This is a genomic window from Microcoleus sp. D2_18a_D3 (genome assembly GCF_036702455.1).
GTDB lineage: Bacteria > Cyanobacteriota > Cyanobacteriia > Cyanobacteriales > Microcoleaceae > Microcoleus.
Map to the genome: position 1 here is coordinate 57,672 of NZ_JAUBTK010000009.1, position 83,405 is coordinate 141,076.

Sequence of the window (83,405 nt, forward strand, 5' to 3'; positions counted from 1 at the left end):
TGTCAAGCCTAATTGAGATGCTCTTACCCTGGGGTATTAAAGCCTGTATTCATTTTTAAGACTTACAGGCTTTTTGAGTATATCTGCACGGGATAATTTCAGTTTAAAAGTATGAGGTAATTACAAATTAGGAATTATATTAGCTCTCTACTTTGCGGTAGCAATCCCTAACTTAGCTCCCTTAATTCGGCGTAATCGATCCATAACTTCCACCACATTTCCGTGATTGACGCTTTTATCCGCATTCAGCACAATTAATGAGCTCGGATTTGACCCCATTACCTGTCGCACTGTACTCTCAATCTGCTCTAAGTTGACTAACTTTTTATCAACCATTAATTTTCCCTGAGCATCAATGGTGACGGTAATTTTAGCAGGCGAGTCCTGAACTTGAGAAGTTGCTGCTTTCGGTAAATTTACGGGCAGACCTTCGGATTTGGATAAAGACAAAGAGGAAACAATGAAAAACGTCAATATGGCGAAGGTTACATCAATCAGTGGCACGATGTTGATCTGGGCAATACTCTCAGGTTCATCGGGTAGGCGCATAATTAGATTCTCTTGGTAGTTGTTCGTAGTGGTGACGGTACAATAGCTCTAGCTGGCCTCCGGCTTCCTGCATAAAAGCAATCTGCTGTAAGTAAAACCCGCGAAACATATTGGCAAATAAGAGTGTAAAGATTGCCACCACTAACCCCATTGCCGTAGAAACGAGGGCTTCGCTAATCCCCCCGGTAACGCCCGCGGCATTGGTGCCTGCAGCATCTCCCAGTTTGAGGGAGTCAAAGGTGGTAATTAAGCCCAAAACTGTTCCGAGCAACCCAAATAGCGGGGAGAGGGTGATAATGGTGTCAAATATTGTATTGAATCGCTTCAAAACGGGGATTTCTGCCTGAGCTGCACTCTCTAACACCAAACAAAATTCTTCGATGTTGGGCGAGTCTAATTCTAATGCTTCCAAAAAAATTCGGGCTAAGGGCAAATCCGCGTTTACTTGTAACTTTTTGATGGCGGAATCCGGGTTTTGACTGTAAAGTTTTAGCACTTCCCGGACGACCCGCCGCTGTCGCCGATTCACTTTAAACCAAAAGACAAGACGCTCTAAAATCAGTGCGACTGCTGCGATTGACGAGGCAAGCAGCGGCCAAGAAACAATGCCCCCAGCGCGAAAAATGTAAATGAAATTATCCATTAGTTTGTATTCTCGTTAGCTGTGTTGAGTGATCGCAAGCTGCCTAATGGTGCAATTAGCCCGATCGAAAGCTGGTAGAATTTCTGCGTCAAGTCGGCACAAGTGATTCAGGCTGCAAATTTTTTCACTCAAGCGCGATCGCAAGCGCGATCGCGATCGCACAAACGCATTACCTGTATGTGACTATCTTCGTCTTTACCCAAAATGCTTCTACTGTGATCTCGACCGATTTTTCTCCCAGTGCCTGCTTGCTAAAGATTTGCGTTAGGACTTGACAATAATCTTCAATAATTTAAAAGATTCTCAACTAGGTTTCCACAAATATCAGTGTTTGTCAAGCCATCATCCACACTTTTACATAATATTTAACTATTTAAGATAAGCAAAATAATCATCCTGACTTATGTAAAATGTTCTCTGAAAAGCTTGAGAATGTTGAAATTTGTTGGTAGATTACGGGGTAGAGTATTGCAGTTAAGGCATTTTGGAACCTTGCCCTGCCAGAATCAGAAGATTGACAGCGCCCATAAGAGCAAGGTAGGCGCACCCAAAGGAAATGCTGATTGGTAGCGTCTACTCGCTACATCAAAATAAAATAATGAAAATTAATTGCAAGAGTCTTGAACAGGGTGACAGTCTTCTTATAGGATGGGTAGGTTCATCATTGATAGCAAGCTCAACCGACACTTGGTAGCTTGTTTCGGGTTATGTGGGGGAGCCAGCGAGGACGTTGCCAACCCATCCATCAAGGAGATTGATAAGGCATGAGTTTTTCAAATATTTCGGCGACGCAAAGAGAACAACAAGAAGAAGCTCTCAAAAAAGTTCTGGCGCTCAGTCTGTTAGGCTCAGCCTTCCTGCACGGTGTCGCGCTGCCGTTGAGCCTCAACTTGGTCAAACCTGCTGAATTTGCAGAGGAGCCCATTGAAGTTGTTATGCTTGAGGAGCCTAAAGTAGAGGAAACCGAGCCAGAGCCGACTATTCCAGAAAAGGTATCTCCCCCGCCTGACACTTTCAAACCAGAACCGCCACCAGAGCCAGCTCCCCCAGAGGAGTCACCGGTAGCTGCAACGCCCCCGCCGATTCCAGAGGAGCCACCCGTAGCTGCAACGCCCCCGCCGATTCCAGAGGAGCCACCCGTAGCGGTAACGCCACCGCCGATTCCAGAGGAGCCACCCGTAGCGGCAACGCCACCGCCGATGCCAGAGGAGCCACCGGTAGCGGCAACGCCGCCGCCAGAGATTAAGAAAGAGCCGCCCTTAGCGGAAACTCCGCCACCAACTCCTCTGGAGCCTTCCCCCCCACCTCAACAGGATTTTAATTCCCCAGAAACTCCTAAAACCCCGATCGCCAAGGAACCCGAAACCCCTTCGCCCGATCCTCCAAAAAGCGAACCACCCGTTACCGCCTCCCGCCCCAATGGTGCTGGGAGTGACCGAGATATTACAAAAGATGCTGGAAATCCCAACTCCTCAGACAGCCCTGAAAACCAGCCGCCTGCTTCGGCGGGTAGCGGGGAACCTTCCTCAGAGCCATTAAATCCTTCTTCCGGGCCCATACAGCGATCGCCCGCGGCTGGCTCACCAGTCACAGCTACTAGGCCAGGAGGCGGTAGTAACTCTGGAAATGCGATCGGGGATCTCACAAACCCTTCCTCCTCTGGTAGCCCCGGAGGAAGTGCGCCGAACTCACCATCCGGTGCCAGCAAAAATGGCGACATACCTTCTGATGAGCCATTTGCGGCTGGTTCGGGGCGATCGCCCCGAAGGCCTGCGGCTGGCTCGCCAGTCACGGCCACCAGGCCAGGAGGTGGCGGCAATTCTGGAAATGGGATCGGAGATGTAGGAAACCTCCCCTCCTCTGGTAGCCCTGGAGGAAGTGCGTCGAACTCATCACCCGGTGGAGGTGGAAATGCTGGCGGAGGTTCGTCAGGGCCATTTGGCAGCGGTTCCGGGCCAGTGCCAAAACCGACAAATCCGGGAAGAGGGGGGAGTCCTTCGGGCTCTTCCGGCCGGCTTCCCGACACTTGCATTAGCTGCGGTAGACCTGAATATCCGAGCGCAGCCAGAGAAGAAGGGCGGCAAGGCGAAGTGGAAGTCGTGTTTGACATTGACCCCAACGGTAAGCCATTCAACATCAAGATTTCGACTCCTAGCAAATACAACGACTTGAATCGCGCAGTGATTAAAGCAGTAGAAAAATGGAAACTTGCCTCATCAGAGAGTGGCATTAAAGGAGAAAGAGCATCCATTACCTTCCAGCTCGATAAGTAGGGATTTTTTTGAAACTCTAGCAATTTGGCTGGGAATTCTATAGAACCGTCCAAGGAATAGCAAAGTTAAAAGTTGAATTTTTTGTGAATTATGAATGTGGGAATGTCGTCAGCAATATTAAGTAAACTTCAGCGAGTTGGACTCGCTCTATTACTGGGTTCCAACTTGGGAATGGCTTTGTTGTTTGCCAACCCTCACAGCGCAATGGCAGGAGTAATTACTTTACCCGATGGCGGACGTTGCGAGGGAGAATTGAGTGAGGGAAAACTTAGCGGCCCCGGCACCTGTCAATATGCCAACGGCGATCGCTACGAAGGCCAATTTCTCAACGGCAAACCTCACGGTCAAGGCATCTATACCTTTAAAGAAGAAGGTCGATACCAAGGAGAATTTGCCGATGGTGAATTCAACGGTCAAGGTGTCCGCGAATTTGCTAACGGCAACCGCTACGAAGGCACTTTTAAAAACGGTGAGTTCGACGGTACAGGAACTTTTACCTCAACTAACGGCATTCGTTACGAAGGCTCTTTTACCAATGGTTCTCCCAGCGGTCGCGGGGCTTTTACGTTCAGTAATGGCACTCGTTGCGAAGGAGATATTAAAGAAGGAAAAGTTAACGGCAAAGGTGTGTGTCAATATGCTAATAAGAACCGCTACGAAGGAGAGTTGCTGAATAATCTACCTCACGGGGCGGGAATTTATACCTTTGCTGAAGGAGGTCGTTATGAGGGGCAATTTAGTGAAGGGCAGTTTCACGGTAAAGGGGTTCGCGAATATCCGAACGGCAACCGCTATGAAGGAGAGTTTGTGAAGGGCAACATTCAAGGTCAGGGGTTGTTTACTTTTAAAGAAGGGGGACGTTATCAAGGGCCGTTTGACAATGGAGAATTTAGTGGTGAAGGTGTCCGTGAGTTCGCCAATGGAGATAGCTATAAAGGCACTTTTGTCAAGGGTAAGATGAGCGGGAAAGGAGTTTACGTTTTTAAGAATGGCGATCGCTGCGAAGGCGAATTTACCGATGGTCAGTTTAACGGCAAAGGTACTTGCATTTACGCCAATGGCGATCGCTATCAAGGTGAATTCCTCAACGGCCAGAAACACGGGCAAGGTTCCTACATTTATGCAGATGGAACGAAAGTAGAAGGAAATTGGCAACAAGGTCAAATTAAAAAATAACCTTATAACCTATCTCGCCCTTCTTGTTTACCCCCTCCTCACCAATGACATTAATTAATGCGCTTTAGGGCCGACACACCGGCGTTTTATAGCGCTTTTCAATTTGGTGAGGTTAGGGGAGGGCTTTTAATTTCACATCCGATTTATACAGGGTGTTTTTTCGGATTTTCTGGAGTTCTCGAAGAGGTGGTATTTTTTTAACCGCAGATGGACGCAGATGGACGCAGATAGGTTAGCTTTTTGGGCATCTAATTAGGTATAATTTTCTCCCTTGTTCTCCATAAAAAGGATTTAAATCCTCGGCGTTGTGTTCGTGCAGTTTGTTGAAAAGGCTGCAATGTCTCAGTTTAACCCTAGCGAATTAATTTTCAGTGTTTCTACAACTAAAAAAACAAGGCCGGCGGATTGTCTCGTTATTAATGAGTTTTATTTTAGTTTTGCTCCTGAATAATGGGACTCAAGCCACGCCTGAAATCGGCAATCAAATTCTTTGGGATACCTATGGAATTCCACATATTTATGGAGAGAATAGTAAAAGCCTTTTCTACGCTTTTGGGTGGGCGCAGATGCAAAGTCATGGTAATCTGATTTTGCGTCTTTACGGGCAAGCTCGCGGGCAAGCTGCCGAGTTTTGGGGCGAAGATTATCTGGAATCCGATCGCTGGGTGCAAACTATGGGAATTCCTAATCGCGCTAATGCGTGGTATGAATCACAAAATCCCATTTTTCGCAACTATCTCGATGCTTTTGTTGGCGGAATGAATGCCTATGCCAAAGAACACCCAGAGGCGCTCACCGAAGAATTAAAGGTAGCATTGCCTCTAAAATCGGTAGATGTATTGGCACACGCGCAACGTGTCATCAATTTTACTTTTATAGTCGAGCCAGAGCGCGTTGAAGATATCGCTGAAAATGATACCCCCAAAGGCTCTAATGGTTGGGCGATCGCTCCTTCGCGTTCTGAAAGCGGCAATGCCATGCTATTGGCAAATCCTCACCTTCCTTGGTCGGATTTATATTTATGGTACGAAGCGCAACTGGTGGGCCCAGAAATTAACGCTTATGGAGCGACTCTCGTCGGATTTCCTGTATTAACGATCGCCTTTAATGACAACTTGGGATGGACTCATACTGTCAACACTCACGATGGCTGGGATGCTTATGAATTGCCCCTCGCTAACGATGGCTATCGCTTTGATGGCGAAGTCCGAAAATTTGACAGAGAAGAGAAGGTTTTAAAAGTCAAAGAAAAGAATGGAAATTTGCGATCGGAATCTCTAGTAGTGCGGCGTTCTGTTCACGGGCCGATTGTCACAGAAAAACAGGGCAAAGCGATCGCCCTGCGCGTTGTCGGGCTCGATAAACCAGCAGCCCTTCAGCAATGGTGGGATATGGCACGATCCAAGAATTTTTCTGAATTTGAAGCCGCTTTAAAGCGCTTGGAAATTCCCATGTTTACCGTTATGTATGCCGATCGTGAGGGGCATATCATGCACTTGTTTAACGGTCAAGTCCCTATCCGCAAAAAAGGAGATTTTAAATACTGGTCAGGCACGATCGCAGGCAATACGTCAGAGACTTTGTGGAGCAAAAATCATCCCTATGCGGATTTGCCGCGCGTTGTCGCTCCGCCCAGCGGTTGGTTGCAAAATACTAACGATCCGCCTTGGACAACGACGTTTCCCAGCGCGATCGCACCCGATAATTATCCCGCCTACATGGCACCGCGCGGCCCGATGGACTTGCGATCGCAGCGATCGGCAAAAATGCTCTTAGAAGATGAAAAAATCTCTTTCGATGAATTGATGCAATACAAACATTCTACTCAGGTAGAACTCGCCGATCGCCTCCTCGATGATTTAATTCCCGCCGCACGCCAAGGCAGTGAAAAAGCGCGCCGCGCTGCGGAAGTTCTCGCCACTTGGGATCGGAAAGTCGATGCTGACAGTCGCGGTGCGGTGCTGTTTGCCTTTTGGAAACAAGCGATGGATGCCGATAAGTTATTCGCTAAACCTTGGAGCGAAGATGCGCCGCTAACGACGCCAGACGGTTTGGCAAATCCTGCGGAGGCGGTGCGGGTGCTGGAAGCGACAGCAACCAAAGTTGAGGTAACTTATGGGGCGTTAGATGTCGCATGGGGGGAAGTCTTCCGATTGCCTGGGGAGGCGAATCTGCCTGCAAATGGAGCCGACGGTGCTTTGGGTGTATTTCGCTCAGTATGGTTCGCTCCTGGGAAAGACGATCGCTTTCAAGCGGTGGCGGGCGATTCTTTTGTCGCTGCGATTGAGTTCTCGAATCCGGTCAAAGCGATGGCGCTAAACAGTTACGGCAACGCCACTCAACCTGGTTCGCCCCACGCCGGCGATCAGTTGCAGCTATTTGCTCGCAAGGAATTGCGCCCTGTATGGCGATCGCGATCGGAAATTGAAGCTCACCTGAGTTCGCGCCAGAAACTATAGCAGAAGGAAGTTCGGCAACGGATTCTGTAACGGATGTAACGGATGTAACGGATGTAATATCAATTCCGGTTGCACCGTCCGTGATTGTTGACTGTTGACTGTTGACTGTTGACTGTTGACGGGCGGGTCGAAAAACTGAATGGTTGAGTGTTAACGGTTGACTCGATTTTATGATTTCGATGCAACCGGAAACAATATAACGGATGTCAGGAAGAAGTTAAAAGACCTCTCTCCGTGTCCCCTTTACGCATCGCGTAGCTGTCGGCAAGCATACCCACCGACTGCAACGAGGAATAAGCCCAGTGCGGAGATAGCGTATAACAAAGCCATGCCAGCACCGGCACCTGTCCCGATAATTGGGCCAAAAATAGCTGCTAAAAAACCTCCCGGTTGCATGGCGGGTTCAAAGACGCGATCGGCAAGTGGGCCTGCGATCAATAAACCGATCGCTGACGCCAATTGCACGATCACTGCTCTGGTAGCAAAAACGCGGCCCTGTACCTCTGGTGCGACTTTCGCCAGCCAGATTGCCTCGTTGGAACTGCCGAGGATGGGGAAATTGAAAGACGAACAAAATTGAGCGGGAATCCAGATGGAAAGGGCCTGACCGAAAGCAAAGACTATTTTACTCAAGCCCGCGCCTGCCATGCCGAGCAGAAAGCCCCGGATTCGGCGTTTGGGACCGCCCCAAATACTGACGATCGATGCTCCTAGAACGCCGCCGGCGCCGGCGGCGGAAAGGATAGTACCTAGGATTCTGGCATTGTTGCCAGTGCGTGCCAGTATCATCGGTGAGTAGAGGGCTGCGCCGATGTCGTGAGCGAACCAGAATAGAGAAACCGATACCAGCAAGGCAAGCAGGCTGGGACGCTGGACGATGTAGCGGAATCCGAAGCTGAGTTCTTGCAATAGGTGGGGGCGAGTCGGCTGCGGATTGGGGACGATCGCGGGCTGGGGTATTTTGACACATACTAGGGTGCCGATCGCGATTGTAAATGTTGCCAGGTCGATCGTAAAAATTCCGCCGGGCCCGATCGCAGAATAGAGAATTCCCGCCAGCGTCGGAGCAATAATACTCGCGCCATAATTTGCCAAAAAACTTAAACTGCTAGCGCGGCTGTAATGCTTTTCTGGCATCATTGTGGCGATCGCTGCTGAGTAAGCTAACTGCTGAATTTGGTCAAAAATTCCGTTAACCGCAGCCGCTACATATATATGCCATATTTGCAGGTTTTGGCTGATATAAAGTAATAGGATAGCGAGCGTTAACAAAGCTGAAACCGCATCGCCGATCGCCATTAAAAATTTTCGATTCCAGCGATCGACGAGAATGCCAGCAACCGGAGCAAGCAAGATGCGCGGCAATTGAGTAAAAAACATCAACAAAGCCAAAGCCGTCGCTTGACTGGTGGACTCCCAAATCCAAATAGTCAGCGCAAACCCAGACATAGCGCTGCCAATCATCGAAGCAGTTTGTCCGAGCCAGAGTTGAATAAATTTTTGCATTAAAGAAGCGATTGATAGGATTTAAAATTCAGAGGATCTGGTTTTTTAGGCAGGATAATCATATCAATTCCGGTTGCCTCGAAATAGTCAAATCCAGTCAACAGTAAACAATTTCCGAGGGATGGTGCAACCGGACTCGATTGGATTCATCTGCGTTAATCTGTGTTAATCTGCCATCATCTGCGGTAAAAAAAAAGATAATTTATTAACCGCAGATGACAAGGGATTGACGCAGATTCACGCAGATTAAGAGAGGAGAGATAGGAATAATTCCGATGCTAACAGATTTGATATCACACCCGCATCAAACCGCAGGCCGCTCTCATTAAAACCAAGGCCATTGCTGGCTAAGTGGCGATAATTTTTCATATTGCTGTCTCGCCTCCTTTCTGTAAAATTTCGCCAAATGCCGCTGCCGCCACATCAGTACGCCCGTCATAAACAGTACGATCGCTGCTAATCCTGCGATCGCGTGTACAAGTCGCAAGTAAATTCCGCCATAGCTGCCAATATGTAGCGGATAAAGCGAGTTGAGAATTCGATTTGCTACAGAAGCTGAATTTACACTGTCAGCCTGTAATATTTTGCCACTATATTGGTCGAGATAAATGGTGCTAATCCCGTTTGGGTGCGGATCATTGGGAAATTTTTTCCGTACTTTAAAAGTTGCTTCAGGCTTCAAAGGCAGAGAAATAAAAGTGGTTTTAGCTTCCGGCCAAACGGTATTAACTTGGTGTAAGATTTCGTCAAGGTTTTGCATCGAACTGCTAGAGTGGGGATGAGAAGTCAATGCTGGCTGTGGCTTTTCATTGGTTAGCCAATACAGAGTCGATTCAACCGGGGCGTAAAAAATTATCGCTGTCCCTGTAGCAGAGATGAGTATGAGAAAAGCAACCGATACAATGCCCGAAACGTTATGTAAATCAAATACAGTCCGCTGCCAGTGAGCTTTCCAATTAATAGAAAATCCGCGAGCCAAATTGCGCCAACCCGTCCACAATACCAAGCCACTAAAAGTTAGTCCTAGCATTACTAGACCGCAAATACCGACCACAAGATGACCGAATTCTCCTCCCGCTAATTCCGCGTGTAACGTAAAAATAAAACCTGTAAAAGTTTCTTTCCAAAGGCGTCCACCCGTAATTTTTCCACTGTAAGGATTGACATAAACGCTAACTATTTCCTCACTCTTTGACAGCATTGAAACTTGGCAAATATCCTTCGCCGATCGGGGCAGCAAGATACTAAGAGCTTGATTTTTGGGATAAGCTTTTTCGACAATTTGCAGGACATTTTCCAGCGGTATCCGTTCGGCTTGAGGAATTACTTGCAGGAGTTGGGGATTGAAGAACCGCTCGATTTCGGGACTGAAAACCAGCAAGCTGCCCGTTAAAGCAATTACTGCTAGAAATATTCCTACCACCAACCCCAAATACAAGTGCAGTTTGAATGCGAGTTTGCGGAACTTCATCTCGAAATTTTTCTCAAAGCCGTTAACTGTTCTCATTAAGGTAAAACCGATAATCCGACAGGGAATGAATTCCCTGTCTCAAAGCTAAATTCCTCGCTATGAGGACTGAGAAAAACACTTCTCAACTCATTAGTCCTATGCAATAGGACTTTAGCTATTAGACAGGGGTTGAAACCCCTGGCGGACTAGCCGGTGGGCGCGAGGACTAGCAGACTAACAGCTTAAATTGACACCAATGGGTTCTTGGAGTGTCCCTACGGGGATATTGAATCTACCTCATAAACCTGCAATCTGCTGTAATTACCAGTTAAGGCGGTAATTAACACTGAGAGTCAAACCTCTCCCTGCATAATTAGAGCTGTCCAATCCAAATCCAGCGGAGTATTGGGAGATCACGGGAAAATATTGATTATTCAATAAATTCTCGACTTTGACTTGTAGCAGCCCCGATCCAATTTTAACCGCGCTGACGTAATCCAGTGTGAGATAGCTGCTAATCGGGCCGCCATCCGAGCCGTCTTTGAAGGCTTGATCGCGATTTCCAGAATATAATAACTGTAACCGATTGTTCCATCCCGGCAAAGTTTCGTTTTGAACATAAGCTGTTAGCTTGAGCGGTGGAATTCGGCTGCTATCGAGGGCGATGTAACGGTTTTCCTCCTCATATTTGCCTTGAATATAAGTAGCAGTCCCGCCGATCGACCAGGTTCGTCCAGGTTGCCAATCCACAGTTCCTTCTAAGCCGTAAATGCGTTCTGGGGCGCGCTGTAGTTCCAGGCGGCCTGTGTTGCCAACTGGTTCAAAACGGACTCCTAGATCCGAGGTATTGTAAAAAGCGGCAAGCGACATTTGCACGGATTGCCACCCTCCTCGAATGCCAATTTCGTAGCTGTTGACTTTTTGCGGTTGAGTTACTTCTAACGAAGATTCAATTCCGACAAAATCCTCGGGGGGTTGGCGGAGGATGCGGCCGAAATCTGGAACTGAGAAACCTTGAGAAAAGTTGCCAAATATGTTGAAGGTGTCATTAATTTTATAGACAGCCCCTGTATTAAATAGGGTGGCGTTAAATTTGCGATCGCCTCCTTCGATCTGGCGCTCATTAAAAGTCGTATAATCATTGACGTTTAACCCGAGGCGTTCGTGACGTATCCCACCACTTAAAATGACGATATCGTCAATATTCCATTCCATTTGACCGAAAAAGCCAAGGCTGTTGAAAGTGTAAGGAGGGACGAAAGGACGCTCGGAGATTTTCCGGTAAACCCGGCGGCCACTTGCGTCAAATCTCTCCGGGTCGTACAGGTCGAAACGCTGTCTGCTATCTTCAGTAATATAGTCAGAACCCCAAGTTAATCGAAGATTTTCGGCACGGGATAAAGGAGTGGTGATCGCCAGTCTACCTCCTATCTGTTCGTTCTCGGCTCGCGAACGAGTAACACCGACAAACGGCCCAAAGAACTCGGACGTGCGGTAATCTAAAGGAACACCTACATTGGAATTCGTTCGATAGTAGATTTGACTTTGAAGGCTGCTGCCAAAAAGGTTTTGGTTGGTGTAACTTAGGTTGAGCTGTGTACTTTTATTTCCCGGTGTTTCCCCGTCAATATCCAAATCTCCGGTTCGGATGGCGCGGGCTTTTTGCCGTCCTTCCTGGTCGTCAACACTAGAGTCTGAAATTACATTGGGATCTTGGGTTTCGCGATAGTGATTGACCGTTAGTTGCAGCCGCTGGTTGGTGTCCAAATCTACCCCGACTTTGCCCATCACGTTGAAGAGCGTGCTGCTATCTCCGCCGATTTCAAACAAGGGAATGCGATCGCCTTTGGCATCGTAAAAAGCTCCACTTCTAGAGAGCGAGACAGTGCCGGTCATATCGAAATTGCCACTTCGGCCAGAAATCGTCTGCTGAGCGTTAAAGCCTAAAGCATCTCTTGTGTTTGTTAAAGGGCTACTGACGCCCACTTCAGTAACAGCAGTTAGCCTTTCCTCAGTTGGGCGACGAGTAATAATATTAATCACGCCACCTGTAGCCTGAGCGCCGTAGATTGCGGTAGACCCCCGCACTACTTCAACACGCTCGATCGCGCTGGGATCGATGTTTCTGAATTCTCTGCCAAAAGATTGAAGATTGGTCGTTTGTGGCACGCCGTCAATCAGAACGGAAACGTCGCGACCCCGCAAAGTTTGTCCATAAGTGGTAGTAGTTTGAGTCGGGGGCGCGAAACCGGGAACCTGATTTGCCAGAGCTTCCCCGACATTTCTCGATGGCCCTGTGTCCCGCTGAATTTCTTCTGAGTCTACCACCGTTATAGAGCGTGGCACGTTCGTCACTCTTTGTGAGGTTCGTGTTGCAGTGACGACGATTTCAATCGGGGATCTCCCCACCTGTGGCGTGCCAGGTGGCTGCGCTGTCGGCGGTAAGGGTTCTCCGGGCGTCCCAGGTGGCTGCGCTGTAGGCGGTAAGGGTTCTCCGGGCGTCCCTGGCGGCTGCGCTGTCGGCGGTAAGGGTTCTCCGGGCGTTCCTGGCGGCTGCGCTGTAGGTGGTAAGGGTGCTCCGGGCGTCCCTGGCGGCTGCGCTGTCGGTGGCAAAGGTTCTGCGGGTATCTCTACCTGCTGCCCTGTCGATGGCAAGGGTGCTGCGGGTGTCCCCGGCCGCTGTGTTGTAGGAGCCGGTGCAGGCGGGCGAGCCGTCATCTCCGAGGTGGGTTTTAAGCTGAGAATCAGACCCGCAGCGTTAGGAATCACCCGTGCCACTGGTTGACCCCTCTCGCCAATGACTCTGATTCGGATGCTGTTGTTATCTAAAGGAGTAACGGTGACAGAAGCAATTCCGGCAGCCGGTTTGTCTTGACGAAACTCATTTCCCCCCGGTAGTCGCAGTTGAGCGGTGATGGCATCAATTTGTAAAGTTTCGCCAAAGGTGGTGGTGAAGACTTGCAGGGGTCTTCCATCTTCAGTGTCTAGGATGATTTCAATGCCTTCTGAGGTGGGGTTGAGGCGAACTGCCGTCACTTGCGCGATGTTGGAAGCGCACGCCGACTGAGCGACTACCGCCGACACGACTCCTGCCAGCCCAAGGCTACTTAATAATTTCTGCGATCTGTTCATTACTCTTAAATCAACAATTAATGGAACTTCGGATATGTGGTTTGCGTTGCTTGCACAACATGATTTGTGGCAGCGTTGCTGCTCTTCTCTGGCTCCTGAAACTGACCTGCGGAAGATCCGGCCCAGTTGTCGGGCGCAGTTCGATCCGATTCTCCCGTCGCTAGTGGCATTTGTCTGGGAATACAGCAGGCGCGTGAGGGCGAACTCCTCAGTCCGGTGGCGCTCTGGACGATCGCCCACGGTTGGCACCTTCCTCGGTTAAAGGAAGTAGTCGCTCGACGCTTAATGAGAAAGTGCCTTAATTAGATAACAGAGCACTTGCATCTGTCAAGAGTTAACTAATGAAAACTTGTTGCATTTTAATATAGGGGGTGTGACCCCTCGGTCTGCTTGTACACCACTTGCCTATTATGGTTTATTGTGAGGGCTAGACAAACGATCGCCTAAAATGCTATGGCAAAAGTTAGAAAAGATTGTCATATAGGCAATGATAGGAGTCAATAAATTATCTCAACTACTCTTGACAATAAATATCATCTAGCCTACTATGCTTAAAGTCGATAGCCGTAAAGCCCCTGAAGCTGATATCGAAGCTGGCGCGGACTGAAATCGCCCCGGAGCCATTGCCGAACAGCGCGATCGACAACAAAACGTGAAAACAAGCGCTAATACCCGGATTGAAGACTCAAACACGCTGATGGGAGACTCGTAACGCCCGAAAACTGTCCACAGAACGTCTATGTGGAAAGAATTTGGCGGAACTGGTTGGCGTACTGCAAACAAGATTTATAGGTAAAAAGAATCGATGAGTGACGCAAACATTAAGGGAAACCAACTCACCGAAAGTTGTACCAATTTAGTAGAACTTCTAAAAAACAGAGCATTACACCAACCAGAGCAGAAATATACATTTCTGTTAGACGGAAAAACTGAAACCGCGAGTTTGACTTATCGAGAGTTAGATGCGATCGCCCGATCGCACGCCGCGCGACTTCAAACATTGGGAGTCACTGGCGAACGAGCCTTACTGCTTTTCCCACCCGGATTGGACTATCTCGCCGCCTTTTTTGGATGCTTGTACGCCAAAGTTATCGCAGTTCCCCTCTATCCGCCGAAGCTGAAACGGAATTTAGCGAAAATTAGTGCGATCGCCAAAGACGCAGGAGCAACAGTTGCGATCGCTCCCGCGCGACACCTGGAAAATTTAGAGCAGCTATGCGAGCAAGCGCCGGAACTCAAACGGCTGCACTGGCTGACAGCAGAGGCGCTTGCCGATGACGGCGAAAAGTGGCAGCAGCCACCCATCCATCCCGACTCCGTGGCTTACCTGCAGTACACTTCCGGCTCAACCTCCACCCCCAAAGGCGTAATGGTGAGCCACGCCAACGTTTTGTACAACATCGAATACATTCACCGAGGCTTTGAGCACGATTCCGAAAGCGTTGCGGTAACGTGGCTTCCCCCCTTTCACGACATGGGGTTAATTGACGGATTGCTCAAACCTTTGTATCTGGGAATTCCCTCTTACTCCATGCCGCCAGCGGCGTTTATTCAGAACCCGATGTGCTGGTTGGAAGCGATTTCGCGCTACAAAGCTACCCACAGCGGCGGGCCAAATTTTGCTTACGACTTGTGCGCCAGCAAAAGCAGCAAAATCTTGGGCGATGGCCAAAAAATGCTCGACTTGAGTAGTTGGCGCGTGGCCTATAACGGCGCAGAACCCATCCACAAAGAAACCCTAGAGAGATTTACCCAAGCTTTTGAACCCTGCGGTTTTCACGCGGATGCCTTTTGTCCTGCTTACGGAATGGCAGAAACTACGCTAAAAATTGCCACGGTTCGCAGCGGGGAAACACCGACTTTCTTACCTGTTGACGCTGGGGCGCTGGAAAATAATCACATTGTAGAAGTTGGCGAAGGCGAGGGGGACGCGAGAACTTTAGTCGGCTGCGGTTTCCCTGAATTTGGCACTAAAGTTGCGATCGTCAATCCCGAATCTCTGACGCAATGCCAGCCGCAGGAAGTCGGAGAAATTTGGGTAGCTGGCGAAACAGTTGCGCGAGGCTATTGGAATCGCCCAGAAGAGACAGAAAAAACCTTTCAAGCATATCTTTCAGATACCAGCGAAGGGCCATTTTTACGAACAGGAGATTTAGGCTTTTTACGAGACGGAGAACTGTTTATTACAGGGCGACTCAAAGATTTGATTATCATCCGAGGTCGCAATCTTTACCCCCAAGATATAGAAAGAACAGTAGAACGCAGCCATCCCAGTTTGCGCCAGGGGGCGATCGCGGCATTCTCGGTGGAAGTCGCAGGCGAAGAACAGCTCGTTATCGTGCCAGAATTACAATCTCGCAAAGCGCCGGATAATGCCGAGGAAATTATCAGCGCCATCCGCTCCAGCATTGCTCAAGAATATGAAGTGCAAGTTTATGGAGTAGTGCTGATTAAGCCCGGAAGCATTCCGAAAACCACTAGCGGTAAAATTCAACGTCGCGCCGCCTATGCTGACTTTATAGCTGACAATTTGGAAGTTGTCGCCAGTAGCGTTTTAGAGTTAGCTGATTCGGTGGAAATCGACAATCAACTCACGCGAGAAATTCTGCTGACAGCAGAGTTAGAAGAACGGCAGCCGCTGCTTGAGGCTTACCTTTGGCAGCAGGTAAACCGCCGGGGAATGAATTCCCCGGCTAATAGCCAAAGTCGGCTAAAGCCGACTGAAGAGGAATCTTCAATCCACTTCAGTGGCAGCGGGAAAACACAAGATATTATCGATCGACCTCTCAGTAGCTTTGGACTAGATTCTTTAAGAATTTTTGAGTTAAAAAATCAGATAGAGAGCGACTTGGGCGTTACTGTATCGGTTGCCGATTTGTTTGAGGATCGGAGCATTGCTCAACTGGCAGTGCAAATTTTAGAGCAACTGACAGGAAATACCAAAGCAGTAGTCATTGGGCCAGTTTCTCGCTCACAGCATCTTCCCCTGTCTTTTGCCCAAGAGCGCTTGTGGTTCTTCGACCAATTGGAACCCGGAAACCCCTTCTATAACCTCTGCGGTGCGGTTCGGATTACAGGACAACTCAATGCAGAAGCACTCAGACAAAGTATTGAGAAAATTATCGATCGGCACGAGATTTTAAGAACTGCGTTTGCGGGTGCTGAGAAAGAACAGATACAAGTTATTTTTGAGGCGAAAAGTTTCCCATTACCGCTGATTGATTTGAGCGATCGCTCCCCGGAGGAACGCGAGAAAGCAGCGCAAAAACTGTCTGCTGAAGCAGCAAAATTGCCCTTTGATTTAACTCAACCACATCTGCTCCGTGCCCAACTCCTGCGCCTATCGCAAACAGAACATACTCTGCTTTTATCCGCCCACCATATCATTTTTGATGGCTGGTCATTGGGCATATTTTTACGAGAACTAGCTGCATTTTATGAAGGATTGTCTAATAAAAATTTAGCTTCACTTCCACCGCTGCCAATTCAGTATGCAGACTTTGCAACTTGTCAGCGCCAACAAATGCAGGGAGAAATATTAGAAACTCAACTTACTTACTGGAAGCAGCAGTTAAGTGGCAGCGCAGCGGTTCTAAATTTACCAACAGACTTTTCTCGTCCCGCCGTTCAAAGTTACAAGGGAGGTAGGCAATTATTTGAATTGCCAGAGCACTTAACCGAGGCAATCAGGCAATTGAGTCGCCGCGAAAAAACTACTTTCTTTATGACATTGCTGGCAGCATTCAAAACACTGCTTTACCGCTACACGGGGCAAGAAGATATCCTCGTCGGTTCACCAATTGCCAGCCGCAACAGCAGCGAAACCGAATCATTAATTGGATTTTTTGTCAATACTTTAGTCCTGCGAACTGACTTAAATGGAAATCCAACTTTTCGAGAGTTGCTGAATCGAGTGCGAGAGGTTGCATTAGGTGCTTACGCGCATCAAGATGTACCGTTTGAGAAGTTGGTAGAAGAATTGCAGCCGAATCGAGATTTAAGTCACTCGCCGTTATTTCAGGTGATGTTTGCCTTTCAAAATGCCTCTGAATTCGCCTTAGAATTGCCGGATTTAAGCTTGAACTGCCAACAGATTCACAGCGGCACAGCAAATTTCGATTTAACCCTGGAATTAGAAGCAACAGCAACAGCTATTAGAGGCTGGTTTGAGTACAGCCTAGACTTATTTGAAGCGGCTACGATCGCGCGAATGGCGAGGCACTTTCAGAACTTATTAGAAGGCATCGTTGCGAATCCCTCCGCGCGTCTATCAGATTTACCGCTGCTTGCAGAAACAGAACGCCAACAACTTCTATTTGAGTGGAATAATACTGGGGTAAATTACTCCCAAAATGAGTGCGTTCACCGTTTGTTTGAAGCGCAGGCTGCGAAAACGCCTGATGCGGTTGCGGTGCGATTTGAATGCCAAAGTTTGACCTACCAAGAATTAAATAATCGCGGGAATCAACTTGCCCATTACTTGCACTCCTTCGGCGTAAAACCCGATGCGATAGTCGGCGTTTATATGGAGCGATCGCTCGATGCGATCGTCGGAATTTTAGGCGTATTAAAAGCAGGCGGCGCTTATTTGCCCCTCGATCCGAACTATGCCAAAGAACGTCTTAATTTCATGTTAGAAGACGCTGGAGTTCGCGTATTGTTAACGCAAGCAAAATTAGCCGCCGACTTGCTAGTCCCCAATATTTCCGCGATTTGCTTGGATGCAGAATGGGAGATAATTTATCAACAAAATCAGTCAAATCCTGATAGCGCCGTTTCGCCAGAAAACCTCGCTTATATCATCTATACATCGGGGTCTACCGGCCAGCCAAAAGGAGTGATGGTGCAGCATCAATCTTTGGCAAATTATACACAGGCTGCAAGTGTAGAATATGGCATCGAACCAGGCGATCGCATTCTCCAATTTGCTTCCCTCAGCTTCGACGCCAGCGCCGAAGAAATCTATCCCTGTTTAACGCGAGGTGCCACTTTGGTACTGCGCGGAAATTCCATGTTAGACAGCATTTCTTCCTTCCTGCAAAAATGCCGGGAATGGCAAATCACCGTATTGGATTTGCCGACAGCTTACTGGCGCGAATTAACAGCCAGACTCAGCGCCGAAAAATCCGAATTTCCCCCGTCAGTGCGCTTGACAATTATTGGCGGAGAAACCGCACTTTCAGCATCCCTGAATCAGTGGCAAAAATGCGTATCAGAAAAAGTCCGGCTAGTCAATACTTACGGCCCCACAGAAACAACCATTGTCGCCACGTGGTGCGACACTCTCCCCTCTTCCTCCTCCTCTTCTCTCCCCTCTGCGCCCTCTGCGCCCTCTGCGGTTAAAAACTCCCCAAAATCGCTACCAATTGGACGCCCAATTCCAAATGCCCGCACCTATGTACTCGATGCTAATTTGCAACCCGTTCCCATCGGAATTCCCGGCGAACTATATATCGGAGGTGCGGGGGTTGCGAGAGGATATATCAACCGTTCGGATCTGAATCGAGAAAAATTTATTCCCGATATTTTTAGCAGCAAACAAGGCGATCGCCTTTACAAAACAGGCGATTTAGTCCGGTATCTTCCCGACGGCAACTTAGAATTTCTCGATCGCACAGATCGCCAAGTGAAAATTCGCGGTTTCCGCATTGAGTTAGGAGAAATTGAATCCGCACTCAGCCAACATCCAGACGTGCAAGAAGCAGTCATTCTCGCGCGTGAGGAAGATTCAGGCGAAAAGCGCTTAATTGCTTACCTCGTTTTAAATTCAGCAGTTGCGGGCGGGCACGGGGGCACCGCCCCTACGCACTCGGCATTGATTAAAAATCTGCGTTCTTTCCTCCGGGAACAACTGCCCGATTATATGGTGCCTGCCAGTTTCATGTTTTTAGAAGCGATGCCATTAACGCCAAACGGCAAGGTAGATTTTAAGGCACTTCCCGCACCGGAAACCAACAAGTCAGACGCCGATTTTATTGCTCCTGAAACTTTAGAAGAACAAGTATTAGCGGAGATTTGGGCGGAGGTTCTGGGTTTAAAACAGGTGGGAATCAATGACAATTTCTTCGAGTTGGGAGGTCACTCTTTGCTGGCAACTCAACTGATTGCCAAGGTGCGCGATCGCTTTCAAGTCGAGCTATCATTGCGCTGCTTGTTTCAATCCCCTACTGTCGCCAGTCTGGCAGTTGCGATCGCACAAGCTAAGAGCCAGCAGTCGCCCGAACCCCTGATTTCACTGCCCGCGATCGCCCCCGATCCTCAAAATCGCTACCAACCATTTCCGCTCAATGAAATGCAGCAGGCGTACTGGATCGGGAGAAATAGCTTTTTTGAAATGGGCAATGTTGCCATTCACGGCTATGTAGAAATTGAGAGCGACGAGTTAGATTTAGAGCGGTTTAGCCTCGCGTGGCAGCGAGTTGTAGAGCGTCACGATATGCTGCGGGCGATCGTACTGCCGAACGGACAGCAGCAAATTCTGGAAAACGTACCCGCTTATAAAATTGAGGTTTTGGATTTGCGATCGCTCGGTTCAGAGGTTGCGGGTGAAAAACTCGAAGCAATTCGCGATCGCCTTTCTCACCAAGTGCTGCCGCTAGATCGCTGGCCGCTGTTCGAGATTTGCGCTTCGCAAATAAGCGATCGCCGCATCCGGCTCCACATCAGCATTGACGCCTTGTGCATAGACGGCTGGAGTTTTCAAATTTTGTTTGGCGATTTGGTGCAGTTTTACCGCAATCCCAATAGTGCGATCGCGCCCTTGCAACTGTCTTTCCGCGATTGCGTATTAGCTGCGATCGCCTTAGAAAACTCCCCATTTTACCAGCAATCCTTAGATTACTGGCGCAATCGCCTCAAAACCCTGCCACCAGCGCCGGAATTGCCCCTAGCCAAACAGCCGAATTCCTTAACGCAGCCGCGATTTAAACGCTGGAGCGATCGCCTAGACTTGCCAACCTGGCAGCGCCTCAAAACGCGCACAGCTCGCGCCAGCCTCACTCCTACGGGTTTATTGCTCGCCGCCTATGCCGAAGTTCTTTCCCTGTGGAGCAAAACGCCTCGGTTTACCCTCAACGTGCCTCGCTTTAATCGCCTTCCCCTCCATCCTCAAGTTGAGGAAATTATCGGAGAATTTGCCTCATTTACTCTGCTAGAAATAGACAATTCAAAGCCAGAAAGTTTTGAAGTACGAGCCAAGCGACTGCAAGAACAACTTTGGCAAGATTTAGAGCACCAGTACGTCAGCGGCGTGCGCGTTTTGCGAGAACTCGCTCAAGCGCAAGGTACAACCGCTGCGCTGATGCCAGTTGTGTTTACGATCGATCCGCAAAACGCGCCAGGGGAAGATACTTCTATCTTTTCTCTCATTCAAGAATTGGGAGAACTGGTTCATATTATCGGTCAAACGCCGCAAGTTTGGATCGACGCGCAATTTACCGAAACTGCAGACGGGCTTTCTTTTAGCTGGGATGCGGTGGAAGAACTCTTCCCGCCAGGGATGATTGGCGATATGTTTGAGGCCTACTGTCGCCTGTTGCAACGCCTCGCCAATGAAGAGGAAACTTGGCAGAAAAGGGTGCAGTTTCAGCAAGCCCTTACTAACAGCATTGAGGCACCCATTCCCGATGTATTGCTGCACGAATTGTTTGCTGAGAAAGCCGCGTCGCGATCGCACGAACCCGCCATCATTACGCGCGATCGCACCCTCACCTACGAGGAACTCTATCTGCGATCGAATCAAGTCGCTCACCGATTGCGGAAGCTGGGAGCTCGCCCTAACCAGTTGGTTGCCGTCGTCATGGAAAAAGGATGGGAGCAAATCGTCGCTGTGCTGGGCATTCTCGCATCCGGGGCAGCTTATTTGCCCGTAGATGCGGCCCTACCAAAAGAGCGGCTGCGGTATTTGCTGGAAAATGGCGAAGTTGAGATTGTTTTGACGCATTCTCAATTAAATCAGCGCTTGGAATGGCCGGAAAATGTGCGGCGAATTTGTCTCGATACCGACGAATTGGCTGCCGAAAGCAGCGAAGCTTTGGAGTCGGTGCAGGAACCGGAAGATTTAGCTTATGTGATTTATACTTCCGGCTCAACTGGCTTGCCGAAAGGCGTGGCGATCGCGCACCGCGGTGCAGTCAATGCGATCGCTCAGACCAACCAAGTGTTTAATGTGGCCGAGTGCGATCGCGCGATCGCAGTCACCGCACTGCACCACGATATGTCGGTTTACGATATCTTCGGCATCCTAGCGGCCGGGGGCGCGATCGTCATTCCCGATGCCGCACAACGGCTAGACCCCGCTCACTGGGCGCAATTGATGGTAAAAGAGCGCGTCACCATTTGGAACTCGGTTCCGCCGATGATGGAAATGCTGCTCGATTACGCTGCCGGACGTTCTGAGGTGTTGCCAGAGTGCTTGCGCTGGGCGTTTCTCGGCGGAGATTGGATACCGATAACGCTCCCCCAGAGGTTAAGGGCGATCGTCAAAGAATGTCGCGTTGTCAGCGTTGGCGGGCCAACCGAAACCACTCTCTGGAACATCTGGTATCCGGTAGAAACTGTTGATTCTTCTTGGAAAAGCATTCCCTACGGATCGCCGATCGCGAACACCCGCTACTACATTTTGAATGAAAGGCTCGAAGACTGCCCCGTCTGGGTGCCAGGGGAAATGTGCTGCGCGGGGGTTGGACTGACAAAAGGATACTGGCGGAATGAAGAAAAAACTCGCGCCAGCTTCCTCACTCACCCCGTCACGGGCGATCGCCTCTACCGAACGGGAGATTTAGGGCGCTTCCTCCCTGACGGCAATATCGAATTTTTAGGGCGAGAAGATTTCCGCCTTAAAATTCGAGGATTCCGCATCGAAGCAGGAGAAATTGAAGCTGCTTTGAACGAGCACCCAGCAGTCAAAGCATCAATTGTCACCGCATTCGGAGAAAATCACAGTCAAAAACGCTTAGTAGCATATATAGTTCCACAACAAAATGCTGCCCCTGCGGTTGAAGAATTGCGCCAATTTTTGAGTGAAAAGCTGCCGGATTATATGGTGCCTTCTGCATTTATAATTCTGGACGCGCTGCCGCTTTCGGCGAACGGCAAAGTTAACCGCAAGGCTCTACCCAAACCGGATGCCGCAATTCCAGAAACAAAGATTTTTGTCGCACCGCGCACTCCTATTGAGGCAATGTTAGCGAGAATTTGTTGTGTGGTTCTCGGCATTGAAGAGTTAAGCATTACCGATAACTTTTTTGAACTAGGAGGAAATTCGCTGCTGGCAATTCAATTAGCTGCAAAGGTACGAGAAGATTGTCAGCTAGAATTGCCTTTGTGCGATATTTTTGCAGGGCGATCGCTAGCCGTACTTGCAGAAAAGATTGCTGAAGCAAAAAGTAAAAACGCGACAGTTGAAGAACCCGCGATCGCGCCTGTTTCGCGATCGGCGTACCGCATGAAATTGTCCTCTTTGCGCTAAGCACAAATCAGTTATGAGTCATGGGATTGCAGCCCATAACTCATAACCAATCCCCAAATATCGGCGGCAATCCCAATTACCAATTACCAGTTACTAATCCAATGACGGTGCATTTTTCCGAAAAACCTCCAACAGATACTCGCGACTTGGCGAATGCTTCCGAAGAAGAAGTATTTGCATTTCCCACCTCTTTTGCCCAGCAAAGACTGTGGTTTATCGATCAATTGGAACCGGGAAACCCTTTTTACAACCTTCCGGCGGCTGTGTTACTAAAAGGCAGGCTAAATGTAGTAGTGCTAGAACGAAGTTTCAAGGAAATTGTGCGCCGTCACGAAGCTTTGCGGACGACATTTGCCACTGTAGACGGTCAACCCGTGCAGGTAGTTCGTCAACAATTTAATTTCGGGCTGCAAGTTTTAGACTTGCAAAAATTGTCGGAAAGTGAGCGAGAAGAAAAAGTAAAACAACTGGCTGCAGCAGAAGCTAATAAACCTTTTGATTTAACCAAAGGGCCGCTGTTGCGAGCTAGTTTGCTACAGTTAGATGCTGAGGAATATGTCTTGCTGTTGACGCTGCATCACATTATTTTTGATGGCTGGTCAATCGGAGTCTTTCTGCAAGAACTAGCAGCACTTTACGAAGCGTTTTCGATTGGCAAACCATCCCCACTTCCCGAACTTTCCATACAGTACGCCGATTTTGCTATTTGGCAGCGGGAATGGCTTGCGGGCGATTCCCTGCGGGATAGCTTCGCTTCACGCTTGCAAACTCAACTTAACTACTGGAAAAAGCAGCTTAGTGGCGCTCCCCCCTTGCTGGAATTGCCAGCCGATCGCCCCCGTCCCCCGGTGCAAACCTATCGGGGCGGGAAAGAATCATTTCTCATCCCGAAAACGCTAAGGTCAGCCCTCAAAAAGCTCAGCCGCCAGGAAAATGTCACCCTGTTTATGATGCTGCTAGCAGCCTTTAAAACGTTGCTCTATCGCTATACAGGACAGGCAGATATCCCCGTTGGCTCTCCCATCGCCAACCGCAACCGAGCGGAAATTCAAGGGCTAATCGGGTTTTTTGTCAATACTTTGGTATTGCGAACTGATTTGTCAGGCGCTCCCACTTTTCGGGAGTTGCTCGATCGCATTCGGGAGGTGAGTTTAGAAGCTTACGCTCACCAGGATTTGCCGTTTGAGAAACTGGTTGAAGAGTTGCAACCCGATAGAAATTTGAGCTACAATCCACTGTTCCAAGTTGCTTTTGTTTTGCAAACTCCACCTGTTGCTGCGGAATCAATAGCCGGACTCAATCTCACTCTTTTAGATGTTGAGAATCAGACAGCAAAAGTTGACTTAACGCTGTATTTAGAAGAAAAGCAGGAAGAAATTAGCGGTCAGCTTGAATACAGTACGGATTTATTTGATGCGGTCACTATTAGGCGGATGGCGGGGCATTTTCTCGCGTTGCTGGAGGGCATAGCTGCCAACCCAGATCGGCGGATTGAAGAACTACCGTTGCTGGGGGAAAAAGAGCGGCATCAGTTATTAGTAGAGTGGAATGACACCCGCGCCGATTATTCGAGCGATCGCTGCATTCATCAATTATTTGAAGCGCAGGTGGAGCGAATTCCCGATGCGATTGCAGTCGTATTTGAAGACCAAAAACTCACCTACCGCGAGCTGAATGAACGAGCGAATCAACTCGCGCATTACCTGCAAAAACTCGGCGTCAAGCCCGAAGTATTGGTGGGAATTTGTGTTGAGCGATCGCTCGATACAATTATCGGCATTCTCGGTATTCTCAAAGCTGGGGGCGCTTATGTTCCGCTCGATCCAGCCAACCCGCGCGATCGCCTTGCTTTTATACTCGAAGACGCGCAGGTAAATGTGCTGCTGACTGAGGAAAAGTTGTTGCAAACCCTTCCCAAATGCAGCGCCAAAATCGTTTGCCTCGATGGGGATAAAAGTGCTTTCTCCCAAAACAGCAAAGAAAATCCCGCCAGCGGCACCACTGCCGAAAATCTCGCCTATATCATCTACACTTCTGGCTCCACTGGCATCCCCAAAGGCGTTTTAGTTCCTCACTCAAACGTCGTCCGCCTGTTTGCTGCTACCCAGTCGCGGTACAACTTCAACGAGCAAGATGTGTGGACGCTGTTTCACTCTTATGCCTTTGACTTCTCAGTCTGGGAAATTTGGGGCGCTTTACTCTACGGCGGGCGACTCGCGATCGTACCTTATTCAGTCAGCCGATCGCCCCAAGATTTTTACAGCTTGCTATGCAAAGAACGAGTCACAGTTCTCAACCAAACTCCTTCGGCATTTTACCAGTTGATAAAGACAGAAGAATTTGCCGGAATTGACGAAGATTTAAGCCTGCGCTTAGTAATTTTTGGCGGGGAAGCTTTAGACTTGCAAAGCTTAAAACCTTGGTTCGATCGGCACGGCGATCGGCACCCCCAACTGGTCAATATGTATGGCATTACAGAAACAACTGTCCACGTCACCTATCGGCCGCTGACTGCCGCTGATTTAAGTAAAAATGCCAGCCTTATTGGCCGTCCAATTCCTGACTTGCAAGTTTACCTGCTCGATCGCAACTCCCAACCCGTTCCGATCGGCATCCCTGGGGAAATTTACGTTGGTGGTGCTGGCGTCGCGCGGGGCTATCTCAATCAGCCAGAATTAACGGCCGATCGGTTTATTCCAAACCCCTTTAATGACAGTTTGAAAGCGCGGTTGTACAAATCGGGAGACTTAGCTCGCTATCTGCCAAACGGCGATATTGAATACTTGGGACGAATTGACCACCAAGTAAAAGTGCGCGGTTTCCGCATCGAATTAGGAGAAATTGAAGCAGCGCTAGGACAGCATCCAGATGTCGCCCAGGCTGTGGTTGTAGTGCGAGAAGATGTACCGGGCGATAAGCGCTTGGTAGCTTATATCATTGCTAACTCAGCAGCACAAAATAAGCATTCAATACTGATTCACGAACTGCGCTGCTTTCTGAAAGAAAAATTGCCGGAATACATGGTGCCTGCTGTGTTCGTGATGCTGGAATCGCTGCCTCTAACTCCCAACGGCAAAGTCGATCGCAAGGCACTACCTGCACCGGATCGCGATCGCCCAGAACTCGAAGAGGCATTCGCCGCGCCAAGCACGGCTATTGAGAAAATCCTGGCAGAAATTTGGGCGCAAGTATTGGGGTTAGAACAAGTGGGAATAGACGACAATTTCTTTGAATTGGGCGGCGATTCTATCCTCAGCATTCAAGTAATTTCTCAAGCCAATCGAGCCGGGTTGCGACTTACACCAAAACAACTGTTTCAGCACCAAACTATTGCACAGTTAGCCACCGTCGCCGATACAACTGGGATTCAACAATCGGAACAGGGATTAATCACTGGCGAAGTTCCTCTGACACCGATTCAGCACTGGTTTTTCGAGCAAAATCTCTCCGATCCGCACCACTGGAATCAGGCGGTGCTTTTAGAGTTGCAGCAACCTCTCGAACCTGCATTAATTGAGGCAGTTTTGCAAGAATTGCTGAAGCACCACGACGCGCTGCGCCTGCGTTTTGCGCGAGGAGAATCTGGCTGGCTGCAGGAGCTCGCCAATCCCGACGAGGTTGCTCCGTTTACCTGCATTGATTTGTCGTCGCTACCTCCAAAGGAACGAGAAGCCGCTTTCCAAACCGCCGCCACTCAGTTGCAAGTTAGTTTGAATTTGTCAGAGGGGCCATTACTTCGCGCTGCCCTATTTGACTGGGGCAAACATCAGCCAAATCGCTTGTTATTGGTTATTCATCACTTAGCGGTTGATGGGGTTTCGTGGCGAATTTTAATTGAGGATTTCCAGACAGCTTATGGGCAGATTAGCCGCGGCGAAACAGTCGCGCTGCCGCCCAAAACAGCCTCATTTAAGCAGTGGGCAGAACGTTTGCAGGAGTGGGCGCGATCGCCCGAATTGCAAGCAGAGTTCGATTACTGGTTCGCCCTTTCTCACCAACCAACTTCTCGCTTGCCCATAGATTTTCCCACAGCAGCCAATTTAGTTGCATCTGAAAAGACGGTATCCGTTGCTTTGAGTGTTGAAGAAACAAAACTGCTCCTGCAAGAAGTACCTGCCGCTTACCGCACTCAAATTAATGATGTATTGCTAACTGCTTTAGCTCAAGCATTTGAACGCTGGACAGGCAATAACTCTCTTTTACTTGACTTAGAAGGTCACGGGCGCGAAGATATATTTGATGGAGTAGATTTGTCGCGCACAATCGGCTGGTTTACAGCAATTTTCCCCGTCCTGTTAAATTCAGAAAAACATTCCGATCTAGGGGATGCCATCAAATCAGTGAAAGAGCAGTTACGCGCAGTGCCAAATCGCGGTATTGGCTGCGGTGTCCAACGATATTTAAACCCAGAAAGTGCTAAAAATTTGCACAAATTGCCGCACGCTGAGGTAAGCTTTAACTATCTCGGACAGTTTGACCAAGTGCTGCCGAAATCTTCTTTGTTGATGCTGTCCTCCGAGCCTAGTGGCCCCATTCGCAGCCCGCGCGGAAATAGGCGTTACCTGCTGGAAATTAACGGATTTATTACCAGCAACAAGCTGCAATTAGATTGGACGTACAGCGAAAACATTCACCGACGAGAAAGCATTGAAAATTTAGCAACGGGCTTTATAGAATCGCTGCGATCGCTAATTCAATACTGTCAGTCCCCCGACGCCGGCGGCTCCACTCCTTCTGACTTTGCCGAGTTTAAGTGGAGCCAGTGGAGCCAGGACGATTTAGACAACATTACCGCAATTTTGGCAGAGCTTTAATATGACCAAAGGCAATATCGAAGATTTTTATCCCCTCTCCCCAGCGCAGCAGGGCATTCTCTTTCATTCGCTTTACCAGCCAGAATCGGGCGTATATTTCGGGCAACTGCTGTGCCTATTGCGCGGCGAGCTCAATGTTTCTGCGTTTAGAAATAGTTGGCAAAAAGTTGTAGACCGGCATCCCATATTGCGGACTTGTTTCGTGTGGGAAAAATTGAAAGAACCCGTGCAAGCGGTGCGTAAACAGGCTGCATTATCTTGGCAGCAGATGGACTGGCGATCGCTCTCCACTCCTGCACAAGCACAGCAGCTAGAAACGTTCCTAAAAGCCGATCGCGAGCAAGGCTTTGACTTGACATCAGCTCCCTTAATTCGCATTGCACTGGCGCAGTTAGAAGCAGATACTTTTCAGTTTATTTTGAGCCACCACCACTTAGTTTTAGATGGGTGGTCGCTGGCGATCGTTCTTGAGGAAGTTTTTGCATTTTATCAAGCCTTCTCCCAGGGCGATGAATTGCACCTCAAACGCCCTCGCCCTTATCGGGATTACATCGCGTGGCTGCACCAGCAAGATTTATCTGCGGCTGAGTCATTTTGGCGGCAAACTCTCAAAGGTTTTGCAGCTCCAACTGCGATCGCCCGCGGCAATATTGTCGCGGGAAACCGTTTAGAAAATAGTGGCGAACAGCAGGTGATATTTTCTGCAACAGCCACCGCCGCACTGCAATCCTTAGCGCGGCAGCATCAGCTAACATTAAATACCCTCGTACAGGCAGCTTGGGCGCTACTTTTGAGCCGATACAGCGGCGAGGAAGATGTGGTTTTTGGTACGGTAGTCTCCGGGCGACCGCCAGAGTTAATGGGTGCTGAATCGGTAGTGGGGCTGTTCGTAAATCCTCTGCCAGTGCGGGTAAAATTTGACCCACAGGATTCTATTTTATCCTGCTTGAAAGAACTCCAAGCGCAACAATTTGAGGCGCGACAGTATGAGTACAGCCCCCTCGTTGAGGTGCAGGGCTGGAGTGAAGTTCCTCGGAGTTTACCTCTATTTGAGAGTTTAGTCGTTTTTGAAAATTATCCTTCGGATGCTTCTTTGCAGGAGAAGATTCAAAACTTAAAAGTAGAGAATATCCGCTCCTTGGAAACAACGAATTATCCTCTAACGGTGATGGCGATGCCCGGTGCGGAATTGACGCTGAAAATTATTTTCGATCGTAACTGCTTTGAGGACAGTGCGATCGCGCGGATGCTCGGACACCTGCAAACTTTACTCGAGGGAATGACTGCCAATCCTGAGCGGAAACTGTCAGAATTGCCCCTATTGAGCGCCGCCGAACGCCAGCAATTACTTGTCCAGTGGAACGACACCCAAGCGGATTACCCCAAAAATTCCTCAATTCACGAATTATTTGCAGCGCAAACAGAGCGAACCCCAGATGCAGTGGCTGCAATTTGCGAAAATGAACAATTGACTTACCGCGAATTGAATGCCAAAGCCAACCAAATCGCGCATTACCTGCAATTTATCGGTGTAAAACCCGAAGTTTTGGTGGGAATTTGCTTAGAGCGATCGCTGGAAATGCTAGTGGCCATTTTGGGCATTTTAAAAGTCGGTGCCGCTTACGTTCCTATCGATCCTGCTTATCCCCAAGATCGCCGATTTTTCATGCTGGCAGACGCAAAAGTTCCGGTGCTTTTGACTCAAAAAAACCTCCTAGAAACCCTCCCCGAACACAGCGCTAAAGTCGTCTGTATCGACGCCGAATGGCAGGAAATTTCCCGCCAGAGCGATCGCAACCCCGCTGTTAAAGTAGAAGCCGATAACCTCGCTTACGTCCTCTACACTTCCGGCTCCACAGGCACTCCCAAAGGCGTACTCGGCACCCACCGAGGCACAGTGAATCGCTGTTTTTGGAACCCCTACCCTTTTATCGAATCAGATATTTGCTGTCAAAAAACGTCCTTAAATTTTGTCGATTCGGTTTGGGAAATCTTTGCTCCTTTGCTGCATGGGTTGCCCACTGTGATAATTCCCGATCGAGCCGTCAAAGATATTAACCAATTCCTTCAAACCTTATCAAAGCAAAATGTAACGCGACTGGTGCTGGTTCCTTCTTTGTTGCGCGCTCTCTTAGATTCATTCCCTGATTTAGACAGGCGTTTGCCTCAATTAAAATATTGGATTTGCAGCGGAGAAACTCTGCCGGTGGAACTTTGCCAGCAATTTCGAGAGCAGATGCCCCAGCGGGTATTAATCAATCTTTATGGCTCTTCTGAAGTAGCTGCGGACGTGACGTGGTACGATGCAACTCACTGTGTCGAGAAAGTTCCAATCGGTCGCCCGATCGCCAACACGCAAATTTATCTGCTCGATCGCAATTTGCAACCCGTTCCCATAGGAATTCCCGGCGAGATTTACGTCGGCGGCGATGGATTGGCACAGGGCTACTTAAACCGCCCCGACTTAACCTCGGAGAAATTCATTCCTAACCCGTTTGGACAAGAAAAATTAGATTTTCTGGGTAATTCTCATCAAAAAGTTTTGTTCAAAACAGGCGATATCGGTTGTTACCTGCCAGATGGTAATATAGAATTTCTGGGCCGTGGCGATTGCCAAGTAAAAATTCGCGGTTTCCGCATCGAACTCGGAGAAATAGAGGCAGCACTTTCTCAACATTCTTCTGTTTCCACCGCTGCTGTTTTGCTTCAGGAAAATACACCAGGCAGTCAACGCCTAGTCGCTTACCTAGTTCCTAACTCTGGGTTCAGAAATCCGCACCCAGAACTTATTTCCGAATTGCGTTCATTCTTGAAGCACAAACTGCCCGATTACATGGTGCCTTCAGCTTTTGTGCTATTAGATGCGCTGCCATTAACGCCCAACGGAAAAATTGACCGCCTCGCCTTATCTCAAAGGTGCGATTACGTTTCTGATGAAACAGCCTTCACTGAGCCACAAACGCCTACAGAGGAGAAACTTGCTGAGATTTGGACGGCTCTTTTAGGGGTAGAAAAAGTAGGAACTAACCAAAACTTTTTTGACCTCGGCGGTCACTCTCTGATGGCAACACAGTTAATATCGCGAGTGCGATCGTGCTTTGGGATAGAGTTAGCGCTGTGCGATTTTTTTGCCGCTCCCACCATTGAGAATTTAGCTGAACTAATCGAGGAAGAAATTCTGGAAAACGCCGATTCTAACCAGATAGATAAATTGCTCGATCTCTTAGAAAATAGTGAGGTAGAGTCAGCACAAACTGTGATGCTGACTGAGTAAAGTTCTGGTTTGTAAAAAAGCACAAAAAGCCCTTTTCTCCTTAATGCCTCGGTGGGGATAGGAGATAATAAAAGCCCATTTAACAGGATTGATGCGGGATGAATAAACTAACAGTAAAAGCCAAAGATTCTCAAGAGGTAATGCAGTCATTAAAAGCTTCTGTTACCCCACTTGAAGAAAAGTTAATGGAGCTATTCAGTGCTTCAGAAAAGTCGTTTTTGGCAGAAGAAGCAATGGAGGAGCGAATTTCTGCCCTAGTTCAAGACTTTTTGTACGCAAAAACCGCTAGTACAGATATTGACTTAGAGTTAATTATTCAGCAGTTTAGGGAAAACAAAATTCCCACCCTTCCTACAGATGTTGGCAATTATATCGATGATTTGGCCCAAACCCTCGTTGCCCATTCCATTCACACATCTTCCCCCCGATATATCGGTCACATGACGAGCGCACTTCCCTATTTTGTGCGCCCGATCGCGAAGCTGTTAACCGCGATGAATCAAAATTTAGTCAAGATGGAAACTGCCAAAGTTTTAAGCCCCTGCGAGCGCCAGACTTTGGCAATGATGCACCGATTAATTTACGATTTTTCTGAGGATTTTTATAACCAGCACATTCAAAAAAGTGACAGCACGCTCGGTATCATGACAACGGGTGGCACCCTAGCTAATATCACAGCCCTGTGGTGCGCTCGCAACGCTTCTTTAGGGCCAAAAAATAACTTTAGTGGCATTGAAAAAGAAGGCTTGTACGCAGCTTTAGAGTTTTACGGCTACAAGGGAATGGTGATCATCGGCTCCAATTTGATGCACTATTCTTTTGAAAAGGCTGCCGGTTTATTAGGCATTGGCGATCGCAATCTCCTAAAAATTCCCACCGATTCCAATCACCGCATGGATTTGGCAGCGCTGCGCCAAACTGTGGCCGAATGTCGCGATCGCAATCTGCACATTCTGGCAATTATCGGTATTGGAGGCAGCACCGATTCGGGAAGTATCGATCCGCTTCCAGAAATAGCGGCGATCGCGCAAGAAGCAAACGCTCACTTTCACGTCGATGCCGCTTGGGGCGGACCCGTGCTTTTTTCCGAACGTCACCGGCACAAATTCGCAGGCATTGAACTAGCAGATTCCGTCACCATAGATGGACACAAACAAATGTATTTGCCAATGGGAATCGGTCTGGTTTTATTCCGCAATCCCCAAACCGCCAAAGTTATTGAAAAACACGCGCCCTACACGGTGCGAAAAGACTCCATCGATCTAGGCAAGCGCTCTCTCGAAGGCTCTCGACCCGGTGCGAGTTTGTACTTGCAAGCCGCGTTGAATATCATCGGCCATCAAGGCTATGAGTTTTTGATAGATGGAGGCATCGATAAAACGCAGCACTTGGCAAATTTAATTCGGGAAAATCCAGCCTTTGAATTGCTGCTAGAACCAGAAATTAATATTCTTTTATACCGCTACATTCCAGAAACATTCAGGGAAAAAGCAGCCAAAAAACAACTAGCCGAAGCAGACAGCCACTTCATCAATCAATTTAACGAGCGCCTTCAGGAGGCCCAGCGGCGAGCCGGTCACACCTTCGTATCGCGAACAACCCTGCAAAACACCTGTTATGGCAAAACCATTCCCATTGTTGCTTTTCGAGTCGTCCTTGCCAACCCCCTCACCACTGAAGCAGATATCAACGTTGTTTTAAACGACCAGCTAAAAATAGCAGCAAAGCTTTCCTTAACTATCACAAACAGCGACCACTGCCAGGAGTTCATTCAGTTGACAGTTGACAGTTGACAGTTGACAGTTGATAGCGACCTCTACCTGGAAGGAAGAGGATTGGAGTAATGAATAGTCTTCTTTTAATTTCTCCCGCTTATGGGTTCCGGCTTTAAACCAATTCTTTCTGGTGAATTATGATGTCTACTAATCGTTCAGAACGACTGAAAAACCTCTCGCCCCAGAAGCGAGCGCTCCTCCTCAAAGCATTGGGCAAAGAGGCAGTACAGGCTGAGCAATCTAACCGCATTCCCAGGCGCTCGCAGCAAAATTCTGCTCCCCTTTCTTTTGCCCAGCAACGGCTGTGGTTTATCGATCGATTGTCTCCCGAAAACCCTGCTTACAACCTTCCTGCTGCTGTGCGTTTGCAAGGACAATTGAATTTGTCAGCACTGCAACAAACACTCAATGAAATTGTCAGGCGTCACGAAGTTTTACGGACTGCTTTTGCAGAAGTGGACGGGGAGCCGGTTCAACTGATTTCTCCTTCCTTGGATTTCGCTTTGTCGGTGGTAAACTTGCAAGATTTACCCGAAACAGAGCAGCAAGCTGAAATTGAGCAGCGTACTCTTGAAGAAGCCCAACGCCCTTTTGACTTAACGCGATCGCCCTTAATGCGCGGCACTCTCCTGCAACTTAGTCCAGCAGAATATGTGTTGCTGCTGACGATACACCACATTATTTCTGATGGTTGGTCTATGGGAGTATTGGTGCGAGAAGTAGCCGCACTTTATGAAGCTTTTTCCGCTGACAAACCCTCTGGGCTGCCTGAACTTTCCGTACAGTATGCCGACTTCGCCAGTTGGCAGCAGCAGCATTTCCAGGGAGAGAAATTAGAAAAACAACTGGCTTATTGGAAACAGCAATTAGGAAACGGTTTAGCTGTACTGTCAACAGATAAGCAGCGCTCTTCCGTGCAAACTTTCCGAGGGTCGCAGCAATCTTTTGTGATTTCTGCTTCTTTAACTGAAAGGCTGAAAACACTCGCCCAGCAACAAGATGTCACCCTATTCATGACGTTGTTGGCAGCATTTCAATCCTTGCTATCCTGCCAAATAAAGCAAGACAACCTCGCTATTGGCTCTCCAATTGCCAATCGCAACCGCATTGAATTAGAGGAACTGATTGGATTTTTTGTCAATACTTTAGTGCTGCGAATTGACACCGCAGGTAATCCAACTTTCCGCGAACTACTCGGTCGAACACGCGAGGTAGCTTTAGGAGCTTACGCTCACCCCGGTGTCCCTTTTGAAAAGCTCGTAGAGGAATTGCAGCCGGAGCGAAATCTCAGCTATAACCCGCTGTTTCAAGTGTGGTTTGTACTCCAGAATGCGCCCATGCCACCCCTGGAGTTAGCTGGTTTGACATTGAGCATTTTGGAATTCGATGTCGGTATGTCGAGACACGACATAAGCCTCACTCTCTGGGAGGTTTCAGAAGGAATTCAAGGCTTATTTGACTACAAAACAGACTTATTTGAGGCTGCGACTATTGCCCGAATCGTGAGAGGTTTCCAAATCCTCCTCAACCAGGTAGTCATCCAGCCAGATATCAGGATCGACGACTTGGCAGAAATTCTTGCTGAAGCAGAAAGGCAGCACCAAATCGAGCAGCAAAAACAAATTCATCTTTCGGGAATTCAAAAATTAAAAATGGCTAAACGCAAAGTTATGAAAAGTTGAAAATGATGGCTCAATCTCTCAGGTTTTTTCGGGAAAAAGGGATAGAATCCTCACAAAAGCAAAAACTATGACAAATACAGAAACAAAGAATCTCAATTCCCAAAAGTTAGGATCAGTTAGGCGCAAAGCCGTCATCCTCTCCTCAGAGGAATTAGTCAAAACCGCCTACCTCCAGCCGGAAAACCTTCTACCTCTAGTTGTTCAGCCAACAGTAGAAAGATTAAATCTCGCAGGTTGGGCACAGAACAATTGCTCATCAATTGAAACGCAGTTATTGAAGCACGGAGGAATACTTTTTCGAGGCTTTGAAGTCGGCGGGGTGAATGGTTTCGAGCAGTTTATTCAAACTCTTGCTGGCGACTTGTTGGAATATTCTTTTCGCTCAACTCCGCGCAGTCAGGTGAGCGGAAATATCTACACTTCCACCGAGTATCCTGCCGAGCAATTCATCCCACTCCACAATGAAATGGCTTATTCTCGCAATTGGCCGTTGAAAATCGCTTTTTTCTGCGTCAAGAAAGCCGAACAGGGAGGAGAAACCCCGATTGCTAACAGCCGCAAAGTGTTTGAAAGCCTGGATTCAAAGATGAGAGAAAAGTTTGCCCAAAAACAGGTTATGTATGTGCGAAATTACGGCGGTGGCGTAGATTTGCCCTGGCAAAATGTCTTCAATACTGATAGCAAACTTGAGGTAGAAGAGTATTGCAAAAAAGCGGGAATTGAGTTAGAATGGAAAAGTGGCGATCGCCTGAGAACTCGGCAAATATGTCAAGCCGTCGCCCAGCACCCAAAAACGCAGGAAATGGTGTGGTTTAATCAAGCTCACCTCTTCCACATTTCCAATCTCGAACCCGTCGTTCGCAAAGAGCTTTTAACTTCTTTTAAGCAGGAAGATTTACCCCGCAATGCTTATTACGGCGAGGGCTCGCCCATTGAAGATTTTATATTAGAGGAAATTCGTCGCTGCTACCAGCAAGAAACGATTGTTTTCCCTTGGGAAGAAGGAGATGTCTTGCTGTTAGATAATATGCTAGCCGCGCACGGACGCACGCCATTTTCGGGTTCGCGTCAGGTTGTTGTCGGTATGGCAGAAGCGTTTAGCTGTCAAGATATTTAGGCTTATTAAAGGAACTTGAGAAATGCAAAACGAAACAATCGAAGGGTTTAGACTTTCTCCACAACAACGAGACCTGTGGAGGTTACAGCAAAATAATCCTAAACAGATCTATCGCGTTCGAGGTGCAATTTTAATTTCAGGAAACCTTAATAAAAAGATTCTGAAAAAGGCGCTGCAAAATGTCGTAAACCGGCACGAAATCCTGCGGACTAGCTTTCACTGCTTGTCTGGGATGACACTACCCCTGCAAGCGATCGCCAGCACTGGTGAAGTTCCTATCTCGGAACACAATCTCAGCGGTTTGTCTCCCGAAGAACAAGAATCTAAAATTGAAGCGCTTTTTCAGCAACTAAGTCTGCTTGCTTTTGATTTTGAGCGCGCCTCACTTTGGCACATCTCTTTAGCCACTCTGGCGCAAAACAAGCACCTATTGCTAGCGAACTTCTCTGCCTTAATTGCAGATAGTGCCACCCTGAAAAATTTCACCCGCGAACTCAGTCTTTCCTACTCAGCCTGCGCGTGCAGGGAAGAGTTCTCTGATGAGTCAATGCAATATGCCGATATTGCTGAGTGGCAAAATGAGTTACTCGAATCAGAAGAAACGGCAATCGGCCAAGAATACTGGCGAAAGCTGAACATTGAATCTTGGGATTTATTAACGCTTCCTTGGGAAAAGAAGAATGGAGAAGCGGAATTTCAGCCACAAGTAGAAAGGGTCGAAATCCAGGGTGATTTGTTAAACAGCCTGGAAGCGATCGCCCTAAAGCACAAAAGCGATATTTCTGCCTTCCTGCTGACTTGCTGGCAAATTCTCATTTGGCGGCTTACCAGAGAGCAAAACCCGATAATCGGCGTAGCGATTGACGGCAGAAAATATGAAGAATTAGAAAACTCTCTGGGGCTGCTGTGCAAATACTTACCCCTACGATGCCCAGTGCAAGACGAGTTAAATTTCTCACAAGCGAGGCAGCAAGTTGAGCTTAATCTCAACGAGATGTACAACTGGCAAGAATATTTTAGCTGGGAAGAAATCTTAGAAAACGAAAAAAGCAGCAGCTTTTGGCCCGTCTGCTTTGACTTCCAAGCAGAGCATAAGGACTATGGTAATTCAGGCGTTTCATTTTCCCTTGTTCGGCAAGATGCCTGTCTAGAACCATTCAAACTCAAGCTCTCCTGCCTCCGCCTGTGCAATTCCATAAGCGCTGAATTTCACTATGATTCCGCTTTATTTGCTGCGGCAGATATAAAGCGTTTGTCAGAACACTTTCAGGCGCTTTTAGAAAGCACAGTCAAAAATCCAGAAGTCGCTATCAGTCAGCTAGACATACTGAGCGATCGCGATCGGCTGCAACTTCTCATTGACTTTAACCAAACTCAAAAAGATTATCCGAAAAATAAATGCGTTCATCAGCTTTTTGAAGAACAAGCAGAACGCAACCCAGACAACATTGCCGTCGTCTTTGAAGACCAAAAAATCACCTACCGAGAACTCAACGATCGCGCCAATCAACTCGCCCATCACCTGCAAAACTTGGGAGTTGAACCAGAGGTCGTTGTTGGCATTTGCCTCGATCGCTCCTTAGAAACAATCGTAGGAATGCTGGGCGTACTCAAAGCCGGTGGTGCCTATTTACCGATCGATCCAACGACCCCAATAGAGCGTAAAGCGCTAATGCTAGAAGACGCTCAGGTGAAGGTTTTGCTCCTACAACAGCGGCTCATCGAAAGCTTGCCGAAAACTCAGGCAAATATTGTTTGCATCGATACAGACATTCCCACTACTTCTGCCTCTTACACCGATCGCGCCTCTTCAGACAATTTAGCTTACGTCATCTATACTTCCGGTTCCACTGGCATTCCCAAAGGAGTAGCGATCGAACACCGGCAACTGCTCAATTACCTGCACAGCATTCAAGAAAAATTAAACCTACCAGCCACCAGTTTTGCTACCGTTTCCACCTTCGCCGCCGACTTAGGAAACACAGTGATTTTCCCCGCCCTTTGTTTCGGCGGTTGCCTGCATATTATCTCCCAAGAACGCGCCACCGATCCAGAGGCACTGGGTGAATATTTCGACCGCAATCCCATCGACTGCCTCAAAATAGTTCCCTCTCACCTAGCCGCCCTTTTAAATTCCTCTCAACCAAAGTCAATTTTGCCTGGTAAACGGCTTATTTTAGGAGGTGAATCTGCCAATTGGAGCTTAATTAAAACACTTCGCAATCTTGCTCCCAGTTGCTCAGTATTCAATCACTACGGGCCAACAGAAACAACTGTAGGTGTCCTGACTTATCAAGTAGAATTTGATAAAATTGGGTGCGATTTTGACACAGTTCCACTCGGTCTTCCGATTGCCAACACTCAGATTTATATCTTGGATTCTTACTTGCAGCCGGTGCCGATAGGCGTAGCTGGTGAACTGTACATCGGCGGTGATAATTTGGCACGCGGATATCTTAACCGCCCTGAATTAACCGCAGAAAAATTTATTCCCAATCCCTTTGATACGCAAGCAAAGACGCGACTGTACAAAACAGGCGACTTGGCTCGCTATTTGCCAGACGGAAACATCGAATTTATCGGGCGAATTGACGGCCAAGTAAAAATTCGCGGTTTCCGCATTGAATTGGGAGAAATTGAGGCGGTGCTGGGGCAACATCCAGATATCGCGCAGGCTGTAGTTGTGGCGCGGGAAGACGAGATGGCACAAAAGCGCCTCGTGGCTTATTTGATTTCCGAGCAGAAACAAGCACCTACCCACAAGGAAATTCGCAATTTTTTAACGTCAAAATTGCCGGAGTACATGGTGCCTTCTGCTTTTGTGATACTCAAAAGTTTTCCTTTAACTTCTAACGGAAAAGTAGACCGACGAGCGCTGCCCGCACCTGACGAAATGCGACCGGAGTTGACAGGAAACTTTGTCGCGCCTCGCACAAATATCGAGGAAGTTTTAGCGGCTATCTGGGCTGAAGTTCTCAAACTTGAAAAAGTCGGCATTTACGACAACTTTTTTGAATTAGGAGGGCATTCCCTATTAGCAACTCAAGTAATTTCCAGAGTGCGCCAAGCATTTCAGGTGGAGTTGCCTTTGCACCGTTTATTTGAGTCGGCCACAGTCGCCGATTTTGCTGTAGCGATCGCGCAAAAGCAAGTCGAACAAACAGACAATGAAATGCTAGCGAGAATGTTAGCAGACCTCGATCAACTGTCAGAAGCACAAATTCAGGAAATTCTCGCCCAGCAAGGAGTCAGCAAATGAGTGATTTAATCGAACGCATCGCGGCTCTTTCTCCTGAAAAGCGCGAGTTGCTGTTGCAGCGACTAAACCAGAAAAAAGAAAGCGTTTCGCTAGAAAAAATTCTGCCTCAAAGTCGAGAGTCTAACACTTTTCCTCTGTCATTTGCTCAACAGCGGTTGTGGTTTTTTGAGCAACTAACTCCAGGCAACTTTACCTATCACATCCTCGCCGGCGTGGGTTTGACGGGAACACTCGACGCGAGAGCCCTCGATCGCAGTCTCAACGAACTTGTCAAGCGTCATGAAGTTTTACGAACGGCTTTTAAGACAATAAACGGGCAACCCGTTCAGGCGATCGCTTCCAATCTGGAATTGAAAATTTTAGAAATAGATTTGCGATCGCTTCCTGAAACTGAACGATCTCGCGAAGTAGAACGGTTAATCGCCGCAGAAGCAAAGCTTGCTTTCGATTTGTCACAAGCACCCTTATTGCGTGCCAAATTGCTGCACTTGAGCGATTCAAACTGGGTGCTGCTATTGAGTACGCACCACATCATTTCCGATGCCTGGTCAATGGGAATATTCATCCAGGAACTCGCCACGTTTTATCAAGCCTTTTCCACTAGCCAACCCTCTCCCCTTCCCGAACTGTCAGTACAGTACGCAGACTTTGCAAGTTGGCAGCGCCAGTGGTTGCAGGGAGAAGTTTTAGAGACGCAGCTTGCTTACTGGAAAAAACAGCTTGGAGGCAATCTCCCCGTACTAAATTTGCCAACCGATCGCCCCCGCTCGGCAGTACAAACCTTCCGAGGTGCGGTGCATAAATTCACCATTCCCAAGGCAATCGCAGAGGAAATCGCCCAATTAAGCCAGCGGGAAAAAGCTACTTTATTTATGACCCTGCTGGCAGCGTTTAAAACGTTGCTCTATCGCTACACCGGGCAAGAAGATATTTTAGTCGGCTCCCCCATTGCTAACCGCAACCGACGCGAAATCGAGGAAGTAATTGGCTTATTTGCTAACACCTTAGTTTTCCGCACCAATCTGTCGAGCAACCCGACTTTTAAAGAGTTACTGGCTCGCGTGCGAGAAGTAGCTCTCGGCGCGTATAACCACCAGGATTTGCCCTTCGAGAAACTGGTAGAAATCATACACCACGAACGAGATTTAAGTCATAATCCGCTATTTCAGGTATTGTTTTCTCTGCGAAATGTTCGGACGCCGCAGATAAAATTGCCAGGAGTGACGTTGAGCAGTTTGGAAATAGAACGGAAAACGGCGAGATTTGATTTAGCGCTTGACCTGGAGGAAGGATTAGAGGGTATTAATGCAACGCTTGAGTATAGCGAAGATTTGTTTGACGCTAGCACTGCACGGCGGATAGCCGGACATTTTCTAACCTTACTAGAAAGTATAGCTGCTAATCCCGAACAGCGCATTTCAACTTTGCCAATGTTGACGAAACCTGAACAGCAGCAACTGCTGTTTGAGTGGAACAATACTCAATCGGAAATTCCGAAAAATCAGTGCGTACACGAATTATTTGAAGCGCAGGCAGAGCGGACGCCGGATGCGATCGCTGTCGTCTTTAAAAATGAATATCTGACTTACCTGGAACTGAACAAAAAAGCAAATAACCTCGCAAGTTACTTGCAAAAAATCGGTGTCAACCGAGAAGTTTTGGTGGGGATTTATGTCGAGCGTTCCCTAGAAATGATGGTAGGGCTTCTCGGCATTCTCAAAGCCGGTGGCGCTTATGTTCCCCTCGATCCAGCGTATCCACCAGAGCGCCTGGGATTCATGCTGGAAGACGCTAAAATTTCTGTGTTACTCACTCAGAAAAAGCTATTAGAAACCCTGCCAAAAAATAGCGCCTCCCTCGTGTTTCTGGATGCAGATTGGGAAGGCATATCGAGCTGCGACGAGCCAGTCGTGGGTTTACAAAATTCCTCCAATTTAGCCTATGTCATCTATACTTCCGGCTCAACAGGTAAACCCAAAGGAGTGCAAATTTCCCACGCCTCTGCCGTTAACTTCTTAAGTTCTATGCGCCAACAACTTGCGATCGCAGACCGAGATGTTTGGCTAGCAGTAACATCCTTATCTTTTGACATTGCAGCGCTGGAACTGTTCCTGCCTATTACAACAGGTTCTCGCGTTGTTGTAGCCAGCCGAGAAGTGGCATCTAACGGCGAAAAGCTTTTAGAAACATTAACAAATTCTGGCGCGACAGTCATGCAAGCTACTCCAGCCAGTTGGAAAATGCTTTTAGCAGCAGGATGGCAGGGAAACAATCAATTAAAAATACTGTGCGGGGGAGAAGCTTTACCGCGACAACTAGCAAATCAGTTGCTTTTGCGCGGCGCTGCTGTGTGGAATTTATACGGCCCTACAGAAACCACTATCTGGTCTACTCTCTATCAGGTTGATGGCAAAGATGAATCAGTTTCCATCGGTCGCCCGATTGCTAACACTCAAATTTTCATATTAGACCGCTATTTAATGCCGGTTCCCGTTGGCGTATTTGGCGAACTGCACATCGGCGGTGCCGGCTTATCTAGAGGCTACCTAAACCGACCGGAACTGACAGCAGAGAAGTTTATTCCTAACCCCTTTGCAGAGGACGGAATTCATGCTTCATTCATCCTTCATCCTTCATCGTTGATTCTTTCAGAACGCCTCTATAAAACCGGGGACTTGGCTCGCTATCTCCCAGATGGAAACATTGAATTTATGGGGCGCAGCGACCACCAGGTGAAAGTTCGCGGATTTCGCATCGAATTAGGCGAAATTGAAGCGGTACTCAGCCAATACCCAGCCGTGCGAGAAGCGATCGCACTGGTTCGAGAGGACAATCCGGGCGACCAGCGTTTAGTAGCTTATATCGTTGCTAACTCAGAACTCAAAACTCAAGACTCAGAACTTATTAATGATTTGCGCTGTTACCTGAAACAAAAACTGCCGCAGTACATGATGCCGTCAGCGTTTGTGCTGCTGGAAGCAATGCCTTTAACGCCTAACGGAAAGATCGATCGGCGATCGCTACCTGCACCTAACAAAAACACAGCGGAATTCGAGAGCAATTTTGCCGAGCCTCGAACTCCCGACGAGCAATTAATAGCAGAAATTTGGGCCGAAGTTCTCGGTTTAGAGCGAGTGGGACTTCACGATAACTTCTTTGAATTGGGAGGTCATTCATTGCTGGCTACTCAGGCGATTTCTCGCCTGCGAGAAGCTTTTCAAATTGAAGTACCCTTGCGCTCTCTTTTTGAATCGCCTACCGTCGCAACTGTCACCGAAAGCCTCTTGCAATATCGCGCCGAGCAAAAACGGAAAGCACCCCCCATCAAGCGGGTGTCAAGGCAGGGAGAATTGCCCCTTTCTTTTGCACAACAACGACTGTGGTTTCTCGACCAATTGCAGCCGGGAAATCCTGCCTATAATATCCCAGCAGCCGTGCGCTTGAAGGGGGCGCTCAATGTAGCGGTTCTAGAGCAAACTTTTCAGGAGATTATCAAGCGACACGAAGCATTGCGGACAACTTTTAAGTCGGTGGAAGGACGACCCGCTCAGGTTATTATTTCATCTTTTAATTTCACATTGCCGATCGTAAACTTAAGAGAGTTATCGCAAGCTGAACGAGAAGCCGAGGCAATGCGACTCGCCGCTGAAGAAGCGCGACAGCCTTTTGACCTAACAAAATGGCCGTTACTGCGCGTCACATTGTTACATCTTGACGAGACAGAATACCTGCTGTTACTGACAGTACACCACATCGTAGCTGATGGCTGGTCGATGGGGGTACTCGTGCGGGAAGTGGCGGCGCTTTATGAAGCTTTCGGCAGTGGCAAACCTTCTCCCCTACCCGAACTTTCTGTACAGTACGCAGACTATGCTGTTTGGCAAACAAATTGGCTGCAAGGCGAAGTTCTCGAAGCAAAACTTGCTGACTGGAAGCAGCAGTTGGGTCAAATTTTGCCCCCGCTGCAATTGCCAGCAAAACAACCGCGTTCTGCTGTTTCTAGCAATGAAGCTGAGATTCAAGAATTCCAGCTTTCAGGGCAAGTTTCAGAAGCGCTAAAAGCACTCAGTCGGCAACAAAATGTCACCTTATTTATGACCTTGTTGGCAGCACTTCAAACGCTGCTTTATCGCTACACAAATCAAGAAGATATTGTAGTCGGTACTGACCTGGCAAACCGCACACAAGTTGAGACAGAAGCTTTAATTGGTTTCTTTGTTAATATCCTCGTGTTGCGAACCGATATGCGCGGCAATCCTACATTTCGCCAACTGCTCGATCGCGTGCGCGAGGTGACATTAAAAGCTTACACTCACCAAGATTTGCCCTTCGACAAACTGGTAGAAGAACTGCGTCCCGATCGCACCCTGAGTCAGACACCGCTCTTTCAAGTTTTATTCGTCATGCAAAATGCGCCCATGCCGACTTTAGAAATGGCGGGTTTAACTTTAATCCCGGTTGCAAGTGATAGCGGTACGGCTAAATTTGATTTGGCGCTATTTGTGTCAGAAACAGAGACAGGAATTGTCGGCAGTTGGAAGTATAATTCCGACCTATTTGACAGGGAGACGATCGCTCAGATGTCAAATCGCTTTGAAACCCTCCTCGGCAGCATTGTGGCGCAGCCTGACAGTCGTTTGAACACTTTAGAAATTCTCACAGAAGCCCAGAAGCAGAAACAAGCCATGCAAGAATTAAAGCGTGAAAAAAGCAATTTTAGTAAGTTCAAAAGCGTCAAGCCGAAGCCAGTGGCATTGCCGCAAGGCGAATTGATAAAAACCGAGTGCCTGCACCCCGACGAACTCTTTCCTTTAGTCGCAAAACCCGCAGTAGCCGATGTCGATCTCGCAGACTGGGCGAAAAATAACCGCGAATTTATAGAGGCAAAATTGCTACAGCATGGAGGGATTCTTTTTCGAGGGTTCATCGGCCCTGTGGTTGCCGCATTCGAGCAGTTTGCACTCTCAATTTGTTCGGAATTATTTGGGGAGTACGGGGATTTGCCACGCGAAGGAGTTAGCGGAAAAGTTTACGGTTCAACTCCTTACCCAGCAGATAAAGCTATCTTATTTCACAGCGAGAGTTCGCACCTGCACCGCTGGCCGATGAAAATCTGGTTTTTCTGCGTTCAGCCAGCGCAACAAGGCGGAGAAACGCCGATTGTTGACTGCCGTAAAATTTACCAGTTGCTAGACCCGAAACTCAGAGAAAAATTTGCCCAAAAGCAAATTATGTACGTTCGTAACTACACAGACGGACTGGATGTAAGCTGGAAAGATTTTTTCAAAACAGAAGACAAATCCGTGGTTGAGGAATACTGTCGGCAAGCTGGGATGGAATTTGAGTGGAAAGCAGGAAATAATTTGAGAACCCGCAAAATTCGCCCCGCAATTGCCCAGCACCCAAAAACAGGAGAGATGGTATTTTTTAACCAACTTCCCTTGCACCACATTTCCTGCTTAGATGCGGCAACCCGCGCTTCCTTGCTCTCTGTTTTTGGAGAAGAGAACCTCCCCCGCAATGTCTATTACGGTGACGGCACTCCTATTGAAGACTCGGTAATGGAAGAAATTCAGGCTGTGTACAGGCAAGCTGCTGTTAGTTTTCCCTGGCAAGCAGGAGACATATTAATGCTCGATAATATGCTGGCCGCTCACAGTCGCAATCCATTTATCGGAGCGAGAAAAATTGTTGTAGCGATGGGCGAAATGATTCCTGAATCAAGAATTTAATTCCCTCTCATCTCTTCCAGGCAAAGGTAACGAGAATAAAGTAGTGCTTTGATAAAGAGGAACAATGCAGACAATTAATGGATTTCGGATTTCACCCCAGCAGAAATATCTGTGGCTGTTGCAGCAAGACAGCCCTGCATATCGCGTTCAGTCTGCTATTTTGATCGAGGGAATTCTTCAAACCGAACGCCTAAAGCAAGCTTTAGAAAAAGTTAGCGATCGCCACGAAATTATCCGCACAAGCTTTCAGCGAAAGGCAGGGCTAAAAATTCCTATACAAGTTATCTCCGAACATAGCTCCGTTTCGTGGAAGTGGGTTAACTTAAGTGAAGTAAATCCCCAGGAGCAAGAAGCAAAACTCGAAGATATTTTTCAGCAAGAAAAGAGCGCTTTATTCAACTTCGATCGCAATCCTCTTTGGCACTTGTCTTTAATTACACTTTCCTCGGAAAGGCATATTTTACTGGTTAGTTTGCCCGCGCTGTGCGCCGATAGTCGCACACTAAAAAATCTGGTTCAAGAAATCAGCCAGTGCTATGCCGCCTGCCTTCACGGCGAAGAAATTACCGATGAAGTTGTGCAATACATTCAATTTTCAGAATGGCAAAATGAATTGCTCGAAGATGAGGAAGCGGCGGAGGGCAAAGAATACTGGACTGGGCATAATTTTTCAGCGCTAGCGAGTTTAAGGTTGCCGTTAGAAAATAGATTAATTAACGTGCCAGCTAAATTTACTCCCCAAGCTTTGGAGGTCAAATTAGAGTTAGCTTTGCTGGCAAAAGTGGAAGCGCTCGCCCGCCAGTACAACACCTCACTTTCTACATTCTTGCTCGCTTGCTGGAAAATTTTGCTCTGGCGGCTGATTGGCCAATCAGAGCTCGCTGTTGGCGTGGCATTCGACGGTCGAAAATACGAAGAACTAGAGCCAGCGCTTGGGCTGTTTGCCAAATTTTTACCGCTGTCGAGCCAACTAACAGAAAACTTTTCCTTCGCGGAAACCTTGCAGCAAATTCAGCAGGAAGAACGCGAAGCATACAAGTATCAAGAATATTTCTCCCACGAATATCTAGGGAACTCTTCTGGCTTTCCATTTGGTTTCGAGTTTGAGGAACAGCTCGAAAAGCATTCGGCTAGTGGCGTATTTTTTTCGATTTACAAGCAGTATGCGTGCTGCGATCGCTTCAAAGTTAAACTCTCTTGCCACCGCCAAAAAGACTCGCTCGCCGCTGAGTTTCACTACGATCCTATCTTCCTGGCAGACAACAGTATCCGGTGCTTGGCAGAGCAATTTTACGCCTTGGTGCAAAGTGCAGCCAGCAACCCACAAACCGCAATCGGCAAGCTCGAAATGCTGAGCGATCGCGCCCGAAATCAATTATTAGTAGAATTCAACAGCACAAAAGCAGATTACCAGCTCGATAAGTGCGTGCACCAGCTATTTGAAGAACAAGCAGAGCGATCGCCCAACCGTATAGCTGCTGTTTGTGAAAATCAGCAAATTACCTACAGCGAACTCAACGCCCGCGCTAACAAAATCGCCCATTACTTGCAGCAATTAGGTATAAAACCCGAGGTGATTGTCGGCATTTGCGTCGATCGCTCTTTAGAGGCGATCGCTGGAATTCTAGGCATCCTCAAAGCAGGTGGCGCGTACCTACCGCTCGACCCAGCCATGCCCAAAGAGCGCCTAGCATTGATGTTGCAAAATGCTCAGACTCCAGTGCTGTTAACGCAACAGCATCTCATCAAAAATATGCCGGAAACTCAGGCACAGATCGTCTGCTTAGATACAGACATTCCCTCTTTTTCTCCTACTACTTTCGTCTCTGCTTCTGTTGAAAATTTAGCTTACATTATCTATACCTCCGGTTCCACCGGCACCCCCAAAGGAGTCGCCATTGAACACCGGCAACTGCTCAATTACCTGCACGGAATTCAGGAAAAATTAAACCTGCCATCAGGTGCAAATTATGCCACCGTTTCTACCTTCGCCGCCGACTTGGGAAACACCGTTATTTTTCCGGCTTTGTGTTCGGGTGGATGCCTGCACATCATCTCTCAAGAACGCGCAACAGATCCTCAAGCAATGGCGGCTTATTTTCAGCAACATTCTATCGATTGTCTTAAAATTGTTCCCTCTCACTTACAAGCTTTGTTGAGCGCTTCTAACGCCTCGCAAATCTTACCGAAAAAGCGATTAATTCTCGGCGGTGAGCCTTTGATGTGGAATTTAATTGAAATAATTCAGAAATACAATCCAGACTGCTCGATATTCAACCATTACGGGCCCACAGAAACAACTGTAGGCGTGCTGACTTATCAGGTACGAATGAAGGGCGATCGCATTTCCCAGACAGTTCCTTTAGGTCGTCCGCTACCCAACACGCAGATTTATTTGCTCGATTCGCACTTGCAGCCAGTTCCTGTAGGGGTAGCCGGTGAATTATATATTGCTGGTGCGGGGTTGGCTCGCGGCTATCTAAACCAACCAGAACTCACCGCAGAAAAATTCATTTGCAATTCATTGACTCAGGAACCGGAAACTCGACTTTACAAAACTGGCGACTTAGCTCGCTATTTGCCAGACGGAAATATAGAATTTATCGGTCGCGCCGATCGCCAAGTAAAGCTGCGAGGTTTCCGCATTGAATTAGGGGAAATTGAGGCGGGCCTGTCTCATCATCCCTCTGTACGCGAGGCAGCCGTTTTACTTCAGGAAAATGAACCGGGGAATCAGCGTTTAGTCGCCTATATTGTTTCTCACTCAAAACTCAGCGTTCAGGACTCACAACTGATTGAAAGCCTGCGTTCATTCCTCAAAGAAAAGCTGCCAGAATACATGATACCTTCTGCTTTTGTGGTTCTGAAAGCGCTGCCACTGACTCCCAATGGCAAAATAGACCGTCAAGCGCTTCCTGCACCGTCCGTAGCAGCCAATTTTACAGATACGTTTGTAGGCCCTCGCACTCCCGGTGAGGAGATTCTTGCCGGAATTTGGAGCCAGCTTCTCAACCTTAAAAAGGTAGGAATTTACGACAATTTCTTTGAGTTGGGGGGACACTCATTACTGATTACTCAGTTGTTAGCCAAAGTGCGAGAATGTTTTCAGGTGGAATTGCCTTTGCGCGTTTTGTTTGAAGCTCCAACTGTAGCTGGTTTAGCTGAAAAAATTGAAATGCAGCAAGGGGGCAACACAGCGGGCGATCGCACTGCAAGTTTCGATATTAACGCTGAAGTTGTTTTAGATCCGGCAATTCGCCCTGCAACTCCATTGAGCGAGCCAAAAACTGAACCAGCTTGCATACTCTTAACAGGGGCGACGGGCTTTTTGGGAGCCTTTTTACTCCGCGATCTCTTGCAACAAACTCAAGCAGAAATTTATTGCCTAGTCCGTTCGGCCGATTCAGAATCAGCCAAAAAGCGGATTCAAAGCAGCCTCGAATCCTATTTAATTTGGGATGAAAGCAGCAGCGATCGCATTATCCCAATTGCTGGAGATTTGTCTCAACCACTTTTGGGGCTTTCCGAGGAGCAGTTCCGAGTTTTAGCCAGTAAAATAGATGTCATTTACCACAATGGCGCGTTTGTCAAGTTTACTTATCCCTACTCTGTTCTCAAACCCGCTAACGTTTTGGGGACGCAGGAAGTTCTGAGATTGGCGAGTCAAAGTAAGCTAAAACCAGTCCATTTAATTTCTACGATTTCCGTTTTCTCGGCAATGGGAGAATCTGGGATTAAGGTAGTGCGAGAGGAGGATGAGCTCACTCCGGGAGAGGGTCTAAAAGGTGCTTACACTCAGACTAAGTGGGTGGCAGAAAAGTTAGTAGAGGTCGCGCGCGATCGGGGAATTCCTGTTAGCATTTACAGGCCCGGTCGCATTTCTGGGGACAGCAAAACAGGGGCTTGCAATCCCAGTGACTTACTGTACAGGTTAATGGCTGGTTGCGTGCAACTTGGATGTGCGCCCGATGACGATAAGCTGATGAACGTAGCGCCTGTTGACTATGTGAGCCGAGCGATCGTTCATCTTTCGAGGCAAAAAGAATTGCTCGGAAAGACTTTTCATTTAGTCAACCCTCAGTCCTTTCAAATGAGTGAATTGCTTGGCTGGATTTGCTCAATGGGTTATCCTATCAAACGAGTTTCGTCTGAGGCTTGGCAAGCAGAAATAATCAATCGCGCTGGATATTCTCCAGAAAATGCGTTGTATCCGCTTGTCGGTCTTTTCTCCGAAAAAGTTTCTGAAGCGGAAATGCCACAATCAGGAACGCTACATTTCGATTGCCAAAATACGCTAGATGGACTTGCTACCACTGACATCACCTGTCCGCAAGCGGATGCGAATTTGTTTCGCACTTACTTTTCCTATCTCGCGGATTGTGGCTTTATAGGTAGCCGCAATTAAAACCTGTAAGGGCGCAAAGCATTGCGCCCCTATTTAGCTCAATCTCTGGAGAATTCAAACAAAATGAACGAACAATTGCAGCAAAGACACATGAAAGCGCTCATAGATCGCTACACCGATCGCACCAAGACCTCTAAGAATTTCGCGCAAAAATACCGTCCGGTTCTCGCGGACAATCGGGCTTCTGATGGATTTCGCTTTCCCGTCAAGGAGATGTTTTATCCCATTGTCGCCGATCGCTCGCTTGGCTCTAAAATGTGGGATGTTGATGGCAACGAATACATCGATATCACAATGGGATTTGGCATCAATCTTTTTGGTCATAATCCGCCCTTTATTAAAGAAGCCGTATTAGAGCAACTCGATCGTGGTGTGCAAATTGGCGCACAAGCAGACCTTGCCGGAGAAGTTGCGGAATTAATCTGCGAACTAACGGGAATGGATCGCGTCGCTTTTTCTAATACCGGCACTGAAGCAGTGATGGCAGCTCTACGATTAGCTAGAGCGGCAACTAAACGCAATAAAATTGCTTTGTTTTCTGGTTCTTATCACGGTCATTTTGACGGAACTCTGGCAGTTGTAAAAAAGATAGATGGCGATTTACGCACCATTCCAAAAGCGCCAGGAATTCCCCCTAATTTTATTGAAGATGTTTTAGTTTTGGATTACGGAAGCCCTGATGCCCTGGAAATTATCAAAGCTCATCAGCACGAATTAGCGGCGGTTCTCGTCGAGCCGGTGCAAAGCCGCCGTCTCGATTTGCAACCCAAAGAATTTCTCCAGCAACTCAGGCAATTAACAAAAGAATCAGAAATTGCGCTGATTTTTGATGAAATGGTTACTGGTTTCCGAATTCATCAAGGCGGGGCGCAGGCGTGGTTTGGCATTGAGGCAGATATTGCAACTTACGGTAAAATTGTCGGGGGCGGTATGCCCATTGGAGTTATCGCTGGAAAAGCTGCTTATATGGATAAAATTGACGGCGGTTTGTGGAACTACGGTGATGATTCCTATCCCCAGGTAAAAACAACTATTTTTGCCGGCACTTTTTGCAAGCACCCACTTGCTCTGGCCGCTGCGCGTTCCGTGCTGCGCTATCTTAAAAGTCAAGGCCCAGCCCTTCAGCAGCAGTTGAATCAGCGAACTTCGCAGCTAGTTGAAACCCTGAATGCTTATTTCAAAGAAAATGAAGTCTCTGTCTGGCTTGTAAATTTTGGATCGCAATTTCGCGCTGTTGCCTCGGTTGAGATAGATCCGCTACTTTTTCACTTACTCGAAAAGCGTATTTTTATATGCGAAGGTCGTAGCTGCTTTCTCTCCACCGCTCACACTCATGAAGACATCGATCGCATCATTCAGGCGGTTAAAGAGAGCATTCAAGAAATGCGCGAAGGAGGCTTTTTCCCGGTTTCTTTTCACCCCCAAGCAGAAGTTTTTTCAATCGCCAGCAAGTAAAACTCGCTAGTAAATTATTAAAGGGTTACAAAGCACGCGATCGCACCCATTACTTACTATTGAGACTGCGAGCCTTTGGCTGGGTTCTACAACGAAGTCTGGGGCGAAGAACTTAGCAACCCACATTCTGCAGATGTGGGTGGGATTTTTTTATCAGTTGTGAAAACTTGGAGCCAAAACGCTTTTCTATTGAACTTATGCGGTTTTAGCGTTACGGTAGCCTGTCTAATTTACCTAAATTAAGCAGGTTGAAATAATTGACTTTTTCTAATATATTTATGTCGCTATTTTATCGCTCCAACTCATCTTTTGAACCAAGTCAACTCATGCCAAGAGCAAATTGTCTTGACTAATAAATGGTAACTGTTCAGGGGGCGCACCACCCCAAGAGGAGTTGTAAAGAATTTGGGGAGAAAGGCGGGCGTCAAAAATAGGAACCAAAAAAAGTTATAGAACAAGTATTCCCAAATGCACAAGTTGTTATTGACCGTTTTCACGTGATGAAAGCAGTTAATAAAGACTTGAATAAGGTGCGTCGAGCAACAGTAATCACAGATAGAGGCAGCAAATATTTATTGTTGAGTAATCGAAACAACCTTAATTCCGACCAAATTGAAAGGTTAGCAATCACCTGGGAAAAATCATAAGGCTTAAGAATTGCTTATGAGAGGAAAGAAGAGTTTCGGTAAATATACGAGACCAATATGACTGTCAAAAGAGCAGCGGACAAAGTTCAATGATTGGGTGAATTATGCGAGGAGCTTTTTTAAATAATCATCTTCGACTATTGTCAATCATTTTGAAGGAATTTGTAATTACTTTCTTAATCTTACAACAAGTGGAGTGAGGTCAGGGATAAATAATCGAATTAAATTAATTATGCGACAAGGATATGGGGTAGTAATAAATATGTAGTGAAGTTTAATTACAGTAATTGAATACATCCATACTCCGGACAGTTTTTGGAACGATACTACAAGCCTTACATGGCAAGCATCATAAAAAAGTGGAATTAAATCCAAGTCAGGGGTAGAGGTGACATTGATTTAATTATCCACGCTCGCCTCAAAGTCCTAGGGAATAAGCCATTCAGTCATAGAAAAAGTGTCCAGACTATTGATGCAAGAAAGTTCAAGAAAATAATTAACAAAAGTTGATAATTAATTAAAGCCGTCCTACAAGGACGGGGTTTTAGACCCATCTCTCTGGTAAGTTTTCATAGAGGGGATGAGGAAGTTCACAGCTTGAGTGGCTGCGATCGGCATCTCTCAATCAGGAGGCCAAAGGGGATGGATCGGGCAACTTTAAGGCAAATGGCGATCGCTACGTTTTCACAAGTTGGCATTCAATTTGATGAAGCTAACGTAAAGGCGGAGATTGACGATAACTGGTTTCTTGGTGGTAGTGAGCCCACCAATCAACTTTACTTTGTGCATTTGCTAGTTGACGGACAAGGGCGGGAAGAACCGGGGCTAAATGGTTGGGTAGAGTTCAATTGGAAAGGAGAGATGCTCCCGTTGGGAGCTGCTGGAACAGGATGAATATGGTAAGCAAGAAATTGCCAGCAGCAATGATGGGATTGAGTACGATCGCATGAATCCCCCTATCCGTAAGCCCATGCCCATTCGCTATCCACCACTCTTACCCCCTGCCAGCCGCACACCATAAGGGCGGTAGTTAGTGCATATCGCCCTGCCCCAACGAGTCTCCATCAGCCATTATTTCTGAGAGAAATGTCAGGGGATTGCTCATATCAGCAGCGAAACCAAGGATGGCGCGATCTCGATGTTCGTAGACTAAATCTCCCTGAGCATTAAACAAGAAAGTTGCGCCTCGTTGAGTGAGATAAGCAGCATTTGGAACATAGGTTTTCCAATGACTCAGCACTTCTCCCATATTCCGCAGCCGTAAAGTTGCCAATTCAAAAGGACGCTGGAAACCCTTGCCACCTGCCCACCGGAAAGTGGAACCTCTGAGGGGTGGAAGAGGAAAAGCCTGAATAATTTCATCATCACCAATTAATTGAGGTGCTTTTGCGTCGCCTCGATATCCTCTCCATACTTCTGCCAGAGTGCCAGGGCTACCAATCCCGGAACACATGAACAATAAATTGAAGTAAGCATTCATAGCAGCCGATAAACCGGGTAGTTTTAAGGATAAACCTGGATACAGGTCAAGTTTTTGGTGCAGTTGGGCACTGGGATCTACAAACAAACAGTCGGCAGGAAATCCTGTATACCCACAGAATCGCTGACCCGAGGAAAGTGAGCCAATTCCCACAGCTCGGATTGCTATCCCTTGTGTTTGAAGCCGTTGAGCGTCCCGCTGCAACCACCAAGCATATTCAAGGCTGTCGAAATCTCCCAATTGTGGCAACAACAGCACCAATTGCCTCATAGAGGATTCGCAACCGTTCAAGATGGGTAAAACGGCTCCATCACTCACCCGTTGGCGTTCGGTTTGGCTCAAGAGGGTATGGATATTCATCGGCTAATTATCTATTGAGGAATTGGGAAAGTAGAAATCATCAGTTGTTGGACAGATGCTTTACTCACATCAAATCGGGCAGCTACTTTCGGAATTGATGTATCACCTGGTTGAGATGCTTTAACTATTGCGCTTGAGCTGGCAGGGTATGTCTAGCTGTGCTACTTTACCACAGATAAGCCGGTGATTAGAGGCGATCGCCAATGCTCCTCCGGTTCGCAGACTCAATGAAATTGGTTCCGACAAGCGTGAAATATTTTGGCAGACTAACTGGAATCAGCGCGGGTTCACGGTATCTGTAGGTTTTTCGCTCTGCTTTCCCAAATAAAGAATACCGAGAGCAATGGTCGCTCCCGGTATCAGCTTTTCCAGTTTCGTTGTTGTTAAGTAAATCCAATCAGGCTCAATGAAAGGAAAATTTGCCTCACTCCATTAAGCACAGCCGATCGTTATTGGTTAGCCTGTTCCAAAGCTGGATTCGTTGAAGATCCAGCAATTTCGGCCAAGTTAATCTTGACGACTTTATTACGAGCTTCAGTCACTTTGGGCAGAGTTAGCGTTAGAATGCCATCTTTGCATTCAGCTTGCACAGAGTCGTTTTGAATGGGTGCGGGCAAGGAAATTACCCGGTGGAATTTGCCATAGCGGAATTCAGAGCGGACGTAGCCAGATTTTTCGTCTGTGTTTTCGTAGCGGCGTTCGCCAGAGATAGAAATTGCTTCACGGGTGACTTGAACGTCAATGTCTTTGGGGTCAATTCCAGGCAGTTGCGCTTTTAATACGAAGTTGTCCCCAGCATCAACAAATTCTAGAGCGGGCATCCAAGCAGCTTCTGAGTTATCTCTCGTTGCTGTCCGTTGGTCAAATACTTTATCGAGTTGCTCGCGGATGGTTTCAATTTCTGTGAAGGGTTGCCAGTAGCGGATCAACATAATCTGTCACCTCAAAGATTGGTAATGCTTTATAAGGAAAGTTTGGTTGGAGCTCATTGCTTACAGTTATTATGATGCCGCTTCCCAAGTGGGAGAAACAGTCAGGAGAACCCAACCCAGTTAGTCGTATTTGCCAGAATAAGTGCGAAAAAATCAGAATGAATTGGCATTGAAGAAAACCGTACCAAGCTATTCCTAGAAACCGAAAATACTGTAGCAACGGCATGATGAGCTTGCCGAGCGAACTCTGCACGGCGCGAGCTCACCCGCTGGTGCTGGCCGTTTTAGGTCGCAGAACTTCGACATTCAGCTCTAGTTTCTCTCCCAGCCACAAAGAATGTAGAGTGTGGTCTGCCACATCATCCCCTGTTTCGGGATGGACGAGAATATTGAGATCCTCGCGGTGGAGCATTAACCAAGGAACGACTTTGCCAAACTCCGAGGGTGAAAACGCAACTTGATACATCGCTTGAGGATGTGGCCCAATGGGTTTGTCGTGCCAACGGCCTAGCTGCACCTCAAACTGAGCCAATCCTTCGCGTACGCGCTCCGCAGCATCACGGCTATCATTGTCAAAGTAAATATGTGCGTGAAAACCAACAATTTTGATGGTGTCTTCTTTCATGATTTTCAGTGGGGTATTTTGGGGAGGTTCATTGCAGCCAAATCCAACAAAGAAGTATACCCTAGCTTATTAATTTTACCTGCGAGTAAACATTACTCTTTCAGCAATGCCGCCTATATTTTAGGGTAAACCAATGACTCAAGAAAACAACTGGTTTGAGACAGCACGATTGGGAATGTTTGTTCACTCTTCGTCATAGTAGCCAGTGTGGGTACGAAGTATCTTGGCCGTTGGTGGGAGGCGTCTTTAGCTTGCCATACTGTCAAGATGTCCCGGTAGCGGATTATCACCGCGCCGCCCAAACTTTCAATCCGACTGAATACGACCCTCAAACTTGGGCGCATTTAGCGAAACGCTTGGGGATGCAGTATGTGATTTTGACGGCTAAACATCATGATGGGTTTTCCTTATTTCATACCCAGCAATCCGACTTTTCTATTGAGTATGCGCCGTACAAAAAAGATATTGTTCGAGAATTTGTGGAGGCGATGCGGGCGGAGGGTTTGCGAATTGGGTTGTATTTTTCCTTGATTGACTGGCATTACCCTGACTACCCGGCTTTTACAGAAGCCGATAAACCGTATCAGTTTGGGAAATTCAGACAGCCGACGAGTTCTCAGTGGGAACGCTACCTTGAATTTATGTTCGCTCAAGTCAAAGAATTGTTGAGCAACTACGGAAAGATTGACTTGAAGAGGTTTGATGGTGGTTGGGAGCGAAAACCAGAACAATGGCAAGCTAGACAGCTAAATGAAATGATTCGCTCGCTGCAACCGCATTTGCTAATCAACGATCGCCTCCCTGGATTTGGAGACTTCGATACCTGCGAGCAATTCATCCCCCCCAACCGCCTCAACGTACTTGGGAAGCTTGCCTAACTCTGAATGAAAGCTGGGGTTATAACCCGAAGGACACCCAATTCAAGTCAGCTCGCCAACTTATTCATACCCTCTGTGAAGTTGCAGGTAAAGGTGGCAATCTGAATAATGAATGTCAGCCCTATGGGCAACGGGCAGATTCAATCCGAACAATTGGATTTGTTGCAATTCGTAGAAGCATGGATGAGTGTCCATGCCCAGAGTATTGTAGGAACACAGCCTGGACTGGAACCTTGGCAATTCTACGGCCCTTCTACTCGGCGTGGCAATCGCTTTTACTTATTCTTGCTAATGAAGCCCTACGAGTCAGTAACAGTACGAGATGTACCCATTAAACGGATTCAAGCCGTTTCTAAAGTCGCTGGAGGGGAATCATTACAATACTCTACTCGCTGTGCGATTGTCGATTCTATGTTAAGTGCCGATCCAAGGCGGGGAGTTAACGATTCAAGTGCCTGAAGAAGCTCTCAATCCCTATGCTACGGTGATTGCAGTTGATATTGCTCCAGCCAATGATACTTAGAACAAGGATGTAACCAGTGTAGCGATCGCACTTCTTCACTTCCTACCCCCGTCGCTTTTGGCATCCAACTCAACATCACTCAGCATTTTGGGTTCTTTTTCGTACAAACCCCGCAGCACGACCTTGACATTAGGAAACGCGAAATACCTAGCTCTGTAGGTACTGTCGATGCAATGGGGGCTAGGGCGTGTTTTCTTGCCTCGTTGTATCCTAAAAATAGGCGATCGTAGGCAGGGAGTCTGGATGAATCGAGGAGACCAGCCCTGTCAAGGTGCGGGAAGCTAGTCGTTCAGTTAATGTCAATAAGCGGGCTGAATTTTCAAGAACCTTTAGGAAGAAGCGAAAATTCTTATAAATGCCTACAGTTGGAGATATTTTCTTTGTAATCAACTCGTATAATTGTCCTATTCCCTCGAAAATTTCCACGTTAAACAACCCTGACAGTCTCTAACAAACCCACCTATCATAGGAAGAATGTCTCAGACATCACAGGCGTGAGAAACTTAATTAAGTTAATCCCCCTCTAGCTGCAGTCCAGACGGGATTTAAGGAGACTTTTTCCTTTTTGCCTCGGCAAGAAGTTTAGCAGTAGAAACATGAGGATGAGCTGGGTCATACGTTGGTTTGGGCTTGGATTTCTTTGGTACTCGGACTGAAGAAGAAAATCTCTCAAGTCGTACTTGATTGGCTAAATCGTTTAGGGTGTTGCTAAATTCAGAGATAGTCATTTGCTGAAAAATTTGCTATGTTGGTTTGCAAGTAATGACAACTATTTACCGCAGGGAACGCCATTCTGTTACAGAACTTAAGATACACTTGGTCTGTGTGACAAAGTATCGTCGGTCTGTCTTCACAGGTGAAAGTATTGATTTGATTGAAAAGTCGTTTCGAGAGGTGGCTGAAAAAATGAATTTTCAAGTGCTGGAATTCAATGGCGAAGGCAATCATGTTCACGCGCTGATTGAGTATCCGCCTAAGTTGTTTATCTCTCAAATAGTTAACGCATTAAAAGGCGTTTCTAGCCGTCGTTACGGACAGGCTGGACATAAGAAGCCCCATAAAGAAGCATTGTGGAGTCCTAGCTATTTTGCTGTTTCTGTAGGGGGTGCGCCCTTAGAAGCTTTAAAGGAGTATATTAGAAATCAAGAAAAGCCGTCCACTGAAGAAGGGGCTGGTATCCCAATTTCTTGGTCAATCTAATCCAGTGGTAAAAAAGTTAAAGTTGATGGTAGAACTAGCGACGTGGGTTCTTAGGAATGTACTTAGCACTATCCTTCTCGGGAAGCGGTTCTATCTGACCTTGATTGACCAAAGCTTGATGAATAAGGGCAGTCGCACTACCCCGACTGAGCAACTCGTTCGGATTAAGAACTCTGGGATCTGGATAGTTGACCACTATCTTTGCCTTTGTCGCTGCTGCCACTGGCTCAACCGCATATTTAGGAATTTTCTCGGCATCTTTATAGTACGAATTGAGAAAATCTAATGCCGAATTTTTAGCAGGCGCAGTTGCAGCTTTTGTCGTTGTTGGTGGAACAGCCTTAGCCGGTTTAGGTGCGGGCGCAGCCGCAGGCTGCAGCCTTGCCACTACAGGTAATAACGGCTGCATCAAAACAGTCGCTGCGAGGGGAAAGGCCAAACGGTTCCTAGCAATTCGACGTTTATTTACTGGAGTTGGCTTGGCTGCAGTTACAGCCGCTTGATCAGTTTTGACAACAGGGGGATTGTAATCCATATTTAAACCCCTCATTAACACAACTAATGCTTGTGCCTTAGTCAAGGGCTGCTTCGGACGAAACTTCTTTCCGGGAAAATCATTCATAAATCCCGTTTCATAAGCTTCTTTAATCGGAGTTGCTGCCCAGTAGTTTTGAGGCACATCCTTAAAGTAACTTCCACTGGGTATCTTTCTAATGCTTGCTCGATTAAAAGCTTGGTGGATCATCGCCGAAAATTCATCCCGATCCACAACCTGTTTTGGTCTAAAAGTTCCGTTTACATATCCGGTAACAATCTCTTTTTCAGCTAAGGAATCAATAAACGGACGCGCCCAGTAATTCGGCGGTACATCAGGAAATTTCGACTTAGCTTGTTGAGCAGCAACTTGCTGGGAACTTAGCACAAAACCAGTGCCACTGACACTAACGGCTAAAGCTAAAAAAGCTACGCTGATTGACGGTAAATACCTGCGAGTAGACATAATAAATTTCCTCCTGATTTTTGCATTTTTAACGATACTCTTTGGCTGAGTTAAAGCGGATTACTTTTTTTCCGCTCCGATTCCCATTCTGTTTTTACATCTAACTCTTCGCGACGTACTGTGTCTGTTGCCTCAACGGTATCTTGCTCAACTTCTTTTCTGACTTGCACTTCCTCGCGCACGAACGCTTGCTTTTTGATATTGACAGTTTCTTCGTAGATTTCAAAATGTACCATTTCTTCTTGCTTGAAGGCGGTATCTGGAGTTACTCGACTCCCTGCATATTCTGGAGTAGTGCGCTCAATCACAACTCGCTCTTGTTTTACAGGAAGCTGCAGTTGTACCGTTTTGGTTTCAACTTGCTTGCCAATTATCACCTCGCCTGTTTGGCGACGGGTTTTATCTGCAACTAATCGTTCTTCGTACAGTTTAAGTTTTTGATGATCCTGTTCGTTTATCTGATACAATTCAGGCTCTCGATCGTAAGTATAGGTATCCCTGTCATAAGCAGGATTACTAGCTTGAGGCGAGACAGAATGTGTTGTAGAAACTCGAACAGGTGCTTCTAAAGGTAATGATGCTTCTACTGGTACAGATGCTTCTACTGTTGAAGTCCGATAAATACCCCGCACTTGTTCTTCATAATCGTAATCAACTACCATCCCATGCTCATACCTGGGTAGTTTTTCCACTTGGTCTTTACTCCGCAAGTTTATAGCGTAAACACGCCGCCCATTAAAATCAATGCGACAAAGAGCGATGGGAAGTAAAACTTTTTTGTCAAAAATCCAAGAACCAGTCTCTACCACAAAATAGCGGAAACGTCCTGTCTCATCTACCAGCACAGTATCGATCGTGCCAATTTTATCATAGGTACTTCCGCCATACACATCCAGCCCTTTGATATCGTCGTCATCAAAAGCTGCTTGGCGGTAGTGGGGATTAAAATCTTCTATTTTGTAAAGTAACATTGTTGTTTCCTGTACCTATGTACATCAAGCCCTGTACCTACTTTAGATAGATATCAGTTCTAATACTTCCATCTTATGAATGATTCAGCAAATTGAAAATCATCAAGATAGGGAGATTTTTTTATATTTTTCTATCTTTAGGTAGATGATTTTAGCTCTCCCGTACTGAGGGTGATAAATTTATCTAATCATTCGTAGGTTGGGTTGAGCCAAAGGAAGCCTCCGTTTCACTCCGCCCAACTATCTCAGGCTAACAAGTTGGCTTTCGTTCCCAGGGCTCCAACCTACAACCTTTATGCCACAAGCCTTCACAAGGATTTCTCAGGTTTTATTATCACCTCAACTACGCGATATCCTACAAAATTAAGGACATCTCTAAGTAGCTGCTGGGGTTTTTTCTGAATGAGATTTCGATTTATGAGCGAAATTACTACTTTTGAGCCTTAAAATAATCAAATTAAAAACTATTATGCCCCTCGGTAGATATTCTAGTAATATTTATTAAGTAAAATTAAATTCCCATCAATGGGAAAAAAGTAACAACGTAACGCAGGGGTTAATCTTTTATGACTTATCCAGATCGATCGGGCAGTCCACTCACTGATCCTACAATCGTCAATCCGCTGGTGGATTACCACGATCAAGTGAGGTGGGGGCCAATTTTGGCAGGAATTGCGATCGCTCTGGGCACTCAACTACTTTTAAGCGCTTTGGCAATGGCGATCGGATTAAGCGCGGGTGCAACAGGCGCGGATGCAGGTTCCGTTGGTATTGGGGTCGTAATTTGGTCGATTATCAGTTTGCTGATTTCCCTATTTTTGGGCGGTTGGGTAATGGCTCAAAGCTGCGGGCCGATGACCAAGAAAACAGCATTTTTGAATGCAGCAATTCTTTGGGGAGCTACATTAGCACTTAGTGCTTGGTTATTAGGAAGCGGGATATCGGGTGCTGTTGGCGCTGCCGCTGCTAATGCTGGAGAAATTGCCAATCAAGTACAACAACAGGGCGGTGTTAATATACCGAATCAAGCGCCGAATGTAGACCCAAATCAAGTTCGCGATATAGCTGGTAATACAGCTAAAGCTGTTTGGTCATTTCTACTTGGCTCTTTGCTGAGTTTGGCAGCGGCAATGAGTGGTGCTGCTCTTGGCGCTCGCAAACCTCGCGTTTATGCTTGATTAGCGATGATAAAACCTGACAATTCAACAAGCACAGCAGCGAGTCGAATTATTTTATACCAATGGGATGATGATTCATTCTTTCTTGGAGAAGATGAAGGAGCTAAAAACCTTTTATAAGGTTTGGGCATAGAGATTTAAAAGAATATAAAGCGATGCAAGAGCAGAGGATCTGGCAAAAATATACAACGTTAACAAGTTCGATCTTCTTAACGGCAACGGTTTTAGTTGTTCCCTCGTTCGCCGCTGATACAAATCAAACACAGATTCAAGGTGAATATCTACTAGCGCAAGCTTTAGAAAACTGTCGCCCGGTTATTGCGACGAATGGCCTTAATGTACGGCGACAACCGAGGGCTAACAGCGAAGCCGTTGGCATCATTGATTCCGCACGAAATGTGACGATTCAAAATCTTGGTGAGAATGGCTGGGTACCAATTACAGGCCCGATACAAGGTTACGTATATGGTGGTTTTCTCGGAGCGTGTGAAGCCGCAACCGCCTCGCCTCCTACTAACTGCCGCCAAGTTGCAGCCGCCAGAGGAATTAACGTACATCAAGCACCTTCCACTGATGGGGAAAGCGTTGGAGTCGTCGCGAATGGACGAAGAGTGACGATTGAAAGTTTAGGAACGGATGGTTGGGTGCCGATTACAGTGCCTGTGAGAGGCTACGTCCAAACTGAAAACCGGGCGTATTGTAGTTAATTGAAAAAACAGTGATGGATCACCAATCAAAGCCAAAAAAAGAAACTAATTCACAGCAAAAGTCTGGTTTGTTAAATTTCATTGCCGAGACAACAGAATCTGCACTGAATACAGGCAAAGCGGTTGTTGACACAGCAATTAATTGGGGGGAAGCTGCTGCTAAACAAACTTATCGATTGATTGGACAAGCGACGGAAGGAACCGGAGATGCGGTAACTTATGTTGGCAATTTTCCCTTTGTTAAACAAGTGGCAGGGGTACTCAGGCTTGATTGGTTAGTTGGGGTCAGCGATCGCATCGACTTAGCCAAAGCCGAAGCTCAAGTCAAGGAACTCCAACAAAAGTATCCCAATGAATATCCCAGCGAAATTGCCCATCGCATTATGGTGGAAAAAGCGATCCACGCCGGTGGTGTCGGATTTGCTAGCAGCATTTTACCCGGTGTCGCGGCTGCACTGCTGGCGATCGATTTAGCCGCGACTACTGCGATTCAAACCGAAATGGTTTATGAAATTGCCGCCGCCTATGGGATGGATTTGCAACAGCCAGCCCGAAAAGGCGAGGTTTTGGCAATTTTTGGGTTAGCGCTAGGCGGTAGCAACGCAATGAAAGCTGGTTTGGGTTTTTTACGCAACGTACCGCTGGCTGGCGCCATGATTGGTGCGAGTACGAATGCTACGATGCTGTACGCGCTGGGATATGCGGCGCGCCAGTTTTACGAAGCCAAACTGAGGGAAGAGACTGAAGAACCTGGCACCGAAACGCTGCAAGCGATTCAGCAACAAAGCGAGAAATATCTTGATGTTGCGATCGCCCAGCAAGCAGGGATGGATCAAATTATGGTTCACATGATTTTGGCAAGTTATCCCAACAAAAACTGGGAAGATATTCTGCCAGAATTGAAGGCATTGCAATTAAATACCGATTCTCTCAAAAGGATTGCTGCTAACATCAAGTCCCCCAAACCATTGGGTGCATTGTTAGAGCAACTTAACCCCGACTTTGCAGTACCGCTATTAGCTCAATGCCGTCGCATTGCCGAAAGTAGGGGAGAGGTTTCCGAAGCAGAACAGAGGGTGCTGGATGCGATCGCACAAAAACTCAACGGTCAAGATGTGGCTTCGATATCCGCTTGAAAAAAATTGTTGGTGTGTTAGCTTTCTGCGTAACGCACCATCCCCAATATTTACTGTCGCTGTGTAAGTCCTAAATTAGCCTCACGTTAGAGTAATCTAAAGCCTTAAGATAGAGTTTGACATGGCTAATTTTAATATTATCAATAATGACTGATGCAAGAGGAAGTTTTATGACAGCAGAAATATCCGCCGACTCAGCGCCGGATTATCCCGCCTCGCTCAAAGGGATTTTCCCTCGCCCTATCGCTACGACGATGAAGATAATTTGCGCGTCATTGTTGAAGGAGTGACGTTTGAAGGGTTAGTCGATGCTGCCTTTAACCAAATTCGCCAGTACAGTAAATCAGATGTGGCGGTAACAATTCGCTTATTGGAAGCTATAGCTTGCATCGCCACTTACACCCGCAATTCCAAACAACGAGAAGCTTTACGCCGTCAGGCGGAGATGATTTTAAATAGTAGCCGCGAACAAATCTCTCAGGAGCAAGACCAGAAAGATGTCCAAGAGCGGTATTATCAAGTCATTAAAGCTTTAAGACAGGATTAATTTGGTTGAGCAGAATTATGGTAATAACAGCAGCTTTGCGATCGGCTCCTAATAATTTAGCTTTAACCGGGCTGATTGCCATTGGTTTAGCGCTGACACATTTATTTTGCGGCAAGTTGCGGTTTGCTCCTATTCCTCGCAGTGGCTGGCTTTCAGCGGCGGGAGGGGTTTCGGTAGCTTATGTTTTTGTGCATATTTTACCGGAATTAAATCTGCATCAAGCGGTATTAGAGCAAGTAGAAGCAGGAGTTATTTCCTATCTAGAACACCACGTTTATTTAATAGCTTTGTTAGGATTGACTGTATTTTACGGCTTGGAGCAAATTGCAAATTTATCTCGTCAGCGTGGCGAAGATGATGTGACCAGTCCTGGTGTTTTTTGGTTGCACATAGGCTCTTTTTCAATCTACAACGCTCTGATTGGCTATCTGCTGGTGCATCGGGAAGAACCTGGCATTACCAATCTGCTGTTGTTTTCTTGTGCAATGGCACTGCACTTTGCAGTGAACGACTCTGGTTTGCGGGAACACCACAAACATATTTATGACCGCATCGGACGCTGGATACTAGCAGCAGCTATTATTGTGGGGTGGGTGTTGGGTAGCGCTACTGAAATTGGAAAAACTGCGATCGCAGTTTTATTTGCTTTTTTAGCCGGAGGAATTGTTCTCAACGTGCTCAAAGAAGAATTGCCAGAAGAACGAGAAAGTCGGTTTTGGGCCTTTGCCCTTGGTGCTGGAATTTACACCGCTCTTTTATTGGCTTTGTAAAGGAATCATATTGTTGACTGTTGACTGTTGACTGTTGACTGTTGACTGTTGACTGTTGACGGTGAGTCAAAAGAATGAATATTACGCGAATTATTTGTTGGCAGTTTGATTCGACTTTACGCCCGACGATGAAGCGCGGATTTGATATCATCATTCCGGCGCAGTCGGAATTGATATCAAATAAAGCCAAAACGTTCGAGCTTAAAACCATTATCAGGAATCAAGTGTTCTTTGAGACGGCGTTTAAAATTACCGGGATAATTTTTCCTAGCACTGCTACCCACTGCGGCGGTATTAACAGTCTTAACTTTAAAAGGTAAAGCTATGCTCAGAGTTTAAGTGCTTAAAAGCTTACATCTAATGAGAGAATTTTTACTCCATCATATAAATGTGTATTTACTAAGACTACCCCGTTATCAGTTGGGGCGATTTCACGCCATATATTGTCTGTTAACTCTTGCAGTTAAAGAGCAACTTTTTTCCCATTACCTGAGTCATCTATGATGAGGGTGAGCCCCGTTTTTTGGGATTTGTGGGTAAAAACATCGTCTCTCGCGACGACACCATTTATCGAAGCATGGGAACATGGTGGTGGGAGTTGTTTCCTTTATGAGAGTTTTTCGACGTGGAAGCGCCAACTACACTACAATGGATTTTACCATAAAAGGGACTAATTTTTGGTTTAAGTCCTTATAATCAACATTAAAAGCCGCAGCCTGTAAAGAGGTGTTGGAAAATTTATGTGTGTCAACTTAGGGGATATCCTGCACGAAAGCTACAAAATTATCGCTTTGTTGGGAGAGGGAGGGTTTGCTAGAACCTACACGGCTGCACAAATAAACCAACCCAATAATCCTCTGTGCGTTGTTAAGGAAATTCCTTTTCCCCCATTGAACGATCCGCGCGTCTTGGAGAGGGCAAGGAACCGATTTGAAAGGGAGGCTAGCGCTTTGTGCCGTCTCGGCAAAAACTCGCGCATTCCCGAATTATTCGATCGCTTTGAAGAAAACGATTATTTTTACTTAGTGCAAGAATACGTTCAAGGACATCCGCTTAGTCAAGAACTCACTGCGGGCGATCGGTGGAATGAGCAACAAACTGTTGCTTTGTTGCGGGAAATTCTGGAAATATTAACATCAGTCCACCAAGAAAATATTATTCACCGGGACATTACACCTTCTAACTTAATTCGGCGCAAAACAGATCAAAAAATTGTTTTAATTGATTTTGGGGCCGTCAAAGAAATCGGCACTTTTACCTCTAACTCTACAGGTGAAATATTCAGCTCGCAGGCGATCGGCACCAGGGGTTATATGCCTGCCGAACAACACGATACGCGGTCTCTCCCGCAACCCTACAATGATATTTATGCAGTAGGAATCATCGCGATTCAAGCCCTCACCGGGCGGCGTCCCACCAATCTGCCACAAGACCCCGAAACTGGTGAAATTGTCTGGGATTATTTAACATCTGAACCTGTTAGCGGCAAGCTCAAAAATATTTTAACCAAGATGGTGCGTTTCCACTTTCAAGACCGCTACCAATCTGTTGATGAAGTTTTGCAAGACTTGGATTTGTCGATCGTCCCTGGGCCCCAAGTACCCAAAACTTCGCGGAAGTTGCGATCGGGCTGGCGCTGGCTGCTGTTCGGCGTTGCGGGACTGGGCGCTGCATTGGCGATCGCATTTTTAATCCCCAGAATTTCCCCGCCACAAACGGTGGCTGTACCCTCCCCAGATGGTGTAAGTTCTGGCGAAAAACTCCTAGTGCAAACCTCGCCCCTTTGGTCAAAACAAAGGGGAATTAGTGAGTTGGCCGACTCAAATTATCCTGATGCTTTGAAATTGCTCAAACAGTCCTGGCGAGAAGACCGCAGAGATCCAGAAACTTTAATTTATATCAACAATGCCCTGCTGAAGGCAATAAATGCAGAATATTACACGATCGCGATCGTTGTTCCCATCCTCAGAAATCCCGACGGTAGCATCGCTAACGCAAATTTAGCAGAAGAACTGCTGCGCGGCATTGCTCAAGCTCAAACCGAAGTTAATTTAGGCGCGATTGCTGCAAAAGAGCGCAATCAAGACTTTCCCGGTCAAGAATTTATCGAACCGAAATCTATTAACGGTAAAGGTCTCAGAGTCATCATTGCCGATGATGCAAATCTCAAGTTAGAGGCAATTAAAAGGGCAAATTCTTTAGTCGCTCAACCAGATATTTTAGCAGTTATCGGACACTATGCCAGCGAGATGACTTTGGCAACAGTAGATATTTACGCTCGCAATAAATTAGTCGCTCTTTCTCCGGGAAGTACCACCGAAGAACTGACGCGAAAACCTCGAAAATTTTTCTTTCGGACTGCTCCGACAACTAGCATCGAAGCTGAAGCTTTAGTAAATCAACTGCTCTCGCTCGGTGAGAAAAAAGTTGCAGTATTTTACAATCCCAACAGTCCGTTCAGCGCTTCTTTGTGGGAAGAATTCAAAAAGCAATTTGAAGCGCAAGGAGGAACGACTATCAGGCTTAGAGAGTTTTACGACTTATCTAAAAATAATTTTAACGCCGAAGCCGCAATAAAAAAACTTGAGAAAGCCGGCAAAATAGCGTTACTTTTAATTCCCGACGGTCAAGTCACTAATGCCCAGCCAAATGCGATCGATATGATTAAAGCTAACAACGATCGCCATTGGATTGTCGCGTCTTGGGGACTCTACGATTGGAGAACTTTAGAAGCTGCCAAACAGCTAAAGTCTGTCGAAAAACTAGCTATATCTGTGTTCTGGCATCCTTTAACCAGTTTTGACAAAAAATTTCCTCAAAATACTGAAAAGTTGTGGGGAGGCCCGGTAAATACTCGATCGGCTTTAACCTACGATGCAGCCCGCACGCTGATTAAAGCCCTAGAAATGCAGCCAGAACCAACCCGCCAAGGAATGCAACAAACCTTAGCCGATCCAAATTTTAAAGCCGAGGGAGCCACGGGTATAATTGAGTTTGACTCAAAGACCGGCAATCGCAAAAACCCTCCTAAAGGAGTGGCGCATATTGTTCCGTGTGCTAGAGAACAATTTGGTCTGACATTTGTGCCGATCGAATTTCCCACAGCCGCAGATGCAGGTTTAAAGTGCGATTGAATTGATATCTTGTGGCCTTTTCCACAAACATTTTAAGGGCGGGCAGGATGCCCACTCCACAATAAAATTTACTCTTGGTGGAACAGGCATCTTGCCTATTGTTAAGAATGATGCAATATGTGGGAGTAATTGATATTTTGTGGCATTCTCAACAAACCCTCCGGCGCGAGTTTTACCAAGTATAATTGCCTAAAATCAATAATCTCATAAACCCGCCCCACCCGACGATAAAATGCTGGATAGAGAATTGTGGAAGATGTGCGAGTGAATTGATATCTTGTGCCGAACGCAACAATCCGCCAGATGTTTCAATCCCACAGCCGACTATTGCCACAGGTGCAACATATCAATTTATTAGATATATTAAACAAGGTTAGTTTTTTTTATAATAACGCTTATGGCTGTCAATTTCGCTACCTCCCCCGCTTCTAGTCTCCGACCAGAAGCCCAGAATATCTCAGCACTCAAACAAGTCTTCCAGACAATTGATGCCGATAGCTGTCCGGGTTCCTATAACTTTCATATGCACACAGTCTACTCCGACGGGCGATTGCAGCCAGAGAAATTGATGGAACAAGCCATAGCCGGAGGCCTCAAAGGCTTAGCTATCACCGACCACCACAGCACCCAAGGCTACGTTAAAGCTCAAGTTTGGCTGGATAATTGGAAATTAAACCATCCCGACAAAAATAGTGAAGCACCTAGTCTCTGGACAGGCGCTGAAATTAATGCCGAATTGCTCAACAATGAGGTACACATTCTCGCTTACGCCTTCGATCCGCAACATCCCAGTCTCCAACCATACCTACGAGGTAAAAGCACTGAAGGCACTTATTGTTATTCAGCAGCCAGGGTAATTGAAGCTATTCATGAAGCAGGAGGTTTAGCAGTTCTCGCACATCCTTGCAGGTATCGATCGACTGCTGAGAAACTAATTCCAGAAGCAGCCCGTTTCGGCATTGACGGTGTAGAAATTTACTATGCTTACGGTAATCCAAATCCTTGGAAACCGAGTCCCAAACAAACTGCTTTAGTCAAAGATTTAGCCGAAACTTATGGTTTGCTTGGAACTTGCGGAACCGACTCTCACGGCCTGAGTCTTCTAGTCCGAATCTAGATAGTTCGGAAATAAGAAGTGCTTTATCCTGTCATTACCAGTCTAAGCGTTAGCGGATATACCTCTTATCAAAGCAATCACAATGACCGGAAAACAAACAGTTTATCAGGTCATATTATGTCCGCTAAAATGACTACCGTAAAATTGTTGGGTAGTCAGGAATTCAGTCCTCATAAAAGTTTGAGGACTGAAGTTTTCACTACTTGCCTTATAACGGCTATTTTACTGGACGTGATATCATTGCGATCGCCAGGATGAGCTTTGGCACTCCAAAAGAAAGCAATTGCCAAAGCCGGTAATATTTTTGCAACTTCTAGAGACATTGCGCCCTAAAAAACTGTCGCCCTTCTACCGTTCGGGGAACAACTGACAGGCCCGGTTAGTTGGCTGATTTGCCCAATCCAAGCGAGAATTCCCAAATCGATCCATCCAACCTTCCAAATAAGCTCGATTAGCCTTTTTTTCCTCTGGATCGGAGGTATTCATTGGATGAGGTGCTAAACCCAAAATAGTCGCCGTCGTCACGCAAAACATCGACTTTTGAAAACTCTGACAAATTTGCACCCGCACATCGTCTTCACCGCGACAGCTAGTGCGATAAACTTCGTGCAAATACTCCGGCAAATAATGCCGCATATCTTGCATCAATTGAGTTGGCGGAATCCCTGCACCTCCAATCGGTAAAGGGTCAGCAAACAAAGCCCCGTAGGCAAATTCTTTTTGTTCTCCCGGAATTTGATGAGCTTGAGCATTGTATGAAACTGTGCCAAAAAACGCCGTGCCCCGAAAGAAAACAGCCTCTACATAAGGCACGGCTACATCTGGTAAAAATGTCAAATTAGCCGTCGCTGGCAGGATATCGTAGACTTGAGAGCCAATCTTGACGCTGTAGGTAATCGGTAGGCTGGCTGCGGCGACTAAACCGGCTTTGACAAAATCAACTACATCAGAAATAGACTTAGTTTCCCCTCGATCGTAGGAATCAGATAAGTCCATAAACAAATCGCTCATTACCCGCCAAAACTGACCGAGGCCAGTGTAGTAAGCCAGCATCCGCACTTGTTCCGGCAAAAAATTAGGAAATGCTTTGTGTAGTGCCTGCATGAAAAAATTGCCTTTCAATTTAGCCGAGATCGCCTTCTCGGCCAAACTGCTAAATTCCGGGGAATCCAAATAACTGTCCAAACCCCCGCCGCCGTGCCAAAGCATTGTTCTCATGCAATACTCAGCATACTCAAAATTAATCCTGTCGTGCCACCAATAGCGCATTAACTTCGGCAGAGTGACATCCCCATTGAAATATTTAAAAAACGGAAAAAGCACTAAAAACTGTTCTTCGGCAATATAATTGAGATTGCGAGAATAGGCATCGAGAACGATACCATAACTTTTAAGAATGCCCACAACTTCAACTACATTTTCCGCAGATTCAGGCAGTAAAGCTTTGCCTGATTCCAAGAGGTCAATGTATGGGGATAGGGGATGGGAAGATGGTTTTAATACGGTACTTGTCATTTTAATTAAGCCTGACTACAAGGAAGAACGAAGAAAGAGGTTTATAGTAAGCAATGCAAGTCTTTTCATGATGGGCTAAAAACTGTTAAGAGAGGACTTGCATTCCTCACTAGGAACCTATGGAATATTTTATTTCAAGTTTTGAGCAATCACTTTAACTTGGGGTGGCACATTAGCTACCATTCCGATCGCAGTTTTCTCGCTCAAAGCAACTAAAACTCCAGGCTGCACTCCCATGATTGCAATAATTACTGCTAAAATCAGCGAAGGGATGCGATCGCGCCAGCGGACTTGTGGCAAATTTACCACCACATCCGAAAGGCGGCCGAAAAAGGCGCGGTTGACCATAATTAAAAAGTAAACTGAAGTTAAACCAGTGCCGATCATGCAGAGCAAAGTTTGCACGGGAAACACTGGCAAACTGCCCCGAAATATCAAAAATTCCGCAATAAATCCAGCCAAACCCGGAATGCCGGCACTTGCCATCACGCCGAGGATCATTAAACTGCCAATCATCGGCAAACCGCGATCGGGATTGAACAAACCTTTGAGCACATCTATGTTGCGGGTGCCGGATTTTTTGTAAACAACGCCGACACTCAAAAATAGCAGCCCCGAAATTAAACCGTGGCTAACCATTTGCAAAACAGTTCCCAGCATACTAATCGGAGTAGCTGCGGCGCTAGCTAACAAAATGTAGCCCATGTGAGCGATCGAACTGTAAGCTACAATTTTTTTCATATCTTTTTGGGCGATCGCGCAACTCGCCCCGTAAAGCACGCTTACCACCGCCCAACTCGCCAAAATCGGCGCCGCCACCGCCCACGCCTCTGGAAACAAACCTAAACCAAAGCGCAGCATCCCATAAGTTCCCAGCTTCAAAAGCACCCCCGCCAGCAGCACAGATACCGGCGTCGAAGCTTCTACGTGAGCATCCGGCAGCCAAGTATGAAAAGGCACCAAAGGCATCTTAATTCCAAAAGCCAGCAACACCCCTGCCAGCAAAACAATTTGCCTTACCAAAGGCAATGGCAATCCTCCTTGCAAATGCGATGCGCCCGCTGCACCAACCATATCGAAACTCGAAGCACCGCTAAGCCAACCAGTGCCCAAGAAAGCAGCCAGCAGCACAATTCCCGCAAATGCTGTATAGATTAAAAACTTAGTAGCAGCATAACCTCGGCGCTCGCCTCCCCAAATCGCAATTAACAGGTAAAGCGGAATCAATTCTACCTCAAAAAACAGGAAAAACAGCAGCAAATTTTGAGATAAAAAAGCCCCTGTAACGCCGCCAGTAATTAACAGAATCAAAGAATAATAAAGTCGAGGTCTGCGGATCGACTCATCCGTAGCGTAAATAGCTACCCCTGTCAGCAGAGTATTTAAAATTACCAAAGGCAGAGCCAAACCATCAACACCGAGATTGTAATTCAATCCCAAAACATCTATCCAAGGAATGAATTCCGAAAACTGCAACTGACTGCTACTGGCATCAAACTGAACTGCCAAAATCACCGATAGAATAAAAGTTATACCCGCAATGGCGATCGCGACATTCCGAACTATTTTAGAACTCACTGAACCGGGCCAGAGCCCAATCAGGGCAGCAGCCAACATTGGTATCCAGATTAAAGCACTGAGCATCAATTAAAACTTTCCTTTGTTACACAGTATTTAGAGCTATATTTAACATTAACGCAAAGCAACTACATATAAAAGCGATCGGCTGATTTTCTTGTTAACATAGATTCAAATGTCTCTGGAATCATCCTATGACCTCAAGTCTTACAGATCGAGAAGATTTGCAAATTAAATCCGGTTCTGCTTCCACCCGCCTCACCGTTGCCGACTTGGAACAACTGCAAGCTATACTCTCGGAAGCAAATCTAGACTACCAATTAGAACTGGTAGACGGGAAGATTATCATTATGGGCCCATCAGACATAGTATCGAGCGAAATAGGAGCAGAGTTTGGCAGACTTTTGCTTAACTGGGTCAAACCTCGCAAACTCGGACGAGTTTTTGAATCTAGCGGCGGGTTTATCCTTCCCAATTCCGATCTCAGATCCCCCGATGTTTCGTTTGTGACAGCCGATCGCCTCAAACAAAGTAAAAGGTATTTTGCCGAACTTGTTCCCGACTTAGTTGTAGAAATCAAATCTCAGTCCGATCGCCTCAAACCCCTGCGAGAAAAAATTTTATCATTTATCGAACTCGGAGCAAAAGTAGGAATATTAATCGACCCAGACAAGCGCACAGTAACAATTTACACTCCGAAAGCAGAGCCAGTGGTATTGAGAGACGGCGACATGATTTCAATTCCCGAACTTTTGCCCGGTTGGGAAGTTCCAGTGACAGAATTGTGGCCGATCGAGTTTGAATAAAACTCGATAAAAAAGCAGACAAACCAGAATAAAATCATCTGCGTTCATCTGCGTACATCCGCCCTCATCTGCGGTTGAAAATTAAATAAAACTAGAGCAAAAGCAGACCAACCCAGAATATATTCATCTGCCAACCTCTGCGGTTTAAAACTGCCAAATAATCAACGCCAGCAACACAGCAACCCCCGCCGCAATAGTCAACACATAAAACTGCGATTGACCGGTGCCGCTGTACTTCAACCCTTCACCGCTGAAAATTGTGGCAAAACCGAACAAATTCACCGCCCCGTCCACCACATACCTATCAGTCCAAGCGCTGATTTTAGAAATAAAAGCCACAGCCCAAACGACAGTCAAGCGGTAAACTCGATCGATATAAAAATCGTAAGCAAACAAATCCTGCAACGCCGGCACAGGCAGCCGTACCGGTCGAGGTAAAACCCCGTACCAATAAATCGCCACCCCAACCGCAACGCCAATCAACCCAGATAACAACAACAGCGGCGTATCCAGCGTCTTCAAAAGCAAATTTAAAGCATCAAAATCTCCCGTTTCCGCCCAAGGCCCAGTCCAACTAATTAATAGTTGCCACCGCTGCAACATCCAAGGCACTAATAGCCCCATTACCGTCAAAATTACCATCGGCAAAGCCATCGGCCAACCAACTTCTGGAGCTCTGCGAGTTTTCGGCTGCGGTTTTCCCACAAACACTAAACCGAATATGCGAGTTAAATTTAGCGCTGTCAAACCGTTAACTAAAAGCAGCACTATTACCAGCCACAAAGGCACTGTCCAAAAACCGTTGAGCCAGCGTCGCATCGCCCAAAAGTTGCCCAGAGGCAACAACGCTACCATCCCCGCAGCGCCTACTAAATAAGCGGTAGTCGTGGCAGGCATCTTCGACCACAACCCACCCATTTCTGTTAAATCTTGAGTGTTAGTTGTGGTAATAATTGACCCTACGCTCATGAATAATAGGCCTTTGGCGATCGAGTGGGCGAACAGCAACAGCAAAGCAATGTCAACTTGATTTAGGCCCACGGCGATAAACACCAAACCCATAGAAGCGCTGGTAGAATGCGATAGTGCTCTTTTGATGTCGATTTGGGCGATCGCCACCAAGGAAGCGCCAACAGCCGTCACCGCACCCAAAACCACCAGCACCGCATCTGCGATCGGCGAAAGCGCTAAAACAGGCTGAAGTTTAATTAAAACATAAGCCCCAGCGCCCACAACTACCGTATTCCGCATAATCGAAGCCGGGTTGGGCCCTTCCATCGCCTCGTCGAGCCATAGATGGAAGGGAAATTGAGCGCACTTGGCCGTAGGTGCGGAGATTAAAGCCAAACCTAAAAGAGTCGCCACTAGGGGAGACAAAGTTGCAGTTTCAGCCCATATTTCCAAATCGGAAAAATTCAAACTTCCTGCTAAAGTTGAAAGCGTCACTACTCCCATCAGCAGTGGCACGTCTCCTACACGCTTGGTTAAAAACGCATCTCTAGCGGCTGTTACTACCAGCGGTTGAGCGTACCAAAACCCGACTAGCAAGTAAGTTGAAAGCGTCAGCATTTCCAACAAAGCGTAAGTTAGAAGCAGCGAGTCGCTAATGGCAATGCCGCTAATTGCCGCTTCAAAAAAACCCATCAGCCCAAAAAATCGAGCTAGCGCCCAGTCTTTTTCCATGTAGCCTAGAGCGTAAATTTGTGCTAGCAAACTCAGAACACTAACTAACTCCATTGCTCCGACGCTGACGGTGGAGATTTCTATTGCAAAAGACAAATCTAAATCGGCTGCTTGCACCCAGTGCACGAGCAACTGTTGGGGCGGTTGATCCCAAGTCGCTGTAAAAATAACTGATCCGTGTATGAAAGCTAACACCGTCATCAGCAAATTGAAGTATGCTGCAGGTCTCGGGCCTGTTCTGCGAACGGTGCCCGTAGACCACGGCAAAGTTAAAATTGCGCCTATTAAGCCATATAAAGGTACCCACCAACAGGCTTGGAGGAGAAATTGAGTCATTTAAATTTATCCCTTAAACTTCAAATTACTGGCTGCCTTTATACAAAAACAGTCGCGGGCGATCGCCTGATACCCTAAAACTTTGACTAAAGCCGATCGTATAGCTGTGGCAAAATAATTTGCACCCAAGATTCACTATACATTAAATCATCAAAACTGAGAATTCTCTCAAGATAAAATTACCTCCTGAGCAGGCGAGGCACTCAAAGAAACAAATGCCTGCCGATGGGCAAAGACTGCCTTTTTTGCCGATTTCCCTGCGATCCCCCTTTGGGAATCCCCAAGTTTCCCGGCAGTGACTCAGCTCCGGCTTCACATACCGAACTCTACTTTATGAGTATTATTACTTACTTTAATCCCCCTTCGCCGTCGGCTTCTACCCCTCTCTATATTAAGATTATTAAATAAATATTAAATTAGTTTAAGTAACATAAAAAATTTTAATTTTTGTTATTAAACATTATGATGTTAGTTTATATTGTCAAGGTGGACAGCTTCCCCTATTCTTATAGGATAGGAAGCTTTACACTGCCTTACTAATAAATGTGGGCCTCCCCGTCCAAATTTTTAGATTTCTCAAAGATTTGTAACGGTAATTTCGCTCATCCTCAAAGGAGATTCAAAAATGTCAATTGCCGTGGGAATGATTGAGACAAAAGGTTTTCCCGCTGTTGTGGAAGCTGCCGATGCTATGGTCAAAGCTGCCCGCGTTACCCTCGTGGGCTATGAAAAAATTGGCAGCGCCCGCGTCACCGTAATTGTGCGCGGCAACGTGTCGGAAGTCCAAGCCTCAGTCGCCGCAGGAGTGGAATCCGTCAAGCGGGTGAACGGCGGAGAAGTCGTCTCTACCCACATCATCGCTCGCCCCCACGAAAACCTAGAATACGTTCTGCCGATTCGATATACAGAAGCAGTAGAACAGTTCCGAGGCTACTAAGTTCTTAGCGCACAAAAATTTCGTTAAAGGAAAATTTGTGCGATCGTCAAAAATTAACTGTTTAGTTCCCCAAATATTCAATCAGGAGTAAAACCAATGGCAATTGCAGTTGGCATGATCGAAACATTAGGCTTCCCCGCAGTGGTAGAAGCCGCTGACGCGATGGTCAAAGCAGCCCGCGTCACCTTGGTAGGCTACGAAAAAATCGGTAGCGCTCGGGTTACGGTCATTGTAAGAGGAGATGTCTCGGAAGTGCAAGCTTCTGTCGCAGCCGGAGTAGAGTCAGTGAAGCGCGTTAACGGCGGACAAGTCATGTCCACCCACATTATCGCCCGCCCTCACGAAAACTTAGAGTACGTGTTGCCCATTCGCTACACCGAAGCTGTAGAACAGTTCCGTGAAGGCGTGAGCGGCATTCGCCCCCTCAACAGATCATAAGATAGGCGATCGGCTGTTAGGGGCGTTTGGTAATTAAAAATTAAAAATCGCGATGTTTTTGATTTAGCATTTTTAATTTTTAATTGAGGTGGGCATGGGATATTGGTTATTAGTCATCAGTCATCAGTCATTAGTCACGAGTCATTAGTTACTAGACGAAAAACTCTCTTAAGCAGACATCGGACTGAGGAAAGCTAATTTAAAAAAGACAAGCGACACTGTAAAAATGACGATTACTAATTACCTATTACCTATTACCTAAAATGCAAATGGCCAAAGTTCTCGGCACAGTTGTCAGTACCCAAAAAGAGCCGACGCTGAGAGGATCGAAATTTCTACTGCTGCAATTCATCGATGAGGAAGGTTCACCAGTTCCCGGCTATGAAGTAGCCGCTGATTGTGTGGGCGCTGGTATCGATGAATGGGTTTTAGTAACCCGAGGCAGCGCAGCCCGGATCGCGCCCGGGAGCGAAAACCGTCCGATCGATGCTCTAGTAGTAGGCATTATAGATACTGTCAATGTAGAAAACCGCCTCATTTACAGTAAAAAAGACGACCCGTACCGCTAGTTGGCAGTTGGCAGTTGGCAGTTGACAGTTGGCAGTTGGCAGTTGGCAGTTGGCAGTTGGCAGTTGGCAGTGAACAGTGAACAGCTAACAGTGAACAGTTAACAGTGAAGAGTGAGCAGCTAACAGTGAACAGTTGACAACTAACAACTAACAAAAAATTTTTCAGATTAGGAGAACTTAATTTATGGCAGTCCGCAACGTTGCGGCTCCCCCGACGCCTTGGTCGAAAAACTTGGCTGAGCCCAAAATTCACGATACCGCCTTCGTACATTCCTTTTCTAACATTATTGGGGATGTGCATATCGGTTCTAATGTGATGATTGCCCCCGGGACATCTATCCGCGCCGATGAAGGCACTCCTTTTTATATCGGAGAAGGAAGCAACATTCAAGACGGAGTAGTGATTCACGGCCTAGAACAAGGCCGAGTCACAGGAGACGACGACAAATCCTATTCTGTGTGGGTGGGGAAAAATACTTCCCTCACCCACATGAGTTTAATTCACGGCCCTGCCTACGTGGGCGAGAACTGCTTTATCGGCTTTCGCTCTACGGTGTTCAATGCCAGAGTGGGCAACGGCTGCATTGTCATGATGCACGTACTAATTAAAGATGTGGAGATTCCCCCCGGTAAGTACGTACCTTCGGGAGCCATCATCACTAATCAGAAGCAAGCCGATCGCTTGCCTGACGTTCAAGATTCTGACATTCAATTTGCGACCCATGTCATCGGCATCAATGACGCTCTGAGAACGGGTTATCGCTGCGCTGAGAACATCGCCTGTCTAGCACCAATTCGCAACGAGCAAACTAAAAACCCAAATATGACTCAAACCAAATATTCTACCAATGCCGGCACCCAATTGAGTTCAACTCTTGCCGATAGCATCCGCAATTTACTAGCTCAAGGATACAGCGTGGGAGCCGAACACGCCGACGCACGCCGCTTCCGTACCGGTTCTTGGCGTACTTGCGGCCCGATTTCCTCAAAGCGCGACTCAGAAGTAATCGCGGCTTTGTCAGCTTGCATGGCCGAGCACCAAGGAGAATACGTCCGCTTGATCGGGATTGACACCAAAGCCAAGCGCCGCGTACTCGAAGAAATCGTCCAAAGACCGGGAGACAACGGCTCTAACGGTTCTAACGGTGCCAAAACTCACCAATCTAACGGTAAAGTTGCACAACAAGCTTCAAACCACAATAGCGGTTCCGTGTCAAGCGGAAAATTGAGTGCCGAAACAGTGGCTCAGGTTCGCGGCTTGCTAGCTCAAGGCTACAAGGTGGGGACGGAACACGCCGACGCGCGCCGCTTCCGCACCGGTTCTTGGCAAAGCGGGGCTTCGCTGCAAGTGAAAAACGAATCTGAGGCGATCGCCGCTTTGGAAGCTGTGATGAACGAGTACCCGGGTGAGTACGTGCGCTTGATCGGGATTGACCCGAAAGCTAAGCGACGCATAGTTGAAGAAATTATTCAGCGTCCCGACGGCCCGGTTGCTCAATCGGCTAAGCCGGCAGGAACATCTAAGTCGGCAGCAACATCGGGATACAAAGCAGCTTCGACTGGTTCGGCGAGCAGCGGAAGTTTGACCGGCAAGACGATCGACCAAATCCGCAACCTGCTTTCCCAAGGCTACAAAATTGGCACGGAACACGCCGACGCGCGCCGTTTCCGCACCGGTTCTTGGAGCAGTTGCGCCCCGATCGCATCCAACCGCGAAGCCGAAGTGATTTCTGCCCTCGAAAGCTGTCTCAAAGAACACAGCGGCGAGTACGTCCGCTTGCTGGGCATCGACTCCAAGGCGAAGCGCCGGGTGCTCGAAGAAATTATCCAACGACCTTAATTTGCTAGGTAATTAGCTTGTTTCTCCCGTTAAGCCCTCGCGTTGGGGCCAACGGGAGAAACCCCAGCGGATTTAAGTTGGATTTGAGATAGTTAAAAAGCTGGATTGACAAATGTTGGTCAGAATCTAGAATCTTCTGAAAGTTTCTATAAAACGTTAAAGCATCAAGCTTCTCAGTATTAGTAAATTATCGTTTCTTAGATTGACATGGTTAAATTTATCAGTCGAGAAAACCCATAATTTAAAGTCGTTTTATCGAAAAAAATAGCTCCTTTCATGGTGAAGTCGAATGTATTTATCGCCACTGCAATTAAGTAGCAACTCTCAGATTTTGATGAGTGGCGATGTAGTTGTGAATGAGGGTGCGGCGATCGCCCCTGGAGCAATCCTGCAAGCAGAGCCCGGAAGCCGGATCTCGATCGCCGCCGGTGCCTGTATCGGTATGGGAGTTATCCTTCACGCCCGTGAAGGTACTCTGGAAATCGCGGCGGGCGTTATTCTGGGTGCAGGAGTGCTGGTGGTAGGTGCGGGAACGATCGGGGAAAATGCCTGTATTGGCGCCGCGACGACCCTAATCAATCCTTGTATCGACAAAATGCAAATTATGCCAGCAGGTTCTCTAATGGGAGATACCAGCCGCCAAGTCGCCGCAGAACCAACAGCAGCAGCGCCAACAGCAGCGCCAACAGCAGCGCCAACATCACCAGAAACCCCCGAAGCCACTACGCCACCAGTCGATCGACCGATCGAGCCGATCGAGCCGCCACAACCCGCCCAAACACCGCCTCAAACTGCGCCGGAGACTGCCCCAGACTCGCCGGAATCCACCGCCGCAGAGCCGCCCCAACCAGGGGAAACGCCAACTATTCTGTACGGCCAAGCTCACATCAATCGGCTGTTGGGGACGCTGTTTCCGCACCGGCAAGCTTTTAATCGATCGGAGGAAAACGGCCAAACTCTATCGGGCGGTACCGGGTAGCCGTCATTTCGGCAAAAGCCAGCTATGCTAAAGGCAGAAAGATCAAATATCAATAGGTAATCTCATATTATTGGTAGCTCAGCAATTTGTCAGGCCTTGCAGCAGCAATCAGTGTTTTGTAGCTCGTGCAGTCTGTCTTCTCATCTGAGAAACTATAAACTATCAACAAATTTTTATTTTGGGAAGTTTCTAAGGGTAATAGAAGATGGACGGACAAACAGATCGTAACAGTCACGAAGAGCGATCGCAGCGCCAGGAATACTTCAAAGACACTGCTTTGGGTTTGGTATCCACCAAGAGTTTTCCGGCAATTGTGGGGACTGCTGACATGATGCTCAAGTCGGCAGGAGTGATTTTAGTAGGATACGAAAAAATTGGTTCCGGTCACTGTACCGCGATCGTGCGGGGAAGAATTTCGGATGTGCGTTTGGCTGTGGAAGCTGGAGCTCAAACTGCCGAACAGTTCGGGCAGTTTGTTTCTAAGTTGGTGATTGCTAGACCTTTGGCTAATTTGGAAGTGGTTTTGCCGATCGGCTTTCGGCTGACTGAACTTTCGGAAAAAGGCAGTTATTCTCGGCTTAGCAATCAGGCGATCGGTTTGCTCGAAACGCGGGGATTTCCGGCAATGGTGGGCGCTTGCGACGCTATGCTCAAATCCGCAGACGTACACTTGGCAGCTTACGAGAAAATTGGCGCCGGTTTGTGTACGGCAATTATTCGCGGTGCAGTTGCAGATGTAGCAGTAGCCGTAGAGGCAGGGATGTACGAAGCTGAGAGAATTGGCGAGTTGAACGCGGTGATGGTAATTCCGAGGCCTTTGGAAGATTTGGAACAAACTTTACCACTGGCGAGTTGCTGGATCGAGCAGCGTAAACCTGTGATGATGCCCGTCTCGGTTAAGGAAAAGGAACAAGAATTGATCGAACTTCCAGATTTGGAGAAATTGAGAGTTTATGTGGAAGAGGAAATCAATCGGTAATTGGTAATTAGGCAACAAAAGTTTGTAGAGACGTACTGCCGCAAATACTGAGACGAAGTTTGTCAAAAAAATATAGAGTTTACTCGGTAGGACTGCTGGCAACAATTTATACTGAGTAGCGGTCTCAAACTTAATTGGGCGATCGAGCCGATCGCCGCCGCATCAAGAGACACACAGCACCAAGTAAAACTAGACTTTTGAGATTAAGTCGATCGGGTAAACAATCGAACTGACTAATAAGTAACTCCAGCCGAGGCGCAGAGCCTTTCAACAGGATTTAACTACTGTTAAAATAAACCCAAAATCCTGTATACGGTAGATTGCCGGGAATCATTCAAGAGTTACTCTGACCCCAGGTGGATGCTCTTTCAACAGATGAACGGCTGTCGAACTCAAAACTGACTGCACAGGAATCAACCCCCAGAATCAAGCAATCCTGAAAGTTGACCTATGAACCTCAAACAATTTTACAAGCGCGGTTTGCACAGCGCCAAGAAAGGAAACTATGAAGCGGCACTTGAGGACTTCGATCAGATACTGCAAGTCAATCCCGCCGATGCCAAAGCCTATAACAATCGCGGCTTGGTTTACTATTACATGAAAGACTACCAAAAAGCGATCGCCGACCTCAGCCAAGCCCTAGATATCAATCCTAATTTCTTCGAGGCTTACTTGAATCGAGGCAATGCTTGGCGTCATCTCGGAGAACACGAAAAAGCCATTGATGATCTAAACTGTGCTTTAGCAAATAAGCCTAACAGCCACGCTATCTACAACAACCGGGGACTTGTACTTGCTAATTTAGGAAATTACGAAGAAGCAATAGAAGACTACAATCGATCTCTATCTATCAATTCCAACAATTATAAAACCTATTACAACCGGGGGCGCGCTTACTACCTTTTGGGAGAAAAAGAGGCAGCAACGGAAAACTTTAACGAAACGCTGCGGTTGAATCCTAGATATATCAAAGCTTACATAAATCGCGGTCTCTGTTATCACCAATTAGGAGACAATACGCAGGCGCTGGCCGATTACAACACAGCACTCGCGATCGATCCACAAAATGTATATGCCTATTATAACAGAGGTTGCGTTCGCTATAAATTAAAACAAATGCAGTTTGCAATTGAAGACTTTGACAAAGCAGTGGAACTCGATCCGAACTATGTTAAAGCTTATCTCAACCGGGGTTTAGCGCTGTATAAACTTGGAGATGTTGCGGCAGCAAATAAGGATTTTTACCACGTAATGTGCATTAATGCTGAAGCTTATGTCTACTACCAAGCCCAGCGGTGTACGCCTGATATTAATTCGTACTTCAAAGAAGCGCCGCAGGTGGAACTTAATAATGCTGTAGAATACTACAACACAACCTTAAATACGATGTCAACTTCCTTAAGTTCCGCAGCATTAAACGCGGTCTGGAATCAAGAAGATTTGGAGAACAGAGACTCGATTATCTGTGAAAGTGAATTTATTAATGATTGATTTAGTCAGTAGTCATTAGTCCTTAGTCATTAGACTTATTGCATAAATCATTGAGCGACAGGAAAACTGCTGATGCAACGCAGAGGCATTTAAAGATACTTTGTGAATGTATGCAATTCCAGTCTAATGAGTCAGCAGTCATTACTCATTCGTCATTAAGTAGGTCATCGGAAAAAACAATACCTCAGAAACCCGGTTTCTGCGTATATTTATCGTGAATCGCCGGAAAGTCTCGTAGAAACCGGGTTTCTAGCCCCCTGCGTAAGCCACGATCAAGAGGTTTTTAACCCGGATGGGGTAGCAGTTAACAATTAAAGTCCTTACTGCCAACAAACAGCAAGGACTTTAATGATTTATTCCTGAGTGTTAAGGACGAACATCCTTACTACACAGGTTAAATAGTTGCCATCACTTCACGCGCTGCCGCCAAAGTTCGATCGATATCTTCCTCAGTATGAGCCAAAGAAGTAAATCCCGCCTCAAACTGCGAAGGAGCAAGATAAATTCCGTGCTCCAACATTCCCCGATGAAAGCGGCTGAACTTCGTCAAATCCGACTTCTTCGCATCCTCGTAATTGTGAACCGGCCCAGCCGCAAAAAACAAGCCAAACATCCCGCTAATTTGCCCGCCCCAAACCGCGTGTCCGGCTTCCTTAGCAATTTTTAGCAATCCGTCAGACAGTTTTTTAGTAATCTTATCCAACTGTTCGTAAGTGCCGGGTTTTTGTAGCAATTCCAAAGTCTTAATCCCAGCAGTCATCGCCAAAGGATTTCCCGAAAGCGTACCCGCTTGATACATCGGGCCCGCAGGAGCCACCATCCCCATAATATCCCGCCTTCCCCCGTAAGCTCCCACCGGCAAACCGCCGCCAATAACTTTACCCAAAGTTGTCAAATCCGGGGTGACACCGAATCTTTCCTGAGCTCCGCCGTAGGCGATGCGGAAACCGGTCATTACTTCATCAAAAACTAACAAAGCACCGTTATCTTTAGTAATTTCCCGCAAACCTTCGAGAAAACCTGCATCCGGGGTAATAAAACCGGCATTCCCCACCACTGGTTCGAGAATTACGCCTGCTATCTCGCCGGGATTTTCGGCAAATAAAGCTTTGACTGCTTCTAAGTCATTGTAGGGAGCGTTGAGGGTATTGGCAGTAACGGATTTCGGGACACCCGGAGAGTCAGGAAGGCCCAGAGTTGCGACGCCGGAACCGGCTTTTACCAAGAACATATCGGCGTGCCCGTGATAGCAGCCTTCAAATTTAATCAGTTTATCGCGTCCGGTGAAAGCTCGCATCAGCCGCAAAACGGCCATACAGGCTTCGGTGCCGGAGTTGACAAATCGCACCATTTCAATGCTGGGAACGGCATCAATGACCATTTCGGCGAGTACGTTTTCCAACACCGATGGTGCGCCGAAACTCGTACCTTTTTCTAAAGATTCGTGCAGGGCTTTGATGACTTCCGGGTGGGCGTGGCCACAGATGGCTGGGCCCCAAGTGCCTACATAGTCAATGTATTGGTTTTCGTCAACATCCCAAATGTAGGCTCCTTTTACCCTGTCAAAGACGATGGGCTGTCCGCCTACGGATTTGAAGGCGCGCACGGGGGAACTGACGCCACCTGGCATCAACTTCTGGGCTGCGGCGAAAATTTCTTCTGATTTGGTCGTTTTCAAGGTTGTGGAAACCAATGTTTTCTCCTTAGTGAACGTCTGTTGTTGGTAGAATAATTTTATAGCCAGTTCAACATAAAGGTTAGGTCGATTCAAGGAAACTATTCTAGTAGATTTTAGGGTACAAACCAATGAGTAGCAATACTAGCTTGGGTTTTTTAGGCTTTGTCGCACTAGCACCGTGAAGCGAAGCTATCCCGTAGGGAATCGCCCTAAAATGTAATTTTTTGTAAAATAGTTCTTGACAATTTAGCCATCACTTGCTCAATCTTCTCTCTTCCTCTGTGTCCTCTGCGTTCTCTGCGGTTAATAAAAAAAACAATCTCCGACAGGAAAGCGTTAATCTATATTACCAAGTTGAAATAAAATTATGTCTACTACTGATTTATCGAGTTTGAGCCGATCGATCCCAATTGAAAAGATTCGTTACGACGATCGCGGTTTAGTGCCTGCGATCGTCCAAGATTATTTGGACGGTACGGTGTTAATGATGGCCTGGATGAATCGGGAGTCGCTGCAAAAAACGCTCTCTACCGGGCAAACTTGGTTCTGGAGTCGATCGCGCGCTGAACTGTGGCCAAAAGGCGCGACTTCGGGACACATTCAAAATGTCAAAGGGCTGCGTTACGACTGCGATAGCGATGCTTTGCTAGTCACTGTCGAACAAGTTGGAGATATTGCTTGTCACACAGGAGAAAGAAGTTGTTTTCACCAAGTTGATGGGGAAATTTCACCGCCGCCAGGGGATATGTTATCTCAATTATTTGCGGTAATTTGCGATCGGCGCGACCATCCTAACGAAAGTTCTTATACTTGCAAATTGTTCGAGGGCGGCGACAACAAGATTCTCAAGAAAATTGGCGAAGAGTCGGCGGAAGTTGTGATGGCTTGCAAAGATGACGACAAAGAGGGGATTGCTGGGGAAGTTGCGGATTTATTTTATCACGCTTTGGTTGCTTTGGCTCACCATCAAGTTGATTTAAGAGCAGTTTACCGCAAATTGGGCGATCGACGAAAATAAATTAGTTATTGGTTATTGGGTATTGGGCATTGGGCATTGGGCATTGGGCATTGGGCATTGGGCATTGGGCATTGGGCATTGGTAGCAGCAACAAATAACTAATGACGGCTCTCCTGAGTTTATGGTGTAAAATGTACATACTAATACATTTACCATTATGAGCTTCCATCTAGACTATCTATT

49 protein-coding genes and 3 pseudogenes are annotated in these 83,405 nt (G+C 47.0%); 35 read left to right on the forward strand and 17 right to left on the reverse strand.

Features of this window, described 5'->3' with window-relative positions; genetic code table 11:
* Positions 1–147 precede the first annotated feature (147 nt).
* Complete coding sequence (locus tag QUB06_RS06660) at positions 148–549, reverse strand: biopolymer transporter ExbD (RefSeq protein ID WP_333289668.1); 402 nt, start codon at positions 547–549, stop codon at positions 148–150.
* Complete coding sequence (locus QUB06_RS06665; protein ID WP_333434622.1) at positions 533–1,192, reverse strand: MotA/TolQ/ExbB proton channel family protein; 660 nt, start codon at positions 1,190–1,192, stop codon at positions 533–535. The genes QUB06_RS06660 and QUB06_RS06665 overlap by 17 nt, the downstream gene beginning before the upstream one ends.
* A 764-nt stretch (positions 1,193–1,956) precedes the next feature.
* Between QUB06_RS06665 and QUB06_RS06670 the strand changes: the two genes are divergently transcribed.
* The 3 genes from QUB06_RS06670 (at position 1,957) to QUB06_RS06680 (ending at position 7,100) form a co-directional block, all read left to right on the forward strand.
* Positions 1,957–3,465, forward strand: coding sequence for a TonB family protein (locus tag QUB06_RS06670; protein WP_333434623.1), 1,509 nt, complete (start codon positions 1,957–1,959; stop codon positions 3,463–3,465).
* A gap of 102 nt (positions 3,466–3,567) precedes the next feature.
* The gene (locus QUB06_RS06675) at positions 3,568–4,641 is read left to right on the forward strand and encodes a hypothetical protein (protein ID WP_333434624.1); all 1,074 of its coding nucleotides are present in this window, start codon (positions 3,568–3,570) and stop codon (positions 4,639–4,641) included.
* Positions 4,642–5,012: 371 nt separating this feature from the next.
* Positions 5,013–7,100 carry an acylase gene (locus QUB06_RS06680; RefSeq protein ID WP_333434625.1) on the forward strand — a complete coding sequence of 696 codons (2,088 nt, stop codon included), beginning with the start codon at positions 5,013–5,015 and terminating at the stop codon, positions 7,098–7,100.
* Positions 7,101–7,343: 243 nt separating this feature from the next.
* On the opposite strand, the gene QUB06_RS06685 is transcribed toward QUB06_RS06680, so the two are convergent.
* The 3 genes from QUB06_RS06685 to QUB06_RS06695 all read right to left on the reverse strand — a co-directional run bounded on the left by QUB06_RS06685 (position 7,344) and on the right by QUB06_RS06695 (position 13,428).
* Positions 7,344–8,606 (reverse strand): MFS transporter, encoded by a 1,263-nt coding sequence (locus tag QUB06_RS06685; protein ID WP_333434626.1) that lies wholly within the window; start codon positions 8,604–8,606, stop codon positions 7,344–7,346.
* 325 nt (positions 8,607–8,931) lie between these two features.
* Positions 8,932–10,113 (reverse strand): PepSY-associated TM helix domain-containing protein, encoded by a 1,182-nt coding sequence (locus tag QUB06_RS06690; protein WP_333434627.1) that lies wholly within the window; start codon positions 10,111–10,113, stop codon positions 8,932–8,934.
* 264 nt (positions 10,114–10,377) lie between these two features.
* Complete coding sequence (locus QUB06_RS06695) at positions 10,378–13,428, reverse strand: TonB-dependent receptor domain-containing protein (RefSeq protein WP_333434628.1); 3,051 nt, start codon at positions 13,426–13,428, stop codon at positions 10,378–10,380.
* Positions 13,429–13,993: 565 nt separating this feature from the next.
* Here QUB06_RS06695 and QUB06_RS06700 point away from each other — a divergent pair.
* From QUB06_RS06700 to QUB06_RS06750, 12 genes and pseudogenes are all read left to right on the forward strand, one after another.
* A complete protein-coding gene (locus tag QUB06_RS06700) occupies positions 13,994–22,657 on the forward strand; it encodes an amino acid adenylation domain-containing protein (protein WP_333434629.1) in 8,664 nt (2,887 codons plus the stop codon).
* Between the two features lie 101 nt (positions 22,658–22,758).
* The gene (locus QUB06_RS06705) at positions 22,759–27,471 is read left to right on the forward strand and encodes an amino acid adenylation domain-containing protein (protein WP_445251361.1); all 4,713 of its coding nucleotides are present in this window, start codon (positions 22,759–22,761) and stop codon (positions 27,469–27,471) included.
* 1 nt (position 27,472) lies between these two features.
* On the forward strand, positions 27,473–30,745 hold the full coding sequence (locus QUB06_RS06710) for an amino acid adenylation domain-containing protein (protein WP_333434631.1): 3,273 nt from the start codon (positions 27,473–27,475) through the stop codon (positions 30,743–30,745).
* Positions 30,746–30,843: 98 nt separating this feature from the next.
* Positions 30,844–32,538 carry a pyridoxal-dependent aspartate 1-decarboxylase PanP gene (gene panP, locus QUB06_RS06715; RefSeq protein WP_333434632.1) on the forward strand — a complete coding sequence of 565 codons (1,695 nt, stop codon included), beginning with the start codon at positions 30,844–30,846 and terminating at the stop codon, positions 32,536–32,538.
* A 119-nt stretch (positions 32,539–32,657) separates the two neighbouring features.
* Complete coding sequence (locus QUB06_RS06720) at positions 32,658–34,202, forward strand: condensation domain-containing protein (protein WP_333434633.1); 1,545 nt, start codon at positions 32,658–32,660, stop codon at positions 34,200–34,202.
* 67 nt (positions 34,203–34,269) lie between these two features.
* A complete protein-coding gene (locus QUB06_RS06725; protein ID WP_333434634.1) occupies positions 34,270–35,319 on the forward strand; it encodes a TauD/TfdA family dioxygenase in 1,050 nt (349 codons plus the stop codon).
* A 22-nt stretch (positions 35,320–35,341) separates the two neighbouring features.
* Positions 35,342–38,578, forward strand: a complete 3,237-nt coding sequence (locus tag QUB06_RS06730; protein WP_333434635.1) for an amino acid adenylation domain-containing protein — start codon at positions 35,342–35,344, stop codon at positions 38,576–38,578.
* Entirely contained in the window at positions 38,575–44,310 is a 5,736-nt protein-coding gene (locus QUB06_RS06735; RefSeq protein ID WP_333434636.1) for an amino acid adenylation domain-containing protein, read from the forward strand. The genes QUB06_RS06730 and QUB06_RS06735 overlap by 4 nt, the downstream gene beginning before the upstream one ends.
* Before the next feature lie 64 nt (positions 44,311–44,374).
* Entirely contained in the window at positions 44,375–48,715 is a 4,341-nt protein-coding gene (locus tag QUB06_RS06740; RefSeq protein WP_333434637.1) for an amino acid adenylation domain-containing protein, read from the forward strand.
* A gap of 63 nt (positions 48,716–48,778) precedes the next feature.
* Positions 48,779–50,170, forward strand: a complete 1,392-nt coding sequence (locus QUB06_RS06745; protein WP_333434638.1) for an aspartate aminotransferase family protein — start codon at positions 48,779–48,781, stop codon at positions 50,168–50,170.
* A 443-nt stretch (positions 50,171–50,613) separates the two neighbouring features.
* A pseudogene (locus QUB06_RS34670) lies at positions 50,614–51,085 on the forward strand (ISL3 family transposase); the annotation flags it as partial.
* A 374-nt stretch (positions 51,086–51,459) separates the two neighbouring features.
* Positions 51,460–51,711, forward strand: coding sequence for a hypothetical protein (locus QUB06_RS06750; protein WP_333434639.1), 252 nt, complete (start codon positions 51,460–51,462; stop codon positions 51,709–51,711).
* A 136-nt stretch (positions 51,712–51,847) separates the two neighbouring features.
* On the opposite strand, the gene QUB06_RS06755 is transcribed toward QUB06_RS06750, so the two are convergent.
* The 3 genes from QUB06_RS06755 to QUB06_RS06765 all read right to left on the reverse strand — a co-directional run bounded on the left by QUB06_RS06755 (position 51,848) and on the right by QUB06_RS06765 (position 54,214).
* Positions 51,848–52,657 carry a peroxiredoxin-like family protein gene (locus QUB06_RS06755; RefSeq protein ID WP_333434640.1) on the reverse strand — a complete coding sequence of 270 codons (810 nt, stop codon included), beginning with the start codon at positions 52,655–52,657 and terminating at the stop codon, positions 51,848–51,850.
* A gap of 449 nt (positions 52,658–53,106) precedes the next feature.
* Positions 53,107–53,589, reverse strand: coding sequence for an Hsp20/alpha crystallin family protein (locus QUB06_RS06760; RefSeq protein WP_333434641.1), 483 nt, complete (start codon positions 53,587–53,589; stop codon positions 53,107–53,109).
* 262 nt (positions 53,590–53,851) lie between these two features.
* Positions 53,852–54,214 (reverse strand): DOPA 4,5-dioxygenase family protein, encoded by a 363-nt coding sequence (locus QUB06_RS06765; protein ID WP_333434642.1) that lies wholly within the window; start codon positions 54,212–54,214, stop codon positions 53,852–53,854.
* A 233-nt stretch (positions 54,215–54,447) separates the two neighbouring features.
* On the opposite strand from QUB06_RS06765, the pseudogene QUB06_RS06770 reads away from it, so the two are divergent.
* The 3 genes and pseudogenes from QUB06_RS06770 to tnpA form a co-directional block, all read left to right on the forward strand.
* A pseudogene (locus QUB06_RS06770) lies at positions 54,448–55,136 on the forward strand (alpha-L-fucosidase); the annotation flags it as partial.
* A gap of 64 nt (positions 55,137–55,200) precedes the next feature.
* A complete protein-coding gene (locus QUB06_RS06775; protein ID WP_333434644.1) occupies positions 55,201–55,551 on the forward strand; it encodes a hypothetical protein in 351 nt (116 codons plus the stop codon).
* Between the two features lie 826 nt (positions 55,552–56,377).
* Complete coding sequence (gene tnpA / locus QUB06_RS06780) at positions 56,378–56,815, forward strand: IS200/IS605 family transposase (RefSeq protein WP_333283321.1); 438 nt, start codon at positions 56,378–56,380, stop codon at positions 56,813–56,815.
* A 34-nt stretch (positions 56,816–56,849) separates the two neighbouring features.
* Here the strand turns inward: tnpA and QUB06_RS06785 are convergent, their stop codons facing one another.
* Positions 56,850–57,815 (reverse strand): S-layer homology domain-containing protein, encoded by a 966-nt coding sequence (locus tag QUB06_RS06785; protein ID WP_333434645.1) that lies wholly within the window; start codon positions 57,813–57,815, stop codon positions 56,850–56,852.
* 50 nt (positions 57,816–57,865) lie between these two features.
* A complete protein-coding gene (locus tag QUB06_RS06790) occupies positions 57,866–58,786 on the reverse strand; it encodes a DUF2382 domain-containing protein (protein ID WP_333434646.1) in 921 nt (306 codons plus the stop codon).
* A gap of 566 nt (positions 58,787–59,352) precedes the next feature.
* Here QUB06_RS06790 and QUB06_RS06795 point away from each other — a divergent pair.
* From QUB06_RS06795 to QUB06_RS06820, 6 genes are all read left to right on the forward strand, one after another.
* The gene (locus QUB06_RS06795; protein ID WP_333434647.1) at positions 59,353–59,964 is read left to right on the forward strand and encodes a hypothetical protein; all 612 of its coding nucleotides are present in this window, start codon (positions 59,353–59,355) and stop codon (positions 59,962–59,964) included.
* A gap of 155 nt (positions 59,965–60,119) precedes the next feature.
* Entirely contained in the window at positions 60,120–60,671 is a 552-nt protein-coding gene (locus tag QUB06_RS06800; RefSeq protein ID WP_333434648.1) for an SH3 domain-containing protein, read from the forward strand.
* Between the two features lie 14 nt (positions 60,672–60,685).
* Positions 60,686–61,807, forward strand: coding sequence for a hypothetical protein (locus QUB06_RS06805; RefSeq protein ID WP_333434649.1), 1,122 nt, complete (start codon positions 60,686–60,688; stop codon positions 61,805–61,807).
* A 184-nt stretch (positions 61,808–61,991) separates the two neighbouring features.
* Positions 61,992–62,354 carry a DUF2254 family protein gene (locus QUB06_RS06810; protein WP_333434665.1) on the forward strand — a complete coding sequence of 121 codons (363 nt, stop codon included), beginning with the start codon at positions 61,992–61,994 and terminating at the stop codon, positions 62,352–62,354.
* A 17-nt stretch (positions 62,355–62,371) separates the two neighbouring features.
* Positions 62,372–63,124 (forward strand): hypothetical protein, encoded by a 753-nt coding sequence (locus QUB06_RS06815; protein ID WP_333434650.1) that lies wholly within the window; start codon positions 62,372–62,374, stop codon positions 63,122–63,124.
* Positions 63,125–63,198: 74 nt separating this feature from the next.
* Positions 63,199–63,444, forward strand: a complete 246-nt coding sequence (locus QUB06_RS06820; RefSeq protein WP_333434651.1) for a hypothetical protein — start codon at positions 63,199–63,201, stop codon at positions 63,442–63,444.
* A gap of 29 nt (positions 63,445–63,473) precedes the next feature.
* Here the strand turns inward: QUB06_RS06820 and QUB06_RS06825 are convergent.
* A pseudogene (locus QUB06_RS06825) lies at positions 63,474–63,735 on the reverse strand (IS701 family transposase); the annotation flags it as partial.
* A gap of 129 nt (positions 63,736–63,864) precedes the next feature.
* On the opposite strand from QUB06_RS06825, the gene QUB06_RS06830 reads away from it, so the two are divergent.
* Positions 63,865–66,258 (forward strand): bifunctional serine/threonine-protein kinase/ABC transporter substrate-binding protein, encoded by a 2,394-nt coding sequence (locus tag QUB06_RS06830; protein WP_333434652.1) that lies wholly within the window; start codon positions 63,865–63,867, stop codon positions 66,256–66,258.
* Positions 66,259–66,655: 397 nt separating this feature from the next.
* Positions 66,656–67,375 (forward strand): PHP domain-containing protein, encoded by a 720-nt coding sequence (locus tag QUB06_RS06835; RefSeq protein ID WP_333434653.1) that lies wholly within the window; start codon positions 66,656–66,658, stop codon positions 67,373–67,375.
* Between the two features lie 170 nt (positions 67,376–67,545).
* Here the strand turns inward: QUB06_RS06835 and QUB06_RS06840 are convergent, their stop codons facing one another.
* The 3 genes from QUB06_RS06840 to QUB06_RS06850 form a co-directional block, all read right to left on the reverse strand.
* A complete protein-coding gene (locus QUB06_RS06840; RefSeq protein ID WP_333434654.1) occupies positions 67,546–67,698 on the reverse strand; it encodes a hypothetical protein in 153 nt (50 codons plus the stop codon).
* Between the two features lie 25 nt (positions 67,699–67,723).
* A complete protein-coding gene (locus QUB06_RS06845) occupies positions 67,724–68,890 on the reverse strand; it encodes a CO2 hydration protein (RefSeq protein ID WP_333434655.1) in 1,167 nt (388 codons plus the stop codon).
* 129 nt (positions 68,891–69,019) lie between these two features.
* A complete protein-coding gene (locus QUB06_RS06850) occupies positions 69,020–70,534 on the reverse strand; it encodes an NADH-quinone oxidoreductase subunit M (protein WP_333434656.1) in 1,515 nt (504 codons plus the stop codon).
* Positions 70,535–70,662: 128 nt separating this feature from the next.
* Between QUB06_RS06850 and QUB06_RS06855 the strand changes: the two genes are divergently transcribed.
* Entirely contained in the window at positions 70,663–71,274 is a 612-nt protein-coding gene (locus QUB06_RS06855) for a Uma2 family endonuclease (protein WP_333434657.1), read from the forward strand.
* Positions 71,275–71,418: 144 nt separating this feature from the next.
* Here QUB06_RS06855 and QUB06_RS06860 read toward each other — a convergent pair whose 3' ends face one another.
* Together QUB06_RS06860 and QUB06_RS06865 are read right to left on the reverse strand one after the other, a co-directional pair.
* On the reverse strand, positions 71,419–73,293 hold the full coding sequence (locus tag QUB06_RS06860) for an NAD(P)H-quinone oxidoreductase subunit F (protein WP_333434658.1): 1,875 nt from the start codon (positions 73,291–73,293) through the stop codon (positions 71,419–71,421).
* Between the two features lie 6 nt (positions 73,294–73,299).
* Positions 73,300–73,422 carry a hypothetical protein gene (locus QUB06_RS06865; protein ID WP_333434659.1) on the reverse strand — a complete coding sequence of 41 codons (123 nt, stop codon included), beginning with the start codon at positions 73,420–73,422 and terminating at the stop codon, positions 73,300–73,302.
* 496 nt (positions 73,423–73,918) lie between these two features.
* Here QUB06_RS06865 and QUB06_RS06870 point away from each other — a divergent pair, with 496 nt between their 5' ends.
* The 7 genes from QUB06_RS06870 to QUB06_RS06900 all read left to right on the forward strand — a co-directional run bounded on the left by QUB06_RS06870 (position 73,919) and on the right by QUB06_RS06900 (position 80,526).
* Entirely contained in the window at positions 73,919–74,230 is a 312-nt protein-coding gene (locus QUB06_RS06870) for a carbon dioxide-concentrating mechanism protein CcmK (protein WP_006635059.1), read from the forward strand.
* A gap of 96 nt (positions 74,231–74,326) precedes the next feature.
* Positions 74,327–74,668: a carbon dioxide-concentrating mechanism protein CcmK gene (locus QUB06_RS06875; protein ID WP_006635058.1), complete on the forward strand. Its 342-nt coding sequence runs from the start codon at positions 74,327–74,329 to the stop codon at positions 74,666–74,668.
* Between the two features lie 263 nt (positions 74,669–74,931).
* Entirely contained in the window at positions 74,932–75,237 is a 306-nt protein-coding gene (locus QUB06_RS06880; RefSeq protein ID WP_172186882.1) for a EutN/CcmL family microcompartment protein, read from the forward strand.
* A 184-nt stretch (positions 75,238–75,421) separates the two neighbouring features.
* Positions 75,422–77,077, forward strand: coding sequence for a ribulose bisphosphate carboxylase small subunit (locus QUB06_RS06885; RefSeq protein ID WP_333434660.1), 1,656 nt, complete (start codon positions 75,422–75,424; stop codon positions 77,075–77,077).
* Between the two features lie 289 nt (positions 77,078–77,366).
* Complete coding sequence (locus tag QUB06_RS06890) at positions 77,367–78,056, forward strand: carbon dioxide concentrating mechanism protein (RefSeq protein ID WP_333434661.1); 690 nt, start codon at positions 77,367–77,369, stop codon at positions 78,054–78,056.
* Positions 78,057–78,261: 205 nt separating this feature from the next.
* The gene (locus QUB06_RS06895; protein ID WP_333101844.1) at positions 78,262–79,035 is read left to right on the forward strand and encodes a BMC domain-containing protein; all 774 of its coding nucleotides are present in this window, start codon (positions 78,262–78,264) and stop codon (positions 79,033–79,035) included.
* 450 nt (positions 79,036–79,485) lie between these two features.
* Complete coding sequence (locus QUB06_RS06900) at positions 79,486–80,526, forward strand: tetratricopeptide repeat protein (RefSeq protein WP_333434662.1); 1,041 nt, start codon at positions 79,486–79,488, stop codon at positions 80,524–80,526.
* Positions 80,527–80,920: 394 nt separating this feature from the next.
* Here the strand turns inward: QUB06_RS06900 and hemL are convergent, their stop codons facing one another.
* On the reverse strand, positions 80,921–82,219 hold the full coding sequence (gene hemL, locus QUB06_RS06905) for a glutamate-1-semialdehyde 2,1-aminomutase (protein WP_333434663.1): 1,299 nt from the start codon (positions 82,217–82,219) through the stop codon (positions 80,921–80,923).
* 352 nt (positions 82,220–82,571) lie between these two features.
* Here hemL and hisIE point away from each other — a divergent pair, with 352 nt between their 5' ends.
* Entirely contained in the window at positions 82,572–83,222 is a 651-nt protein-coding gene (gene hisIE / locus QUB06_RS06910) for a bifunctional phosphoribosyl-AMP cyclohydrolase/phosphoribosyl-ATP diphosphatase HisIE (protein ID WP_333434664.1), read from the forward strand.
* Positions 83,223–83,405 lie beyond the last annotated feature (183 nt).

Excerpts from the sequence above, each read along its gene's own strand:
- QUB06_RS06750 (WP_333434639.1), top strand. The coding sequence starts at position 51,460 with ATGGATCGGGCAACTTTAAGGCAAATGGCGATCGCTACGTTTTCACAA.
- QUB06_RS06790 (WP_333434646.1), bottom strand. The coding sequence starts at position 58,786 with ATGTTACTTTACAAAATAGAAGATTTTAATCCCCACTACCGCCAAGCA.
- QUB06_RS06705 (WP_445251361.1), top strand. The coding sequence starts at position 22,759 with ATGACGGTGCATTTTTCCGAAAAACCTCCAACAGATACTCGCGACTTG.
- QUB06_RS06775 (WP_333434644.1), top strand. The coding sequence starts at position 55,201 with ATGAATGTCAGCCCTATGGGCAACGGGCAGATTCAATCCGAACAATTG.
- QUB06_RS06840 (WP_333434654.1), bottom strand. The coding sequence starts at position 67,698 with ATGTCTCTAGAAGTTGCAAAAATATTACCGGCTTTGGCAATTGCTTTC.
- hisIE (WP_333434664.1), top strand. The coding sequence starts at position 82,572 with ATGTCTACTACTGATTTATCGAGTTTGAGCCGATCGATCCCAATTGAA.
- QUB06_RS06845 (WP_333434655.1), bottom strand. The coding sequence starts at position 68,890 with ATGACAAGTACCGTATTAAAACCATCTTCCCATCCCCTATCCCCATAC.
- QUB06_RS06800 (WP_333434648.1), top strand. The coding sequence starts at position 60,120 with ATGCAAGAGCAGAGGATCTGGCAAAAATATACAACGTTAACAAGTTCG.
- QUB06_RS06875 (WP_006635058.1), top strand. The coding sequence starts at position 74,327 with ATGGCAATTGCAGTTGGCATGATCGAAACATTAGGCTTCCCCGCAGTG.
- QUB06_RS06805 (WP_333434649.1), top strand. The coding sequence starts at position 60,686 with ATGGATCACCAATCAAAGCCAAAAAAAGAAACTAATTCACAGCAAAAG.
- QUB06_RS06675 (WP_333434624.1), top strand. The coding sequence starts at position 3,568 with ATGTCGTCAGCAATATTAAGTAAACTTCAGCGAGTTGGACTCGCTCTA.
- QUB06_RS06860 (WP_333434658.1), bottom strand. The coding sequence starts at position 73,293 with ATGACTCAATTTCTCCTCCAAGCCTGTTGGTGGGTACCTTTATATGGC.
- QUB06_RS06850 (WP_333434656.1), bottom strand. The coding sequence starts at position 70,534 with ATGCTCAGTGCTTTAATCTGGATACCAATGTTGGCTGCTGCCCTGATT.
- QUB06_RS06670 (WP_333434623.1), top strand. The coding sequence starts at position 1,957 with ATGAGTTTTTCAAATATTTCGGCGACGCAAAGAGAACAACAAGAAGAA.
- QUB06_RS06760 (WP_333434641.1), bottom strand. The coding sequence starts at position 53,589 with ATGTTGATCCGCTACTGGCAACCCTTCACAGAAATTGAAACCATCCGC.
- tnpA (WP_333283321.1), top strand. The coding sequence starts at position 56,378 with ATGACAACTATTTACCGCAGGGAACGCCATTCTGTTACAGAACTTAAG.
- QUB06_RS06895 (WP_333101844.1), top strand. The coding sequence starts at position 78,262 with ATGGACGGACAAACAGATCGTAACAGTCACGAAGAGCGATCGCAGCGC.
- QUB06_RS06890 (WP_333434661.1), top strand. The coding sequence starts at position 77,367 with ATGTATTTATCGCCACTGCAATTAAGTAGCAACTCTCAGATTTTGATG.
- QUB06_RS06880 (WP_172186882.1), top strand. The coding sequence starts at position 74,932 with ATGCAAATGGCCAAAGTTCTCGGCACAGTTGTCAGTACCCAAAAAGAG.
- QUB06_RS06820 (WP_333434651.1), top strand. The coding sequence starts at position 63,199 with ATGAATATTACGCGAATTATTTGTTGGCAGTTTGATTCGACTTTACGC.
- QUB06_RS06735 (WP_333434636.1), top strand. The coding sequence starts at position 38,575 with ATGAGTGATTTAATCGAACGCATCGCGGCTCTTTCTCCTGAAAAGCGC.
- QUB06_RS06710 (WP_333434631.1), top strand. The coding sequence starts at position 27,473 with ATGACCAAAGGCAATATCGAAGATTTTTATCCCCTCTCCCCAGCGCAG.
- QUB06_RS06885 (WP_333434660.1), top strand. The coding sequence starts at position 75,422 with ATGGCAGTCCGCAACGTTGCGGCTCCCCCGACGCCTTGGTCGAAAAAC.
- QUB06_RS06700 (WP_333434629.1), top strand. The coding sequence starts at position 13,994 with ATGAGTGACGCAAACATTAAGGGAAACCAACTCACCGAAAGTTGTACC.
- QUB06_RS06745 (WP_333434638.1), top strand. The coding sequence starts at position 48,779 with ATGAACGAACAATTGCAGCAAAGACACATGAAAGCGCTCATAGATCGC.
- QUB06_RS06755 (WP_333434640.1), bottom strand. The coding sequence starts at position 52,657 with ATGAATATCCATACCCTCTTGAGCCAAACCGAACGCCAACGGGTGAGT.
- QUB06_RS06785 (WP_333434645.1), bottom strand. The coding sequence starts at position 57,815 with ATGTCTACTCGCAGGTATTTACCGTCAATCAGCGTAGCTTTTTTAGCT.
- QUB06_RS06815 (WP_333434650.1), top strand. The coding sequence starts at position 62,372 with ATGGTAATAACAGCAGCTTTGCGATCGGCTCCTAATAATTTAGCTTTA.
- QUB06_RS06870 (WP_006635059.1), top strand. The coding sequence starts at position 73,919 with ATGTCAATTGCCGTGGGAATGATTGAGACAAAAGGTTTTCCCGCTGTT.
- QUB06_RS06835 (WP_333434653.1), top strand. The coding sequence starts at position 66,656 with ATGGCTGTCAATTTCGCTACCTCCCCCGCTTCTAGTCTCCGACCAGAA.
- QUB06_RS06795 (WP_333434647.1), top strand. The coding sequence starts at position 59,353 with ATGACTTATCCAGATCGATCGGGCAGTCCACTCACTGATCCTACAATC.
- QUB06_RS06740 (WP_333434637.1), top strand. The coding sequence starts at position 44,375 with ATGCAGACAATTAATGGATTTCGGATTTCACCCCAGCAGAAATATCTG.
- QUB06_RS06730 (WP_333434635.1), top strand. The coding sequence starts at position 35,342 with ATGCAAAACGAAACAATCGAAGGGTTTAGACTTTCTCCACAACAACGA.
- QUB06_RS06685 (WP_333434626.1), bottom strand. The coding sequence starts at position 8,606 with ATGCAAAAATTTATTCAACTCTGGCTCGGACAAACTGCTTCGATGATT.
- QUB06_RS06660 (WP_333289668.1), bottom strand. The coding sequence starts at position 549 with ATGCGCCTACCCGATGAACCTGAGAGTATTGCCCAGATCAACATCGTG.
- QUB06_RS06830 (WP_333434652.1), top strand. The coding sequence starts at position 63,865 with ATGTGTGTCAACTTAGGGGATATCCTGCACGAAAGCTACAAAATTATC.
- QUB06_RS06720 (WP_333434633.1), top strand. The coding sequence starts at position 32,658 with ATGATGTCTACTAATCGTTCAGAACGACTGAAAAACCTCTCGCCCCAG.
- panP (WP_333434632.1), top strand. The coding sequence starts at position 30,844 with ATGAATAAACTAACAGTAAAAGCCAAAGATTCTCAAGAGGTAATGCAG.
- QUB06_RS06725 (WP_333434634.1), top strand. The coding sequence starts at position 34,270 with ATGACAAATACAGAAACAAAGAATCTCAATTCCCAAAAGTTAGGATCA.
- QUB06_RS06690 (WP_333434627.1), bottom strand. The coding sequence starts at position 10,113 with ATGAGAACAGTTAACGGCTTTGAGAAAAATTTCGAGATGAAGTTCCGC.
- QUB06_RS06855 (WP_333434657.1), top strand. The coding sequence starts at position 70,663 with ATGACCTCAAGTCTTACAGATCGAGAAGATTTGCAAATTAAATCCGGT.
- QUB06_RS06665 (WP_333434622.1), bottom strand. The coding sequence starts at position 1,192 with ATGGATAATTTCATTTACATTTTTCGCGCTGGGGGCATTGTTTCTTGG.
- QUB06_RS06765 (WP_333434642.1), bottom strand. The coding sequence starts at position 54,214 with ATGAAAGAAGACACCATCAAAATTGTTGGTTTTCACGCACATATTTAC.
- QUB06_RS06900 (WP_333434662.1), top strand. The coding sequence starts at position 79,486 with ATGAACCTCAAACAATTTTACAAGCGCGGTTTGCACAGCGCCAAGAAA.